The sequence below is a fragment of the Pseudomonas allokribbensis genome, assembly GCF_014863605.1.
Classification (GTDB): Bacteria; Pseudomonadota; Gammaproteobacteria; order Pseudomonadales; family Pseudomonadaceae; genus Aquipseudomonas; species Aquipseudomonas allokribbensis.
On record NZ_CP062252.1, the window covers coordinates 5,031,229 to 5,143,155 of the forward strand.

General features: G+C 60.5%; 111 protein-coding genes, 1 tRNA gene and 3 pseudogenes (2 of these 115 cut by a window edge). 46 read left to right on the forward strand and 69 right to left on the reverse strand.

The window, feature by feature from the left end; genetic code table 11:
• Nucleotides 1-374, reverse strand: partial view of a sterol desaturase family protein gene (locus IF199_RS23015; RefSeq protein ID WP_192558796.1) — the 5' end (the start) only. 505 nt of this gene lie to the left of the window's left edge; 374 of the gene's 879 nt are visible here — the first part of the coding sequence; it begins with the start codon at nt 372-374; its stop codon lies beyond the left edge, outside the window.
• A gap of 153 nt (nt 375-527) precedes the next feature.
• Between IF199_RS23015 and IF199_RS23020 the strand changes: the two genes are divergently transcribed.
• Nucleotides 528-833 (forward strand): PepSY domain-containing protein, encoded by a 306-nt coding sequence (locus tag IF199_RS23020; RefSeq protein WP_065259299.1) that lies wholly within the window; start codon nt 528-530, stop codon nt 831-833.
• A 60-nt stretch (nt 834-893) separates the two neighbouring features.
• Here IF199_RS23020 and IF199_RS23025 read toward each other — a convergent pair whose 3' ends face one another.
• The 3 genes and pseudogenes from IF199_RS23025 to IF199_RS30655 all read right to left on the reverse strand — a co-directional run.
• Nucleotides 894-1,337: a hypothetical protein gene (locus IF199_RS23025; protein WP_096818166.1), complete on the reverse strand. Its 444-nt coding sequence runs from the start codon at nt 1,335-1,337 to the stop codon at nt 894-896.
• Nucleotides 1,338-1,449: 112 nt separating this feature from the next.
• Nucleotides 1,450-2,217, reverse strand: a complete 768-nt coding sequence (locus tag IF199_RS30650; protein ID WP_371859721.1) for a methyl-accepting chemotaxis protein — start codon at nt 2,215-2,217, stop codon at nt 1,450-1,452.
• 165 nt (nt 2,218-2,382) lie between these two features.
• A pseudogene (locus IF199_RS30655) lies at nt 2,383-3,072 on the reverse strand (methyl-accepting chemotaxis protein); the annotation flags it as partial.
• A 276-nt stretch (nt 3,073-3,348) separates the two neighbouring features.
• On the opposite strand from IF199_RS30655, the gene IF199_RS23035 reads away from it, so the two are divergent.
• Nucleotides 3,349-4,371, forward strand: a complete 1,023-nt coding sequence (locus IF199_RS23035) for a transporter (RefSeq protein WP_025112871.1) — start codon at nt 3,349-3,351, stop codon at nt 4,369-4,371.
• 113 nt (nt 4,372-4,484) lie between these two features.
• On the forward strand, nt 4,485-6,098 hold the full coding sequence (locus IF199_RS23040; protein ID WP_096818172.1) for an inorganic phosphate transporter: 1,614 nt from the start codon (nt 4,485-4,487) through the stop codon (nt 6,096-6,098).
• 53 nt (nt 6,099-6,151) lie between these two features.
• Here IF199_RS23040 and IF199_RS23045 read toward each other — a convergent pair whose 3' ends face one another.
• Entirely contained in the window at nt 6,152-7,048 is an 897-nt protein-coding gene (locus tag IF199_RS23045; RefSeq protein ID WP_192558798.1) for a LysR family transcriptional regulator, read from the reverse strand.
• Between the two features lie 120 nt (nt 7,049-7,168).
• Between IF199_RS23045 and IF199_RS23050 the strand changes: the two genes are divergently transcribed.
• Nucleotides 7,169-7,924 carry an SDR family NAD(P)-dependent oxidoreductase gene (locus IF199_RS23050; protein WP_096818176.1) on the forward strand — a complete coding sequence of 252 codons (756 nt, stop codon included), beginning with the start codon at nt 7,169-7,171 and terminating at the stop codon, nt 7,922-7,924.
• Between the two features lie 58 nt (nt 7,925-7,982).
• On the opposite strand, the gene IF199_RS23055 is transcribed toward IF199_RS23050, so the two are convergent.
• The gene (locus IF199_RS23055) at nt 7,983-8,420 is read right to left on the reverse strand and encodes a multidrug/biocide efflux PACE transporter (RefSeq protein WP_192558799.1); all 438 of its coding nucleotides are present in this window, start codon (nt 8,418-8,420) and stop codon (nt 7,983-7,985) included.
• Nucleotides 8,421-8,508: 88 nt separating this feature from the next.
• Here IF199_RS23055 and IF199_RS23060 point away from each other — a divergent pair, with 88 nt between their 5' ends.
• Nucleotides 8,509-9,363, forward strand: a complete 855-nt coding sequence (locus IF199_RS23060; RefSeq protein WP_102621316.1) for a LysR family transcriptional regulator — start codon at nt 8,509-8,511, stop codon at nt 9,361-9,363.
• 4 nt (nt 9,364-9,367) lie between these two features.
• Here IF199_RS23060 and IF199_RS23065 read toward each other — a convergent pair whose 3' ends face one another.
• Complete coding sequence (locus tag IF199_RS23065; RefSeq protein WP_102621315.1) at nt 9,368-10,201, reverse strand: LysR family transcriptional regulator; 834 nt, start codon at nt 10,199-10,201, stop codon at nt 9,368-9,370.
• 111 nt (nt 10,202-10,312) lie between these two features.
• On the opposite strand from IF199_RS23065, the gene IF199_RS23070 reads away from it, so the two are divergent.
• Nucleotides 10,313-11,038 (forward strand): SDR family oxidoreductase, encoded by a 726-nt coding sequence (locus tag IF199_RS23070; protein WP_011335572.1) that lies wholly within the window; start codon nt 10,313-10,315, stop codon nt 11,036-11,038.
• An 11-nt stretch (nt 11,039-11,049) separates the two neighbouring features.
• Here the strand turns inward: IF199_RS23070 and IF199_RS23075 are convergent, their stop codons facing one another.
• Genes IF199_RS23075 through IF199_RS23085 form a run of 3 tightly spaced genes read right to left on the reverse strand, consistent with a single transcriptional unit; the run spans nt 11,050 to nt 13,097 of the window.
• Complete coding sequence (locus IF199_RS23075) at nt 11,050-12,294, reverse strand: RNA polymerase sigma factor (protein ID WP_192558800.1); 1,245 nt, start codon at nt 12,292-12,294, stop codon at nt 11,050-11,052.
• Entirely contained in the window at nt 12,287-12,631 is a 345-nt protein-coding gene (locus IF199_RS23080; RefSeq protein ID WP_007951101.1) for a YciI family protein, read from the reverse strand. Before IF199_RS23080 ends, IF199_RS23075 begins: the two co-directional genes overlap by 8 nt.
• Nucleotides 12,632-12,671: 40 nt before the next feature.
• Nucleotides 12,672-13,097, reverse strand: coding sequence for a YybH family protein (locus tag IF199_RS23085; protein ID WP_102621312.1), 426 nt, complete (start codon nt 13,095-13,097; stop codon nt 12,672-12,674).
• A gap of 142 nt (nt 13,098-13,239) precedes the next feature.
• Here IF199_RS23085 and IF199_RS23090 point away from each other — a divergent pair, with 142 nt between their 5' ends.
• Nucleotides 13,240-13,725, forward strand: a complete 486-nt coding sequence (locus tag IF199_RS23090; protein WP_074688267.1) for a GNAT family N-acetyltransferase — start codon at nt 13,240-13,242, stop codon at nt 13,723-13,725.
• 17 nt (nt 13,726-13,742) lie between these two features.
• Nucleotides 13,743-14,348: a pyridoxamine 5'-phosphate oxidase family protein gene (locus tag IF199_RS23095; protein WP_192558801.1), complete on the forward strand. Its 606-nt coding sequence runs from the start codon at nt 13,743-13,745 to the stop codon at nt 14,346-14,348.
• Between the two features lie 5 nt (nt 14,349-14,353).
• Here IF199_RS23095 and IF199_RS23100 read toward each other — a convergent pair whose 3' ends face one another.
• From IF199_RS23100 to IF199_RS23110, 3 genes are all read right to left on the reverse strand, one after another.
• Nucleotides 14,354-14,842 (reverse strand): GNAT family N-acetyltransferase, encoded by a 489-nt coding sequence (locus IF199_RS23100; protein ID WP_192558802.1) that lies wholly within the window; start codon nt 14,840-14,842, stop codon nt 14,354-14,356.
• A gap of 316 nt (nt 14,843-15,158) precedes the next feature.
• Nucleotides 15,159-15,653, reverse strand: a complete 495-nt coding sequence (locus IF199_RS23105) for a GyrI-like domain-containing protein (protein WP_192558803.1) — start codon at nt 15,651-15,653, stop codon at nt 15,159-15,161.
• Between the two features lie 69 nt (nt 15,654-15,722).
• The gene (locus IF199_RS23110; protein WP_192558804.1) at nt 15,723-16,385 is read right to left on the reverse strand and encodes a LysE family translocator; all 663 of its coding nucleotides are present in this window, start codon (nt 16,383-16,385) and stop codon (nt 15,723-15,725) included.
• A gap of 139 nt (nt 16,386-16,524) precedes the next feature.
• Here IF199_RS23110 and alaC point away from each other — a divergent pair, with 139 nt between their 5' ends.
• Nucleotides 16,525-17,733, forward strand: a complete 1,209-nt coding sequence (gene alaC / locus IF199_RS23115) for an alanine transaminase (protein ID WP_192558805.1) — start codon at nt 16,525-16,527, stop codon at nt 17,731-17,733.
• Between the two features lie 63 nt (nt 17,734-17,796).
• Here the strand turns inward: alaC and IF199_RS23120 are convergent, their stop codons facing one another.
• Together IF199_RS23120 and IF199_RS23125 are read right to left on the reverse strand one after the other, a co-directional pair.
• Nucleotides 17,797-19,149, reverse strand: coding sequence for a GntP family permease (locus tag IF199_RS23120; protein ID WP_096818205.1), 1,353 nt, complete (start codon nt 19,147-19,149; stop codon nt 17,797-17,799).
• Between the two features lie 82 nt (nt 19,150-19,231).
• A complete protein-coding gene (locus IF199_RS23125; protein WP_007951121.1) occupies nt 19,232-19,765 on the reverse strand; it encodes a gluconokinase in 534 nt (177 codons plus the stop codon).
• 216 nt (nt 19,766-19,981) lie between these two features.
• On the opposite strand from IF199_RS23125, the gene gntR reads away from it, so the two are divergent.
• Entirely contained in the window at nt 19,982-21,013 is a 1,032-nt protein-coding gene (gntR, locus tag IF199_RS23130; RefSeq protein ID WP_192558806.1) for an HTH-type transcriptional regulator GntR, read from the forward strand.
• Nucleotide 21,014: 1 nt separating this feature from the next.
• On the opposite strand, the gene IF199_RS23135 is transcribed toward gntR, so the two are convergent.
• The gene (locus IF199_RS23135) at nt 21,015-21,887 is read right to left on the reverse strand and encodes a LysR family transcriptional regulator (RefSeq protein ID WP_192558807.1); all 873 of its coding nucleotides are present in this window, start codon (nt 21,885-21,887) and stop codon (nt 21,015-21,017) included.
• 121 nt (nt 21,888-22,008) lie between these two features.
• On the opposite strand from IF199_RS23135, the gene IF199_RS23140 reads away from it, so the two are divergent.
• The 3 genes from IF199_RS23140 (at nt 22,009) to IF199_RS23150 (ending at nt 24,718) form a co-directional block, all read left to right on the forward strand.
• On the forward strand, nt 22,009-22,449 hold the full coding sequence (locus IF199_RS23140; RefSeq protein WP_096818211.1) for a PACE efflux transporter: 441 nt from the start codon (nt 22,009-22,011) through the stop codon (nt 22,447-22,449).
• Nucleotides 22,450-22,574: 125 nt separating this feature from the next.
• The gene (locus IF199_RS23145; protein WP_192558808.1) at nt 22,575-23,999 is read left to right on the forward strand and encodes an MFS transporter; all 1,425 of its coding nucleotides are present in this window, start codon (nt 22,575-22,577) and stop codon (nt 23,997-23,999) included.
• Between the two features lie 152 nt (nt 24,000-24,151).
• Nucleotides 24,152-24,718, forward strand: coding sequence for a hypothetical protein (locus tag IF199_RS23150; RefSeq protein WP_192558809.1), 567 nt, complete (start codon nt 24,152-24,154; stop codon nt 24,716-24,718).
• A gap of 58 nt (nt 24,719-24,776) precedes the next feature.
• Here IF199_RS23150 and IF199_RS30660 read toward each other — a convergent pair whose 3' ends face one another.
• The 6 genes and pseudogenes from IF199_RS30660 to IF199_RS23175 all read right to left on the reverse strand — a co-directional run bounded on the left by IF199_RS30660 (nt 24,777) and on the right by IF199_RS23175 (nt 30,037).
• A complete protein-coding gene (locus IF199_RS30660) occupies nt 24,777-25,316 on the reverse strand; it encodes a methyl-accepting chemotaxis protein (RefSeq protein WP_371320920.1) in 540 nt (179 codons plus the stop codon).
• 9 nt (nt 25,317-25,325) lie between these two features.
• A pseudogene (locus tag IF199_RS30665) lies at nt 25,326-26,096 on the reverse strand (PAS domain-containing protein); the annotation flags it as partial.
• A gap of 517 nt (nt 26,097-26,613) precedes the next feature.
• The gene (locus IF199_RS23160) at nt 26,614-27,627 is read right to left on the reverse strand and encodes an ABC transporter substrate-binding protein (RefSeq protein ID WP_096818220.1); all 1,014 of its coding nucleotides are present in this window, start codon (nt 27,625-27,627) and stop codon (nt 26,614-26,616) included.
• A complete protein-coding gene (locus IF199_RS23165; protein ID WP_102621301.1) occupies nt 27,624-28,169 on the reverse strand; it encodes a sigma-70 family RNA polymerase sigma factor in 546 nt (181 codons plus the stop codon). The genes IF199_RS23160 and IF199_RS23165 overlap by 4 nt, the downstream gene beginning before the upstream one ends.
• Before the next feature lie 127 nt (nt 28,170-28,296).
• On the reverse strand, nt 28,297-29,088 hold the full coding sequence (locus tag IF199_RS23170; RefSeq protein WP_096818222.1) for a phosphate/phosphite/phosphonate ABC transporter substrate-binding protein: 792 nt from the start codon (nt 29,086-29,088) through the stop codon (nt 28,297-28,299).
• 7 nt (nt 29,089-29,095) lie between these two features.
• Nucleotides 29,096-30,037, reverse strand: a complete 942-nt coding sequence (locus tag IF199_RS23175; RefSeq protein ID WP_192558810.1) for a fatty acid desaturase — start codon at nt 30,035-30,037, stop codon at nt 29,096-29,098.
• Between the two features lie 336 nt (nt 30,038-30,373).
• Here IF199_RS23175 and IF199_RS23180 point away from each other — a divergent pair, with 336 nt between their 5' ends.
• On the forward strand, nt 30,374-30,793 hold the full coding sequence (locus IF199_RS23180; protein WP_192558811.1) for a GNAT family N-acetyltransferase: 420 nt from the start codon (nt 30,374-30,376) through the stop codon (nt 30,791-30,793).
• Here IF199_RS23180 and def read toward each other — a convergent pair whose 3' ends face one another.
• The 3 genes from def to IF199_RS23195 form a co-directional block, all read right to left on the reverse strand.
• Complete coding sequence (gene def, locus IF199_RS23185; RefSeq protein WP_096818225.1) at nt 30,794-31,333, reverse strand: peptide deformylase; 540 nt, start codon at nt 31,331-31,333, stop codon at nt 30,794-30,796.
• Nucleotides 31,334-31,335: 2 nt separating this feature from the next.
• Nucleotides 31,336-32,286 (reverse strand): YihY/virulence factor BrkB family protein, encoded by a 951-nt coding sequence (locus IF199_RS23190; protein ID WP_096818226.1) that lies wholly within the window; start codon nt 32,284-32,286, stop codon nt 31,336-31,338.
• Between the two features lie 177 nt (nt 32,287-32,463).
• Complete coding sequence (locus IF199_RS23195; protein WP_096818227.1) at nt 32,464-32,655, reverse strand: CsbD family protein; 192 nt, start codon at nt 32,653-32,655, stop codon at nt 32,464-32,466.
• A 198-nt stretch (nt 32,656-32,853) separates the two neighbouring features.
• On the opposite strand from IF199_RS23195, the gene IF199_RS23200 reads away from it, so the two are divergent.
• Entirely contained in the window at nt 32,854-33,231 is a 378-nt protein-coding gene (locus tag IF199_RS23200; RefSeq protein ID WP_007951149.1) for a hypothetical protein, read from the forward strand.
• A gap of 48 nt (nt 33,232-33,279) precedes the next feature.
• Here IF199_RS23200 and fadD1 read toward each other — a convergent pair whose 3' ends face one another.
• Nucleotides 33,280-34,977 (reverse strand): long-chain-fatty-acid--CoA ligase FadD1, encoded by a 1,698-nt coding sequence (fadD1, locus tag IF199_RS23205; RefSeq protein ID WP_096818229.1) that lies wholly within the window; start codon nt 34,975-34,977, stop codon nt 33,280-33,282.
• 351 nt (nt 34,978-35,328) lie between these two features.
• Nucleotides 35,329-37,017 (reverse strand): long-chain-fatty-acid--CoA ligase FadD2, encoded by a 1,689-nt coding sequence (fadD2, locus tag IF199_RS23210; protein ID WP_192558812.1) that lies wholly within the window; start codon nt 37,015-37,017, stop codon nt 35,329-35,331.
• A gap of 249 nt (nt 37,018-37,266) precedes the next feature.
• Between fadD2 and IF199_RS23215 the strand changes: the two genes are divergently transcribed.
• Nucleotides 37,267-38,211 (forward strand): alpha/beta hydrolase, encoded by a 945-nt coding sequence (locus IF199_RS23215; RefSeq protein ID WP_192558813.1) that lies wholly within the window; start codon nt 37,267-37,269, stop codon nt 38,209-38,211.
• A 42-nt stretch (nt 38,212-38,253) separates the two neighbouring features.
• Nucleotides 38,254-38,724, forward strand: coding sequence for a MaoC family dehydratase (locus IF199_RS23220; RefSeq protein ID WP_003227420.1), 471 nt, complete (start codon nt 38,254-38,256; stop codon nt 38,722-38,724).
• A gap of 69 nt (nt 38,725-38,793) precedes the next feature.
• Here the strand turns inward: IF199_RS23220 and IF199_RS23225 are convergent, their stop codons facing one another.
• Nucleotides 38,794-39,261: a PA2169 family four-helix-bundle protein gene (locus IF199_RS23225; protein WP_096818237.1), complete on the reverse strand. Its 468-nt coding sequence runs from the start codon at nt 39,259-39,261 to the stop codon at nt 38,794-38,796.
• Nucleotides 39,262-39,466: 205 nt separating this feature from the next.
• Here IF199_RS23225 and IF199_RS23230 point away from each other — a divergent pair, with 205 nt between their 5' ends.
• Both IF199_RS23230 and IF199_RS23235 read left to right on the forward strand, forming a co-directional pair.
• Nucleotides 39,467-39,703: a DUF3820 family protein gene (locus IF199_RS23230; protein WP_003213031.1), complete on the forward strand. Its 237-nt coding sequence runs from the start codon at nt 39,467-39,469 to the stop codon at nt 39,701-39,703.
• A gap of 24 nt (nt 39,704-39,727) precedes the next feature.
• The gene (locus tag IF199_RS23235) at nt 39,728-40,909 is read left to right on the forward strand and encodes an aminotransferase class V-fold PLP-dependent enzyme (RefSeq protein ID WP_192558814.1); all 1,182 of its coding nucleotides are present in this window, start codon (nt 39,728-39,730) and stop codon (nt 40,907-40,909) included.
• Here IF199_RS23235 and IF199_RS23240 read toward each other — a convergent pair.
• The 4 genes from IF199_RS23240 to zwf all read right to left on the reverse strand — a co-directional run bounded on the left by IF199_RS23240 (nt 40,906) and on the right by zwf (nt 44,672).
• Nucleotides 40,906-41,622 (reverse strand): intradiol ring-cleavage dioxygenase, encoded by a 717-nt coding sequence (locus IF199_RS23240; RefSeq protein WP_192558815.1) that lies wholly within the window; start codon nt 41,620-41,622, stop codon nt 40,906-40,908. The two genes, IF199_RS23235 and IF199_RS23240, sit on opposite strands and share 4 nt — an antisense overlap.
• Nucleotides 41,623-41,822: 200 nt before the next feature.
• Nucleotides 41,823-42,488, reverse strand: coding sequence for a bifunctional 4-hydroxy-2-oxoglutarate aldolase/2-dehydro-3-deoxy-phosphogluconate aldolase (locus IF199_RS23245; RefSeq protein WP_011335602.1), 666 nt, complete (start codon nt 42,486-42,488; stop codon nt 41,823-41,825).
• A gap of 17 nt (nt 42,489-42,505) precedes the next feature.
• Nucleotides 42,506-43,219, reverse strand: coding sequence for a 6-phosphogluconolactonase (pgl, locus tag IF199_RS23250; protein WP_192558816.1), 714 nt, complete (start codon nt 43,217-43,219; stop codon nt 42,506-42,508).
• Nucleotides 43,206-44,672 carry a glucose-6-phosphate dehydrogenase gene (zwf, locus tag IF199_RS23255; RefSeq protein WP_192558817.1) on the reverse strand — a complete coding sequence of 489 codons (1,467 nt, stop codon included), beginning with the start codon at nt 44,670-44,672 and terminating at the stop codon, nt 43,206-43,208. Before zwf ends, pgl begins: the two co-directional genes overlap by 14 nt.
• A 226-nt stretch (nt 44,673-44,898) precedes the next feature.
• Here zwf and IF199_RS23260 point away from each other — a divergent pair, with 226 nt between their 5' ends.
• Nucleotides 44,899-45,759, forward strand: a complete 861-nt coding sequence (locus IF199_RS23260) for a MurR/RpiR family transcriptional regulator (RefSeq protein ID WP_169842436.1) — start codon at nt 44,899-44,901, stop codon at nt 45,757-45,759.
• A gap of 41 nt (nt 45,760-45,800) precedes the next feature.
• Here IF199_RS23260 and IF199_RS23265 read toward each other — a convergent pair whose 3' ends face one another.
• The 11 genes from IF199_RS23265 to edd form a co-directional block, all read right to left on the reverse strand.
• Nucleotides 45,801-46,655, reverse strand: a complete 855-nt coding sequence (locus IF199_RS23265; protein ID WP_102621293.1) for a D-hexose-6-phosphate mutarotase — start codon at nt 46,653-46,655, stop codon at nt 45,801-45,803.
• 116 nt (nt 46,656-46,771) lie between these two features.
• Nucleotides 46,772-48,121 (reverse strand): carbohydrate porin, encoded by a 1,350-nt coding sequence (locus IF199_RS23270; protein WP_192558818.1) that lies wholly within the window; start codon nt 48,119-48,121, stop codon nt 46,772-46,774.
• Nucleotides 48,122-48,223: 102 nt separating this feature from the next.
• Complete coding sequence (locus tag IF199_RS23275; protein ID WP_096818249.1) at nt 48,224-49,384, reverse strand: ABC transporter ATP-binding protein; 1,161 nt, start codon at nt 49,382-49,384, stop codon at nt 48,224-48,226.
• Between the two features lie 2 nt (nt 49,385-49,386).
• Nucleotides 49,387-50,232, reverse strand: coding sequence for a carbohydrate ABC transporter permease (locus tag IF199_RS23280; protein ID WP_192558819.1), 846 nt, complete (start codon nt 50,230-50,232; stop codon nt 49,387-49,389).
• Nucleotides 50,225-51,133, reverse strand: a complete 909-nt coding sequence (locus IF199_RS23285) for a carbohydrate ABC transporter permease (RefSeq protein WP_085697145.1) — start codon at nt 51,131-51,133, stop codon at nt 50,225-50,227. Before IF199_RS23285 ends, IF199_RS23280 begins: the two co-directional genes overlap by 8 nt.
• A gap of 93 nt (nt 51,134-51,226) precedes the next feature.
• Entirely contained in the window at nt 51,227-52,528 is a 1,302-nt protein-coding gene (locus tag IF199_RS23290; RefSeq protein ID WP_192558820.1) for an ABC transporter substrate-binding protein, read from the reverse strand.
• A 118-nt stretch (nt 52,529-52,646) separates the two neighbouring features.
• On the reverse strand, nt 52,647-53,906 hold the full coding sequence (locus IF199_RS23295) for a D-mannose isomerase (RefSeq protein WP_192558821.1): 1,260 nt from the start codon (nt 53,904-53,906) through the stop codon (nt 52,647-52,649).
• Between the two features lie 104 nt (nt 53,907-54,010).
• Nucleotides 54,011-55,438, reverse strand: a complete 1,428-nt coding sequence (locus tag IF199_RS23300; RefSeq protein WP_173861378.1) for an ATP-binding protein — start codon at nt 55,436-55,438, stop codon at nt 54,011-54,013.
• Nucleotides 55,439-55,469: 31 nt separating this feature from the next.
• Nucleotides 55,470-56,201 carry a response regulator gene (locus IF199_RS23305; protein WP_025112821.1) on the reverse strand — a complete coding sequence of 244 codons (732 nt, stop codon included), beginning with the start codon at nt 56,199-56,201 and terminating at the stop codon, nt 55,470-55,472.
• A gap of 79 nt (nt 56,202-56,280) precedes the next feature.
• Complete coding sequence (locus IF199_RS23310; protein WP_096818256.1) at nt 56,281-57,237, reverse strand: glucokinase; 957 nt, start codon at nt 57,235-57,237, stop codon at nt 56,281-56,283.
• Nucleotides 57,234-59,060, reverse strand: coding sequence for a phosphogluconate dehydratase (gene edd, locus IF199_RS23315; RefSeq protein ID WP_085606582.1), 1,827 nt, complete (start codon nt 59,058-59,060; stop codon nt 57,234-57,236). Before edd ends, IF199_RS23310 begins: the two co-directional genes overlap by 4 nt.
• A 220-nt stretch (nt 59,061-59,280) precedes the next feature.
• On the opposite strand from edd, the gene gap reads away from it, so the two are divergent.
• The 9 genes and pseudogenes from gap to IF199_RS23355 all read left to right on the forward strand — a co-directional run bounded on the left by gap (nt 59,281) and on the right by IF199_RS23355 (nt 69,647).
• Nucleotides 59,281-60,282 carry a type I glyceraldehyde-3-phosphate dehydrogenase gene (gap, locus tag IF199_RS23320; protein ID WP_096818258.1) on the forward strand — a complete coding sequence of 334 codons (1,002 nt, stop codon included), beginning with the start codon at nt 59,281-59,283 and terminating at the stop codon, nt 60,280-60,282.
• A gap of 119 nt (nt 60,283-60,401) precedes the next feature.
• A complete protein-coding gene (locus IF199_RS23325) occupies nt 60,402-60,920 on the forward strand; it encodes an RNA polymerase sigma factor (protein WP_085709647.1) in 519 nt (172 codons plus the stop codon).
• A 124-nt stretch (nt 60,921-61,044) separates the two neighbouring features.
• Nucleotides 61,045-62,010, forward strand: a complete 966-nt coding sequence (locus IF199_RS23330; RefSeq protein WP_192558822.1) for a FecR family protein — start codon at nt 61,045-61,047, stop codon at nt 62,008-62,010.
• 122 nt (nt 62,011-62,132) lie between these two features.
• The gene (locus tag IF199_RS23335) at nt 62,133-64,718 is read left to right on the forward strand and encodes a TonB-dependent receptor (protein ID WP_192558823.1); all 2,586 of its coding nucleotides are present in this window, start codon (nt 62,133-62,135) and stop codon (nt 64,716-64,718) included.
• Nucleotides 64,719-64,829: 111 nt separating this feature from the next.
• Nucleotides 64,830-65,426: a biliverdin-producing heme oxygenase gene (locus IF199_RS23340; protein WP_192558824.1), complete on the forward strand. Its 597-nt coding sequence runs from the start codon at nt 64,830-64,832 to the stop codon at nt 65,424-65,426.
• Nucleotides 65,427-65,530: 104 nt separating this feature from the next.
• A complete protein-coding gene (locus tag IF199_RS23345) occupies nt 65,531-65,926 on the forward strand; it encodes a YbaN family protein (RefSeq protein WP_096818265.1) in 396 nt (131 codons plus the stop codon).
• 453 nt (nt 65,927-66,379) lie between these two features.
• Nucleotides 66,380-67,387, forward strand: a pseudogene (locus IF199_RS30670) (methyl-accepting chemotaxis protein); the annotation flags it as partial.
• A gap of 102 nt (nt 67,388-67,489) precedes the next feature.
• Nucleotides 67,490-68,245: a methyl-accepting chemotaxis protein gene (locus tag IF199_RS30675; protein ID WP_371320921.1), complete on the forward strand. Its 756-nt coding sequence runs from the start codon at nt 67,490-67,492 to the stop codon at nt 68,243-68,245.
• A 55-nt stretch (nt 68,246-68,300) separates the two neighbouring features.
• Nucleotides 68,301-69,647, forward strand: a complete 1,347-nt coding sequence (locus tag IF199_RS23355; RefSeq protein ID WP_192558826.1) for a CoA transferase — start codon at nt 68,301-68,303, stop codon at nt 69,645-69,647.
• A 13-nt stretch (nt 69,648-69,660) separates the two neighbouring features.
• Here IF199_RS23355 and IF199_RS23360 read toward each other — a convergent pair whose 3' ends face one another.
• Nucleotides 69,661-70,512: a DNA-3-methyladenine glycosylase family protein gene (locus IF199_RS23360; RefSeq protein ID WP_192558827.1), complete on the reverse strand. Its 852-nt coding sequence runs from the start codon at nt 70,510-70,512 to the stop codon at nt 69,661-69,663.
• Entirely contained in the window at nt 70,509-71,936 is a 1,428-nt protein-coding gene (gene arcD, locus IF199_RS23365) for an arginine-ornithine antiporter (protein ID WP_102621281.1), read from the reverse strand. The genes IF199_RS23360 and arcD (IF199_RS23365) overlap by 4 nt, the downstream gene beginning before the upstream one ends.
• A 437-nt stretch (nt 71,937-72,373) precedes the next feature.
• On the opposite strand from arcD (IF199_RS23365), the gene arcD (IF199_RS23370) reads away from it, so the two are divergent.
• The 12 genes from arcD (IF199_RS23370) to IF199_RS23425 all read left to right on the forward strand — a co-directional run bounded on the left by arcD (IF199_RS23370) (nt 72,374) and on the right by IF199_RS23425 (nt 86,746).
• Complete coding sequence (gene arcD, locus IF199_RS23370) at nt 72,374-73,801, forward strand: arginine-ornithine antiporter (RefSeq protein ID WP_096818272.1); 1,428 nt, start codon at nt 72,374-72,376, stop codon at nt 73,799-73,801.
• 35 nt (nt 73,802-73,836) lie between these two features.
• Entirely contained in the window at nt 73,837-75,093 is a 1,257-nt protein-coding gene (gene arcA, locus IF199_RS23375; RefSeq protein ID WP_096818274.1) for an arginine deiminase, read from the forward strand.
• Nucleotides 75,094-75,267: 174 nt separating this feature from the next.
• Complete coding sequence (locus tag IF199_RS23380) at nt 75,268-76,278, forward strand: ornithine carbamoyltransferase (protein WP_096818276.1); 1,011 nt, start codon at nt 75,268-75,270, stop codon at nt 76,276-76,278.
• Nucleotides 76,279-76,352: 74 nt separating this feature from the next.
• Nucleotides 76,353-77,282, forward strand: a complete 930-nt coding sequence (arcC, locus tag IF199_RS23385) for a carbamate kinase (protein ID WP_192558828.1) — start codon at nt 76,353-76,355, stop codon at nt 77,280-77,282.
• Between the two features lie 64 nt (nt 77,283-77,346).
• Nucleotides 77,347-77,709, forward strand: a complete 363-nt coding sequence (locus tag IF199_RS23390; protein ID WP_096818279.1) for a DUF5064 family protein — start codon at nt 77,347-77,349, stop codon at nt 77,707-77,709.
• Nucleotides 77,710-77,854: 145 nt separating this feature from the next.
• A complete protein-coding gene (locus IF199_RS23395; protein ID WP_192558829.1) occupies nt 77,855-79,363 on the forward strand; it encodes a sigma-54-dependent transcriptional regulator in 1,509 nt (502 codons plus the stop codon).
• Nucleotides 79,364-79,668: 305 nt separating this feature from the next.
• Nucleotides 79,669-80,052, forward strand: a complete 384-nt coding sequence (gene gcvH, locus IF199_RS23400) for a glycine cleavage system protein GcvH (RefSeq protein ID WP_007951190.1) — start codon at nt 79,669-79,671, stop codon at nt 80,050-80,052.
• A 10-nt stretch (nt 80,053-80,062) separates the two neighbouring features.
• Entirely contained in the window at nt 80,063-82,915 is a 2,853-nt protein-coding gene (gene gcvP, locus IF199_RS23405; protein WP_192558830.1) for an aminomethyl-transferring glycine dehydrogenase, read from the forward strand.
• A gap of 75 nt (nt 82,916-82,990) precedes the next feature.
• Nucleotides 82,991-84,367 (forward strand): L-serine ammonia-lyase, encoded by a 1,377-nt coding sequence (locus IF199_RS23410; protein ID WP_192558831.1) that lies wholly within the window; start codon nt 82,991-82,993, stop codon nt 84,365-84,367.
• 51 nt (nt 84,368-84,418) lie between these two features.
• The gene (gcvT, locus tag IF199_RS23415) at nt 84,419-85,543 is read left to right on the forward strand and encodes a glycine cleavage system aminomethyltransferase GcvT (RefSeq protein ID WP_102621277.1); all 1,125 of its coding nucleotides are present in this window, start codon (nt 84,419-84,421) and stop codon (nt 85,541-85,543) included.
• A 404-nt stretch (nt 85,544-85,947) separates the two neighbouring features.
• Complete coding sequence (locus IF199_RS23420) at nt 85,948-86,160, forward strand: cold-shock protein (protein ID WP_007934683.1); 213 nt, start codon at nt 85,948-85,950, stop codon at nt 86,158-86,160.
• Between the two features lie 97 nt (nt 86,161-86,257).
• Entirely contained in the window at nt 86,258-86,746 is a 489-nt protein-coding gene (locus tag IF199_RS23425) for an RDD family protein (protein ID WP_192558832.1), read from the forward strand.
• A gap of 58 nt (nt 86,747-86,804) precedes the next feature.
• Here IF199_RS23425 and nadA read toward each other — a convergent pair whose 3' ends face one another.
• The 19 genes from nadA to IF199_RS23520 all read right to left on the reverse strand — a co-directional run bounded on the left by nadA (nt 86,805) and on the right by IF199_RS23520 (nt 101,877).
• Nucleotides 86,805-87,863, reverse strand: coding sequence for a quinolinate synthase NadA (nadA, locus tag IF199_RS23430; RefSeq protein ID WP_192558833.1), 1,059 nt, complete (start codon nt 87,861-87,863; stop codon nt 86,805-86,807).
• Between the two features lie 270 nt (nt 87,864-88,133).
• Nucleotides 88,134-88,209, reverse strand: a tRNA-Lys gene (locus tag IF199_RS23435).
• Nucleotides 88,210-88,272: 63 nt separating this feature from the next.
• Nucleotides 88,273-88,965 carry a 7-cyano-7-deazaguanine synthase QueC gene (gene queC / locus IF199_RS23440; RefSeq protein WP_192558834.1) on the reverse strand — a complete coding sequence of 231 codons (693 nt, stop codon included), beginning with the start codon at nt 88,963-88,965 and terminating at the stop codon, nt 88,273-88,275.
• 1 nt (nt 88,966) lies between these two features.
• Nucleotides 88,967-89,614 carry a 7-carboxy-7-deazaguanine synthase QueE gene (queE, locus tag IF199_RS23445; RefSeq protein ID WP_192558835.1) on the reverse strand — a complete coding sequence of 216 codons (648 nt, stop codon included), beginning with the start codon at nt 89,612-89,614 and terminating at the stop codon, nt 88,967-88,969.
• 165 nt (nt 89,615-89,779) lie between these two features.
• A complete protein-coding gene (gene ybgF, locus IF199_RS23450; RefSeq protein WP_192558836.1) occupies nt 89,780-90,619 on the reverse strand; it encodes a tol-pal system protein YbgF in 840 nt (279 codons plus the stop codon).
• Between the two features lie 6 nt (nt 90,620-90,625).
• On the reverse strand, nt 90,626-91,123 hold the full coding sequence (pal, locus tag IF199_RS23455; protein ID WP_003178634.1) for a peptidoglycan-associated lipoprotein Pal: 498 nt from the start codon (nt 91,121-91,123) through the stop codon (nt 90,626-90,628).
• Nucleotides 91,124-91,175: 52 nt separating this feature from the next.
• Nucleotides 91,176-92,444 carry a Tol-Pal system beta propeller repeat protein TolB gene (gene tolB / locus IF199_RS23460; protein ID WP_217993298.1) on the reverse strand — a complete coding sequence of 423 codons (1,269 nt, stop codon included), beginning with the start codon at nt 92,442-92,444 and terminating at the stop codon, nt 91,176-91,178.
• Nucleotides 92,445-92,473: 29 nt separating this feature from the next.
• A complete protein-coding gene (tolA, locus tag IF199_RS23465; RefSeq protein WP_096818292.1) occupies nt 92,474-93,553 on the reverse strand; it encodes a cell envelope integrity protein TolA in 1,080 nt (359 codons plus the stop codon).
• Nucleotides 93,553-94,005 (reverse strand): protein TolR, encoded by a 453-nt coding sequence (gene tolR / locus IF199_RS23470; protein WP_162803534.1) that lies wholly within the window; start codon nt 94,003-94,005, stop codon nt 93,553-93,555. Before tolR ends, tolA begins: the two co-directional genes overlap by 1 nt.
• A 23-nt stretch (nt 94,006-94,028) precedes the next feature.
• Nucleotides 94,029-94,724 carry a protein TolQ gene (gene tolQ / locus IF199_RS23475; protein WP_039766018.1) on the reverse strand — a complete coding sequence of 232 codons (696 nt, stop codon included), beginning with the start codon at nt 94,722-94,724 and terminating at the stop codon, nt 94,029-94,031.
• Nucleotides 94,714-95,181, reverse strand: coding sequence for a tol-pal system-associated acyl-CoA thioesterase (ybgC, locus tag IF199_RS23480; protein WP_096818294.1), 468 nt, complete (start codon nt 95,179-95,181; stop codon nt 94,714-94,716). The genes tolQ and ybgC overlap by 11 nt, the downstream gene beginning before the upstream one ends.
• Nucleotides 95,182-95,308: 127 nt before the next feature.
• Nucleotides 95,309-96,370, reverse strand: a complete 1,062-nt coding sequence (ruvB, locus tag IF199_RS23485; protein ID WP_096818296.1) for a Holliday junction branch migration DNA helicase RuvB — start codon at nt 96,368-96,370, stop codon at nt 95,309-95,311.
• Nucleotides 96,371-96,979, reverse strand: a complete 609-nt coding sequence (ruvA, locus tag IF199_RS23490) for a Holliday junction branch migration protein RuvA (protein ID WP_007951205.1) — start codon at nt 96,977-96,979, stop codon at nt 96,371-96,373.
• Nucleotides 96,980-97,094: 115 nt separating this feature from the next.
• On the reverse strand, nt 97,095-97,622 hold the full coding sequence (gene ruvC / locus IF199_RS23495) for a crossover junction endodeoxyribonuclease RuvC (protein WP_007951206.1): 528 nt from the start codon (nt 97,620-97,622) through the stop codon (nt 97,095-97,097).
• A 98-nt stretch (nt 97,623-97,720) separates the two neighbouring features.
• The gene (locus tag IF199_RS23500) at nt 97,721-98,467 is read right to left on the reverse strand and encodes a YebC/PmpR family DNA-binding transcriptional regulator (protein ID WP_085709622.1); all 747 of its coding nucleotides are present in this window, start codon (nt 98,465-98,467) and stop codon (nt 97,721-97,723) included.
• 134 nt (nt 98,468-98,601) lie between these two features.
• Nucleotides 98,602-100,377 carry an aspartate--tRNA ligase gene (aspS, locus tag IF199_RS23505; protein ID WP_096818297.1) on the reverse strand — a complete coding sequence of 592 codons (1,776 nt, stop codon included), beginning with the start codon at nt 100,375-100,377 and terminating at the stop codon, nt 98,602-98,604.
• A 108-nt stretch (nt 100,378-100,485) separates the two neighbouring features.
• Nucleotides 100,486-100,707: an FmdB family zinc ribbon protein gene (locus tag IF199_RS23510; RefSeq protein WP_096818299.1), complete on the reverse strand. Its 222-nt coding sequence runs from the start codon at nt 100,705-100,707 to the stop codon at nt 100,486-100,488.
• 113 nt (nt 100,708-100,820) lie between these two features.
• Complete coding sequence (locus IF199_RS23515) at nt 100,821-101,165, reverse strand: ribbon-helix-helix domain-containing protein (RefSeq protein ID WP_102621273.1); 345 nt, start codon at nt 101,163-101,165, stop codon at nt 100,821-100,823.
• Nucleotides 101,166-101,406: 241 nt separating this feature from the next.
• Nucleotides 101,407-101,877, reverse strand: coding sequence for a Dps family protein (locus IF199_RS23520; protein WP_039766007.1), 471 nt, complete (start codon nt 101,875-101,877; stop codon nt 101,407-101,409).
• Between the two features lie 309 nt (nt 101,878-102,186).
• Here IF199_RS23520 and IF199_RS30480 point away from each other — a divergent pair, with 309 nt between their 5' ends.
• On the forward strand, nt 102,187-102,789 hold the full coding sequence (locus IF199_RS30480) for a cold-shock protein (RefSeq protein WP_096818303.1): 603 nt from the start codon (nt 102,187-102,189) through the stop codon (nt 102,787-102,789).
• A gap of 83 nt (nt 102,790-102,872) precedes the next feature.
• Here IF199_RS30480 and IF199_RS23530 read toward each other — a convergent pair whose 3' ends face one another.
• Complete coding sequence (locus IF199_RS23530; RefSeq protein WP_096818305.1) at nt 102,873-103,079, reverse strand: SlyX family protein; 207 nt, start codon at nt 103,077-103,079, stop codon at nt 102,873-102,875.
• Nucleotides 103,080-103,081: 2 nt separating this feature from the next.
• A complete protein-coding gene (locus tag IF199_RS23535; protein WP_192560997.1) occupies nt 103,082-103,507 on the reverse strand; it encodes an HIT family protein in 426 nt (141 codons plus the stop codon).
• An 878-nt stretch (nt 103,508-104,385) separates the two neighbouring features.
• Between IF199_RS23535 and IF199_RS23540 the strand changes: the two genes are divergently transcribed.
• Nucleotides 104,386-105,738: an OprD family porin gene (locus tag IF199_RS23540; protein ID WP_192558837.1), complete on the forward strand. Its 1,353-nt coding sequence runs from the start codon at nt 104,386-104,388 to the stop codon at nt 105,736-105,738.
• A gap of 121 nt (nt 105,739-105,859) precedes the next feature.
• Here the strand turns inward: IF199_RS23540 and IF199_RS23545 are convergent, their stop codons facing one another.
• Both IF199_RS23545 and IF199_RS23550 read right to left on the reverse strand, forming a co-directional pair.
• Complete coding sequence (locus tag IF199_RS23545; RefSeq protein ID WP_007951217.1) at nt 105,860-106,699, reverse strand: mechanosensitive ion channel family protein; 840 nt, start codon at nt 106,697-106,699, stop codon at nt 105,860-105,862.
• A 138-nt stretch (nt 106,700-106,837) separates the two neighbouring features.
• Complete coding sequence (locus IF199_RS23550) at nt 106,838-107,323, reverse strand: YajQ family cyclic di-GMP-binding protein (protein ID WP_007951218.1); 486 nt, start codon at nt 107,321-107,323, stop codon at nt 106,838-106,840.
• Nucleotides 107,324-107,463: 140 nt separating this feature from the next.
• Here IF199_RS23550 and IF199_RS23555 point away from each other — a divergent pair, with 140 nt between their 5' ends.
• From IF199_RS23555 to IF199_RS23565, 3 genes are read left to right on the forward strand one after another with little or no spacing between them, the layout of a single operon-like run.
• Entirely contained in the window at nt 107,464-108,381 is a 918-nt protein-coding gene (locus IF199_RS23555) for a putative 2-dehydropantoate 2-reductase (RefSeq protein WP_192558838.1), read from the forward strand.
• Nucleotides 108,382-108,426: 45 nt separating this feature from the next.
• Nucleotides 108,427-110,463: a sensor histidine kinase gene (locus IF199_RS23560; protein WP_096818311.1), complete on the forward strand. Its 2,037-nt coding sequence runs from the start codon at nt 108,427-108,429 to the stop codon at nt 110,461-110,463.
• A gap of 3 nt (nt 110,464-110,466) precedes the next feature.
• A complete protein-coding gene (locus IF199_RS23565; protein ID WP_192558839.1) occupies nt 110,467-111,048 on the forward strand; it encodes a cob(I)yrinic acid a,c-diamide adenosyltransferase in 582 nt (193 codons plus the stop codon).
• Nucleotides 111,049-111,094: 46 nt separating this feature from the next.
• On the opposite strand, the gene IF199_RS23570 is transcribed toward IF199_RS23565, so the two are convergent.
• Nucleotides 111,095-111,927: the 3' portion of a Nudix family hydrolase gene (locus IF199_RS23570; protein ID WP_192558840.1), read on the reverse strand. Its footprint extends 112 nt past the window's final position; 833 of the gene's 945 nt are visible here — the last part of the coding sequence; its start codon lies beyond the right edge, outside the window — the gene reads right to left on this strand; its stop codon occupies nt 111,095-111,097.

Below are 111,927 nucleotides of genomic sequence, written 5' to 3' on the forward strand. Positions count from 1 at the left end.
CTGGCGTAGTGCATCAGGCTCACGCCCGCATCGGCAATGAAAATCGCCAGGCCGACTTGTAGCCACAGTGGCCAGCTCGACGGCCAAGCACCGTCAATCGCAATCAGCGTCACCAGCCCCGGCAATGCCAGCAGGCCGAGGGCGTTCAACGCTTCGTTGATCAACGCGTGGAGCATGTCGCGACGGCGATCGCCGGTCGGGCGGTTCCAGTTCATTTCATAAGGCAGCAGCCATTCGGCCGCGAACGACACCGCCAACGCCACAGCAAACAACGGCAACAACCACAGTAGCGAATGCCCCGCCAACCCAATCCCGCCGCCGATGAATCCAAGCCAGAACAACGGCGCATACAACCACGAAAAGATGCGTTTCATGTCCACCTCCATTAATCGAAGGCTGAGCATGAAAGTTGCCCGCGAACGGCGATTGAACAAACGACGCAAACACCCACGGCGTTTTTTAAGGGTGAATTAAGTTGCGGTGGCTAACCTGAACTCACTTGAACGAATCACCTAAAGGAATAACCGATGAAAACCCTGACTGCCCTGTTTACCGCTGCCGCCCTGACCCTCACCGCTGGCTTGGCCCAGGCTGACGTTCGCGTCGATCAGATCCCTGAGCTGGTCAAGTCCGGCAAGATCAAGCCGCTGGAAGAGCTGAACAAGATTGCCCTGGCCCTGCACCCGGGCGCGACCATCGTCGACACCGACCTGGACAACCATTTCAACGGCTATGAGTACGAAGTCGAGCTGCGTACTGCCGATGGCAAAGAATGGGACGTGGATCTGGATGCGGCAACCGGCAAGGTCCTGAGCAACAAGCAAGATCACTGATTGCACCGCAAGACAAAGCCGCACGATTTTCGGATCGTGCGGCTTTTTTGTGTCCGAAAGTTATGCCGAGGTACTGACCAGCGAACCCGACGTACTCGAATCAGATTGCTGCAACGCCGCCAACAAAGCCGCCGTCGCCGTCTGCAACGAAGCCGAAGTCGTCGCGATCTGCGATTGCGCAGCCGCAACATCCGCCGCTTTAGCGTCCTGACTTTCCTGCTTGGCCTGGGCCGCTTGCAGCGCCTGTTGCTGTTCCTGCAATTGCTTTTGCAGCTCGGCAATCTGCTTACGCAGTTCTTTCACCGTATCCGATTCATCGCTGCTGGAGCTGCTGTCCCCCGATGGTGCGGCACCGCCGCCCGCCGCCACTTTGCTGGTGTCGGCCTTCACACCGGTACTGGCCGCTGCTGTGGTCGAGGTGTCGTCGCCCGTGTCGGCAATCGAGGTTTTGCTGGTGGGTGTGGTGACGGTTTGATTGATCGAAACAGACGTGATGCTGACCATGGGAATTCTCCAATGACGGTTATGGATAACCGGCCATCGGCGGCGGCCTGCACGAATTGAGATCGACTGTGTACCGACTCGGTAACCGGGCCGGTACACAGTCACTGGCGGGTCAGACGCTCAGGCGAGCGGTGACGTCGTTCAGTTGGCCGGACAGGCCGTGCAGGTTCTGGCTGGCACTTTCGGTGCGCTGCACGTTGTCGAGGTTGGTGCTGGCAATCGACGTGATCTCGGTCAGGTTGCGCGAGATGTCTTCGGCCACCGACGTTTGCTCTTCGGCCGCCGTGGCGATCTGGCGGTTCATGTCGCGAATCGCTTCCACCGCATGGGTGATGCGCTCGAGCATGGCGCCGGCCTGGGTCACTTGCTCGACGCTTTCATCGCTGCGGGTCTGGCCGCTGTCGATGGCGTGGGCTGCATCCACCGCGCCGGTCTGCACGCTCTGGATGATCTGGTTGATCTCGATGATCGACTCCGCCGTACGCTGCGCGAGGTTACGCACCTCATCGGCCACCACCGCAAAACCACGCCCGGCTTCACCGGCCCGGGCCGCTTCGATGGCGGCGTTGAGCGCCAGCAGGTTGGTCTGCTCGGCGATCCCGCGAATCACTTCCAGCACCTTGCCGATGCGACCGCTGTCGGCTTCCAGACGACGGATCACTGTGGCGGTGTTGGCGATTTCGCCGCGCATCTGGGTGATGCTGTGGATGGTGCTCTGCATGACCTTTTCACCCTGCTGGGCGGACTGGTCGGCATCGTCGGCAGCACGCGCTGCATCGGCCGCATGACGGGCGACTTCCTGGGCGGTGGCGGACATTTCGTTCATCGCCGTGGCCACCTGATCGGTGCGGTTGAACTGCTCGTTGGTACCGCCGGCCATCACGGTGGCGATGGCGTTCAACTCGCCGCTGGCGCTGTCCAGATCCTTGGCGCTGCGCTGCAGGTGGTTGAAGGTTTCAGCGAGGAAGTCGCGCAGGGTGTTGGCGGCGGCGGCCAGGTTGCCCAACTCGTCCTGACGGCTGCTGGACACACGCTCGACCAGACGGCCCCTGCTCAACTGGGTGACGTAGTCGATGAGCTTGCGGATCGGCTCGACCAGGTTGCGGTTGACCAGCCACAGGCTCAGCAAACCGATCAACAGGCCGGATGCGAGCATCACCAGAATCCCCAGCAACACGGTGCGATCAGCACTGGCACTGATCAGCGCCGACTGTTCGGTGCCCTGCTTGCGCAGTTCGCCCACCAGTTCGCTCATCTGGTCGCTGGCGGCGCGGTCGACGCCTTTGACGGCGGTGTCGCCCGCGGTCGGATCGGCACCGGCAGCTACGTAGGCATCGCGACCTTTCTGGTAGGCGGCGCCGAGCAGACGGTGTTCTTCACGCAGGCGCTCGATACGGGTTTTCAGCGCAGGCTCAAGGCCTTTCTGATTGGCCAGCTCACCAAGGATATTCTGCACATCGCGCTGGCGATCTTCGAACTGGCCCCAGTACTTGGCCAAGTCTGCCGGTTGTTTGCCGCGCAGCAGGACGTTTTTCCACTCCTGCACCTGCACCTTGAATTGCAGGTTGGCTTCGTCGATCAGTTGCGACGTGTGCAAGGGGCCGGCAATCAACTGGCTGTAGTTCTGCACGCCGTTGGACAGGAAATGAAAGCAGGCCAGCGCGATCAACAGCATCGCCAACAGACTGCCGCTCAGCAGGGCGAGAATTTGCGCTCTCAGGGATTTTTGCAACATCGCAGGTACTCATGACAGGGATGAGGCACGTCCGGTAAGACGTGAATTGTGGCCGGACATCCGTGTCGGCGAACCTTGGCTCTTGGCCGAAGGCGCGCAACCTAACTCATGCGTGATCGGCGTGCCAGAGGGCTTCTTGAGAAAAATCCGACCGCCGGTAAGGCATTGATTCTGGCGTCATTTAGCTGTCACCAAAACGTCACACTGCATTGCAATGATGCGGCTCAGGTGAATCTGCAAATCCCGCGACAGACGCCCTCCTCCCAGCGAGACTTCATGAACCACAGCCTCGATATCAGCCATCGCGATCCAGACCTGTTCGGCTTGCTCTACGGTTTTCGTTTTCGTCCCGGCGAGCGTGGTCGCGAAGTCGACTCGGCGACTGCCCTGCGCTGCCTGCAAGACGACAGCGATGGCGATGAGTTTCTCTGGCTGCACCTGAACCTGGCGCACGCCGCGTGCGAGCGCTGGATGAAAAGTCATCTGCAATTACCCGAAGAGTTTTTCGAAGCGCTGCATGAAGGCTCGCGCTCGACCCGTATCGAGCATGTCGATTCGGCGTTGCTGGCGGTGGTCAACGACGTGGTGTTCAACCTCAGCAGCATGGTGTCGTCGGACGTGTCGACGCTGTGGGTCTGCGTGCGCAGCAAACTGATCGTCAGTGCGCGCCTGCAACCGCTGCACTCGGTGGACAAGCTGCGTTCGTCGGTGAAGGCCGGCGAGTGCTTTCGCTCGCCGTCGGAATTGCTCGTGCACTTGCTGCGCGACCAGGGCGAAGTGCTGACCCAGATCGTGCGCAAGACCAGCATGAGCGTCGATCAGGTCGAGGACGAGTTGCTGTCCTCGCGACTGTCGACCAACCGCGCCGAACTCGGCGCCAACCGTCGGGTGCTGGTGCGCCTGCAACGACTGCTGGCGCTGGAGCCGGGTTCGCTGCTGCGCCTGCTCAATCGACCGCCACCGTGGTTGCAGAAGGAAGACGTGAAGGAGCTGCGCAAATCCACCGAGGAGTTCGCGCTGATCATCAACGACCTCACGGCCCTCGGCGAGCGGATCAAGCTGTTGCAGGAAGAGATCGCCGCCAACCTCAACGAACAGAGCAACCGCACGCTGTTCACCCTGACCGTGGTGACGGTGCTGGCGCTGCCGATCAACATCATTGCCGGTTTCTTCGGCATGAACGTCGGCGGTGTGCCGCTGGCCACTGATCCGGAAGGGTTCTGGATTCTGGTGGCGCTGGTGGTGACGTTTACCGTGATTGCCGGGCGCTGGGCGTTTCGCAAGCGTGGTGACTATTAAGCAAGACCAGCGGCGCGGCTAATCCGCCAAACACTGATCTGTCGCAGTCTCTCTGTAATATTTAGCAACGATCATGGGCAACACTCCTTCCCCCCGCTCAGGATTGTCCTCCCATGGCTACTCCCTCCCTGACCGCCAGCCCGGCCTCCGCCCCCAGCGGCAGGCCGGCGCTCGACAAGAAAACCGGCCCCTTCACTTACGTGGTGTTCTTCGCCGTACTGGCCATGGGGATGCTGTTCACGGCCTACAGCCTGATGCACGACATGCACGAACTCGGCACGGTGGTCACCACCTGGACCCCGTTCCTGCTGCTCGGCGTGGCGCTGTTGATTGCGCTGGGTTTTGAGTTCGTCAACGGTTTCCACGACACCGCCAATGCCGTGGCCACGGTGATCTACACCCACTCGCTGCCACCGAATGTGGCCGTGGTGTGGTCGGGTTTCTTCAACTTCCTCGGCGTGTTGCTTTCGAGTGGCGCGGTGGCGTTCGGCATCATCGCCCTGCTGCCGGTCGAGCTGATTCTGCAAGTCGGCTCGTCCGCCGGTTTCGCGATGATCTTCGCCCTGCTGATCGCCGCGATTCTGTGGAACCTCGGCACCTGGTGGCTGGGCCTGCCGGCCTCGTCGTCGCACACGCTGATCGGTTCGATCATTGGTGTTGGCGTGGCGAATGCCCTGATGCACGGTCGCGACGGTACCAGCGGTGTGGACTGGGCCCAGGCCACCAAGATCGGTTACGCACTGCTGCTGTCGCCGCTGGTGGGTTTCGGTTGCGCGGCGCTGTTGCTGCTGGCATTGCGCGCGTTCGTGAAGAACCGCTCGCTGTACAAGGCCCCGGAAGGCAACACCCCGCCGCCGTGGTGGATTCGCGGTCTGCTGATCCTGACTTGCACCGGCGTGTCGTTTGCCCACGGTTCCAACGACGGCCAGAAAGGCATGGGCCTGATCATGCTGATCCTGGTTGGCACCCTGCCGATGGCTTATGCGCTGAACCGCACCATGCCGGCGGATCAGGCGTTGCAGTTCGCCGCCGTGGCTGAAGTCACCCAACAGGCGCTGGTAAAAAGCGCACCGCTGCCGGCCCCGGCCGATCCGCGTCCGGTGCTCTCGGATTACGTGCGCAGCAAGCAAGCCACGCCGCAGTTGGTCCCGGCCCTCGCCGCACTGACCGGGCACATCGGTGAAGAAGTCAAAGGCTACGGTTCGCTGTCGAAAGTCCCGGCCGAGGCCATGGGCAACGTGCGTAACGACATGTACCTGGCCAGCGAAACCATTCGCCTGATGGACAAGAACAAGGTCGGCACCTTCGACGCCGACACCACCAACAAACTGCAACTGTTCAAACAGCAGATCGACAATGCCACCCGGTTCATCCCGCTGTGGGTGAAGATCGCCGTGGCGATTGCGTTGGGGCTGGGCACCATGGTCGGCTGGAAGCGGATCGTGGTCACGGTCGGCGAGAAGATCGGCAAGACCCACCTGACTTACGCACAGGGCGCCTCGGCTGAAACCGTGGCGATGCTGACCATCGGCGCCGCCGACATGTTCGGCCTGCCGGTGTCGACCACCCATGTGTTGTCCTCAGGCGTGGCCGGGACCATGGTCGCCAACGGTGGCGGCCTGCAGATGAAGACCATCCGCAATCTGCTGATGGCGTGGGTGCTGACCTTGCCGGCAGCGATTCTGCTGTCGGGCAGCCTGTACTGGCTGTTCACCCAGATCTTCTGATCAACCGGAATCCCTGTGAGAGCCTTTGCCCCCACAGGGATTTGCGGCAGGAATCAGAGCGTCGAACGAATCAACTCCCCCAACCAGTCCATGAACACCCGCACCCGCAACGGCAAATGCCGCTGCCGGGCGTACAGCAGTGAAATGCCCATCGCCGGCGCGGTGTATTGCGGCAACACGGTCACCACCTCACCGGTGTCCAGATAGGTATTCATGCCGGTACGCGGTACCTGAATCAGACCAAATCCACCCAGGCACGCCGACTCGTACGCATCGGTGCTGTTGACCGTCACGCTGCCGGCCATCGGCAAGCGGTGAACCTGCCCGTCCTGCTCGTAGACAAACCCTTCCGAACGCGACCCCAGCACACCGACGTAATGCACCAGCCGATGCTGCGCCAGATCCTCCAGCGTCTGCGGCACACCGTAGCGCTGCAGATACGCGGGGCTGGCGCAGTTGATCATGCTGAAGTCACCCAGATGTCGCGCCACCACCGACTGATCGGGTTGCGCGCCGATGCGCACCACGCAATCGAAGCCCTCGGCGAGCAGGTCGACCCGGCGATCGGTGCTGCTGATTTCCAGTTCCAGGTTCGGATGACGGGCCATGAATTCCGGCAACTTCGGCATGATCAGCCGCCGCGACAGAATGTTCGGCATGTCGACCCGAATCCGCCCGGTCAGCGACGCTTCGTCCTGACGGAACAGGTTCTCGATTTCGTCCATGTGCGACAGCAGATCCTTGCTGCGCTCATATAACGCAAGGCCGTCCTGAGTCGCCTGGACCTTGCGCGTGGTGCGTTGCAGCAGACGCGTGCCGAGCAGGGTTTCCAGCGCCTGCACCTGCTCGGACACCGTCGAGCGCGGCAGCCCCAGACTCTCCCCCGCCATCGTAAAACTCGACAATTCGCTGACCCGGACGAAGGTGCGCAGCAGTTCCAGTTTGTTCATGGGCCACCCATTGATTGTTCGGACATACCGACCAGTGATTCCGGTTTCAGCGTGTTTATCACCTCACGGCGGATAAATAAACTGGGCCCCATCAACCGTCACTGCCCTCGAGGAAGACCCATGAATCGCAAAATCGCATTGATCACCGGTGCCAGCCGTGGCCTCGGCAAGAACGCCGCCCTGCACCTCGCCGCGCAAGGCGTGGACATCATCGGCACCTACAACAGCCGCGCCGATGAAGCGCAATCGCTGGTCGAGGAACTGAAAACACTCGGCGCCAACGCCGTGATGCTGCAACTGGATGTCGGCCGCAGCGAAGGCTTCGCCGATTTCGCCGTACGGGTCGGGCAAGCACTGCAACAGCTCGGGCAGTCGCGCTTCGATTTCCTGATCAACAACGCCGGGATTGGTGTGCATGCGTCCTTCGCCGAAACCACGCCGGAGCAGTTCGACCTGCTGATGAACGTGCAGTTGAAAGGGCCGTTCTTCCTGACTCAGCAATTGCTGCCGCTGATCAACGATGGCGGGCGGATCATCAACATCTCCAGCGGTCTGGCCCGTTTCACCCTGCCGGGTTATGCCGCCTACGCGGCGATGAAAGGTGCGATGGAAGTGCTGACCCGTTATCAGGCCAAGGAGCTAGGTGCGCGGCAGATCGCCGTGAATATCCTCGCACCGGGCGCCATCGAAACCGACTTCGGCGGTGGTGCGGTGCGCGACAATTCGGCGCTGAACGCCATGGTCGCCAGCAACACAGCCCTGGGCCGTGCCGGGCAGCCGGATGACATTGGCGGTGCACTGGCGCTGCTGCTGTCGCCGGGCGCGCAGTGGATCAACGGTCAGCGGATTGAAGCGTCGGGCGGGATGTTTCTCTAAACCCGGCAAAAATCCCGGACAAAAAAATCGCAGCCCTCGCAGGCTGCGATTTTTGTTTTCAGTTCTGGCAGACGCTGCGCATCACCAGCCGCTCGCGCACCACGTCATAACCCCAGTGATAGACGTAGGTGTACGGAAGGAAGAACAGCAGCACGCCAATGTCGAGCAGGAACGCCTGCCACAGGCTGACCGACAGCCACCAGGCAATCAGCGGCACGCCCATCACGATCAACCCGCCCTCGAACAGCAGCGCGTGCGCCACCCGTACCCAGGCGTTGTGGGCGATGTTCCAGCGTTTGAGCAGGCGGTCGAATAAGCCGTTGAACACCACGTTCCAGCCCAGGGCCAGCAACGCGATGGCCATGGTGACGGCGCCCATTTCGACCAGCGGTTTGCCCATGATCCACGCCAGCAATGGAGTACAGATCAGAATTGCCAGCAGTTCGAAACCGATGGCCTGGAAGATACGTTCAGTGATGGATTTGTTGGCAGTCATGGCCGAGTTCCTCTGTGAAGATGGTTGCCATGATCCAGCACCGCACCGATACTTCATAACCAATAACCATCGATCAAGGCGATAGTTCATGGCCTCTCAAGAAGTGCTGCTCGCGTTTGTCCAGGCCGCCACTCAAGGCTCTTTTTCGGCGGCGGCGCGCAAACTCGGGCGCAGTCAGTCGACGGTGAGTGCGGCGGTGGCCAGTCTTGAGATCGATCTGGACCTGATCCTGTTCGACCGCAGCAGCCGCAAACCGACCCTGACCCCGGCCGGTCACGTGATGCTGCAACGGGCCGAGGCGATTCTGTCGGCCACCAGCCGCCTGGAAATGACCGCCCGGCAATTGGCCCAGGGCGTCGAGCCGAAACTCACGGTGGCGATTTCCGACACTTATCAGTCCGACCGTTTCGAAGCCGCATTGGTGGGCTTCGAGCAGCGCTACCCGGATCTGGAGCTGGAATGCCTGATCGCCGAGTGCGATGACCTGATCGAACTGGTGCAACGCGGTCGGGCGCACCTGGCATTCGCCGAGATGCAGGACAACTACCCGCCGGACCTGGCGACCTCGACCGTCGCCGAACGCACTGAAATCGCCCTGTTCGTCGGCCGTAATCATCCGTTGGCGACGCAGGAATCCATCGATCAAACAGTCCTTGAACAGCATCGCGAGCTGCGCCTGGCCACCATCGTCAATCCCTATGACAGTCGCGGCAAAGGCCGGGTGTGGTCGGCGCCGAGTTATCTGATGCTGCTGGAGATGGCCGAAAAGGGCTTCGGCTGGGCACCGCTGCCGCGCTGGCTGGTGGAGCGTTTCGGTAACGATCTGCTGGTTGAGCTGAAGGTGCGCGGCTGGCCGAAACCGGTGTTCGTCGATGCGCTGTGGTCGCGGCTGTACCCGCCGGGGCCGGCGGGGAGCTGGTTGCTGAGCAAGATGCTCGAGTGACGATTCAAGCGGCAATCGCCGGCGGCCGATTGTGTTGAAAGTGCTCATGCAACCCGCGCATCGCCGGCAATTCCAGCGCCTGCGCCGCGTAGCACAACCCCACCCGCCGGGTCGGCGCCGGCAGGTGCAGCGCACGTACGACGATGCGTTCATGCCCGCTCACCAACGACTGCGGCAACATCGCCACGCCGACACCCGCCGCCACCATGTGCAACGCCTGTTGCAGTGAACCGGCATGCCCCGCCACCGCTTCCGGCGAGCGTCCGTAAAGCGCCATCAACCGCTGATGGGACGGATGTTGCGGGCAGGTGATCCAGTCCTCGATCGGCGCCCAGCCTGCCTGCGCGTTGGCCATCGGATGGTCGAGTGGCAGCGCCATCACGTAAGACTCTTCCCACAGCGGCAGAAACAGTTCGTCCTCGCAGCACATTTCCTCGACCGCCAGCCGACCATCGCCGTGGCAGCCTTCCTCAAGCGTCAGCAGCAGATTGGGCAACGCCTGATGGGCCATGCGCACAAAGGCTTCGATGTGACTGGCGGCGATGTCACCCTCGATGCCGAGGGTCAGCGGCGCGCGGTTTTCGCGGCCGCGAAACATCCGGCTCAAGGCCTCGGATTCGGCCACCATCCGTCGCGCCTGCGGGTACAGCAGCCGCGCTTCGTCGCTGACCTCCACACCACGGGGCTGACGCACGAACAGCGTCGCGCCGAGTTCTTCTTCCAGCTGTTTGATGGTCACCGACAACGTGGGCTGACTGATGAACAGCCGTTGTGCGGCAGCGGTGATGTTGCGTTCCTCGAACACCGCGAGGAAGGCTTTGAGATGGCGGATATCCATAGGAAATTCCGATAGCAGACAGAGGAATAAGGCATTTTTCAGCCTCCAGCGGGCTAAATATACTGCGCTTCGAATCTGGTCATTTGTTTTTCTTATCTCAGGAGTTCAACCATGAGCAAGCCATTGATCATCATCACCGGCGCCAGCTCGGGCATCGGCGAAGCCACCGCACGGCGCTTGAGCGCTGCCGGTCACCCCCTGCTGTTGCTGGCGCGCCGTATCGAACGCCTCGAAGCGCTGGCACTGCCGAACACCCTCAGCCGCCGCGTCGACATCACCGACCGCGCCGCGTTGCTGGCCGCTGTTGCCGAGGCTGAGGCGCAATTCGGCCCGGCCGATGCGCTGATCAACAACGCCGGGGTGATGCTGCTGGGCGAGATGAGCAAACAGGACCCGGCGCAGTGGGACCAGATGCTCGACGTCAACGTGAAAGGCTTGCTTAACGGCGTGCACGCGGTGGTCGCCGGGATGATCGAGCGCAAGCACGGCACCATCATCAACGTCAGCTCGGTGGCCGGGCGCAAGACGTTCCCGAACCATGTGGCGTACGTCGGCACCAAGTTTGCGGTGCACGGGTTGTCGGAAAACCTGCGTGAAGAGCTGTCGCCGCATAACGTGCGCGTGACCACTATTGCGCCGGGGGCGGTGGAAACCGAATTGCTGAGCCACACCACGGATGAGGCGATCAAGACCGGGTATCAGGCTTGGAAGCAGGACATGGGTGGGACGGTGCTGAGTGCCGAGGATGTGGCGACGGCGATTGCTTATGCGTATGGGCAGCCGCAGGGGGTTTGTATTCGGGAGATTGTGATGGCTGCTACCCGCCAGCAAGCCTGACTCGACGTTTACTAAAGGGGATTGCGCAGCGTCAGCTCGCGCAATCGTCCCTCGATAAACCGCCGCTCCGGCTCCTGCCGCGTCAACGCCAGCGCCCGCGAATAAGCCGCCCGCGCCTCTTCAACCCGCCCCAACTGCCGACAAAACTCCGCCCGTGCCGAATGCGCCAGGTGGTAATCCTGCAACTCCCCACGGTCCAGAATTCCTTCAATCAAGGTCAACCCGGCCAACGCCCCATCACGCTTGGCCACCGCCACCGCCCGGTTCAACTCGATCACCGGCGACGGCACCGCCCGCAGCAACACGTCATACAGACCGACGATCTGCGCCCAGTCCGTCTCCCCTGCGGTCGGAGCTTCGGCATGCACCGCCGCAATCGCCGCTTGCAGGCAATACGGCCCGAAGCGCCCGGTGGTCAGCGCCCGCTCCACCAGATCGCAGCCTTCGGCAATCAGCTCGGCATTCCACAATCCGCGATCCTGATCATCCAGCAGAATCAGCTCACCGCTTGGCGTCGACCGCGCCGAACGCCGCGACTCATGCAACAGCATCAGTGCCAGCAAGCCCATGACTTCCGGATCCGGCAATAACTCCAGCAGCAGACGTCCCAGACGAATCGCCTCACGGGTCAAATCCTCGCGGGTCACCTGGGCGCCGCCGGACGCCGAATACCCCTCGTTGAACACCAGATAAATCACCCGCAGCACACTGTCGAGGCGCTCGGGCAATTCGCTCAGGCTCGGGACTTGATAAGGGATTTTTGCATCACGAATCTTCGCCTTGGCGCGCACGATGCGCTGGGCAATCGCCGCCGGGGCCGAGAGAAATGCGCGGGCGATTTCCTCGGTGGTGAGATCGCAGACTTCGCGCAGGGTCAGCGGCACTTGCGCGTCCGCCGCCAGTGCCGGGTGGCAGCAGGTGAAGATCAGGCGCAGGCGATCATCTTCCACGTCTTCAACGTCCCATTCGGACTGTTCCAGCTCCTCCAGTTGCGCCAGCAACAACGGCTGCGACGCTTTGAACCGTGCGCGCCGACGCAACACATCAATCGCCTTGAAGCGCCCGGTGGACACCAGCCACGCCCGCGGATTGTCCGGCACGCCGTCGCGCTGCCAACGCTCGACCGCGACGAAGAACGCCTCGTGCAAGGCTTCTTCGGCGAGATCAAAATCGCCGAGCAGGCGGATCAGGGTCGCGAGGATCCGCCGCGAGTCTTCGCGATAGACCTGCGCGACCCGGGCCGCGACCTCAGACATTCAACTGCCGCACGGGACGCACTTCGACGCTGCCGACCCGGGCCGCCGGAATGTTGCCGGCGACCTGGATCGCTTCGTTGAGGTCCCGCGCGTCGATCAGGTAGAAACCGGCCAACTGCTCCTTGGTCTCGGCGAACGGGCCGTCGGTGATCGACAACTTGCCGTTGCGCATGCGCACCGTGGTGGCGGTCTGCACCGACTCCAGTGCTTCGGCGGCGACCATCCGGCCGCTGCCCTGGATCGACTCGGCATAGGCCCAGCATTCGGCGTCTTCCGGGCTGTCGGGCGACGAATGCAGCAGGCGCTCATCGCTGTAGACCAGGCATAAATACTTCATGGCGTTCTCCTGAATCGGACGGATCAACTATGGCTGAAGATCAGGGTTTCACATCAAACAGTGTCGAGCCAGTCATCGGATCGAACGGCGCCGACCAGTGTTCGTGGGCGATTTTCCACGCCCCGTCGACCAGCCGATAGCAGGCGGTGGCGCGCATCCAGCAACTCTGGGTTTCGCCTTTTTCATTGGTGCCGCCGCAATTGGCGACCCAGTGGGCGAAGGCGATGTTGTCCCCGGTCTCGATGGCGATTTCATGGAATTCGAAAATGTGCGGGCCGGGGCACATTTCCATGCAGGCCACCCAGTGGGCGCGGTAGGCCTCCTTGCCCTTGAATTGCAGGGCCTTGATCGCATCGAACGAGAGGATGTCGTCGGCGTACAGGGTCATGACCTTTTCCACGTCCTTGGTCATGACGGCCTGACGGTAGGTGTCGATCACGGCTTGAATCTGCGCTTGCGTACTCATGGGTTTTCTCCCTGGTTTTTGTTGTGAAGACACACTTGGTCGCTTGGCGATTGGCCGGATCGACAGCTGAAACAAAAAAATTCCAGAGAACGCAAAATCGCTAGAATCCGAGGCTCATCTTTGTAGGAAAAAGGAAATTCCCGTGTCAGCCCGACTCGTGCCTTACGAAAGCCTGAACGCCACCCAACGCCAACAGGTCGAGGCCATTGAAATCCACGCCGAGCAGATCAAGTTCTCTGGCGACATCCACGGCGCCCTGCACACGCTGCTGTCGAAACCCGGCCCCGGCGTGAAAGGTTTTGCGCTGCTGGCCGAGGACGTACCGGTGGCATTTCTGCTGCTCAAGCGCCCGCCGGTCCTGCCGGAATGGGCCGATGAACACAGCGCCACCCTGCATGCGTTGCAGGTCGATCACCGGGCCCAGGGCAAGGGTTATGGCAAGGCCTGCCTGCTGGCGTTGCCGGAGGTTGCGCGCCAGGCCTGGCCGGAAATCAAAGGACTGGAACTGTCGGTGGACGCCGACAACGACGCCGCGATTGCGCTGTACGCCAAGTACGGTTTCGTCGACAGCGGCGAAGCGTACAAGGGCCGCATCGGTTACGAGCGGCGCATGGGCCTGTTCTTCTAATCGTCGAGGGATCAACGATGATCGATTCAATCGAAGCGCTGGAAGCTATTTACGGATTGCCCCACGAACGGGCGGTGCGCAAGCAGATCGGTTTTCTCAACGAGGACTATCAGGCGATGGTCCGGGTCTCGCCGCTGGTAATTGTCAGTTCGGTCGGTGCCGACGGCATCGACGGTTCTCCGCGCGGCGATGCGCCGGGGTTTGTGCGGATCATTGACGAGCGCACCCTGGCCCTGCCGGATCGCCCGGGCAACAACCGCATCGATACCTTGCGCAACGTGCTGCACGATCCACGGGTATCGCTGCTGTTCATCATTCCGGGGATTGGCGAGACGTTGCGGGTCAATGGCACGGCGACCATCAGCGCTGATCCGGAGTTACTGGAAAGCTTCGCGGTCAACGGCAAACCGGCGCGCACGGTGTTGTTGGTGACGGTGGAGGCGGCGTTCTTTCATTGCTCGAAAGCGTTCGTGCGTTCGGACGCGTGGAATCCGCAAACCCACTTGCCGCGCTCGGCGCTGCCAACGGCAGGCGCGTTTCACAAGCGCCTGAACGAAGGTCAGTTCGATGCCGAGGCCTACGACCGTGAGGCCCCGACGCGGGTGCGTGAAACGCTCTACTGAAGTCTTTAGAGGGTCAGAATCATCTCGTGCCACGCCATCCCGCCGTGGTCGGACTCGGACGGTTTGATGTAGGCAAAACCGAATCCGGCGTACAGCGGGATGTGCCGATCCTTGCACATCAAGTGAATCGTCGCCTTGCCCTGAGCGCGCATGCGCTCGATGAATTCGCCCAGCAGGCGCTTGGCCAGGCCTTGGCCTTGATAGTCCGGGTGCACCACCACCGACATGATCACCACGTTCGGCCCCGCCGGATCGTGGCCGATCAGTTCCTTGAACGCCTCGTCGGACATCTGCACTTCAAACGCCGCGCCGGAGTTGATGAAGCCGGCCACCTGCCCGTCCACCTCGGCGACGATGAAACCGTCCGGCCAGGTGGCGATGCGCGTGGCGATCTTCTCGCGGGTCGCGGCTTCGTCGCCTTCATAGGCAAGGGTTTCGATGGCGTAGCAGCGATCCAGGTCGGCGGCGGTGACGTGGCGGATGACGGTGTTCATGGCGGCTCGAAATCAGTGGAAACAGGGCCGCCAAGGATAAAGGAATAAGGTGTTCATATCGATCCGCATGGGCGGCGTAAAGCCTGCGTATAAGCGCTTTTCTTCGGATTCGGGACGGTCTATTCCTGACCACTGTCTCTGATCACCCGAAGGGGAACAGTTTATGAGCAGCATGGAAATCGGTTTGTTGATGGTGTTGGGTATCAGCTTTTTCGGCTTCATCACCCTGGGCATCGACCTGTTGCGGGCACGACGGATCAAGGGCAAGTAAGGCTTGATCGGCAGCGCGAAGCGGGTTCGCGCTGCCGGTCGTTCATCAGGTTTTCTTTTCCACCGGGACGCAGATTTCCAGCTTGCCGGTATTGGTTTTCGGATTGAAGTCGGCGCTGTAGCGTTCCAGCTCCGGGGCGTTGAGGCCCTTGTATTCAGATGCCGGCAGCCAGATTTTGTAGATGTACTCGATGGTCTGCGGCAGAAGATCCAGCGAACCCTTGTGTTCAAACACCGCGTACTGACGCGGGAGGATTTCGATCCACGGATACTTTTCCTGCGGGAAGTCATCCAGCTTGCGGATTTCGACCCCGGCCATGTAATCGAAACCGCCGTTGCCGTCGAAATTGCTGCAAACGCCGTAGGTCACTTCGCCCTTCTGACCCGGAATATTTCCGATGTGCGGGATCAGTTTCTCCCACAGCGCGGGGATGTCCTGGACGGTCTCTTTGGTGAAACGATCGCGAAAACCTGCAATCAGCAGGAAGTGTCCATGTTCGAAGCGAGGTTCAGCCACTTCGACGCGTTTTTGCTCATCCATGACTCGACTCCTTGGAACGAAAAAAGTGGGTTCGGCTGGGAGTATAGAAGCCAAACCCGATTCGCACATTTACAGCGTGTGCAGGGCCTCGACGGCACCGGACCCGACGAACTCGTTATAACCGGATACGATCACGTAGACCGCGAAATAGCAGAAGATCGCCGCCGATGCCATGTAGGAATAGCGCAGCAGTTTGTCACCCAGCAGTTTGCCGCCATGGCTCGCGGCGAAGCACAGACCCGCCGACCACAACAGCCCGGCACACAGGAAGCCGCCGAGGAACAGCGCCGAACTGAGCGGACCGCCGCCACCGGAACGGGCGATCAACGTGCCGCCCACGGCCGCGAACCAGAGGATGGCGCTCGGCGACGACATGGCGAGAAAAATCCCACGGAAGAATTCCTTGCGATGGGAGTTCTGGCCGACCTCCGCCGTCTCCGCCAAGAGCGCTTCGTGGTGGATCGCCGAATAGATCATCTTCGCCGCGAAGTAGATCAACAGCGCCGAACCGCCGATCCACAACACCCAGCGCACGGTTTCGTATTGCAGCAAAACGGTCATTCCGACCAGGGCAAGAACGGCGTAGATCAAGTCGCCGACGCAGGTGCCGAGGCCCAGCGCGAAGCCCTGAAAATAGCCGCGCTGCATGGCCAGGGTGATCATCGCGATGTTGGCCACGCCGATGTCCAGGCACAGCGAAAGGCTCAGCAAGAAGCCGCTGGTGAATTCCATTAACCGTTTTCCTTGGGAAAAAATTGTTGTCGTGCACGCTGGACAGTCTGCCATCGCTGCCCTTATCTTCCGCCACAGGTCACCGCAGTGACCAGCGTCGCTCGGACGGTTCCGGGCGCTTACGTTATCCGAGGCAACAATGGCTGAACAAGGTTCGCCGCGCCGCTTTGCGCGCATAGATCGACTCCCCCCTTACGTTTTCAACATCACTGCCGAGCTGAAGATGGCCGCCCGACGTCGTGGCGAAGACATCATCGACTTGAGCATGGGCAACCCCGACGGCGCCACGCCGCCGCACATCGTTGAAAAACTGGTGCAGGTTGCACAACGCGAAGACACCCACGGTTACTCCACGTCCAAGGGCATTCCGCGCCTGCGCCGGGCGATTTCCAACTGGTACAAGGAACGCTACGAGGTCGATATCGACCCGGAAAGCGAAGCCATCGTCACCATCGGTTCCAAGGAAGGCCTGGCTCACCTGATGCTGGCGACCCTGGATCAGGGCGACACCGTGCTGGTGCCGAACCCGAGCTACCCGATTCACATCTACGGTGCCGTGATTGCCGGCGCCCAGGTGCGGTCGGTGCCGCTGGTGCCGGGCGTGGACTTCTTCGACGAGCTGGAACGGGCGATTCGTGGCTCGATCCCGAAACCGAAGATGATGATCCTCGGCTTCCCGTCCAACCCGAACGCGCAGTGCGTGGAGCTGGATTTCTTCGAACGGGTGATCGCCCTCGCCAAACAGTACGACGTGCTGGTGGTGCACGACCTGGCCTACGCCGATATCGTCTACGACGGCTGGAAAGCCCCGTCGATCATGCAGGTGCCGGGCGCCAAGGACATCGCGGTGGAGTTTTTCACCCTGTCCAAGAGCTACAACATGGCGGGCTGGCGCATCGGTTTCATGGTCGGCAACCCGGAACTGGTCAACGCCCTGGCGCGGATCAAGAGCTACCACGACTACGGCACCTTCACCCCGCTGCAGGTCGCTGCGATTGCCGCGCTGGAAGGCGATCAGCAATGCGTGCGCGACATCGCCGAGCAGTATCGCCAGCGCCGCAACGTGCTGGTCAAGGGCCTGCATGAACTGGGCTGGATGGTCGAAAACCCGAAAGCCTCGATGTACGTCTGGGCGAAGATTCCCGACGCCTACGCGCACCTCGGCTCGCTGGAATTCGCCAAGAAGCTGTTGGCCGAAGCCAAGGTCTGCGTTTCGCCGGGCGTCGGCTTTGGTGAATACGGCGACGATCACGTGCGCTTCGCGCTGATCGAAAACCAGGACCGGATTCGTCAGGCGGTACGCGGGATTCGCGGGATGTTCCGGGCGGATGGCCTGGTCACCAAGTAACTTGCGAATGTCACCCACAAAAAAACCGCATCGCTGCGGTTTTTTTGTGTCTTGCGTTCGAGGTTAAACGAACAGCGACAGCAGCAGGATAAAGCCCAGCGCAACCACCGACAGGATGGTTTCCATCGCGGTCCAGGTCTTGAAGGTTTCCGCCACGGTCATGTTGAAGTACTGCTTCACCAGCCAGAAACCGGCGTCGTTGACGTGGGACAGGATCAAGGAACCGGCACCGGTGGCCAGCACCAGCAACTCACGGTTCACGCCCGGGATCATCCCCACTACCGGCACCACAATGCCCGCGCCAGTGATGGTCGCCACGGTGGCCGAACCGGTCGCGATACGGATCACCGCTGCTACCAGCCACGCCAGCAGGATCGGCGAGATCTGCGCGCTGACCGCCATGTGGCCGATCACGTCACCCACACCGCTGGTCACCAGCATCTGCTTGAAGCCGCCACCGGCACCGATGATCAGGATGATCGCGGCGGTTGGCGCCAGGCTCGCATCCAGCCACTTGAGCATCTGCTGAGAACCGATGCCCTGCTTGGCGCCGAAGGTGTACAGCGACAGCAGCAAGGCCAGCAGCAGCGCCGAGATCGGGTGACCGATCATGTCCATCCAGGTGCGGAAGAAATGACCGTCCGGCAGCGCCACGTCGGCGAAGGTTTTCAGCAGCATCAGGAACACCGGCAGCAGCACGGTGACCAGGGTGATGCCGAAGCTTGGCAGCTTGGCCGAATCGGTTTCACGGGCCAGTTGATCGACCAGTTCCTGATTCGGATGACCCGGGATGTGCTTGGCGATGAACGTACCGAAGATCGGACCGGCAATGATGGCGGTCGGCAGCGCGACGATCAGACCGTAGAGAATGGTCTTGCCGATGTCGGCACCGAACACGCCAATGGCCAGCAGCGGGCCCGGGTGCGGTGGCACCAGACCGTGCACGGCGGACAGGCCGGCGAGCAGCGGAATACCGATCTTGATGATCGACACGCCGGTGCGGCGAGCGACGATGAACACCAGCGGAATCAGCAGCACGAAGCCGATTTCGAAGAACAACGGAATGCCCACCAGGAACGCGGCGAACATCATCGCCCACTGAACGCGCTCTTTGCCGAACGCGCGAATCAGGGTCTGGGCGATCTGATCGGCACCGCCGGATTCGGCCATCATTTTGCCGAGCATCGTACCCAGCGCGAGGATGATGCCGACGAAACCGAGCACACCACCGAAGCCGTCCTGGAACGCTTTGATGATGGTGCCGATCGGCATGCCGGACGTCAGACCGAGAAACGCGGCGGCGATGGTCAGGGCAATGAAGGGATGGAGCTTGAACTTGGTGATCAGGACGATAAGCCCGATCACCGTGACCACTGCATCGAGCAGCAGGTAGGCGTCATGGGACATGCCAAACATTGGGGGTGTCTCCTGGTTTGTTGTTGTTATTAAAGCGGGTTAATCAGAAGTCGAAAGGACAGCGCTATCTTCGCAATCACACTCATACCGCCTGTTTCAGGCCATGGGCCTGCCACCAGACGTGGGCTTGCGACGCCAGTTCTTCAACGCTGTGGATCGAAGCATTCAGGGCCAGGGTCAACGGCTCGCCCTTGGGCGATTCGAGGGTGGCGAACTGGCTTTCGATCAAGGTCGCCGGCATGAAGTGGCCCGGACGATGGGACACACGTTCGGCGGCAACTTCAGGCGTCAATTCAAGGAACACGAAGCCCAGGCCCGGCAAGGCGCTGCGCAGACGTTCGCGGTAAATGTGCTTGAGGGCCGAGCAGGTCAGCACCGGGCGTTCGCCCAGGGCATCGACGCGGCGCAGTTCATCGCACAGGCTGTCGAGCCAGCCGGCACGGTCTTCGTCGTTCAGGGGGATCCCCGCGCTCATCTTTTCGATGTTCGCGGCCGGATGGAAAGTATCGCCTTCAATGGCAGTGGCGCCGCTCAATTGGCACAGGGCCTCGCTGACGCACGTCTTGCCGCAACCGGCAACGCCCATGATGACCAGGGCGGTGATGGGATGATTCATGAAACACCTCAGCGCGCAGACAGCGCTACCTTTGCTAACTATGACTCTAGTGCACAGGCAGAAATTGCCGACGCCTTCTTGTCGTTTTTTTGGGTTGCAGCAGGTTGGGTCCCAACGCCAAAAAGCGAGGATCAGGCAGGACCTCGCTTACGCATTTGCAGCTGCATAAGGACAGCGCTACCTTAGTGCCTTGATTTTTGTTTGGCAAGCCGCCCGATGACCACCCCTAAAAACGATAAAAACACCCGCACCACCGGCCGTCCCACCCTCAATGAAGTCGCCCGGCTGGCCGGCGTCAGTCCGATTACAGCTTCTCGCGCCTTGCGCGGGGTCAGCACCGTCGCCACCGAACTGGTGGAAAAAGTCCAGAAAGCCGCGCTGGAACTCAACTACGTGGTCAACCCCGCCGCCCGCGCCCTGGCCTCGGCCCAGAGCCATTCGGTGGTGGTCCTGGTGCCTTCGCTGGCCAACCTGTTGTTCATCGACACCCTGGAAGCCATTCATCGGGTGCTCACGCCCAAAGGCTTCGAAGTGCTGATCGGCAACTTCCACTATTCCCGCGATGAAGAAGAAAACCTGCTGCGCAACTACATGGCTTATCAGCCACGGGGTTTGCTGCTGACCGGTTTCGACCGTACCGAAACATCGCGGCGGATGATCGAGGCCAGCAACATTCCCTGCGTGTACATGATGGAACTGGACAGCGCCGCCGGAGTGAACTGCGTCGGCTTCTCCCAGCTCAGCGCCGGGGAAACCGCCGCCGAACATTTGCTGTCCCGTGGCCGCAAGCGTCTGGCGTACATCGGCGCGCAGCTCGATCAGCGCACCCTGCTGCGCGGTGAGGGCTTTCGCAAAGCGTTGCAGAAGGCCGGTCGCTACGACCCGGATCTGGAAGTGCTGACCCCGCGTTCTTCGTCCGTGGGCCTGGGTGGCGAGTTGTTCCTGCAACTGCTGGCGGCGCATCCGGACGTCGATGCGATCTTCTTCGGCAACGACGACCTGGCCCAGGGCGCCCTGCTCGAGGCCCTGCGCAACGGGATCAAGATCCCCGAGCAAGTGGCGATCCTCGGCTTCAACGACCTGCCGATGTCCGAGCATATGGTGCCGCGCCTGAGCAGCATCAACACCCCGCGTGAGGCCATCGGCCGGCGTGCGGCGGAGCAGATGCTGACGCTGATGGCCGGCAACAGCGTGGCGCGACCGGTCGAGGACATGGGCTTCGAATTGAAGGTGCGCGAAAGCACCTGACTCAACCGCCCAGCAACGCCACGAGAGCCAGCGCCCCCTTCTGCAACGGCTGGCTCTTGAGCCACACCGCGTGCACCGGCAGCACCAGACCGTTCTCGATGTTGCGGAAGTTCAGCCGTTTCAATCGCCCCGAATCGAGCCACGGCTGCACCACCGACAACGGGAAATTGCCCCAGCCCAACCCCGCCTCGACCATCTCCAGCGCCGTCTCCAGGCTGTCGGTGCGCCAGTGGGATTCGGCCACCAGTGGCCGGGTTTCGCTGATCGGCAAGTCGCGACTGCCGACGACGATCTGCCGCACATGCACCAGATCTTCGAGAAACAGATCCTGCCCCTGCAACAGCGGACTGTCCGCCGCCAGCGTGGCGATCATCCGTTCACTGCCGACAAACTGAAAGCGCTCCAGCACGTTCACACTCAACCCGGCGAACGCCAGGCACACGCTGACCCGGCCACTGTGAAGCATCGCCAGCACGTCATCCTGCGGCGCGGTCAGCACTTCGATGTCGAGCAGCGGGTGGCGCTCACTGATGTCCTTGATCGCCGCCAACAACCGTCGGCGATCGATATCCGCCGCCACGCCGATCGACAACTTGCTCTCCAGCCCCAGCGACAACTGCACCGCATGCACCTGCAATTGCTTGAGCTGATCGGCGATCAGTCGCGCATGGGGCACCAGCGACAGCGCCATCGCCGTGGGTTGCGGTTCGCGGTGACTGCGATCAAACAGCGGGTAGCCGAGTTCGGCCTCCAGATTGCCGATGGCCATGCTTACCGCCGACGGGACTTTGCCCAATGCCCTGGCTGCGGCGGAAAACGAGCCGCGCTCAATCACTGCGAGAAACAGCTCGATGCTTTCGCTGTTGAAATTCACATCATCTACCTATCAATAAAACTGAAAGCTACTGACTTTTTCTGTCACCTCAATTGAAGCTATCTTTCGCCGTCTTCGCCAGCTCCACTGGCCACAAGTCGCAAGAAAGAGGCAATTCCCCATGCAAGGCGTCAAACGCAAACTGGTCTACGTGTCGCTCTATGAAGTGATCGGCATGACCTTCTCGGCCCTCGGCCTGGCCCTGTTGTCCGGCACCTCGCCCGGCAGCACCGGCCCGCTGGCGGTGATCATCACCACCATCGCCGTGACCTGGAACTTCATCTACACCTCGCTGTTCGAGCACTGGGAAAGCCGTCAGGTGTCGCGCACTCGCACAGTCAAACGCCGTATCGCCCACGCGGTCGGCTTTCAATTGACGCTGATCGTGTTCCTGATTCCGCTGATCGCCTGGTGGATGAACATCAGCCTGGTGCAGGCCTTCCTGCTGGATCTGGCGCTGATCGTGTTCATCCCTTGCTACACCTTCGCCTTCAACTGGCTGTTCGATAAGGTGTTCGGCTTGCCGGCCTCGGCGCTGCCGGATCCGGTGCCCGCAGCATGAATCGCTAATTGGTAAGCGGATATTGCAAGAAATCGGCGGTTTTCCCGTACCAAGCGCCGATATAAACAATCCTTGATTTCCGATAGCAGGCTAAGCTTTTCCATCATAAAAAAATGGATCGGCCCATGACTGCACACGCCCCCGCCGCCGCGCAAAGCGATGGCATCGACCCGATACGCGCCGCACAGATTTCCGCCCGCATCGACCGTCTTCCGGCGGTCGCCACGATCTGGCGGCTGGTGGCGCTGCTGTCGATCGGTGGTTTCTTCGAACTCTACGACCTGTTCCAGACCGCCTACATCAGCCCCGGCCTGATCCGCGACGGCATCTTCGCCACCGGCAATCAGGGCGTGTTCGGTTTCTCCGATCAGGCCGCGTTCGCCTCGGCGACGTTCCTCGGTTTGTTTCTCGGCGCCAGTCTGCTCAGTCCGTTGGCGGATCGTTTCGGACGGCGGGCGATCTTCACCTTCGCGCTGGTCTGGTACACCGTGGCCACGGTGCTTATGGGGGTGCAGAGTTCGGCGCTGGGGATCATCTGCATGCGTTTTCTGGTGGGCATCGGCCTCGGCATTGAGCTGGTAACCATCGACGCCTACCTCTCGGAACTGGTGCCCAAACGCATGCGCAGTTCGGCGTTCGCCTTCGCGTTTTTCGTGCAGTTCCTGTCGGTGCCGGCGGTGGCGCTGATGTCTTGGTGGCTGGTGCCGCAGGCGCCGTTCGGGGTGTCCGGCTGGCGTTGGGTGCTGCTGGCCAGTGCGGTGTTTGCGCTGTTCATCTGGTGGCTGCGCAAACGGCTGCCGGAGTCGCCGCGCTGGCTGGCCCAGCATGGTCGCTTCGATGAAGCGAACCGGATTCTCGATGACATCGAAGCGCGCTGCGAGAAGGATCACCGCCAACCACTGGACGCACCGGAAGCGGTAGCGGTAGATGTCGAAGGCAAGGGCCGTTTCGCCGACATCTGGCAACCACCGTACCGGCGCCGCGCACTGATGCTGATCGTCTTTCACATCTTCCAGGCCATCGGTTTCTTCGGCTTCGGCAACTGGCTGCCAGCGTTGCTTTCCGGTCAGGGCGTCAGCGTCACCCACAGTCTGATGTACGCATTCATCATCACCCTCGCCTACCCGCTCGGGCCGCTGCTGTTCGTCAAATTCGCCAACCGTTTCGAGAACAAATGGCAGATCGTCGGCTCGGCGCTGGGCGCCATGACCTTCGGCACCTTGTTCGCGTTGCAGACCAGCGCCTTCGGCCTGATCTTCTGCGGGGTGATGATCACCTTCTGCAATGCCTGGCTGAGCTTCAGTTATCACTCCTATCAGAGCGAACTGTTCCCCACCAACATCCGCGCCCGGGCGGTGGGGTTCTGTTACTCGTTCAGTCGTTTGTCGACGGTGTTCAGCAGCCTGTTGATCGGTCTGTTCCTCGACCACTTCGGCACGCCGGGCGTATTGGCGTTCATTGTCGTCAGCATGTTGATTGTGATGCTGACCATCGGTTATTTCGGCCCCCGCACCCGCAACCTGGCGCTGGAAAACATCGCCCATCGCTGACAGGCAACGGTCATCTTCTGCCGCCGGACGGCAAAGGATGACCGCTTCCGAAAACCCACAACGCCTTAACCTGTTGAGTTCATGGGATTTTTTCTGACGGCACGGTAATTGCTGCTTTACCGCCGACAGCAATTACCACAAGGTCCTTCATCATGTTGGTCAGTTCGAAACAGGCGAATTTGATTCATCTGCCCAAGCGCATCACCGAAGACGCCACCGCTTCGGCGGCTGCCGGTCTGCAAGGCGGGCTCCACGGCGCGATGCTGCAATCGCTGCAAAACCAGACGCAGGCGCAAACCACTGACGCCACCAGTCAGATTCAAAGCTCGGCCACGCAACTCGCCACCCAGCAGGTCAGCGAAGCTACGCGCATCAGCGACAACGTCGATGAAGCGTTCGCCAAGACCCGCGTCGGCCTGCAGACTTCTGACGCTTCGCAGACCAAGGCCACCGGCACTTCCGCCACCGACGAGTTCAAGGACTACATGAGCAAGTCGCCGGAACAGCGTCTGCGCGACAGCATCCTCAAGGAAATGGGTTTGACCGAAGACGACATCAAAGCCATGCCGCCAGAGAAACAACTGGCCATCGGCAAAGAGATCGCCGATCGCCTGCAGGACAAGATGAAACTGGCCGAAGCCGAGAAGCAGAACAAACAAGACGCCAACTCGGTCAAGATCAGCGACCAGTCGGCAGACAAGTTCCTCGCTTCGCTATGACTCGCAGCGCAATGAAAAAAGGATCCCAAGGGATCCTTTTTTTTTCAGCCGTAAACCGTCAGTTCAACTGCAACGTCTCGTTGAACTGGCTGATCGCATCCACCACATGCCGCGAGCCCTGCTGAATCTCGCGGATCGCGTCGCCCGCCTCGTTCGCCAGTTCCACCCCGAGCCCGGTGCGGCTCAGGCTCGACTGCATGCTCGACACCGCACTCAGTGACAACTCATGGTTCTTGCGCACCACATCGACGATCTCCAGGGTCGCCTGACTGGTCCGCGCCGCGAGGCTGCGCACTTCATCCGCCACCACCGCAAAACCGCGTCCGTGCTCACCCGCCCGCGCCGCTTCGATGGCCGCGTTGAGTGCCAGCAGGTTGGTCTGGTCGGCAATCCCGCGAATGGTCTGGACGATGGTGCCGATGATGTCCGACTGCTTGCTCACCGCATCGATGCTCAGCGCCGCTTCGTTGAGGTCGCGGGAAATGTCCTGAATGATCTGCACCGTTTGCTGCACGACCTGTGAGCCTTTTTGCGCGCAGGCGTCGTTTTGTACCGAGGTGCTGTGGGCCGATTCCGCAGCGGTCTGCAAGGTGGTCATCTGGTGGGTGATGTCGCTGGCGAACTTCACCACTTTGTACAACCGGCCCTTGGCATCGAACAACGGGTTATACGAGGCTTCGAGGTAAACGGTCTGCCCGGACTTGTTCTTGCGTTCGAAGCGGTGCGAGTGATATTCGCCGCGATTGAGCGAGGCCCAGAACGCTTTGTATTGCGCGGATTCGGCTTCGGCGCGATGACAGAACAGGCTGTGGTGATGGCCGACAATTTCGTTGAGCGAATACTGCATGGTCTTGAGGAAGTTGTCGTTGGCCGAGATCACATTGCCTTCCGGGGTGAATTCGATCACGGCCATCGAACGGCTGATGGCGGCGAGCATGCTCTCCTCTTCTTTTTCCTTGTTCACGCGCGCCGTGATGTCCGACGCCACTTTGATCACGCTTCTGACTTGTTTGTCCGGGCCATACACCGGCATGTAACTGGCCTCGAGCCAGATCTCCTGACCGCGCTTGTTCAAACGCAGGAAAGTCCCGCTGAGCGGTTCACCACGGGCCAGATCACGCCACAACTTGGCGTATTCCTCGCTGCGGTAAAACGCCTCTTCGCAAAAGACCCGGTGATGTTTGCCACGCACTTCCTCGGCGCTGTAGCCCATGGTCTTGCAGAAGTTCTCATTGGCATCCAGAACGATGCCCTCGGGGGTGAATTCGATCATCGCCATCGAACGGCTGATCGCCTCCAACTTGGCGTTGGCTTCGGTCAGGGCACAACTGAAGCGTTCGATTTCCTGCAGGTCAGCCTTGTGATGTAGGTTGAACATGTCTCTATCACCTTCCGCGCGGTCTTTTGATTTGATGAAAGTTCAGGTCTTTCAGAATCCACCACTACGTTCCACAGAACAGGCACACGCATTCCTCCACAGGAGGAAGTTGTCAGGTGATCAACGATGATTAATCAAAGAGTCCATGCAGCGACGCTCTAATCAAGACATCCTTCTCTTGATAGCCCGCGGGCGGGCCATTCCTAACGTGCAGAAGAACTTCCATTTAAAAACATGCTCCTTGTCGGTTCAGTGTCGGTGCCTTGGATTGCGCACTCTGGCAGCTTTGTTCATGACTAACCGATTGCCGTCGAGGCGCATTGGATGGCGGTCGACATAGTTAGTTACGTGTGAGCATAGACAGCGCAAAGCCTTGCGCAAGGCCACTAGTCGGCCAGTACCACGGGGAGTTTGGACAAAAAACGGACAAGAATCGGTTCAGCGGCGGGGGTGTTGGTTGCCATTGCGACAGACTCGCAATGGCAACTTTTGAAACTACGCAATTATCGGATAAGTACTACAGACTCCCACTGACTTTATTCGCCACTTCACCCGGCACCCACGATTTCCACACTTGCGGTTGATCGCGCAGGAAGGCTTCGGCGACCTGACGTGGCTGCTGACGTTTCTCGCTCATCCCGGCCAGGGTCTGGTTCAGCAGATCGATCGGCAAATCGACCTTTTCAAAGAACGTCACCAGTTCCGGATACTGCGCCTTGAACGGTGCCGACACGCCAATCGCCAGGCTCGCCGGCATCGAGCGGGTGCCTTTCGGATGGGGGTTGTTGGCGTCGGCAAGGGTTTTCCAGGCTTCGGCGTCGAACGGCGGCTCTTCCAGCTTCACCAGTTTGAAGCGACCGAGCAACGGTGTCGGCGACCAGTAGTAGAACAGCACCGGTTTGCCTCGCTTGATCGACGACGCCACCTCGGCATCCAGCGCCGCGCCGGAACCGGTGCGGAAGTTGACGAAGCTGTCGTTCAGTGCATAGGCCTTGAGCTTCTGGCTGTTGACGATTTCCGAGGTCCAGCCGGTCGGGCTGTTGAGGAAACGCCCGCGACTCGGGTCTTCCGGGTCCTTGAACACATCCTTGTAACGCGGCAGGTCGGCCACGGATTTCAGCTCCGGCGCCAGCGGTTTGATCCCGCGCTCGGGGTCGCCCTTGATCACGTATTCCGGCACCCACCAGCCTTCGGTGGCGCCCTTCACCGTGTCGCCGAGGCCGAACACCTTGCCTTCGGCGGCGGCCTTGACCCACGCAGGACTGCGCCCGGCCCATTCTTCACCGATCACTTGAATGTCGTTTTTTGCCAGCGCCGCTTCGAGGCTGACGGTGCTGCCCGGCAGCGTGTCAGTCGGGTAGCCGTAGCCTTTTTCGACGATCAGGCGCAGCACTTCGGTGATGAAACTGCCGCTTTCCCAGGTGATGTCGCCGAAGTGGATCGGCGCGGTTTTTTCCGCTGCCACGGCGTGGCCGGCAGTCAGGGTCAGGGCCAGCAGCGAACTGCCGAGCAGGGTTTTGATCGATCTCATGCGGACCTCTTGTTCTGGGAGGAAATCAGGGTTTGGTTGGCGCTGTGGCGGTTGCACAGGGCCTGGGAACGGGTCATGTACATGCTCACCGAGCGCTGGGAGATGCCCAGTTCGGCAGCGATTTGCGGGTAGGTCAGGCCGTCGATGCGCGCCAGCAGAAAGGTCGAGCGCACCTTGCCCGGCAGGCGCTGGAGCGTCCGGTCCAGATGCTTGAGGCTCTGCGACAGATCCGCCAGATCTTCGGGAGACGGCGCGTGATCGAGGTCACTCTGTTGCAGTTGATGCAGATGCCGACGCTCCAGATCGCCCCGCCGCCAGCGCTCATACAGCAGCCGCTGGGCGATGGTGGTGAGCAACGCGCGGGGTTCGCGGATGGCGGTCAGGCCCGGAGCTTCGAGCAGTTGCGCAAAGGTTTCGGCGGCGATGTCTTCGGCGCTGGCGGCATCATTCGATTGCCGGCGCAGACGTGTGCACAACCACTGGTAATGGTCGCGAAACAACGTATTCACATGATTGCGATGGGATGAGTCGGCGCCGGACATGGGGGCTCCTTGGTCAAGGGTCGCTGAATGTCCGGTCGTCCGGTGGCGCGATCCTAGCAAGGTGCCTTATGCGTTAAAAATACTTAAAAAGAATTTTTATATTCCATTAATGAATTAGTCGAAACCGCTAACGCAAGCGGCCATAACCCAGTTCTTCGGCCTCGCGCTGATAATCCAGCAGGACGAGGTAATCGCTTTCGCTGGCAGGCAGGACTTCGGGCAGGCCTAGGATGCGGGCGACGTCGGGCAAGTCTTGAAGGCTGCGGTTCATCGCCCGGCGTAGCTGTTCGATCTGCGTGTCCGAAGCACTGGCAACGGTGATGAAAGGCAAGGTCGGGCTGAACGCACTGCGCGCCACCACCCGCAAGCCATTGACCTCTTCGGCGGCGTGCTGCGCCAGGTAGGCAAAGGTCACGCTGTCGATGGCTGCCAGATCGGCGCGATCTTCGCGCAACCAGCGCAGGCTTTCGCGATGGCCGCCACTGAGGCCGACCGAAGCGAAAAACTCACCGTCCCGCTGCAACGGCGCCAGACGCTGGCGCAACAGGTTCATGCCGCTGTTGGAGTCCTCGCTGTTGATCACCCCGCGACTGTCGAAGAACTCCGCCAGACTGCGGCGCGGATCATTGACGCGGGCAAGGATCAGACTGCAATGATTGCCGGCAGTGGCATCCGGCAATTCATAGCGCGGACGGCCGACAATCCTGACCTGGCCACGCAGTGCGGTCATCAGCGGATAGCCGCAGGTCTGGGTCAGCAGCAACTGCGGCGACAGCCAGAGGTCGGGCAGCGACAAGCCTTCGGCCTTGAGTCGCGAGCGGCCCAGGTGATCGAGAATCCGCGCCAGCCACTGTTCGTTCGCCGCGCGGATCGGCTCGGGGGCGATGTACATCAACAGCTCTGCGTAACCTGACGTCATGGTGGCCTCAACTAAACGGATGCTGCGGACTGTCGATCGGTTTGATGCCGTGCCGGCGCCACAGTTGCCCATAACCTTGCACCAGAAATCCACCGCTGCGCGCCACCCATTGCTCCCGGCGCATGCGATAGGCCTTGGGCAAGTCGTACCACGCCAGCTTCGGCAAATCGTGGTGCACCAGATGGAAGTTCAGGTTCAGGAACAGCCAGCGCCACGGCCATCCGGCTTCGTTGAGCACCGTGCGTTGTTCCGGTTGTGCGTGTGGCCGGTGTTCATAGTAAGAGCGAACCATCGCAATCGACAGCGCCGGCACGCTGATCAAAAACAGGTAATGCCCCACCGGCAACACGCTGTAGCGGGCGATGAAAAACAGCATCAGCAAGGTCAGGGTTCCGTGGGTCAGCCACATCAGCCAGGCTTGCCGTTCGCCGCTTTTCAGGCGTTGCAGTTGTTCATTGGCCAGCGCCAGCAACGCCAGCGGTGCGCCTATTACGAATCGGCCGAGCACGGTCTTGTTCAGCCAGTGCAGGCTGCGTTCGAACAGCGAACTGCCGTGCCAGCGCTCTGCGCTCAGGTAACGGCTTTCGGGGTCGACGCCGGGGATCGTCAGGTCCTCATCGCGATGGTGCTGCAAATGGCTGTCGCGATAGAGCGTGTACGGATACCACACCGCAAACGGCGCATAGCCGAGGACTTTGTTCACCGAAGTCCAGCGCGTCGGATGACCGTGAAGTAATTCGTGCTGCACCGACAGCCACAACACCAGCAACGGAATCAGCAGCAGCGTGCTCCACCAGAGGCCCAGCCATCCGCTGCCCAGCACAATCGCGAACCAACCGGCGTATACGCCGATCAGCAACAGCCAGGTCGGCCAGTCGGTTCGGGCGGTGAAGCGCTGGCGCAGGGTTTCGATCTGTTGGCGATGGGCATCGTCGAAATAATGGGGCATGGCGTGGCTCGGAACGAGGGTCTGATCGTTCTGTGCAACACCAGCGGAGAATCTTGCAGATTATTTTTGCGAGGTTTTTACGGGCGAGACAGGAGCCCGGGAACCAGGCTCCTGAAGGAGGTGATCAATGACCGAAGATGTCGACTTTTTTCGCCCTTTTCTCGTGGCGTTTCTCGATGGCGGTCTTGGCCGGTTTCTTCTTCGCGGCTTTCTTCGAATCCATACCTTTGGACATGATGCGTACTCCACTCAGAGGGGATGTGAGATCAGGTATACACCTATCCCGGCGAGCACGTTGTTTTATAATCCGCGGCTTTTGCACCGGCAGTCCGATTCATGACCGACATCCGTTACAACCAGCTCGACGACCTGTCCTGGCCCTTGATGAACAAGTTCTACCGCCAACATCAATCGTCGATGAAAGCGGTGCGCGAGGCGCAATTGTGGGTGGCAAGGCGCGAGGAAATCGTGGCTGCGTTATGTCTGCGACTGGTGTCAGGCGGGTATTGGCTGACCGGGTTGTTCGTCGACCCGACCTGCCGCGAACAGGGTATTGCCGCGCAATTGATTGCCGAAGCGGTGAAGGACGTCGAGGCGCCTGTCTGGTTGTTCTGCCACCCGGATCTGCGCGGTTTCTACGAACGGCGCGGCTTCACTTTCGACCCCGCCCTGCCCCAGGCGATGGCCGAGCGCTTGAGCCGTTATGCGCGGAGCAAGCCGATGATTGCCATGGAGCTTGCGCCGCGCGCGGACTAGTCAGTCGTCGGCGTTGGGGTCGAGATCCGGGAACATCACTTCGGTGTAACCGAACTTGCTGAAATCGGTAATGCGCGACGGGTACAAGCGCCCGATCAGGTGGTCGCACTCGTGCTGCACCACCCGCGCATGGAACCCCGAGGCCACGCGCACGATCGGCTGCCCCTTGGGATCGACACCTTCGTAGCGGATCTGCTGATAACGATCTACCGCGCCCCGCAGGCCGGGCACCGACAGGCAACCTTCAAAACCCTCTTCCATCAAGGGACTCAACGGCGTGATCAGCGGATTGATCAGGATCGTCTGCGGCACGGCTTCGGCGTCCGGGTAACGTTCGCTGTGCTCGAAGCCGAAGATCACCAGTTGCAGGTCGACGCCGATCTGCGGCGCGGCCAGGCCGACACCGCCGACGCTTTCCATGGTCTGGAACATGTCGTCGATCAGTTGCCACAGCTCAGGGCTGTCGAGCATCTCGGCGGGCACCGGCGGGGCAATGCGCAGCAGGCGTTCATCGCCCATCTTCAGGATTTCACGGATCATGATCAGGCTTCGTCTGTGTTCGGGTTGAGCGAATGATCGCGCCCAAGTCCGGAAACGTGTTGTTTGGGATGTTCATCGAGTTCGCCGGGGACTTTCTCGCCCGGGTCCTTGCCCTCGCTGGACATGTGTTCGATCACGGCATTCATCTCCGCGCCCAGCAACAGCACGGCGGCGGAAATGTAGAAATACAGCAACAGCACGATGATCGCACCGATGCTGCCATACATGGCGTTGTAGTTGGCGAACGTCTTGACGTAAAACGCGAACCCCAGGGACGCGATGATCCACACCACCACCGCCAGCACCGAGCCCGGGGTGATGAAACGGAATTCCTGCTTGACGTCGGGCATCACGTAGTAGATCAACGCGACAGCCACCATCATCAGGATCACGATCACCGGCCAGCGAGCGATGGTCCATACGGTGACGATGAAGTCTTCCAGACCGACCTGCCCGGCGATCCAACCCATCACCTGCGGCCCGAGCACCATCAGCGCGGCAGCGGCCAGCAGCATGCCGGCAATGCCGACGGTGTAGATGATCGACAGCGGGAAGCGCTTCCAGATCGGCCGGCCCTCGACCACGTCGTAGGCCGCGTTCATCGCGCTCATCATCAGGCGCACACCGGCGGACGCGGTGTACAGGGCGACGACGATACCCACGGACAGCAGACCACCCTTGGATTGCTGCAACTGGTCGATCACCGGGTTGACCTGCTCCAGCGCCTGGGGCGGCAACACCAGCTCCGATTGCAGGCGCAGCCAGGAGAAGAAGTCCGGCAGGTGCAGGAAACCGATCAGGGCAATCAGGAACAGAATGAATGGGAACAGCGAGAACAGCATCTGGTAGGCCAATGCCGAGGCATAGGTCGACATCTCGTCGTCCATGAACTCGGTGACGGTGCGCACGATGACCCGGTGCAGGGGCAGGCCTTTCATGTCGGGGAAAATCATTCGCGTCTCCTTTCGCCGCAAAACAGGTTGAAGTCGTGGCGACTCAGGGGCCGTTTTTCTCTCATCAAAGTAGCTTACTTGGCGACTTTGAAACACTGTGATCCGTGACTGTATGTGAACGGGACACGAAAACGGCCATCCTTGGATGGCCGCTTTGTTGTTTCGTTCAAGGCTGGATCAAGCCTTGTCGACGCCTTTCTTGATCGCGTCCTTGGCTTTGCCCACCGCTTGCTGGGCCTCGCCTTTCTTCTCTTGCAGTTTGCCTTCGACTTGCAGTTTGGTGTTGTCGGTGGCTTTACCGATGCCCTGCTTGACGTTGCCGACCGCTTCGTTGGCCATGCCTTTTACTTTATCGCCTGTGCTACTCATGGTGTTTCTCCTTGGTGCATTGAAGGGGAAAAGTCAGTACGTAACGATTGACTGGCCCGGTTTGCGCCAAGTTTCATTTATTTTCAGGGCTTCATTTCGTCGCGGCGTGCAGGTTGCGCTTTATGTTTGCGAGCGTAGCCCCGAGAATGCCCACCATAAGGGCGCCAGGCGCCACAGAACCGATCCCGCAGGAATGTTATGAAACTCGATAAAAAGCAGGCCATCGCCCGTCGCAACCAGGAACTGGGCGGTGCCGTGCTCGGCACCAACAACTGCCACTTCGCCGAACTGAACCGCAACCGCAACATCTGGTGGTTCGATCTGCCGGTGTCGCGTCTGGCCATTGGTCAGTACGAGTGGATTCACCTGTTGATGCACACCCCGGCCACCGACGAACTGCTGCACCTGAAAGTGCCGACCGTGTTTCTGCGCGAGAAGCTCGAAGGCCTGGTGATCCGCAACGAAGGCAAGCGCAAGGCTGCCCTGAGCCTGGAACTGAGCGCCGACAAGGACTCGTACCTGCAGGACATGCGCCCGGCAGGCACCAACGTGAACTTCGCACCGTTCCGTCAGTAAGCGATTCCTGCACCAACAAAAAGCCCCGCATCTGCGGGGCTTTTTATTTTATGCGGCGTTCTTCGCCTTGATCTTCTTCAGCTCTTCGTCGCGCAACTCGCGACGCAGGATCTTGCCGACGTTGGTGGTCGGCAGCGCATCGCGGAATTCCACCGAACGCGGCACCTTGTAGCCGGTGACGTTGGCGCGCATGTGCTCCATCACCGTTTCCTTGGTCAGCGTGACGCCTGGCTTGGCGACGATGAAGATCTTGATCGCCTCGCCCGACTTCTCGTCCGGAATACCGATGGCCGCGCACTGCAACACGCCCGGCAGGGTCGCCAGCACGTCTTCCAGTTCGTTCGGGTACACGTTGAAACCGGAGACCAAGATCATGTCTTTCTTGCGATCGACAATGCGCATGTAGCCGTCCGGCTGGATCAGCGCGATGTCACCGGTCTTCAGCCAGCCCTCGCTGTCGAGCATCTCATCGGTGGCTTCCTGACGCTGCCAGTAGCCCTTCATCACTTGCGGGCCCTTGACGCACAGCTCGCCGATTTCACCCAGCGGCTGCTCGACGCCGGCATCGTCGATGACTTTGCACAGGGTCGACGGCACTGGAATGCCGATGGTGCCGATCTGGATGTTCTGGATCGGGTTGACCGTAGCCACCGGGCTGGTTTCGGTCATGCCGTAACCTTCGCAGATCGGGCAACCGGTGACCGCTTTCCAGCGCTCGGCGGCGGCCAGTTGCAACGCCATGCCACCGGACAGGGTGACTTTCAACGCCGAGAAATCCAGCTTGCGGAAACCTTCGTTGTTGCACAGGGCCACGAACAGCGTATTGAGGCCGACGAAACCGCTGAACTTCCACTTCGACAGTTCCTTGACCATCGCCGGCAGGTCGCGCGGGTTGCTGATCAGGATGTTGTGGTTGCCGATCAGCATCATCGCCATGCAATGAAAGGTGAACGCATAGATGTGGTACAGCGGCAGCGGGGTGATCAGGATCTCGCAACCTTCGTTGAGGTTGGAGCCCATCAGCGCCTTGCACTGCAACATGTTGGCGACGAGGTTGCGATGGGTGAGCATCGCGCCCTTGGCCACGCCGGTGGTGCCGCCGGTGTATTGCAGCACCGCGACGTCGCCGCTGTCCGGGTTGGCTTCGGCGACCGGCTGACCCTGGCCCTTGCTCAGCACGTCGTTGAACTTGACGGCTTTTGGCAGGTGATAGGCCGGCACCATTTTCTTCACGTACTTGATGACGCTGTTGATCAGCAGACGCTTGATCGGCGGCAGCAGGTCGGCGACTTCGGTGACGATGACGTGTTTGACGCCGGTTTTCGGCACCACGGCTTCGGCCAGGTGCGCCATGTTGGCCAGGCACACCAGCGCCTTGGCACCGGAGTCGTTGAACTGGTGTTCCATTTCACGCGCGGTGTACAGCGGGTTGGTGTTGACCACGATCAGCCCGGCACGGATGGCACCGAAGACGGCGACCGGGTACTGCAACACGTTGGGCAGTTGCACGGCGATTCGATCACCGGGCTGCAAATCGGTATGCTGTTGCAGATAAGCGGCAAACGCACCGGACAATTCGTACAGTTCACCGTAGGTGATGGTCTTGCCCAGGTTGCTGAACGCCGGTTTGTCGGCGAAGCGTTGGCAGGATTGCTTCAACACTGCCTGAATATTCGGGTACTCGTCTGGATTGATGTCGGCAGCAATTCCAGCGGGGTACTTATCCTTCCAAAAGTCTTCGATCATGGAAGCCCACTCCTCAGCAACGCGAATTCAGCACCGCATTTGATGCGATTATTATTGGTGTTTGTTTATTGGTGAGTCTGGCTTTTTACAAGGCCGAGAAGTCACAAAGCGCGCCGAGAGTAGCAGCTTTGCCAAGGGTCGACTAGAGCCAAAAGCGGCCCCTACAGTCATTTTCATGACTCAAGAACTACTGGCAGTCATTTTAGAGCAAAAATCCTATAACTCTCTGAAAGCCCCGGAATTCCGGGACAAAAAGCAAAAGATCGCAGCCTTCAGCGGCTTCAGGGAAGCCACCAGAGGCTGCGATCTTCAGGCCTCAACGCAGATGCGTCAGGCGCGGCCACTCACCGATCAGGCGATATCGCGCAACTCACGCCGCAGAATCTTCCCGACAGGCGTCATCGGCAACGACTCACGCAGCACGATGTGTTTCGGCACCTTGTACGCGGTGAAATTCTCTTTGCAGTAGGCCTTCAGTTCTTCCAGGCTCACGCCGGTTTCCCGTGCCACCACAAACAGCTTCACCGCTTCCCCGGAACGTTCGTCCGGCACGCCGATCACCGCGCAGTTGGCGACTTTCGGGTGGGCCATCACCACGTCTTCGATTTCGTTCGGGTACACGTTGAAACCGGAGACGATGATCATGTCCTTCTTGCGATCGACGATACGCACGAAACCGTCCGGGTCGATCACCGCAATGTCGCCGGACTTGAACCAGCCCTCGGCATCCAGCACCTCGGCGGTGGCCTCGGGTTTCTGCCAGTAGCCCTTCATGATCTGCGGGCCCTTGATGCACAGTTCGCCGCGCTCGCCCAAAGGTTGCTCGACGCCGTCGTCATTGATGACTTTCAGCCGAGTGCCCGGCACCGGCAGACCGACCGTGCCGATTCGTGAAAGATCGCCGTAAGGGTTGGTGCAGGCTACCGGCGAAGTTTCGGTCAGGCCGTAGCCTTCGGTGATGCGGCAACCGGTGAGCTGCTCCCAGCGCTCGGCGGTGGCCTTGACCAGCGCAGTGCCGCCGGAGTTGGTGAGCTTGAGGGTGGAGAAATCCAGGGTCTTGAAGTCCGGATGATCCATCAGCGCGACGAACAGCGTGTTGAGCCCCAGCAGCGCCGAGAACTTCCAGTTCTTCAGTTCCTTGATGAAGCCGCCGATGTCTCGCGGATTGGTGATCAGCACGTTGTGATTGCCGGACACCATCATGCACATGCAATTCGCGGTGAAGGCATAGATGTGGTACAGCGGCAGCGGCGCGATCATCACCTCCTGACCTTCGCGCAGCAGCGGCTGGCCGTCGCTGCCGAACTGGCCGAGACAGGCGCGAACCTGCTGCATGTTGGCCACCAGATTGCCGTGGGTCAGCATCGCGCCCTTGGCCAGGCCGGTGGTGCCGCCGGTGTATTGCAGGACGGCGATGTCGTCCAGGCCGACCTTCAGCGGCTTGATGCCCAGGCCCCGGCCCATGCGCAAGGCGCTCTTGAAGGAAATCGCCTGGGGCAGCGAGTACGCCGGGACCATTTTCTTCACTTTGCTGACCACGGTGTTGACCAGCCAGCCCTTGGCGGTGGGCATCAGGTCGCCCATCTTCGCTTCGATCAGGTACTGGATGTCGGTGTCCGGCAGCACTTCCTGGACCTTCTGGCCGAACATGTTCAGGTACACCAGCGCCCGGGCGCCGGAGTCCTTGAACTGGTGACGCATCTCCCGCGCGGTGTACAGCGGGTTGGTGTTGACCACGATCAGCCCGGCGCGCAGCGCGCCGAACACGGCAATCGGATAATGCAGGACGTTGGGCATCTGCACCGCGATGCGATCCCCTGGCACCAGATCGGTGTGGGCTTGCAGGTAACCGGCGAACGCGGCGCTCTGGCGCTCAAGTTCGGCATAGGTCAGGGTCACGCCCATGTTGCTGAACGCCGGGCGATCAGCGAATTTCTTGCAGGAACGCTCGAACACCTCGATCACCGACTTGAACTCACCCACGTCGATGTCCAGGGGTACGCCCGCCGGGCGTTTGTCATTCCAGAAATCAGGTTGCATTGTTCTTGTCCTCTTTACCTGAGCCGATCCGGGGCCGCTTCGCTGTCATTTTTCTCTTGTCCTTGAAAAAGCCGAAAGCAAAAAGCGGGGCTTCACGGACACTAGCAGCTATGGTCATTCAGGCAAATATGGGCGACGTCCTCATTGATCGTGTGAATCTTCCAGCCGTGGTGTGAGCTGATCGGACGCGCTATACAATGCAACCTCTGCTGGCCCCTGCAGCAAAAGCATGCAGCAAAAGGAATCGCCATGATCCACGACACTTTCTGGCTGGACGCGAGTGACCGCAGCCGCCTCTTCGTCAACCAATGGTTGCCGAACGCGCCGCTGAAGGCCCTAGTTCTTCTGGCTCACGGCATGGCCGAGCACAGCGCTCGGTATGCGCGACTGGCCGAGTCGTTCTGCGCCGAAGGTTACGGTGTTTACGCGCCCGATCAGCGCGGGCATGGCAAAACCGCCGATCATGGGACGCTCGGGCATTTCGCCGATGACGATGGCTGGTGCAAGGTGGTCGGCGATCTCGCGAGCCTCAACCAGTTCCTCGGCCAGCGTCATCCGGGCGTGCCGATCGTGCTGCTCGGGCACAGCATGGGCAGCTACATCGCGCAGGCTTATTTACTGCATCACAGCGCCAGCCTGCACGGCGCAATTCTCAGCGGCTCGAATTTCCAGCCGGTGGCGCTGTACCGCGCAGCCCGGCAGATCGCCCGGTTCGAAAAGCTGCGCCAGGGCGCCAAGGGCCGCAGCGCGCTGATCGAATGGCTGTCGTTCGGCTCGTTCAACAATAAATTCAAACCGGCGCGCACCGCGTTTGACTGGCTGAGTCGCGACCCGGCCGAAGTCGACAAGTACGCCACCGATCCGCTGTGCGGCTTTCGCTGCACCAATCAGTTGTGGATCGACCTGCTCGGCGGGTTGCAGCAAATCAGCAAAGCGTCCAATCTCGCCCAGATCGACCCGGGCCTGCCGCTGCTGGTGATTGGCGGCGAATGTGATCCGGTGAGCGAAGGCAAGCGTCTGACTGATCTGGCCAATGCCTTGCGCTCGGCCGGCAGCCACAATCTGCAACTGAAGATCTACCCGCAGGCGCGGCACGAATTGTTCAACGAGACCAACCGCGACGAAGTGACCGCCGATGTGCTGGCCTGGATCGACCAGGCCCTGAGCCATCGCCGACCGCACCGCAGCGAATAATTTTTTGTGGATTCATTTAATCCGTCACAGGAATCAAGACCGATGACCCAGGTTACCAACATCCCTTACGAAGCCCTCGAAGTCGGCCAGACCGCCAGCTACAGCAAGACTGTCGAAGAGCGTGACATCCAGCTGTTCGCCGCGATGTCCGGCGACCACAACCCGGTGCACCTGGACGCCGAGTTCGCCGCCGCCAGCATGTTCAAGGAACGCATCGCCCACGGCATGTTCAGCGGCGCGCTGATCAGTGCGGCCGTGGCGTGCGAGCTGCCTGGGCCGGGCACCATTTATATCGGTCAGCAGATGAGCTTCCAGAAGCCGGTAAAGATCGGCGACACCCTGACCGTACGCCTGGAAATCCTCGAGAAACTGCCGAAATTCCGCGTGCGCATTGCCACTCGCGTATTCAACCAGCGCGATGAATTGGTCGTGGACGGTGAAGCCGAGATTCTGGCTCCGCGTAAACAACAGACCGTTACCCTGCCGACCTTGCCGGCGATCAGCATCGGCTGATCAATCTCGGTTAAATCCGGACACAAAAAAACGCCAGACTAGCTGGCGTTTTTTCTTGGCCTCGAACGCTTAAGAGCGTGCGCGAGCCTGGTTACGCAGGGCTTTCACTTGATCGTGATTACGTTGCACGCCGTGGTACTGGCGTTCGACCAGATCACGGATGCCCACCAGGTTGTGCTTGTTGATCTTCTCGATCGCTTCACGATAGGCCTTCAGGGCATGGTCTTCACCGCGCTCGGCTTCGTTGAGCACCGCTTCTTCGTCCTTGCCGGTAAACACGGCTTTGACGTCGACCCAGCGACGATGCAGATCGCCGCTGACGCTGGTGGAAGTTTCCGGATCGCCACCCATTGAACGCACGGTCGCCTGCAATTCGGCGGCAGCCGTAGCGCAGTCGGCGGAGCGTTTCACGAACAGGGTTTTCAGTTCAGGGTGTTTGATGTCTTCTGCACAGGTCTTGAACCCTTCCTGACCGTCCTTGCTGGTTTCAATCAGGTCGTTGAGGACGGAGATGGCTTCTTTATTGAGGTCAGTCATTTTTCAATTCCTTGCGTTCGGTGGAAGGTGCAAGGAGTGTTGCAGTGGCCGTGCCAGTTTTTTCTATTGAATTTATTCTTTTATTTTCAATAAGTTACTCATAAAGACGAAATCTGTATGCCTGTTATTTGCATGATCTGTCATTTGGCCTGCATGCAGAATGCCTGTATTTTCCAGACTGTTTTGAACTCAGACGATCCGTGCAATGAATCCCGAAAAACTCGAACTGCTGATTACCCGCGAAATGCCCTTCGGCAAATACAAGGGACGGATCATCGCCGACCTCCCCGGCCCGTACCTGAACTGGTTCGCCCGGGAAGGTTTCCCCCACGGCGAACTCGGCGGCCTGTTGGCGCTGATGCAGGAAATCGATCACAACGGCCTGTCGGAGCTGCTTGAACCGCTGCGCGCCAAACATGGCAAACCCGCCCCGCGCCACTGAGGCGCATCCTGATCCGAGTCGACCATGCCCGATAACACCCGCCGCGCCCGAGACGAAGCCTTCTGGCAAACCTTCGCCGACCGTTACGACCGCCACCCCGGCCCCGTGAACCTGGAAAACGGCTACTTCGGACGCATGTCGCGCACCGTGGTCGAGGACTACCAGCGCCACATCGAGCTGATCAACAACAGCAACTCGATCTACGTGCGCCAACGCTTTGAACAGCACGACAGCCTCGACATCCGCGCGCAACTGGCCGAGTTGATCGGCGTGCGTGCGCAAAGCATCGCCTTCACTCAGAACGCCACCGCTGGCCTGCAGTCGCTGATCCGCAACTACAACCGTCTCGAACCTGGCGATCAGGTGCTGATCTGCGATCTGGAATACGACACGGTCAAGGGCGCCATGCGTTGGCTGGCCCGCCATCGCGGGGTCGAGGTGATCGAGATCGAGCACACGCACCCGGCCAGCTTCGACAGCCTGCTGGCGACCTACCGCGAAGCCTTCACTCGCTATCCGAAGCTCAAGCTGATGGCGCTGACCCACGTCACCCACCGCACCGGACTGGTGATGCCGGTGCAGGCCATCGCCTCGCTGGCCAAGGAACATGGCGTCGATATCATCCTCGATGGCGCCCATGCCCTCGGCCAGATCGAGTTCGATCTGGAAGCGCTGGGCATCGCCTTCGCCGGGTACAACCTGCACAAATGGATCGGCTCGCCGCTGACCCTGGGCTTTCTGTATATCGCCCCGCAACGCTTGGCCGACATCGACCCGGACATGGGCGAGATGCATTTCCCGCTCAACGACATCCGCTCGCGCACACCCCACAGCACGCCGAACATTCCGGCGCTGATGACCCTGCCGCTGGTGTTCGAGGAACACCGCTCACTCGGTGGCGCGGCGGCCAAGGGCGCACGGGTCAATTACCTGCGCAACCTGTGGGTCAGCGCCGTGCGCAATCTGCCGGGCATCGAAGTCACGACCCCGGACGATCCACGTCTGTATTGCGGCATCACCTCGATGCGTTTTACCCGGCATGCCGACCAGCAGGCGATGGTCGAACGCCTGCTCAGCGACTACAACCTGTTCACCGTCGTGCGCAACGGTGCAGCCTGCGGGCCATGCATCCGTATCACGCCGTCGTTGACCACGACGGCGGCGGAGATCCAGTCGCTGGTTCTGGCGCTGAATGAACTGCGTTAAACCGTGTACTTGTCGAAGTCCTCGGGCTTGATCTGCGACGACACCGCAAAGGTGTCGATGCCGATCGTGAGGTGGCCGAAGTAACCGTCCTCGTGGGAGTCGCGGCCGATCGGCCAGACGCTCAGGGTCGAGGCCTCTCCACCCATGTTGGCGTAATAGACATCGTTGGCATTGCACACCGGTACCGAGCCGCGCCCGCGATACGCCTTGGCGTTGAGCACCCCGCGAGAAACCACCTCGGGAAAATACAGCTGCCCGACCCAGGCCACATTGCGCTCGTCCAGGTATTCGTTGCCGGCGACGATGCGCACCGCCACGTGAATGTGCAGGGCACGTCCGGCATAAAACCCCGGATAGATGGTGGTGAAGCGCACCCTGCCCTTGTGATCGCTGAACTGACCGCCGCGCAGGTAGGTGTCGTCGTCGGTTCGCGGGATTGAACCGATGTCTTCGACATCGACTTCCTGGTCCGGGTTGACCCGACTCCAGCCGGAATAGGCGCCCCGTGCGTTGCAGTGCCAGATATCCACCAGTGCACCACTGACCGGTTCGGCGGTCATGGCATCGACGATGGTCAGGCGCAGCAGCGAAGGCAGGCCCTCGGCACCTTCGCTGATGTTGCGGCGCAGCAGTTTGGGATTGCGAAAATACGGCCCGGCGACTTGCTCGGGGGCCAGTTGATAAACCGATGGCGCTGAAGGCTGGTTATCCATGACGCGTTCTCTCTTCCATAAGATGAACGCAGGTTAGCGCCACACACCAAGCCAGGTGCGGTAACTATGTATCTCCAGATAACGTATCTCGAGATAACGAAGGTTTTTTGCGGGCAAAAAAAAACGGTGCACCGACCAAGCGCACCGTTAAAGCCGTAGAACACACAACGAAGTGTCAGGAAAAAACTATTTCAGAAACATCAGTCCAGCAGCGCCAGAGCCTCGGCGGTGCATTCCTGAATGCGGGCCCAGTCGCCGTTCTTGATCCACTCAGGATCCAGCATCCAGCTACCGCCCACGCACATGACGTTTTTCAGCGCCATGTAGCTCTTGATGTTGGCCGGGCCGACGCCGCCAGTCGGGCAGAATTTCACTTCGCCGAACGGGCCGCCGAGGGCCTTGATGGCTGCGACGCCGCCGCTGACTTCAGCCGGGAACAGCTTGAAGCGGCGATAACCCAGGCCATAGCCTTCCATGATGCCGGAGGCGTTGCTGATGCCCGGCAGCAGCGGGATCGGGCTTTCGACACTGGCTTCCAGCAGGTCACGGGTGATGCCCGGGGTGACGATGAATTGCGAACCGGCCGCTTCCGCCGCAGCCAGCATGTTGCGGTCGAGCACGGTGCCGGCACCGGTCACCAGCTCCGGGCGCTGTTCGCGCAGGATCTGGATCGCCTTGAGACCGAACTGCGAACGCAGGGTCACTTCCAGCGCGGTCAGACCACCGGCGGCCAGGGCGTCGGCCAGCGGCAGCACGTCCTGTTCACGGGCGATGGTGATCACCGGCAGGATCCGCGCCTTGGCGCAGAGGCTGTCGATCAGGGCAACTTTGTCCGCCATGGAAACGGTCGGGGATGGGGTTGTCATAGCGGCTGTTCCTTGGCTCATGGGCACCAGTAAATCTCTAACGTAGGTTGCAGAAACGCGCGAACCGGCATGGCGGCGACGTCGTTGGATGCCAGTGCGGCATTCAGGGTGGTCAGTTTCGACTGACCGGAAATCGACAGAATCTTGTGCCGTGCCGAGGCCAGCAGTGCCCGGCTCATGGTCAGGCGTTGACGCGGCACGCTTGGCGCCAGCATCGGCCAGCAACGACGAGTGCCATCGGCTTGCAGGGCTTCAGCCAGGTTCGGACTGTCCGGGAACAGCGACGCGGTGTGACCGTCATCGCCCATGCCCAACACCAGCACGTCGATCGGCGGCAACTCGGCGAGCAACCGATCGGCCTGCTCCGCAGCCTGCTCGACGTTGGCCGCCGCGCTGTAGAGACTGAGGAACTGCGCCTTGGCCGCCGGGCCCTTGAGCAGATACTGCTTGAGCAGGCCGGCGTTGCTGTCGGCGTGTTCGACCGGCACCCAGCGCTCGTCGGCCAGGGTCACGACGACCTTCGACCAGTCCAGTTCCTGCTTGGCCAGGTGCTGGAAAAACGCCACCGGGCTACGACCGCCGGACACCACCAGCACAGCGTTGCCGCGCGCTGTCAATGCATCGCTCAACTGCTTGGCGACATTCAGCGCCAGGCCTTCGGCGAGCAACACCGGGCTCTTGAATTCGTGGGCATTCACGCCCGCGGGCAGTTTCACATCAGATATCGCCATACCACGACCTCCCGTCCCGCGTGATCAATGCAATGGAGCTCATCGGCCCCCACGACCCGGCCGCATACGGCTTGGGCGCGTCACCGGACTTTTTCCACCCGGCGATCAACTGGTCACACCACTTCCACGCGGCTTCGATTTCATCTTTACGGACAAACAGGTTCTGATTGCCGTTCATCACTTCCAGCAACAACCGCTCGTAGGCGTCGGGGATCCGCGCGCTGCGCCAGGTGTCGGAGAAATTCAGTTGCAACGGGCCGCTGCGCAGCTGCATGCCCTTGTCCAGGCCTTGATCCTTGGTCATCACACGCAGGGAAATGCCTTCGTCCGGTTGCAGACGGATGATCAGTTTGTTGCTGATCTGCAGGCGCTGCTCCGGGGCGAAGATGTAGTGCGACGGTTCCTTGAAGTGGATGACGATCTGCGACAGTTTCTGCGGCATGCGCTTGCCGGTGCGCAGGTAGAACGGCACGCCGGCCCAGCGCCAGTTGCGGATATCGGCACGCAGGGCGACGAAGGTTTCGGTGTCGCTCTGAGTGTTGGAATTCGGTTCTTCGAGGTAACCCGGTACGGATTTTCCTTCGCTGTGGCCGGCAATGTACTGGCCGCGCACCACTTGAGTGGTCAGGCCTTCCGGGCTGATCGGCGCCAGGGCCTTGAGCACTTTCACTTTTTCGTCACGGATGCTGTCGGCGGACAGGTCGGCCGGCGGGTCCATGGCAATCAGGCAAAGCAGTTGCAGCAGGTGGTTCTGGATCATGTCGCGCAGCTGGCCGGCCTTGTCGAAATAGCCCCAGCGGCCTTCGATGCCGACCTTCTCGGCCACGGTGATTTCCACGTGGGAGATGTAATGCTGGTTCCACTGGGTTTCGAACAGGCTGTTGGCGAAACGCAGGGCGATCAGGTTTTGTACCGTCTCTTTGCCCAGGTAGTGGTCGATGCGGTAGGTGCGGTTCTCCGGGAAGAACTGCGCCACGGCGTCGTTGACCTTGCGCGAGGATTCGAGGTCCGAGCCGATCGGTTTTTCCAGCACCACGCGGGTGTTTTCGGCCAGACCGACTTTCGCCAGGTTCTCGCAGATCGCGCCGTACACCGCCGCCGGGGTGGCGAAGTAGGCAATCATGCGTTGTTTGGTGCCCGCCAGATCGGCCAGCGCCACGTAATCTTCAGCCTTGAGGAAGTCGACGTGCAGGTAGGTCAGGCGCGCCAGAAAGCGCTCGGCCACGGCCTCGTCCAGTTCCTTGCCCACGTAGCGGCGCAGTTCGGCAGCAATGAATGCCATGTGCTGCTGTTCAGTGCCTTCTTCACGGGCCAGCGCGATAATACGCGTGTCCTCGTGCAGCAGGCCGGCGCCATCCAGGTGATAAAGGGCAGGAAACAGCTTGCGCAGGGCCAGATCGCCCAAGGCGCCGAACAAGGCGAAGGTGCACGGTTCAACCGTAATCGAAGGCATGATGTTTGTTCTTTTATCAAGTTAAGCTACAAATACCTTTTTTCAAGGCATCACTCAAGGGAAAATGTAGTAATAACCACAACATTTTCGCAAAATACAGATTCCGAGTGGTGGTCGGTCGGAGCCATCAGTAGGATAGGCCACCGTCACGGGCCACATCAAAGGCCCAATTTGCATAGCCGCGCGCTTATCGGCGCCGGTGAATCTAGGAATTCTTATGGACCGCGTGCGAAATTTACTGGAACAAATCCAGAGTCGCCTTGAAGAGCTGAACAAGGCCGAACGCAAAGTCGCCGAAGTGATCCTGCTCAACCCACAGCAGGCCACCCGCTTCAGTATCGCCGCCCTCGCCCAGGCGGCGTCGGTCAGTGAACCGACGGTCAACCGTTTCTGCCGTTCGTTCGGTGTCAGCGGCTACCCCGAACTCAAGCTGCAACTGGCCCAGAGCCTGGCCAGCGGCGCGGCGTATGTCAGCCGTGCAGTAGAGGCCGACGACAATCCCGAAGCCTACACACAGAAAATTTTCGGCAGCGCCATCGCCTCGCTCGACAGCGCCTGCCAGGCGCTGGACCCGAACCTGATCAGCCGCGCCGTCGACCTGTTGATCCAGGCCCGGCAGATCCACTTCTTCGGCCTGGGCGCCTCGGCCCCGGTGGCTTTGGATGCGCAGCACAAGTTCTTCCGTTTCAACCTGGCGGTGACAGCCCACGCCGATGTACTGATGCAACGGATGATTGCGTCGGTGGCGCACACTGGCGAGCTGTTCGTGATCATTTCCTACACCGGGCGCACCCGCGAACTGGTGGAAGTGGCGCGCATCGCCCGGGAGAACGGTGCTTCGGTACTGGGTCTGACCGCCGAGAACTCGCCACTGGCCAAGGCTAGCACCCTGAGCCTGAACATTCCGCTGCCGGAAGACACCGACATCTACATGCCGATGACCTCGCGGATCATTCAATTGACGGTGCTGGATGTGCTGGCGACGGGGATGACCTTGCGTCGCGGGGTGGATTTCCAGCCGCATCTGCGCAAGATCAAAGAGAGTTTGAATGCGAGCCGGTATCCGGTGGGTGACGAGTTCAACTAGTTCGTGCTGACCGCTCCCACGCTTGCGCGTGGGAGCGGTGACTAAGCCGCAGCCCAAGCCTGCAAACTCAAATGCGCCTTCTCCCCCGGCGCCAGATGCAGACTGTCAGTCCCACCCGCCGCCGCTTCAACACAGACAAATTCCGAGATCTCATCCCAAGTCACGCCCAACAACGGCCGTGCGCCCGGATGCCAGACCACCGTGTCCGCGCTGTCACCGGTATCGATGCACAACTCGCGCTGCCAGGCGTGATCCTTGAGCTGCAATTCGCCGTCGTGCTGGAACACGCGCTGACAGCCGCCATCGACCCGTAATTCGCCTTCCTGCTGACAAATCTCACGGTTCAACTGATCGTAACCCTGCGCCCCTTCGAGCCCAGACAGCGCTATCTCACTCACATCGCCAATACGCCAGTAAGCGTGCAAAGCCTGGCTCAACTGGCACGGCATGTCGTCCTGATGCTCGGTGCTCAGGCGCAATTCCATGCGTTCACCCAGGTGCGCGTGCAGGTCCACCTGCCAGTCGCACAGCTGCAATTGCCAATGCAGGCGCACGCCGTCATCGCTGGTGCTGCTGTCGAGCAGTTTCCAGTCCAATAGTCGCGCCCAGCCGTGGGACGGCCACGCGTTTTCGCTCGGATGACGGCCATACCACGGCCAGCAAACCGGCACACCGCCACGGATCGCGCCGACATGCGGCCACTTTGCCGCGCACCACAGCCACGGTTTTTGCCCGCGCGGTTGAAAATGCAGCAACTGCGCGCCCTGACGACTGAACACCGCCTGACATAGCGGATGGTCGATCACCAGCACATCGCGCATCTGATAGCGCTCCCAGGCGAACACCGGTCGTTCGCGCAAGGATTTGAAGAAGCGTTGCAGCGGATGCTCATGCATGGGCCACGGTTCCAGATTCAACTTTCATGGGCTGCGACGCCCCTTTGCAAAAAAAAGCGGACAGCCTGGGCTATCCGCAAATATGCGCACATAGAGAGGAGCTTATCGCAGACGCGTTAGAACGCAGACTGAATTTTCAGGCCAGCGACCAAAGCGTTGTCCACTTGATCCACACCACCCGGATGAGTGATGTATTGCAGGTTAGGACGCACGGTCAGCCAGTTGGTGACGTGGAAGCCGTAGTTGATCTCGTAGTTGTATTCGGTCTCGCGAATCGGCGAGAACACCGGATTGTCGTAGTCCGAAACACCGTTGGAAGCGTTCAGCAGCTCGGCGTTTTTCTTCACGTCGTCGTTGACATGGATACGCGCGGCACCGATACCGACGTCATCCTTCGGACGTGCATCGAACGGGCCCTTGTAGACAAACATCACCGACTGATAGTTGTCGATGAAGTTGGTGTCCTTGTCGTGGAACGTGGCGTTGGCCGCGATGTTCAGGCCACGGGAAGCGTCGCCGTTGTGGCTGGTGAGTTGCTGTTGCGCAACGAACCAGTAGCCGTGCTTGCTGCTGTGGGTACGGTAGGCGTTACCGGTGGTTGCTGCGTCGTTGCCGTTGATGTCTTCACGGACGTCATTGGCATCAGCCGTGCTCTTGTAGTAACCGACGCGGTATTCGCCCGGCAGGCTGTTGACCTTCGGCGACCAGACCAGTTCGACCGGCAACACGGTACCGGCGGTGCCGCTGCCGCTGAGCTTGAAGCCGTTGCCGTGTTCCAGCTGCGACGGGTTCTGGTTGTACGCGCCGATCTGCGCGTAGAGCTCGTCGTTGATGTTGTACTTCACGCGGATCGCGGCCTGGCTGACGGGCCAGTTGTACCAGATGTTGGTCGCCCAGTTACCCACCTGCGAGCCGCAGAACGCCAGGTTCTGGAATTCGCACGGGAAGGTGTTGAAGTCTTCGCCTTCACCGAAGTAACCGGCCTTGACGTCGAGTTTGTTGTCGAAGAACTGGTGCTGAATCCACAGTTGGGTCAGACGCACCATGTGGCCACGACCGTAGACTTCCTGCGAGGAAGACAGGGTGCCGGCACGCGGATCGCCAACGCGGTCGTTGGAAATGTTCTGACCGTTACGGTTGGTCAGTTGGATCTTGGCCTGAGTGTTGTCCCAGCCCCAGAGTTTTTGCAGGTCCAGTGCCACGCCCAGACCGAACTGGTCGCTGTAGCGGCCGGTCTTGTCGTCGTTGTAGCCGCCATGCAGGTTGGCGCCCATTTCCCCAACGTAGTCGGCCTTGATGTCGATGCCTTGCTCGATCAGCTTGGTCCGCTCACCACCCCAGTCGCCCGTCATCCACTTGGAATCGGAGCTGAATGCATCGGCGGCCATGGCATTGCCGGCCAGAACCAATGCGGCCGCAGCTGACATTTGGCAGATCAACCGGGCATTGACGTGTTTCTTTTTCATCCCTACATCCTCGTCTTTATTGTTATTAACTGTTTTTTTCCAACGCGGTTTACATCCCCTGCAGAAATGAGCCTGTTGCAGGCTCATTCCCACATTGATTTCTTACCGACCTTTGAACTGAGCGACGTTGGCGCTGTGCGCTTCAGTCTTCGGCAGACCGGCAACGCCCAGGCGCTCGCCGCTCTTGGCGTCGAACAGCAGCACTTTCGACGGATCGAATTGCAGGGTCAGGGTCTCACCCACCTGCGGCGCCACGTCCGGGGCCAGACGGCAGCAGACCTTGGTGTCGTTGAGGTTGACGAACACCAGGGTGTCCGGACCGGTCGGCTCGGTGACTTGCACTTCAGCCTTGATGCTCGGCAGGCCGTTGCCCTCGCCGTTCGCCAGAACAATCTGCTCCGGACGCAGGCCGAGGATCACTTCGCGGTCTTCAAGACCGGCGTCCTGCATCGCCATTGGCAGCTCGCAACGGGCCTGGCCGCTGTCGAGCAGCGCCACCAGACGACCATCCTTGCGCTGCAGGCGCAGCGGGATGAAGTTCATCGGCGGCGAACCGATGAAGCTCGCCACGAACAGGTTGGCCGGGTCGTTGTAGATCTCTTTCGGCGTACCGAACTGCTGGATGATCCCGTCCTTCATCACCGCCACCTTGTCGCCCAGGGTCATCGCTTCGATCTGGTCGTGGGTCACGTAGACCGTGGTGGTTTTCAGGCGCTGGTGCATCAGTTTCATTTCGGTGCGCATCTCGACGCGCAGCTTGGCGTCGAGGTTGGACAGCGGTTCGTCGAACAGATAGATCTTCGGTCGGCGCGCCAGTGCACGGCCCATCGCCACGCGCTGTTGCTGGCCACCGGAGAGCTGGCCCGGCTTGCGATTGAGCAGGTGCTCGATCTGCAGCAGCTTGGCCACGCGGGCGACTTCTTCGTCGATGGCCGACTGGCTCATCTTGCGGATCTTCAGACCGAACTCGATGTTCTCGCGCACGCTCATGGTCGGGTACAGCGCGTAGGACTGGAACACCATGGCGATGTCGCGATCTTTCGGGCTCATGCCGCTGACGTCCTGGTCACCGATCATGATCGCGCCGCCGGTGATGGTTTCCAGGCCGGCGATGCAGTTCATCAGGGTCGACTTGCCGCAGCCCGAAGGCCCGACAAGGATCAGGAACTCACCGTCCTTGATCGACAGTTCGATGTTCTTCAGGGTGTCCGGCAGGCCGGCACCGTAGGTCTTGTTTACATTGCGAAGTTCGAGCGTAGCCATGATTACCCCTTGACTGCGCCGGCCGTCAGCCCGCGCACGAAATACTTGCCTGCGACCACATAGACCAGCAGGGTCGGCAGCCCGGCGATCATCGCCGCCGCCATGTCCACGTTGTATTCCTTGGCCCCGGTGCTGGTGTTGACCAGGTTGTTCAGCGCCACCGTGATCGGTTGCGAATCACCGCTGGAGAACACCACACCGAACAGGAAGTCGTTCCATATCTGGGTGAACTGCCAGATCAGGCAGACCATGATGATCGGCGTCGACATCGGCAGGATGATCATGCGGAAGATGGTGAAGAACCCTGCACCGTCCAGGCGTGCCGCCTTGATCAGCGCATCCGGAATGCTCACGTAGTAGTTACGGAAAAACAGCGTGGTGAACGCCAGACCGTAGACCACATGGATGAACACAAGGCCGGTGGTGGTGCTCGCCAGGCCCATCTTGCCGAGGGTGAACGACGCCGGCAGCAGCACGGTCTGGAACGGCAGGAAGCAGCCGAACAGCAACAGGCCGAAGAACAGCTGCGAACCGCGGAAGCGCCAGAACGACAGCACGTAGCCGTTCAACGCACCGATGGCGGTGGAGATGATCACAGCCGGAACGGTGATCTTGATCGAGTTCCAGAAGTAACCGTCAACAGTCGCCCAGGCTTTCACCCAGCCGATGCCGCTGACCACGGTCGGCCAGCTCAGCAGGTTGCCGGTGGAGATGTCTTCCGGGGTCTTGAAACTGGTCAACAGCATGACCACCAGCGGTACCAGATACAGCAGGACCGCGAGGATCAGCACCGCGTAGATCGCGATGCGGCTCAGGTTGATGGAAGGTTTGGCAGCGAGACTAGTCATGGCGCTTGGTCCTCAGCTCGGAGTACAGGTAAGGCACGATGATCGCGAGGATCGCACCGAGCATAAGAATCGCACTGGCCGAGCCCATGCCCATCTGCCCACGACTGAACGTGAACGAGTACATGAACATCGCCGGCAGGTCGGAGGAATAACCCGGGCCGCCGGCCGTCATGGCCGCCACCAGGTCGAAGCTCTTGATCGCAATGTGCGCCAGGATCATCACCGCACTGAAGAACACCGGACGCAGGCTTGGCAGCACCACTTTCCAGTAGATGCGCGGCATGCTCGCGCCGTCGATCTGGGCGGCACGGATGATCGACTGATCAACGCCACGCAGACCAGCGAGGAACATCGCCATGATGAAGCCCGACGCTTGCCAGACCGCCGCGATCACCAAGCAATACACCACGCGATCCGGGTCGATCAGCCAGTCGAGACGGAAGCCTTCCCAGCCCCAGTCCCGCAGCAATTTGTCCAGGCCCATGCCCGGGTTGAGCAGCCATTTCCACGCGGTACCGGTGACGATCATCGAGAGCGCCATCGGGTACAGGTAAATGGTGCGGATGAAGCCTTCACGACGGATTTTCTGGTCGAGGAAAATCGCCAGTGTCACGCCGATCACCAGGGTGATGCCGATGAACATGCCGCCGAACACGGCCAGGTTCTTGCTCGCCACCCACCAGCGATCGTTGTCGAACAGCCGCGCGTATTGCGCCAGCCCTGCCCACTTGTAGTTCGGCAGGAAGGTCGACGTGGTGAACGACAGGACAAACGTCCAGAGGATATAGCCATAGAAGCCCACCAGAACGATGAACATGCTCGGCGCCAGCACCAGTTTCGGTAGCCAGCGCTGCAATGCGTCGAACGGCGAGGCCTTGCTGAACACAGCAACAGAACTCATGGGAAGATCCAGTAAAGAAGATGAGGGACCGCTGCAAGCTGCCAGCCTCAAGCCGATGCGCGACTTGAAGCTGGCTGCTGCTCTACGCTGGTGTTACTTGGCAGCCTTGATGGCGGTGCCGAGTTTCTTCGCAGCGTCGGCCGGGTCGGCTTTCGGGTCGTTGATGTAGTTGGTCACGACATCAAAGAACGCACCCTGTACGGCCAGCGTGGTCGCCATGTTGTGCGCCATGCTCGGCTGCAGGCCGCCGTTCTTGGCGTCTGCCAGGAAGTCCTTGGCAGCGGTCTGGGCGCAGGAGTCGAAACCGTACTTGCCCATGTCGGCGAGCATGTCGTTGCGCACCGGGATCGAGCCCTTGTTGATGCTGAAGACTTTCTGGAAGTTTTCACCCAGCACGACTTTGGCGATGTCCTGCTGACCGGCCGCGGTGCCCGCGTCCTTCTGCTTGAACACGGCCAGGGAATCGATGTTGTAGGTGAACGCCTTGTCGGTGCCCGGGAAGGCTACGCACTCGTAATCCTTGCCGGCGACTTTCTTGGCGGCGGTCCATTCGGACTTGGCCCAGTCACCCATGATCTGCATGCCGGCCTTGCCGTTGATGACCTTGGCCGCTTCCAGGTTCCAGTCCTGGCCTTTGCCGTCCTGGTCCATGTAGGTCGCGACTTTCTTCAGCTCGGTCAGGGCCTTGACCATTTCCGGACCGGTCAGGGCAGCGTTGTCCAGGTCGACCAGGGCTTTCTTGTAACCATCAACGCCCATCACCGACAGCACGACCGCTTCAAACACGGTGCTGTCCTGCCAAGGCTGGCCGCCGTGGGCCAGCGGAATGAAACCCGCAGCCTTGAGCTTGTCACCGGCGGCGTAGAATTCTGCGAGGGTGGTCGGGGCTTTTTCGATACCGGCTTTCTTGAAGACTTCCGGGTTGATCCACAGCCAGTTCACACGGTGAATGTTCACCGGAACGGCTACGTAATCACCTTCGAACTTCACGGTGTCGGAGACTTTCTTGTCGAGCAGGCTGTCCCACTTCTCGGACTTGGAAACGTCCTTCAGCACGTCAGTGTCGAGCAGACCGGTCGACGCCCATTCCTGGATGTCCGGGCCTTTGATCTGGGCAACGCCCGGCGGGTTGCCGGCGACGGCACGGCTTTTCAGCACGGTCATGGCAGTCGCACCGCCACCACCGGCGACAGCGCCGTCTTTCCAGGTGAAACCGTCTTTTTCCACTTGTGCCTTGAGCACATCGACAGCAGCTTTTTCGCCACCGGACGTCCACCAATGCACGACTTCCACCGAACCTTTGGATTCGGCAGCGGAAACACTCAGGGGCAGCACAGCGAGCGGGAACAGGGAGGCGACAGAAATGACAGTAGCGAGGCGAGAAATCGCATTCATCTGAGATGTACCTTTCTTGTTGTTATGCATGCAAGTCTGGTGCTTGCGCTGCACACGAGTTTAAACAGAGCGCTTCCCTTCGCAGGTAACGAAGGGACGCGCAAATGTCACCGCATGGTTACACAGGAACGGGCCGGGACAACTGTGCCAGCGCAGTCGCCATGCTCGGCGCCAGCGGCAGACGCGGGATCAGCACCGCCTGCCAGGCGTGATACAGATCCGGTTTGCCCGCCCAGATATCGGCACTTGGGTGGTTTTGCGGATCGAGTTCGTGATGCCAGCTGCCATCGCAACGGTCGATGAAATTCGCTTCGCAAAATTCCCAGAACAGTCGGTACCAGGTTTCGTACTGCGCATCGCCGGTACGTTTGAGCAAGGCACTGGCAGCAGCGCTGGCCTCGGCGTGGGTCCAGTGCAGGCGATGGCGCACCACCGCTTTGTTGTCCCAGTCGAGGGTGTAGACGATGCCCGGGGCGCCATCGACGTCCCAGCCATGAAGGCAGTTATTCTCGAACAGCTTTTGCGCATCGGTGGCCAGCCAGCCCGGCGTGAGCATCCCGGCCTGGACCCGCGCCGCTTCAAGGTGCAGCAACAGTCGCGCCCATTCGAAACCGTGGCCCGGCGTAGTGCCGTAAGGACGGAAACCGTCGGCGGGATTGTCGTGGTTGTATTCACGCAGCGGCTGCCAGTTTCGGTCGAAATGCTCGATCACCAGGTAGTCGTTGGCGGCGGCGTGACCATGAATTACCCGCTCGACGATGCGCTGCGCACGTACCAGCCAGCGCGGGTCTGCGGTGACATCGGCCAGCGCGAGGAACGCTTCGGTGGCGTGCATGTTGCTGTTGGCGCCGCGATAGGCTTCCTCTTCACGCCAGTCGCGATTGAAGAATTCGCGCATGGCGCCCTCTTCTTCGCTCCAGAAATACGTGTCGATAATGTCGATGGCGTCATCCAGCAACGCCTGTGCGCCAGGACGCTGGGCGACCACAGCGGAACTGGCCGCGAGGGCCACGAAAGCATGCAGATAGGCGTTCTTGCCGGTGTTGCCATCACGGTGTTCGGCAACCGCAAACCAGCCGCCATGCAGCGCATCGCGCAACGGGCCGCGCAACGCCTGGATGCCGTGATCGACCAGCTCGGCAAACCCCGGCAGGCCCTGAATATGGGCCATGGCGAAGCTGTGGGTCATGCGCGCGGTGTTCATGGTTTCGGCTTGCGCACCGGCCTGAAGCTGGCCGCGCTCATCGAGATTGCCGAAGCCTTCGGGCAGTCGCGAAGCCTTGGCAAATGCCAGCAGGCGCAGGCCTTCGTCGGCGAGCCATTGCTGGTGGGCAGGGGCGTTCAGCCAACTGCTGAAGCCCGGATTGAAGTGATCCATGGAAGGCCTTTTTTGTTGTTATGACTGCGGGCAGTCTAAACAACGGGCCGAGGTGGGCTTGTAACGAAGGGGACGGGTTTTGTCACCGATCGGTGACATTCAGATCAATCCGCCGAACGCGGCAATTGCAGGGTCACGCGCAATCCACCCTCACGCAGGTTCTGCAACGTCACTTCACCGCCATGGCTATGAGCAATGTTGCGGGCGATCCCCAATCCAAGCCCATACCCCTGCTGCTGCCCCGCCAGCCGGAAGTGCGGTTCGAACACCTGCTCCAGCCGCTGCTCCGGCACGCCCGGGCCTTCGTCGTCGACATGCAGCACGAACGCACTCTCGTCGTCATCGATATGCAGATGCGCGTTCTGCCCGTACTTCAGCGCATTGTCGATCAAGTTGCCAATGCAGCGCTTGAGCGCCAACGGCTTGCCCGGATACGCCGCCAGCGCCCGCCCCTGCTGGGTGACGCGGCCATTGCCGTTGGGCGCCAGATACGGCTCCACCAGGCAGTCGAGCACATGGTTGAGATCCACCGGCTCGATGTTCTCGTGGATGTCGGTATCTTTCACGCATTGCAGCGCGCCTTTGACCAGCAGCTCCAGCTCATCCAGGTCGCGGCCGAACTTGGTTTGCAGTTGTTCGTCTTCCAGCAGTTCGACCCGCAGACGCAGGCGGGTGATCGGCGTGCGCAGGTCATGGGAAATCGCGCTGAACAGTTGACTGCGCTCGGTCAGGTAACGGCTGATGCGCTCGCGCATGGTGTTGAAGGCGCGGCCCACCTCGACCACTTCGCTGCCGCCACCCTCGGCCACCGGCTCGACGTCGGCGCCCAGCGACAAGTCCCGCGCGGCCCGCGCCAGACGCTTGAGCGGCCGGCTCTGCCAATGCACCAGCAGGCCGATGAACAACAGCAGAAAGCCGCTGGTGAACACGATAAACCACACCTGCTGGGTCGGCAGGCCTTGCTCTTCGAGACTGGTGTAGGGCTCGGGCAACAGCGAGGCGATGTACAGCCATTCACCCGGTGCCAACTGGATCTGGGTCACCAGCACCGGCGGATTCACCGGTTCCAGGGTCAGCGCGTAATGCGCCCAGGAGCGCGGCAACTCATCGAGTTTCAACCCGGCATTGAAGATCCGCAGGTCATCGGGGCTGACGAAGGTCACCAGAATATCGGTGTCCTGGCCCAACGACTGACGCAGCACCTCATCCACCGCCTGAAGCACCGCCGCCTTGCGCGGCGTCACCGGCAACACGTCCATGCCCAGCGGTTTGTCATTCAGCGTCACCACAAAACGCGTGCCGCCCATGCTGCGCAACTGATCGAGCACCAGCGGCCGATAGGCCACCGGCAGCGAGCGGAAATAGCTGACGCTGGCGGTCATCGAATGGGCGAGGCTGCGGGCGCTGGTGACCAGGCCTTCGAGCTGGGTCGCGCGCAGTTGGGACACCCAGATCACACTGGACAGCGTCTGGGCGAACAACACCGCGAGCAACGTCAGCAGCAGCATCCGCCCGAGCAGCGAACGGGGCATCGGCACTTTGCGTGCGGTGTTGCGCAGGAACTCAGTGACCATTGCCGGCAACCACGTTGGCTGCCAGTTGGTAGCCGCTGCCACGCACCGTACGAATCAGCCGCGGCGGCTTTTCGGTGTCGCGCAGACGCTGGCGCAAACGGCTGACGGCCATGTCGACGATGCGATCAAGCGGCATCAGGTCGCGGCCACGGGTGGCGTTGCCGATGGTGTCGCGATCGAGGATTTCCTGGGGGTGATCGAGGAACAGTTTCAACAGGGCGAAGTCGGCACCGGACAGAATCACTTCCTCGCCGTCGGTGTGAAACAGCCGATGGCTGACCATGTCCAGCCGCCACTCGTCGAACGCCAGCACTTCACTGCCGCTGCGTTCCTGACCGAACTGGGCGCGGCGCAGCAGGGCTTTGATCCGGGCTTGCAGTTCGCGGGGGCTGAAGGGTTTGCCGAGGTAGTCGTCGGCGCCCAGTTCCAGACCGATCACCCGATCGGCCTCGTCGGAACTGGCAGTCAGCATGATGATCGGCACCTGAGCCTGACGCGGATGCTGGCGCACCCAGCGGCACAGGCTGAAGCCGTCTTCATCGGGCAGCATCACATCAAGAATCACCAGATCGCTCGGCGCCTCGTTCAGCGCCTGGCGGAAGCTGGCGCCGTCGGCCGTGGCCCGTACCTGAAAACCCGCGCGGGTCAGGTAGGTTTCCAGCAACTCGCGTATCTCCTGGTCGTCATCGACCAACAAAATCGACTTGTTGACTGAACTCACTTCGAAGGCATCCTTGTTGTTGGAATTGGGCGGATTATGCCTGATGTGCTGATGGTTCCCACGCTCGGCGTGGGAATGATCATTGACCGGATTGTTCGAGCGCGACTCCTGCACCGACGAGACCCGAGTACGGCGCCGTCACCAGCCACACCGGAATCCCCTTGAAGTAATCGCTCATGCAGCCCTTGTCGGCGAAGCTGCGGGCAAAACCGCTTTCGAGGAAGAAATCGGCAAACCGCGGAATCACGCCGCCAACGATGTACACCCCGCCTCGGCCGCCGGTGGTCAGCACGTTGTTGCCGGCCACGCGACCGAGCCAGCAGCAGAACTGCTCCAGCACTTCCAGGGCAATCGGGTCGCCCGCAAGACCGGCGGCGGTGATCGCTTCCGGCGTATCGAGTTTGGGTTCATGGCCATCCACCGCGCAGATCGCCCGGTACACCCGAGGCAAACCGCCGCCGCTCAACGCGGTTTCCGCACTGACGTGGCCGATTTCGTTGTGGATGTGCTGCCACAGTTGCGTTTCACGCGGGCTGCTCAGCGGCAGATCGACGTGGCCGCCCTCCCCCGGCAATGCGGCAAACCGGCCTTCGCCCAGATCGAGCAACGTGCCGACGCCCAGACCAGTGCCCGGACCAATCACAACCGCCGGACGCAACGGTTCCGGCGTGCCTTCGCAGACCACGCGGAATTCGCCGGGCTGCAATCGGGTCATGCCCAACGCCATCGCCGAGAAATCATTGATCAGCAACAACTGCTCGACCTGCAACGCCTGGCAGAACGCCTTGCGGCTCAGGCGCCAGTGGTTGTTGGTGAACTTGAATTCATCGCCGCTCACAGGACCTGCCACCGACAGGCACACCGAACCGATGGCGCCCGGCGCCAGGCCGAGCCCGCTCAGGTAGAGGCTGATCGCCTCTTCCGGGCTGGCATGGTCAGCCGTGGCCAGCACCTGCACCGATTCGAGCTGCTGATCTTTCCACAACGCGAACCGCGCGTTGGTGCCTCCGATGTCACCGACCAAAGCCAGTTTCAATTAAGCGTCTCCAGGGCAGAAGTGAAGGCGCTGGCGCCCTGCTCTGCCGAGCTGAAGGCCAAACGCATGAAGCCAAACAGTTCGCGGCCGCTGCCGATGTTGTTGCCCAACAGGCCTTTGGCGGGTTCGCGCGCTGCAAATTCGGCGGCGTCCACCTTGAGTTCCAGGGTGCCTTTGACGCCATCGACGCGGATGATATCGCCCTCTTGCACGCGAGCCAAAGCGCCGCCGACATAAGCTTCGGGGCTGACGTGGATCGCCGCCGGGATTTTCCCCGACGCGCCGGACATGCGTCCGTCCGTCACCAGCGCAACCTTGAAGCCGCGATCCTGCAGCACGCCGAGGAACGGCGTCATCTTGTGCAGTTCCGGCATGCCGTTGGAACGCGGGCCCTGGAAGCGCATCACCGCGACAAAGTCCTTCTCCAGCAAACCGGCCTTGAAGGCGTCGGCCAGATCCTGTTGATCCTGGAACACCATGGCCGGCGCTTCGACGATCTGGTTTTCCAGCGCCACGGCGGACACCTTCATCACGCCACGACCGAGGTTGCCTTCCATCACGCGCAGGCCGCCCTCTGCCGAGAACGCACGGGCCACCGGGCGCAGGATGTTTTCGTCGAGGCTGTCGGTCGGGCCTTCGCGCCACACCAGTTTGCCGTTATCGAGGAACGGCTCCTTGGTGTACTGGCTCAAGCCGTGGCCGAGCACGGTGTTGACGTCTTCGTGCAGCAGGCCGGCTTCGAGCAGCTCGCGGATCAGGAACGACATGCCGCCCGCGGCCTGGAAGTGGTTGATGTCAGCCTTGCCGTTCGGATAGACGTGGCTCAGGGTCGGCACGACTTCGGAGAGGTCGGCCATGTCCTGCCAGGTCAGTTGAATGCCTGCCGCCATGGCAATGGCCGGCATGTGCAGGGTGTGGTTGGTCGAACCGCCGGTGGCGTGCAGCGCGACGATCGAGTTGACCAACGCCTTCTCGTCGACGATTTCGCCGATCGGCATGAAGTTGCCGTTCTGTTTGGTCAGGCGCGTGACCTGATGCGCGGCTTCGCGGGTCAGGGCATCACGCAGCGGCGTGTTCGGGTTGACGAAGGACGCGCCCGGCAAGTGCAGGCCCATGACTTCCATCAGCAACTGGTTGGTGTTGGCGGTGCCGTAGAACGTGCAGGTGCCCGGGCTGTGGTAGGACTTCATTTCCGATTCCAGCAGCTCTTCGCGGGTCGCCTTGCCTTCGGCGTACTTCTGCCGCACGTCGGCTTTTTCCTTGTTGGAAATCCCCGAAACCATCGGCCCGCCCGGTACGAAGATCGTCGGCAGGTGACCGAAACGCAGGGAGCCCATCATCAGGCCCGGCACGATCTTGTCGCAGATGCCGAGCATCAGTGCGCCGTCGAACATGTTGTGGGACAGCGCCACCGCCGTCGACATCGCGATCACTTCGCGGCTCGGCAGACTCAGTTCCATGCCCGGCTCGCCCTGGGTCACGCCGTCGCACATGGCAGGCGTGCCGCCAGCGAACTGGCCGACCGAGCCGATTTCGCGCAGGGCGTTCTTGATCTGTTCCGGGAAGACTTCATACGGCTGGTGCGCCGAGAGCATGTCGTTATACGACGAAACAATGGCGATGTTCGCCGAGTTCATCATCCGCAGGCTGTGCTTGTCTTCGCTGCCGCATCCGGCCACGCCGTGGGCGAAGTTGGCGCATTGCAGCTTGCCGCGCATCGGCCCGTCAGTGGCAGCGCCGCGAATCAGCGCAAGGTAAGCCTGACGCGTGGCGCGGCTGCGGGCGATAAGCCGTTCGGTGACCTCAAGAACGCGGGGATGCATGTGTAGAACTCCAGGCTAACGGATGTGGCGACCTGATTGTCTATGCTGATCAAAAGCCCGTTCGCGTGGGATGACGAGCGGTTTTCTTGATCATTCGGACCAGTTGATTCAGGTCACTCGTTGTAGATAAAACAAAATATTGCCACTAAAAAGGCTTGTTTTCTATTTTTATGCGAATAATCTTGTAATTCCAACAACAAAACGACGGCGGCGCTGTTCAATGACTCTTCGAATCGCAATCAATGGTTTTGGCCGCATCGGCCGTAATGTCCTGCGCGCACTGTATACCCAAGGCTATCGTCAGGATTTGCAGATCGTCGCCATCAACGATCTGGGCGACAGCGCGATGAATGCGCACTTGCTCAAATACGATACCGTTCACGGCACGTTCGATGCTGAAGTTGCGCATGACAACGAGAGTCTGACCGTCAACGGTGACCGCATTTCGGTCAGCGCCATCCGCAACCCTGCCGAACTGCCGTGGGCTGCGGAAAAGATTGATGTGGTATTCGAATGCACCGGTCTGTTCACCGACCGTGCCAAAGCCGCCGCGCATATTACTGCCGGTGCGCGCAAAGTCATCATCTCGGCCCCGGCCAAAGGCGCCGATGCCACCGTTGTTTATGGTGTGAACCACGATATTTTGCGTCAGTCGCACCAAATCATTTCCAACGCGTCGTGCACCACCAACTGCCTGGCCCCGGTGGCCCAGGTGCTGCACCGCGAACTGGGCATCGAAAGCGGTCTGATGACCACGATTCACGCCTACACCAACGACCAGAACCTGACCGACGTCTATCACACCGATCCGTACCGCGCCCGCTCCGCCACCCAGAACATGATCCCGAGCAAGACCGGTGCTGCCGAAGCCGTGGGCCTGGTGTTGCCGGAACTGGCAGGCAAGCTGACCGGCATGGCCGTGCGCGTGCCGGTGATCAATGTGTCGCTGGTTGACCTGACCGTGCAGCTGAAGCGCGAAGCCTCGGCCGATGAAGTGAACGCGCTGATGAAAGCCGCGAGCCAGCATTCGAAAATCCTCGGCTACAACACCCTGCCGCTGGTATCGAGCGACTTCAACCACAACCCGCTGTCGTCGATCTTCGACGCCAACCACACCAAATCCAGCGGCAAACTGCTGAAAGTGCTGGCCTGGTACGACAACGAGTGGGGCTTCTCCAACCGCATGCTCGATAACTGCCTGGCGCTGTGCAACGCGGAATAAAACCGCTGCCGCCGTTTTGAGAGCGAGCAATAGCTTTACCAACCTTTGACAAATCAACACTTGACCACTCGGGCGGATGATAAGCATTATCATTCGCTCGAAATGGATCAGGTCCTCCCGTGAGTCAGTCGCAGTTCAATCACGTTTTCCTCGCCCAGCGCACTTCACTGCTGCGAACGCTGGAACGAATGGTCAACAACCACAGCACCGCCGAAGACCTGTTGCAGGAAACCTACCTGCGCGTCACCCGGGCGCTGAGCGAACGGGCCATCGACCACCTTGAACCCTTTGTCTTCCAGACCGCGCGCAATCTGGCGCTGGACCATTTGCGTGCGCGCAAGATTCACTCGCGCACCATGGTCGACGACGTGCCGCAGGACGTGGTGCACAGCGTCGCCGCCCCCGCCAGCAGCGCCGAAGACGCCGCCCACGCCGAACAATTGCTGGAGCGCCTGAACGTGAGCCTCGGTGAACTCAGCCCCCGTCAGCAGCAAATCTTCATCCTCAGCCGCTTGCACGGGCACAGCTATCAGGAGATCGCCGAAGAACTCAGCGTGTCCCTCAGCACGGTGCAGAAAGAACTCAAACTGATCATGACCATTTGCATCGGTGTCGCCGAGCGCTTGAATGGCGACTGATGCTGTAGGTTTTTTCTCTAAGTGCCAGGATCGACTGCACTGATCATCGGGCTTTGTTACCCTTGCCCGACTTTTACGCTTCACTAAAAAAACAGCCGTGCACAGACACTGCCGAGGAAACACCGTGACGGACACCCACCGCCCTCCTTCGCCCGACACGGCGCAGGACGCCGCCAACGCAATGGACCAGGCTCTGGACTGGCTCATCGTGCTCGGCAGCCCGGACGAGGAGCAGACCCGGCAATTTCATGCCTGGCTGGCGGCCGATCCGCTGAACGCCCAGGCATTCGCCAAGGCCCAGGCAATCTGGGACGGCCCGCAAATCGCCCAGTGCGCGCAGAACCTCGCGGCCAAACCGAAGAAAGTCACCGTCCTCACACGTCTGCGTCCGCACTGGAAACCGCTGGCCACCGCCGCCGTGCTGATGCTCGGCCTGTTCAGTTTCAGCAACCTGCCGATGCGTTTGCAGGCCGATCACCTGACCGTGGTCGGCGAGCGGCAACGGCTGCAGCTTGAGGACGGCTCGAAAGTCCTGCTAAACACCAATTCCGCCTTCTCCAGCACGATCAACGATCGGCAGCGGGTGGCGCGCCTGTATCAGGGCGAAGCGTTTTTCGAGGTCCCGGCCAACCGTGGTCAGCCGCTGGAAATCGACGCCGGGCCGGTGAAGGCCAGCGTGCGCGACACCGCGTTCGCCGTGCGTTATCTGGACGGCGTGGCACAGGTGCGGGTGCAGCGCGGCGATGTCGATCTGCGCGCGACCCGTGACGATGCCCGGGTGCGGCTGTCCGCCGGGGAAAGCATCCGCATCGGCCCGAATGGTTTCGACCGCCCGGCCAAGGTCGATGCCGCCACCGATCTGGCGTGGGTGCAGGGTCGGCTGATCTTCGAGAACTGCCCGCTGAACCAGGTGCTGGCCGAACTGCGCCGCTACTACCCGGGCTTCATTATCAACACCAACGAACAGTTGGCCGACGTCGCCGTCACCGGCAATTACCGTCTCGACCAACCGCTGGACGTAGTGCGTTCGCTCGCTCACATCACCTCGGCCAAGCTTCAGGAATTCCCGGCGCTGGTGATTTTGAACTAAATGAGAATTATTTTTACTCGATAGCCGAAGCTCGTTCGTCTCGTTATAGCCAATGCAATTGATTCGCATCTCGCGATACCAATCAGCACCTATAAAGATTCGTGCGACACGGAGCGCTATCGATGTCCTCACGCCTTACCCGCCAGACTTCTTCCCCTTCCCGCGTGCTGTCGCTGCTGACCGCTGCCATCCTGATGGCCGGCACCGCGCCGTTGATGGCAGCCACCGAGCAACCGGCACGCAACATGGGCGATTACTCGTTCGCCATCGGCCAGCAATCGCTGGTGTCGGCGCTCAATGCCTTCACCGCCGTCACGGGCTGGCAGGTCGGCTTGCCGGCGGAACTGGGTCAAGGCGTGTCGTCGCCGGGCGTGCGCGGTTCGCTGCCACCGGAAAAAGCCCTGGAGCGCCTGTTGGTGGGGACCAACCTGAGCTTCCGCAAACTGAGCAACAACAACGTCGTGCTGGAAAAGCGCAACAACAGCGGCGCACTCAACCTCGATCAGGTGACTATCAGCGCCACCCGTCAGGAACAGTCGGTGAGCAGCGTGCCAGCCACCGTCACCGTGCAGACCCGTCAGGACCTGGACCGCAACAACGTCAACACCATCAAGGATCTGGTGCGTTACGAGCCGGGCGTGTCTGTCGGCGGCGCCGGCCAGCGCGGCGGCATCAGCGGCTACAACATTCGCGGCATCGACGGTGACCGCATCCTGACTCAGGTCGATGGTGTCGAAGTACCCGACGGTTTCTTCAACGGCCCGTACGCCAAGACCCAGCGCAACTACGTCGACCCGGAAATCGTCAAACGCGTCGAAATCCTCCGTGGTCCGGCCTCGGTGCTCTACGGCAGCAACGCCATCGGCGGCGCCGTCAGCTACTACACCCTCGACCCGGACGACATCATCAAGCCCGGCAAAGACGTCGGCGCCCGCCTGAAAACCGGCTACAGCTCCGCCGACGACAGCTGGCTGAAATCCGCCACCGTCGCCGGTCGCGCCGACCAGTTCGACGGCTTGCTGCACTACAGTCAGCGCGACGGTCATGAAACCGATTCCTACGGCAGCAACAACGGCACCGGTCTTGAGCGCACTGCCGCCAACCCGGAGGACGTGAAAGCCACCAACGTACTGGCCAAGATCGGCTGGAACTACAGCGAAGGTTCACGCCTGGGCCTGACCTACGAAAAGTACAAGGATGATCGCGACACCGATCAGAAAAGTGCCTACGGCGGCCCGTTCTTCAATGGTGCTCCGACGATCCCCAACAGCATGCTGCCCGGCGGCATGTACCAGTGGCGTACCGGCAACGACACCGTCACCCGCGAGCGTTTCGGCCTGGAGCACAGCTTCGCCCTCGACAGCCTGCTGGCCGATAACGTGAAGTGGAGCCTCAACCACCAGGTCGCCAAGACCGACCAGAGCACCGAAGAGTTCTACTACCCGATGACCCGTAAAGTGCTGCGTACCCGCGACACGATCTACGAGGAAAAACAATGGGTGTTCGATGCGCAACTGGACAAGGCATTCGCCATCGGTGACACCGATCACGTGCTGACCTACGGCACCACGATCAAACAGCAGAAAGTCACCGGTTCGCGCAGCGGCGACGGCAAGTGCCTGGCAGTCGGTCGCGGCTGCACCGCCATCGGCGCCACCAGTGCGGCCGACGTGCTGAAGAAGTCCAGCGACTTCCCGGACCCGACCATCAACACCTACAGCCTGTTCGCCCAGGATCAGATCAGCTGGAACAACTGGACCTTCCTGCCAGGCCTGCGCTACGACTACACCCAGCTCAAGCCGCACATCACCCAGGAATTCCTCAACACCGTGGCTGCCGACGGCAAAGGCACGGTCAGCGACGAGAACAAGACCTGGCATAAAGTCTCGCCGAAATTCGGCCTGACCTACGCCCTGACCGAAAACTACACCTGGTACGGTCAGTACGCCGAAGGCTTCCGCACCCCGACCGCAAAAGCGCTGTACGGCCGCTTCGAGAACAGCACCACCGGCTACAACGTGGCACCGAACCCGAACCTGGAACCGGAAAAAAGCAAAAGCTATGAAACCGGTCTGCGCGGCAACTTCGATCAAGGCTCGTTCGACGTGGCGGTGTTCTATAACAAGTACCGCGACTTCATCAACGAAGACGCCGTCACCCCGGGCTACAGCGAGCTGACCTTCCAGTCCAGCAACATCAAGCACGCCACCATCAAGGGTGCCGAAGTCAAAGGTCGCCTGAACCTGGATTCCTTCGGCGCGCCGCAAGGCCTGTACACCCAGGGTTCGATCTCCTACGCCTACGGACGCAACAACGACAACGGCGAGCCGTTGAACAGCGTCAATCCGCTGACCGGCGTATTCGGTCTGGGTTATGACCAGGACAACTACGGCGGCCTGCTGAGCTGGACCGTGGTGAAGAAAAAGGATCGCGTCGACGACAGCAACTTCAAGTCGCCGGACGGTGTCAGCAGCCAGTTCAAGTCGCCGGGCTTCGGCATTCTCGATCTGGCCGGTTATTACAAGGTCACCGACGACGTCACCGTCAGCGGCGGCATCTACAACCTGACCGACAAGAAGTACTGGTTGTGGGATGACGTGCGCGGTTACGACAGCGTCGGCGAAGCTTCGGTGACACAACCGGCCAACCTTGATCGCCTGACCCAGCCGGGTCGCAACTTCGCGATCAACCTGGTCTGGGATATCTGATCCGGCTGATCTCACGGCGCTTGTGCATTGCCGCGCCGTGAGGTTTTTTTACTGTCCGGCGCTTGCCCGTACGTCTCGTTATCAAGCGCCTCTTCTTTTCAAGGACATCTCATGAGCACCCCGGAAAAAGCCCTGCGTTCGCAACGCCTGAACCAGATCACCCACGAGCCGCACAGCAAGCTCGATGCACTGGTCAAGGCGCACGCGCCGTTCGAGACTCGCGCCAATTTCGCCCGTTTCGTGGTTGCGCAGTACCTGTTCCAGTCGGAACTGGTCTCGCTGTACAACGATGCCGAACTGACCGCCATCGTCCCTGACCTGCCGGCCCGCTGCCGCGCCGAAGCGGCCAAGGCCGACCTCGCCGATCTCGACACCGAAGTGCCTGCCCCGGTGGCCGGCGCGGTGAAGAACCCGAGCAAGGCCCGCGCCCTGGGCTGGATCTTCGTGTCCGAAGGTTCCAAGCTCGGCGCCGCGTTCCTGATCAAACGCGCGGTTGCGCTGGAGCTGAGCGAAACCTTCGGCGCCCGTCATCTTGGCGAACCTGAAGGCGGTCGCGCCGAAGGCTGGAAGAGCTTCGTGCGCACCCTCGACGCGCTGCAATTCAGTGCCGAAGAAGAAGCCGAAGTCGAGCAAGGCGCGATCGACGCGTTCAACCGCTTCACCGTGCTGCTGGAACAGGCTTACGCCACAGAAGCCGAACCGGCCTGATCCCGCGCCCGACACAAAACCCTGGGGGAGCTGGCCAACCAGCTTCCACATGGGAATGGCGCCAGCCTGTAGAATTCCCGTTTCGCCTCACACACCTCGAGCCCATGCCCCAACCCGCCTCCTCCCGACTCGCCCGCCTGCTGTTCGGCCTGCTCGCCTATGTCAGCCTCGGCATCGGCCTGATCGCCATCGTCGTGCCCGGCCTGCCGACCACCGAGTTCATTCTGCTTGCCGCCTGGGCTGCCACCCGCAGTTCGCCGCGCCTGAGCGCCTGGCTGGAAAACCATCGGCTGTTCGGGCCGATCCTGAGCAACTGGCGCAACGGCAAGATCATCGCCCGCAAGGCCAAGGTCAGCGCCACCGTCAGCATGCTGCTGTGCGCGACCCTGATGCTGGTGATGCTCGATCACGGCTGGCCGGTGTATCTGGCGATTGCCGGCATGACCATGGGCAATCTGTGGATCTGGTCTCGACCGGAAGCGTTGCCGAAGATTTCCTGATTTTTCCCTTCTTTTCAGGGCATTTGCCCGCGCAAACGTTTAGCCGTGACCGTTCGTCGGCTTGCACCTCATGCACCCTCGCCCCGCGCCGATGAGCATTGAATGGCGCTGAATGGATTTGGCGAACCGGGCAACTCCGTGCCCCGTAGCCAACCGTTCATTCATTCGCGAGAACATCCCATGTTCGACTCTCTGTCCATTCGCCTGAAAATCGTCCTGCTGTCCGGCCTGTGCCTGCTCGGCGTGGTTGCGCTGATCGTCGGCATCAACCTCTACCAGACCAACCAGAACGACGAACTGGTCAGCGAGTCGAGCAGCAAGATGCTCACCGCCAGCGTGCAGAACCTGTTGCAAGCCAAGGCTGCCGAACAGGCCGTGCAAGTGCAGAAGACCTTCGGCGAAAGCCTGCTGGTGATCACCGCACTGGCCGACCAGATCAAGGACATGCGCGTCATGGCCGCCAAGCGTTCGCTGGACGCCGGGGCGTTGCGCGAAGAGTTGAACCTGAGCCTGAAAACCGCGTTCGAGCGCAACAGCAAGGTGCTCGGCATCTGGCTGGCCTTCGAACCCAACGGCCTGGACGGCAAGGACAGCGAGTTCGTCAACGACGCGGCGCGCCAGTCCAACGAAGCCGGGCGCTTCGCCACCTACTGGAGCCGCGCTGCCGGTTCTGCGCTGAACACGATCATGGTCGAAGAAGACATGACCAAGACCACCCTCAGCGTCAGCGGTACACCCTACAACAGTTGGTACACCTGCCCTCGCGACAATAAGCGCACCTGCCTGCTCGACCCGTACGCCGACACCGTGGGCGGCAAGGAAATGCTCATGACCACCATTTCCGTGCCGTTGCTGGTGGACGGCAAGGCCATTGGCGTGGTCGGCATCGACATCGCCCTCGACGCCCTGCAAGCAGCGGCCGTGGGTTCCCAGCGCGAACTGTTCAACGGTGCCGGGCACATGCTGATCGTCTCCGGCAGCGGCGTGCTCGGCGCCTACAGCACCGACGCGACCAAGGTCGGCAAAGGCATCGCCGAAACCCTTGGCGCCGAAGGCAAGGACATCCTGCAACTGCTGAGCGCCGGTACACCGAAGATTCTCGAACAGGGCGACCTGATCCGCGCCGTGTACCCGGTCGATCCGATCGGCAATTCCCGGGCCTGGGGCGTAGTCATCGACCTGCCGAAACAAGTGCTCCTGGCCGACTCGGTCAAGCTGCAAGCGGTGCTCGACGACGCTCAGCAAACCGGCATGATTACCGCGCTGTCGGTGGCCGTGATCGCAGGTCTGATCGGCCTGCTGCTGATCTGGCTCACCGCCTCCGGTGTGACCCGTCCGATCAACAGCGTCGCCGAAATGCTGAAGAACATCGCCAGCGGCGAAGGCGACCTGACCCAGCGTCTGAACTACACCAAGAAAGATGAACTGGGCGAACTGGTGAACTGGTTCAACCGTTTCCTCGACAAGCTGCAACCGACCATCGCCCAGATCAAACAGAGCATCACCGAAGCCCGTGGCACCGCCGATCAATCGTCGGAAATCGCCCGCCAGACCAGCGAAGGCATGCAGGTGCAGTTCCGCGAAATCGATCAGGTGGCCACCGCCTCCAACGAAATGAGCGCCACCGCCCACGACGTGGCCAACAGCGCCTCGAATGCTGCCAACGCTGCGAAAGGCGCCGATCAGTCGGCCAAGGACGGGATGTCGATCATCGAACGCAGCACCCGCGACATCAATCAACTGGCCGATGAAGTCAGCAAAGCGGTGACCGAAGTCGAGGAACTGGCGGTCAACAGCGAGCAGATCGGTTCGGTGCTGGAAGTGATCCGCAGCATCGCCGAACAGACCAACCTGCTGGCGCTGAACGCCGCAATCGAAGCGGCCCGTGCCGGTGAAAGCGGCCGTGGTTTCGCAGTGGTCGCCGACGAAGTGCGTAACCTGGCCAAGCGCACTCAGGATTCGGTGGAAGAAATCCGCGTGGTGATCGAACGCATCCAGACCGGCACCCGTGGCGTGGTCGCGACCATGCATTCGAGCCAGACCCAGGCTCACAACAATGCCGGGCAGATCCGTCAGGCCGTGGACGCTCTCGGCAAGATCAGCGATGCGGTGACCGTGATCAGCGACATGAACCTGCAAATCGCCAGCGCCGCCGAACAGCAAAGCGCCGTGGCCGAAGAGGTCAACCGCAACGTCTCGGCGATCCGCACCGTCACCGAAACCCTGACCGAACAGGCCACCGAATCGGCGGCGATCAGCAGCCAGCTGAATGCCCTGGCCAGTCAGCAGATGAAATTGATGGATCAGTTCCGCGTCTGACCTCCCACCGATCGTCATCTGATCTATGATCAGGCCCTCTCCCGGAGGGCCTTCGATGACTGATCTGCTCACGTCCATTCAAGCCGCGCTCGGCTTGTCCCGCACGCCGATTCCGCTCACCGCCGAAGGCGCCCTGCCTTCGGCGTTTGCCGTCACCGACCTTGCCTGCGCGAGCATTGCCGCTGCCGGACAGGCAGTCGCCGAACTGCTTCAGCAGCAAACCGGCGACTTGCCTGGTGTTGAAGTCGACCGCCGTCTCGCCTCGTTCTGGTTCGCTACGTCGCTGCGACCGATCGGCTGGGAAGTGCCGCCGCTGTGGGATCCGGTCGCCGGCGACTACGCAACGAAGGACGGCTGGATCCGCCTGCACACCAACGCCCCGCATCACCGCGCCGCCGCCGAAAGCGTGCTCGGTGCCTGTGTCGACCGCGCGGCGATGGCGGCGAAAGTCGCGCAATGGGCCAGTGCCGATCTGGAGCAAGCGGTGGTCGATGCCAAGGGCTGCGCCGCCGAAATGCGCAGTTGGGCGCAGTGGCAGAAGCATCCGCAAGGGCTGGCGGTGAATGCCGAGCCCTTGGTGCATTTCAGTGATGGAGAGGAAGGTCATCAACCCTGGAAAGGCTCGGTGGCGCAGCCATTGGCCGGGTTCAAGGTGCTCGATCTGACTCGCGTACTGGCCGGCCCGATCGCCAGTCGCTTTCTCGCGGGGCTCGGCGCCAATGTCCTGCGCATCGACCCGCCGACCTGGAACGAGCCCGGCGTAGTGCCGGAAGTGACCCTCGGCAAACGCTGTGCGCGGCTGGATCTGCATGAGCCGGCAGATCGCGCGGTGTTTGAAAGCCTGCTCAAGGATGCTGACATTTTGCTGCACGGCTATCGCGCCGATGCGCTTGAGCATCTCGGTTTTGGCGCCGAACGTCGCCGGCAACTGGCGCCGGGGCTGATCGACGTCTGCCTCAATGCCTACGGCTGGAGCGGCCCGTGGCAGAACCGCCGGGGCTTCGACAGTCTGGTGCAGATGAGCAGCGGCATCGCCGAAGCCGGACAGCGCTGGAAGCAGGCTGACAAACCGACCCCGCTGCCGGTGCAGGCACTGGATCATGCGACGGGGTATCTGATGGCGGCGAGTGCGATCCGGTTACTGGCTGAAAGGCTGCGCAGTGATCGAGGTGGATCGGCGCGATTGTCGCTGGCGCGGACGGCGAAGTTGTTGATTGAACATGGGCCGGGGACGGACGAAGCGCTGCGTCCGGAAGATGAGCAGGATCAGAGCTTGCGGGTGGAACAGACGCCTTGGGGCCCCGCGCATCGGCTTCAAGCCCCACTGAAGATCAGCGGGACGCCGTTGCACTGGGCATTGCCGGCCACTGAGCTGGGTTCACATCAACCGCGATGGTTTTGAATGTGTGCGGGTATCAATCCGCACGACTCGACGATGTCCACAACACCTGCGCCGCATATCCCCGAAACGGTCGCCAGTCCTCGGCGCGGGCAGTCAATTCCCGCGCCGTCATCCGCGCCCCCTCCAGCACCTCCAGCGCCCGCAGCAACCCCACATCGCCGGTCGGAAACCCGTCCATGTCCCGCAACTGTCGCAGGGCAATGTACTGCGCCGTCCAGTCGCCAATCCCGTGCAGCGCCAGCAACCGCGCGGTCCCGGAGGCAAACAGCAACGGATCATCCAGCAACGCCTGCGCGACCCCGGACAAAGTGCGTCCGCGACTTTTCGGCATGCCCAGCGCCGCCAGATCAGCGACCGCCAAAACCGCCGCCTGAGGAAAGACGTGAGTCAGCCCCGACACCGAAGAACGCAACGGCTCGCCATACTGCGCCACCATTTTCCCCGCCAGCCGGATCGCCCCGACCACCGTAATCTGCTGCCCCAGCACTGCCCGAAACGCCAGCTCCAAACCATCCCACGCGCCCGGCACCCGCAACCCCGGGCGTTCGGCAATCAATGGCGCCAGCAGCGGATCCGCCGCCAGATGGCGCTGCATCGTCGGCAGATCCGCGTCCAGATCGAATAGCCGACGCAAGCGCACAACTATCTCGGGCACCGCCGTCGCATCCGGAAAATCCAGCTCGACCTCCAGCGCATCGCCATCACCGGGCCAGACCGAAACCGTGCCATGCACACCGTTCAAACCGATGCTGCGCGAATACACGCCATCGACCACGGTCTCCATCCCGACCACCGCCCGCGCCGCGAGAAACCCGAGCATCGCCGGCCAGTCGTAGGGCGCCAGGTATTCGAGCCGCAGCCTCACAACGACAGCACACCGCTGTACAACCCGTAGGCCGCTAGCCCGGCACCGGCGATGACGCAGGTGAAAATCCCCTTCTCGATCGTGGTGAACAGCGGCTCGCCCTGCTCATGCTTGGCCTTGGCGAACAGAATCACCCCCGGCGCATACAACAGCGCTGACAGCAGCAAATATTTCACCCCGCCGGCGTACAGCAACCACACCGCGTAGCACAGGGCGATGCCGCCGATCAGCAGATCCTTGGTGCGTTCGGCCGAGGCATGTTCATAGGTTTCTCCCCGCCCGCTCAACAGCACCGCATAGGCCGCCGACCACAGGTACGGCACCAGAATCATCGACGACGCGAGGTAGATCAGACTGGTGTAGGTGCCGGCGGAAAACAGCGTGATCAGCAGGAAAATCTGGATCATCACGTTGGTCAGCCACAGCGCGTTGACCGGCACATGGTTGGCGTTTTCCTTTTTCAGGAACGCCGGCATGGTCTTGTCCTTGGCGGTGGCGAAGAGGATTTCGGCGCACAACAGCGCCCAGGACAACAACGCACCGAGCAACGAAATCGCCAGGCCGATGCTGATCGCCAGCGCGCCCCACGGCCCGACGATGTGTTCCAGCACCGCCGCCAGCGAAGGGTTCTGCAGGGTCGCCAGTTCCGGCTGGCTCATGATCCCCAGCGACAGCACGTTGACCAGCACCAGCAGCGCCAGCACGCCAATGAAACCGATCACCGTGGCCCGACCGACGTCCGCGCGTTTCTCGGCCCGCGCCGAATACACGCTGGCGCCTTCGATGCCGATGAACACGAACACCGTCACCAGCATCATGTTGCGCACCTGATCCATCACCCCGCCGAAGTTCGGGTTGCTGTGGCCCCAGATGTCGCGGGTAAAGATATCGGCCTTGAACGCCACGGCAGCGATGACGATGAACATGATCAGCGGCACGATCTTGGCCACGGTCGTCAGCTGGTTGATAAACGCCGCCTCCTTGATCCCGCGCATCACCAGAAAATGCACGGCCCACAGCAACACCGAAGCGCAACCAATTGCGATCGGCGTGTTGCCCTGACCGAACACCGGAAAGAAGTAGCCGAGGGTGCTGAACAGCAACACGAAATACCCGACGTTACCCAGCCAGGCGCTGATCCAGTAGCCCCACGCCGACGAGAACCCCATGTAGTCGCCAAACCCGGCCTTGGCGTAGGCGTAGACGCCCGAGTCCAGTTCCGGTTTGCGGTTGGCCAGGGTCTGGAACACGAACGCCAGGGTGAGCATGCCGATGGCCGTGATCCCCCAGCCGATCAGGATTGCCCCGGCATCGGCGCGAGCCGCCATGTTCTGCGGCAAAGAGAAAATCCCCCCGCCAATCATCGACCCCACCACCAGGGCGATCAGCGCGCCAAGGCGCAACTTTTGCGTCGGTTGCGACATTCAAATCTCCTTGAAAGATGGGTGAGGTTTTTATTTGTAACAACTATTAACTAAACGGATAAAGCTGACTGACGTTTATCAGGTAATGCCAACAAACGTCCGGTTATATATAGCCGATGACGCTAACGCCTAGCACGTTAAGACAGTTTTGTGCGCTGATCCTAATAAATCAATTCTGTACTGAAAACAGATGTGAAAAATTTGCCAAAAGTGGAAAAGCAACTAGCGTGATAACTCGAAAGTAATAGGATCCATTCCCAACCACATCGACCAAAGGCCTCTGGGACGGGCCTTCCAGACAATAGCTTTATGCCTGCAGCGGTTTCATAAGTCATTCATTAACAATGGAATGTGAGCATGCACTGATCTAAGTCAGCTGTTTGAAAAGCCAACAGAACTACGCTGTGAACTCTTCTCTCCTGCAATGGAGTCATGCAATGTCTGAAGCTCCCGGAAAACTACGGCTAGGTGCACTGGTTGCCCTGGTAGTCGGATCAATGATCGGTGGCGGGATATTCTCTTTGCCACAAAACATGGCAGCCAGCGCCGACGTCGGTGCCGTGCTGATCGGTTGGGCCATCACCGCTGTCGGTATGCTCACTCTCGCTTTTGTCTTCCAGACCCTCGCCAATCGCAAACCTGACCTGGACGGCGGCGTCTACGCCTACGCCAAGGCCGGTTTCGGCGACTACATGGGTTTCTCGTCCGCCTGGGGTTACTGGATCAGTGCCTGGCTGGGCAACGTCGGTTACTTCGTTCTGCTGTTCAGCACCCTCGGTTACTTCTTTCCGATTTTCGGTGAAGGCAACACCGTTGCTGCGGTGATCGGTGCGTCGGTTTTGCTGTGGGCGGTGCACTTCCTGGTGCTGCGCGGGATCAAGGAAGCGGCGTTCATCAACCTGGTGACCACCGTCGCCAAGGTCGTGCCGTTGCTGCTGTTCGTCCTGATCGCGATCTTCGCCTTCAAACTGGACATCTTCACCGCCGACATCTGGGGCGTGAAAAACCCGGATCTGGGCAGCGTGATGAACCAGGTGCGCAACATGATGCTGGTCACCGTGTGGGTGTTCATCGGCATCGAGGGCGCGAGCATCTTCTCGGCCCGGGCGGAAAAACGTTCGGACGTCGGCAAGGCCACCGTGATCGGTTTCATCACCGTGCTGCTGTTCCTGGTGCTGGTGAACGTGCTGTCGCTGGGCATCATGACCCAACCGGAACTGGCCAAACTGCAGAACCCGTCGATGGCCGCCGTGCTGGAGCACGTGGTCGGTCACTGGGGTGCGGTGCTGATCAGCGTCGGCCTGATCATCTCGCTGCTGGGGGCGCTGCTGTCATGGGTGTTGCTGTGCGCGGAGATCATGTTCGCCGCCGCCAAGGACCACACCATGCCGGAGTTCCTGCGCAAGGAGAACGCCAACCACGTGCCAGTCAACGCCCTGTGGCTGACCAACGCGATGGTGCAGCTGTTCCTGATCATCACCCTGTTCTCGGCCAGCACTTACCTGTCGCTGATCTACCTCGCCACTTCGATGATTCTGGTGCCGTACCTGTGGTCGGCGGCCTACGCCCTGCTGCTGGCGGTGCGTGGTGAAAGCTACGAAGGCTTCGCGGCCGAACGCCGCAAGGACCTGATCATCGGCGGCATCGCCCTGATCTATGCGGTCTGGCTGCTCTACGCCGGTGGCGTGAAGTACCTGCTGCTCTCGGCCCTGCTCTATGCGCCCGGCGCGATCCTGTTCGCCAAGGCCAAGCTGGAACTCAAACAACCGGTTTTCACCAACGTCGAGAAGCTGATTTTCGCCGCGGTGGTCGTGGGTGCCCTGGTGGCCGCCTACGGTCTCTACGACGGCTTCCTGACTCTGTAACCCCTGACTGATTTGTTATCTGGAGGATCACTGAAATGACCACGGAAAAAGTTAAGTACGGCGTCCATTCCGAAGCCGGCAAACTGCGCAAAGTCATGGTTTGCTCCCCAGGTCTGGCCCATCAGCGGCTGACCCCGAACAACTGCGATGAACTGCTGTTCGACGACGTCATCTGGGTCAACCAGGCCAAGCGCGACCACTTCGACTTCGTGACCAAGATGCGCGAACGCGGGATCGAAGTGCTGGAAATGCACAACCTGCTGACCGACATCGTTTCCAACCCCGAAGCGCTGAAATGGATTCTGGACCGCAAGATCACCCCCGACACCGTCGGCGTCGGCCTGACCAACGAAGTGCGCAGCTGGCTCGAAGGCCTGGAGCCACGCAAGCTCGCCGAGTTCCTGATCGGCGGCGTGGCCGGTGAAGACCTGCCGGAAAGCGAAGGCTCCAGCGTGATCAAGATGTACCGCGATTACCTGGGCCACTCCAGCTTCCTGCTGCCACCGCTGCCCAACACCCAGTTCACCCGCGACACCACCTGCTGGATCTACGGCGGTGTGACGCTCAACCCGATGTACTGGCCAGCCCGTCGTCAGGAAACCCTGCTGACCACCGCCATCTACAAATTCCACCCCGAGTTCACCAACGCCGACTTCGAAGTCTGGTACGGCGACCCGGACAAGGATCACGGCCAGGCCACCCTCGAGGGCGGTGACGTCATGCCGATCGGCAATGGCGTGGTGTTGATCGGCATGGGCGAGCGCACTTCGCGTCAGGCCATCGGCCAACTGGCGCAATCGTTGTTCGCCAAAGGCGCCGTGGAAAAAGTCGTGGTCGCCGGCCTGCCGAAATCCCGCGCGGCGATGCACCTGGACACCGTGTTCAGCTTCTGCGACCGCGACCTGGTCACGGTCTTCCCGGAAGTGGTCAAGGAAATCGTGCCGTTCATCATCCGTCCCGACAGCAGCAAGCCTTACGGGCTGGACGTGCGCCGGGAGAACAAGTCGTTCATCCAGGTGGTGGCCGACGTATTGGGCCTCAAGGAACTGCGCGTCGTGGAAACCGGCGGCAACAGCTTCGCCGCCGAACGCGAGCAATGGGATGACGGCAACAACGTGGTGGCCGTGGAACCGGGCGTGGTCATCGGCTACGACCGCAACACCTACACCAACACCCTGCTGCGCAAGGCCGGGGTCGAGGTCATCACTATCAGCGCCGGCGAACTGGGCCGTGGCCGTGGCGGCGGCCACTGCATGACCTGCCCGATCGTCCGCGACCCAATCGACTACTAACTTTTTGACTTAAAACGACCCGGCGCTGTGAAAGCGTAGCGAGCGAAGGAAAGACAAGGCAAAAACAGGCGAGGAAGCGGAGTTTACTGGCTGTAAATGAGCATTCCGAGCCTGTTTTTAACGCAGTATTTCCGAGCGCAGTAGCTTTCACAGTGTCGGGCAAGGAGATCCATCATGGCTTTCAATATCCACAACCGTAACCTGCTCAGCCTGGAACACCACACCCCACGTGAGCTGCGTTACCTGCTCGACCTGTCCCGCGACCTCAAGCGCGCCAAGTACACCGGCACCGAGCAACAACACCTGAAGGGCAACAACATCGCCCTGATCTTCGAAAAAACCTCGACCCGCACCCGTTGCGCGTTCGAAGTCGCCGCGTATGACCAGGGCGCCAACGTCACCTACATCGACCCGAATTCCTCGCAGATCGGCCACAAGGAAAGCATGAAGGACACAGCCCGCGTGCTGGGTCGCATGTACGACGCCATCGAGTACCGTGGCTTCAAGCAGGAAATCGTCGAAGAGCTGGCCAAGTTCGCCGGCGTACCGGTGTTCAACGGCCTGACCGATGAATATCACCCAACGCAAATGATCGCCGACGTGCTGACCATGCGTGAGCACGCCGACAAGCCGATCCATGAAATCAGCTACGCCTACCTGGGCGACGCCCGCAACAACATGGGCAACTCGCTGCTGCTGGTCGGCGCCAAACTGGGCATGGACGTGCGCATCTGCGCGCCAAAAGCCCTGTGGCCCCACGACGATCTGGTCGATCGCTGCAAGAAATACGCAGAGGAAAGCGGTGCCCGCATCACGCTGACCGATGATCCGAAAGCCGCCGTCAAAGGCGTGGACTTCATCCACACCGACGTCTGGGTATCGATGGGCGAACCGGTTGAAGCCTGGGCCGAGCGTATCCAGCAACTGCTGCCATACCAGGTCAACAAAGAGCTGATGAAAGCCACCGGCAACCCGCGCACCAAGTTCATGCACTGCCTGCCGGCGTTCCACAACAGCGATACCAAGGTCGGCAAACAGATCGCCGAGCAGTATCCGCACCTGGCCAACGGCATCGAAGTGACCGACGACGTGTTCGAGTCGCCTGCCTGCATCGCCTTCGAGCAAGCGGAAAACCGCATGCACACCATCAAGGCGATTCTGGTGTCGACCCTGGCTGATCTGTAAGCGTTGACCTTTGACCTGCGGGCGCCGCCGAAGGCTGCACCCGCAGGCTCACCGAATTCTGAAAGGACTGCATTATGCGTATCGTCGTAGCTCTGGGCGGTAACGCCCTGCTCCGCCGTGGTGAGCCGATGACCGCTGACAACCAGCGCGCCAACATCCGCATCGCCACCGAGCAAATCGCCAAGATCCATCCCGGCAACCAACTGGTCATTGCTCACGGCAATGGCCCGCAAGTCGGCCTGCTGTCGTTGCAGGCAGCCGCCTACACCTCCGTCACCCCTTACCCGCTGGACGTGCTCGGTGCCGAAACCGAAGGCATGATCGGCTACATCATCGAACAGGAACTGGGCAACCTGCTGGACTTCGAAGTCCCGTTCGCCACCCTGCTCACCCAGGTCGAAGTCGACGCCAACGACCCGGCCTTCAAAAACCCGACCAAACCGATCGGCCCTGTCTACGACAAGGCTGAAGCAGAAAAACTCGCCGCCGAGAAAGGCTGGGCGATTGCCCCGGACGGCGACAAGTTCCGCCGTGTGGTGGCCAGTCCACGGCCGAAACGCATTTTCGAAATCCGCCCGATCAAGTGGCTGCTGGACAAGGGCAGCATCGTGATCTGCGCCGGCGGAGGCGGCATCCCGACCATGTATGACGAGAAGCGCAACCTCAAAGGTATTGAGGCGGTCATCGACAAGGACCTGTGCTCGTCGCTGCTCGCCGAACAGCTGGAAGCGGACTTGCTGGTGATCGCCACCGACGTCAACGCGGCGTACATCGACTTCAAAAAGCCAACCGAGAAAGCCATCGCCCAGGCTCACCCGGACGAACTCGAACGCCTGGGCTTCGCTGCCGGCTCCATGGGGCCGAAGGTGCAGGCAGCCTGTGAATTTGCGCGCCATACTGGCAAGGTTGCGGTGATCGGTTCGCTGGCAGACATTGAAGCCATCGTCCAGGGCACCGCCGGCACGCGGGTCAGCACCGCCGCGCCAGGCATCACCTACCGATAACCAGAAATACCGGGGGCAGACCCAGGGTCTGCCCTTCTCCCATGCCTTGAAAGGAGAGAACACCATGGCCCAGTTCGAACCCGGTCACTTGCACATCGAACGGCACGCGTTGACCCAGGATGACGTCAACTACAACATCCGCCTCGAATACGAGGTGTCGCAGGATCCGCAAAAAGGCAAAGGGATACAGTTCCGGCTGGTTGGAACCATCCAGGGCAAAGAGGTCAACGAACCGTTCTTCCTGCCCAAGGAAGAGGCCTACAACTTCGCCCGCAACGTGACGCAGATTGCCGAAAAATACGGCATCCCCAAGAGCCACAGCCAGATCGGCTCGGTCCACAAGCATTACGATTTGATGTTTGAAGACATCCGTGTGCAGTTGAATATGAAATCCGGGGATCCGGTCAATCCCGAGCATTTTGAGTAACCCCGCACACCACAGATCCATTGTGGGAGCGAACTCGCTCCCACAGGAGATGCATACCCGCCGCAAGTTCACGTCGGATTTCACCTGAAGCCCCGCCCCAAGGCATACTTGCCCCCCTCCGTACTCCAGAACACTGAACCACCCCATGCGTATCCACGTCAGCTTCATCGACCGCGTCGGCATCACCCAGGAAGTCCTGGCGATACTCGGTGGGCGCAATCTCAATCTGGATGCGGTGGAAATGGTCCCGCCGAACGTCTACATCGACGCCCCGACCCTCAGCCCGCAAGTGCTCGAAGAACTGAAAGATGCGCTGTTTCGAGTGCGCGGCGTCGAGGCCGTGGTGGTGGTCGACATCCTGCCCGGTCAGCGCCGGCACTTGCAGCTCGACGCGTTGCTCGCAGCAATGACCGACCCGGTGCTGGCGCTGGACAGCGCCGGCAAAGTGCTGCTGGCCAACCCGGCGCTGATCGCCTTGTACGGTCGCGAGCCGGCCGGTGAAAGCGTCTCGGAACTGTTCAACGATCCCGGCCTGCTCGAAACCTTGCTGGAGCAAGGCTTCCGCCTGCCGCTGCGGGAAATCACCGTCAACGGCCAGACCCTGTTGCTGGACGCCACGCCGATCACCGACGCCGGCGCCCTGCTGACCCTGTATCAACCGAACCGCATCGGCGAACAACTCTCGGCGCTGCACCACGACCATGCCGAAGGTTTCGATGCGCTGCTCGGCGAGTCCCCGGCGATCCGCACGCTCAAGGCCCGCGCGCAACGGGTCGCGGCCCTCGATGCGCCGCTGCTGATCCAGGGCGAAACCGGCACCGGCAAGGAACTGGTAGCCCGCGCCTGCCACGCCATCAGCACCCGCCACAGCGCGCCATTTCTGGCGCTGAACTGCGCGGCCCTGCCGGAGAACCTCGCCGAGAGCGAACTGTTCGGCTACGCCCCCGGCGCCTTCACCGGCGCACAACGGGGCGGCAAACCGGGGCTGATGGAACTGGCCAACCAGGGCACGGTGTTTCTCGACGAGATCGGCGAAATGTCACCATACTTGCAGGCCAAGCTGCTGCGCTTTCTCAACGATGGCAGCTTCCGTCGGGTGGGCGGTGATCGCGAAGTGAAGGTCAACGTGCGCATCCTCAGCGCGACCCACCGCGACCTGGAAAAAATGGTCAGCGAAGGCCTGTTCCGCGAAGACCTGTTCTACCGCCTCAACGTGCTCAACGTCGAAGTGCCGCCGTTGCGCGAACGCGGCCAGGACATTCTGTTGTTGGCGCGTTACTTCATGCAGCAGGCCTGCGCGCAGATCCAGCGCCCGGTCTGCCGACTCGCCCCGGGCACTTACCCGGCGCTGCTCGACAACCGCTGGCCGGGCAACGTGCGGCAATTGCAGAACGTGATCTTCCGCGCCGCCGCCATCTGCGAAAGCAGTCTGGTGGACATCGGCGACCTCGACATCGCCGGCACCTCGGTGGCGCGCCAGACCGACACCGATGTCGACAGCCTGGAAGAAGCCGTGGAGGCGTTCGAGAAATCGCTGCTGGAAAAACTCTACGTCAGCTACCCCTCGACCCGCCAACTGGCCAGTCGCCTGCAGACCTCGCACACCGCGATTGCCCATCGGCTGCGCAAGTACGGGATTCCGGGAAAAGCCTGAATCCCGCCAAAAGCGACCTCCATCTGTACTGAAAGCGCTACAGCGGAACGATATCGCTACACCCTTCTTCGACCACCGCCGTGCAAGGCTTTGATCCGCTTCAGCTTTTTTCTTCGCTCCAAGCTGTAGCGATTTCGCTACAGCTTGCTCGATCACGACCGCCAACAAATCAATCAACCAATTGATTTATAACGATATTTTTACGTTGGCCGCGTTCTTGCTAAGTAACCGCTCATAAAATCAGGGCATTGCCGCCCGAGTATTCCACCGCGTCCACCAGACGAGTCTGGCCCCTAGGAGATTCCATGAGCGAGTTGCGTTTTACTGAAGATCACGAATGGCTGCGCGCCGAAGCCGATGGCTCTGTCACCGTTGGCATCACCGCTTTCGCGCAGAACGCTTTGGGCGACGTGGTGTTCGTGCAACTGCCTGAATTGCAGGCTTACGAAAAAGGCGCCGAAGCCGCCACCGTGGAATCGGTAAAAGCCGCGAGCGGCGTTTACATGCCTTTGGACGGTGAAGTCCTGGCCACCAACCCGGCCCTGGAAGACAGCCCTGAGCTGGTCAACGAAGATCCGCTGGGCGAAGGCTGGTTCTTCCGCTTCAAGCCAGCCGACGCTTCGGCCGTTGCCAAGCTGCTGGATCAGGACGCCTACGACCGTCTGATCAAAGCCCAAGCCGAAGCCTGAGGAACCTGACATGACCCAAGTAAATCTCGGCACCGCCAATGAATTCATCGCCCGTCACATCGGCCCGCGCGCCGGTGACGAGCAGGCCATGCTCAACAGCCTCGGCTTCGACTCGCTGGAAGCCCTGAGCGCCAGCGTCATCCCGGAAAGCATCAAGGGCACCAGCGTGCTCGGCCTCGATGACGGCCTGAGCGAAGCCGATGCCCTGGCGATGATCAAAGGCATCGCCGGCAAGAACCAACTGTTCAAGACTTACATCGGCCAGGGCTACTACAACTGCCACACGCCGTCGCCGATCCTGCGCAACCTGCTGGAAAACCCGGCCTGGTACACCGCTTACACCCCGTACCAGCCAGAAATTTCCCAGGGCCGTCTCGAAGCGCTGCTGAACTTCCAGACCCTGATCAGCGACCTCACCGGCCTGCCGATCGCCAACGCCTCGCTGCTTGACGAAGCCACCGCCGCTGCCGAAGCCATGACCTTCTGCAAACGCCTGAGCAAGAACAAGGGCAGCCACCAGTTCTTCGCCTCGATCCACAGCCACCCGCAAACCCTCGACGTACTGCGCACCCGTGCCGAGCCTCTGGGCATTGAAGTGGTGGTCGGCGACGAGCGTGAACTGACCGACGTGACGCCGTTCTTCGGCGCACTGCTGCAATACCCGGCGAGCAACGGTGATGTGTTCGACTACCGCGAACTGACCGAGCGCTTCCACGCCGCCAACGCACTGGTCGCCGTGGCCGCTGACCTGCTGGCCCTGACCCTGCTGACCCCGCCGGGCGAGTTCGGCGCCGACGTGGCCATCGGCAGCGCCCAACGTTTCGGCGTACCGCTGGGCTTCGGTGGCCCGCACGCGGCTTACTTCTCCACCAAAGATGCGTTCAAGCGCGACATGCCGGGCCGTCTGGTCGGTGTTTCGGTTGACCGCTTCGGCAAACCGGCCCTGCGTCTGGCGATGCAGACCCGCGAGCAACACATCCGCCGCGAGAAAGCCACGTCGAACATCTGCACCGCGCAAGTGCTGCTGGCCAACATCGCCAGCATGTACGCCGTGTACCACGGCCCGAAAGGCCTGACCCAGATTGCCAACCGCGTGCATCACCTGACCGCGATTCTGGCCAAGGGCCTGAGCGCACTGGGCGTGACCGTCGAGCAAAGCAGCTTCTTCGACACCCTGACCCTGGCCACCGGCGCGCAAACTGCCGCGCTGCACGACAAGGCCCGTGCGCAACAAATCAACCTGCGTGTGATCGATGCCCAGCGTCTGGGCCTGTCGGTCGACGAAACCACCACCCAGGCCGACATCGAAACCCTGTGGAGCCTGTTCGCCGACGGCAAGGCTTTGCCTGATTTCGCCGCCCTCGCCGCTGCCGCGCAAAGCACGATTCCGGCTTCGCTGGTGCGTCAGTCGCCAATCCTCAGCCACCCGGTGTTCAACCGTTATCACTCGGAAACCGAGCTGATGCGCTACCTGCGCAAACTGGCGGACAAGGACCTGGCACTGGATCGCACCATGATCCCGCTGGGCTCGTGCACCATGAAGCTCAACGCCGCCAGCGAAATGATCCCGGTGACCTGGGCCGAATTCGGCGCCCTGCACCCGTTCGCCCCGGCCGAGCAAAGCGCCGGTTATCAGCAACTGACTGACGAACTGGAAGCGATGCTCTGCGCCGCCACCGGTTACGACGCGATCTCGCTGCAACCGAACGCCGGTTCCCAAGGTGAGTACGCCGGTCTGTTGGCAATCCGTGCCTATCACCAGAGCCGTGGCGAAGACCGTCGCGACATCTGCCTGATCCCGTCGTCCGCCCACGGCACCAACCCGGCGACCGCCAACATGGCCGGCATGCGCGTGGTCGTGACCGCCTGCGACGCCCGTGGCAACGTGGACATCGAAGACCTGCGCGCCAAGGCCATCGAGCACCGCGAACACCTCGCCGCGCTGATGATCACCTACCCGTCGACCCACGGCGTGTTCGAAGAAGGCATCCGCGAAATCTGCGGCATCATTCATGACAACGGCGGCCAGGTGTACATCGACGGCGCCAACATGAACGCGATGGTCGGCCTCTGCGCACCGGGCAAATTCGGCGGCGACGTCTCGCACCTGAACCTGCACAAGACTTTCTGCATCCCCCACGGCGGTGGCGGCCCGGGCGTCGGCCCGATCGGCGTGAAATCGCACCTGACCCCGTTCCTGCCGGGCCATGGCCACATGGAACGCAAGGAAGGCGCGGTCTGCGCAGCACCGTTCGGCAGCGCGAGCATTCTGCCGATCACCTGGATGTACATTCGTATGATGGGTGGCGCAGGTCTGAAGCGCGCTTCGCAACTGGCGATCCTCAATGCCAACTACATTTCCCGTCGCCTGGAAGAGCACTACCCAGTGCTGTACACCGGCAGCAACGGTCTGGTGGCGCACGAGTGCATCCTCGACCTGCGTCCGCTGAAAGACAGCAGCGGCATCAGCGTCGATGACGTGGCCAAGCGTCTGATCGACTTCGGTTTCCACGCCCCGACCATGTCGTTCCCGGTGGCCGGCACGCTGATGATCGAGCCGACCGAAAGTGAATCCAAGGAAGAGCTGGACCGCTTCTGCGACGCCATGATCCGCATCCGCGAAGAAATCCGCGCTGTAGAGAACGGCACCCTGGACAAGGACGACAACCCGCTGAAGAACGCTCCGCACACCGCCGCAGAGCTGGTCGGCGAGTGGACTCACCCGTACAGCCGCGAACAAGCGGTGTACCCGGTGGCGTCGTTGATCGAAGGCAAGTACTGGCCGCCGGTCGGTCGCGTCGACAACGTGTTCGGCGACCGCAACCTGGTCTGCGCCTGCCCGTCGATCGAAAGCTACGCTTGACCTGTGAGGGGGCGGGTTCGCCCGCCCCTTTCATGCGTGCCTGATGTGCCTATAACAAGAAACCGGAGAACAACCATGTCGTTAAGCGTGTTCGACCTGTTCAAGATTGGCATCGGCCCCTCCAGCTCCCACACCGTCGGCCCGATGCGCGCAGCCGCGCGCTTCGTCGAAGGCCTGCGCCGGGAAAACCTGTTGTCGGCCACCACCAGCGTCAGGGTCGAGTTGTACGGATCCCTCGGCGCCACCGGCAAGGGTCACGGCAGCGACAAGGCTGTGCTGCTGGGCCTGGGAGGTGAACACCCGGATACCGTGGATACCGAAACCGTCGCTGCACGTCTCACACAAATTCGCGGCAGCGGGCGTTTGAACCTGCTCGGTGAACACAGCATCGCGTTCAACGAGAAAGAACACCTGGCAATGATCCGCAAGCCGTTGGCCTATCACCCCAACGGCATGATCTTCCGTGCCTTCGATGCAGCGGGATTGCAGATCCGCAGCCGCGAGTACTACTCGGTCGGCGGTGGTTTTGTGGTCGACGAAGATGCGGCCGGAGCCGACCGTATCGTCGAAGACGCCACACCGCTGACCTTCCCGTTCAAAAGTGCCAAGGACTTGCTCGGTCACTGCGCCACCTACGGTCTGTCGATCAGTCAGGTGATGCTAACCAACGAAAGCGCCTGGCGCCCGGAAGCGGAAACCCGCGCCGGCCTGCTGAAAATCTGGCAAGTGATGCAGGACTGCGTGGCCGCCGGCTGTCGCAACGAAGGCATTCTGCCGGGTGGCCTGAAGGTCAAGCGGCGGGCGGCAGCGTTGCACCGGCAACTGTGCAAGAACCCGGAATCATCGCTGCGCGATCCGTTGTCGGTGCTGGACTGGGTCAACCTCTACGCCCTCGCCGTCAACGAAGAAAACGCCAATGGCGGGCGCGTGGTTACGGCGCCGACCAACGGCGCGGCGGGGATTATTCCGGCCGTATTGCATTACTACATGCGCTTCATTCCCGGCGCCAACGATGACGGCGTGGTGCGTTTCCTGCTGACCGCGGCGGCCATCGGCATTCTGTACAAGGAAAACGCTTCGATTTCCGGCGCCGAAGTCGGCTGTCAGGGCGAGGTCGGCGTGGCCTGCTCGATGGCGGCCGGTGCGTTGTGCGAAGTCCTCGGCGGCAGCGTGCAGCAAGTGGAAAACGCCGCTGAAATCGGCATGGAACACAACCTCGGCCTGACCTGCGATCCGATTGGCGGGCTGGTGCAGGTGCCGTGCATCGAGCGCAACGCCATGGGCTCGGTCAAGGCGATCAACGCCGTGCGCATGGCCATGCGCGGAGACGGGCAGCACTTCGTCTCCCTCGACAAGGTCATCCGCACCATGCGCCAGACCGGCGCCGACATGAAAAGCAAATACAAGGAGACCGCCCGCGGCGGTCTGGCGGTCAACATTATCGAGTGTTAATTAGCCCCCTCTCCCTCCGGGAGAGGGTTGGTGTGAATCAAGGAGTCCCGCATGTCCACCGAACAACTGTCGAAAACCCCGCTGCACGCTCTGCACATCGAACTCGGCGCCCGCATGGTGCCGTTCGCCGGCTACGACATGCCGGTGCAATACCCGCTGGGCGTGATGAAAGAACACCAGCACACCCGTGAGCAGGCCGGGCTGTTCGATGTCTCGCACATGGGTCAGATCCGCCTGACCGGCGCCAATGCCGCCAAAGCCCTGGAAACCCTGGTGCCGGTGGACATCATCGACCTGCCGGTGGGCATGCAGCGCTATGCGATGTTCACCAACGAAACCGGTGGCATCCTCGATGACCTGATGGTCGCCAATCTGGGCAACGACGAACTGTTCCTGGTGGTCAACGCCGCGTGCAAGGACCAGGACCTGGCTCATCTGCAGAAGCACATCGGCGATCAATGCAAGATCGAGCCATTGTTCGAAGAACGCGCCCTGCTCGCCCTGCAAGGCCCGGCCGCCGTGACCGTGCTGGCGCGCCTGGCACCGGAAGTGGCGAAGATGACCTTCATGCAGTTCGCCCGCGTGAAACTGCTGGGCGTCGATTGCTTCGTCAGCCGTTCGGGCTACACCGGTGAAGACGGTTTCGAAATCTCCGTACCGGCAGCCGATGCGGAAAAACTCGCCCGCGCCCTGCTCGCCGAACCGGAAGTGGCCGCCATCGGCCTCGGTGCCCGTGACTCGCTGCGTCTGGAAGCCGGCCTGTGCCTGTACGGCCACGACATGAACACCGACACCACGCCGATCGAAGCGAGCCTGCTGTGGGCCATCTCCAAGCCACGCCGCGCTGATGGCGCACGTGCCGGTGGTTTCCCGGGTGCAGAACAGGTTTTCAGCCAGCAACAGAACGGTGTCGCACGTAAACGCGTCGGCCTGTTGCCGCAGGAGCGCACGCCGGTCCGTGAAGGGGCAGAAATCGTCAACGAAGCCGGCGAGATCATCGGCAGCGTGTGCAGCGGCGGTTTCGGTCCGACCCTGGGTGGGCCATTGGCGATGGGTTACCTCGACAGCGCCTATGTCGCACTCGACACGCCAGTCTGGGCCATCGTTCGTGGGAAAAAGGTGCAAATGCTTGTAAGCAAAATGCCATTCGTTCCACAACGCTACTATCGTGGTTGATTGACTGTTTCTATAAGTAACGCGATTGCGTTATGCGTGCACTAATGTGTAACGCAATCGCCATAAAACAGTGCACTTTCTTTACATTCGATTCGAATATGAACTTGGCTTATAACGTTCGAAAACAATTGAACAAGCTAATCGTATAAGCCCGACTAATGGACTGACTAACTGCCAGCAAGCACAGGAAAACCGGGGCCCTCACGGGGCTTGTTTTTCCTCCTGTAGTTGGCGTAGAGTTTGTCCACTGTGTTTGCATGGGTCAGCTTGGAATCGTGACCTGGGCAGTAGCCTACAAGTTAGCTACATCCCGTTCGACGTCTTCTTACTCTCCTGCAACCAGCCCCAGTACTCTTTCATGAGGAAGAGACTGTCATCAATTTTTGCGTCAAAGGAAATAAGAAATGTCCCAACGTCAGAGCGGTACCGTCAAGTGGTTTAACGACGAGAAAGGTTTTGGTTTTATCACTCCAGAAAGCGGTCCGGATCTGTTCGTGCATTTCCGCGCTATTCAGGGCAACGGCTTCAAGAGCCTGAAAGAAGGCCAGAAAGTGACTTTCGTGGCTGTGCAGGGCCAGAAAGGCATGCAGGCTGACGAAGTACAAGCCGAAGGCTGATCTTCTGTTACGAAAAAGCCCCTGATATTGATATCAGGGGCTTTTTTGTGCGCGCGAATCCGTAAAATGGCGCTTCACTTTCCGTCCAGAGGCTGCCATGTCGAAACACTTGCTCATCCCCCAGGGCGATTTTCCCGCCGTTGGCCTGGGTCGTCGTCTGGCAGCGATGTTCTATGACTTTCTGCTGTGTACCGCCCTGCTGATCGTCACCGGCGGGATCTACAAGATGATCCAGGCCGCGATCATCGGCGAAGAGCGCCTGCGAGTGCTGACCGACGCCGGCAAGCTGGACGGCGACCCGCTCTACTCCACCGTGCTGCTGCTGGTGCTGTTTGGCTTCTTCGCCAAGTTCTGGACTCACGCCGGCCAGACACTGGGCATGCAGGTGTGGGGCATCCGCGTACAGAATGCCGATGGCACCGCGATCAGCCTGTGGCAGGCGCTGCTGCGGTTCATGGTGTCGATCGCGTCGTGGCTGTGCGCAGGCCTTGGCTTCTTCTGGTCACTGTACGACAAGCAGAAACGCACCTGGCATGACATTTATTCGGACACGCAAGTGGTGCGGGTCCCGAAGAAAGCCAAATAATCCTGCAGATGCAAAAACGCCCCGATCAAATCGGGGCGTTTTTGTTTGTGGCTCAAGGTCAGGCGTTGCCGGCCAGCTTCAACCGCGCAGCCTGAGTGAAATCGAGCATGCGCTTGAGTGGGCGAATCGCCTGGGGAATCAGCGCCGGGTCGACGAAGATCTCGTTCGAGCCCTCCTTCAGGCACTTCAGCGTGCGCTCAAGGGTGTTCATGGCCATCCACGGGCAATGTGCGCAACTGCGGCATGCCGCGCCGTTACCGGCCGTTGGCGCCTCGATGAAGACCTTGTCCGGGCACAGCTGCTGCATCTTGTAGAAGATGCCGCGGTCGGTAGCGACGATCAGGGTCTTGTTCGGCAGCGTTTGTGCGGCAGCGATCAACTGGCTGGTGGAACCGACGGCGTCCGCCAGTTCGATCACCGAAGTCGGCGACTCCGGGTGCACCAGAATGGCCGCGTCCGGGTACAACGCTTTCATGTCTTCCAGCTGCTTGGACTTGAACTCTTCATGGACGATGCACGCACCATCCCAGAGCAGCATGTCGGCGCCGGTCTGACGCTGAATGTAGGTGCCCAGGTGCTTGTCCGGGCCCCAGATGATGGTCTCGCCGTTGTCCATCAGGCTTTCGACGATCTCCAGCGCGCAGCTCGATGTCACCACCCAGTCGGCCCGGGCTTTGACCGCCGCCGACGTGTTGGCATACACCACGACCGTGCGCTCTGGATGCTGATCGCAGAACGCCGAGAACTCATCCACCGGGCAACCCAGGTCCAGCGAGCAGGTCGCCTCCAGGGTGGGCATCAGTACACGTTTTTCCGGGTTGAGAATCTTCGCGGTTTCGCCCATGAACTTCACGCCGGCGACCACCACGGTCTTGGCCGGGTGGGCGTTGCCGAAGCGGGCCATTTCCAGCGAGTCGGAAACGCAACCGCCGGTTTCTTCGGCGAGGGCCTGGATGATCGGATCGCAATAAAAGTGGGCAACCAGCACCGCGTCCTGAGCCTTGAGCTCGGCGGCGATGGCGGAACGGTAATAAGCCTCTTCCTCGACCGTCAGCGGCTTCGGCTGCTTGGCGTCGAGGTGGGCTTGTACCAGAAGGCGTTCGGAAATCTGCGTCATGTTCGCAAGACCTGCAGGCGCATTCGCGCGAAAGTCGAGTATACACCCGGCTCCGGACCGCTTGAGGGTACCGCCGGGAGAGTGAGTTTTATCAGGCACGGACAGCGTTGAAGCTGCGCAAGGCTACAGAATATCCCGGTGATGCAAAAGATGATTCTGACCTGTGTCAGCGCAACGGCACCGAAAGGAGACATGCCCGAATCGCAGGCAAAAAAAAACCCGGAAATCCTCACTTTCGTGGGCCTTCCGGATTTTCTAAACCGCCAAATATGGTGGGTCGTGTGGGATTCGAACCTACGACCAATTGGTTAAAAGCCAACTGCTCTACCAACTGAGCTAACGACCCGCTGTGTGGTGGCGCGTATAATACTGATTTTTAAGGACTATTCAACACCTAATTTGAAAATAATCAAAAATAAGGTGTCGGGTCGCTGATTCCGGCCGCTGCGAAGCCTTCTGCACGCAGTCGGCAGCTGTCGCATTTGCCGCAGGCACGGCCATTATCGTCCGCCTGATAGCAGGAAACAGTCAGCCCGTAGTCAACACCAAGCTTCACGCCGGCCTCGACGATCTGCGCCTTGCTCAGGTTCTGCAACGGGGCCTGGATGCGGAAACCATTGCCTTCTACACCGGCCTTGGTCGCCAGGTTGGCCATGCGCTCGAACGACTCGATGAACTCGGGACGGCAATCCGGGTAGCCGGAGTAGTCCACTGCGTTGACACCAATAAAGATGTCACGAGCGCCCAATACTTCAGCCCAACCCAACGCTAGAGAAAGGAACACCGTGTTGCGCGCCGGCACATAAGTCACCGGAATGCCTTCACCCAGTTCCTCCGGGATATCGATGCTGCTGTCGGTCAGGGCCGAACCGCCCATGCCGTTCAGGTTCAGACCGATCACCTTGTGCTCGACCACGCCCAGATCGCGAGCGACGCGTGCGGCGGCGTGCAGTTCGGCGTGTGAACGCTGGCCGTAATCGAAGCTCATGGTGTAGCAGTGATAGCCTTCGGCGCGGGCCATCGCCACGACCGTGGCCGAGTCCAGGCCGCCGGACAGCAAAATGACCGCACGCTTTTCAGTAGTGTTCAGTTGTTCAGTCATCTCAGCGCCCCGGCTCGTCATTCCACAGATACTTGTGCAGTTGCAATTGCAGGCGTACCGGCAAATTGTCCGCCACCACCCAATCCGCCAGATCCCGAGCATTCAGGTCATGATGGCTCGGGGAAAACAGCACTTCGCCGGCACGCCACTCAAGACCGTACTGGATCAGCTTGGATACCGCCCAGTCATAGTCTTCCCGCGAGCAGATGACAAACTTCACCTGATCGTTGGGCGTCAGCAACTCGATGTTCTCGTAACGATTGCGATGGGCTTCTTTGGAATCGGGGGTCTTCAGGTCGACAACCCGACTGACCCGCGGATCGACCGCGGAAATATCGAGGGCGCCGCTGGTTTCCAGCGAGACTTCGTAGCCGGCATCACACAACTGCTTGAGCAAAGGAATGGCATTGGGCTGTGCCAGCGGCTCACCGCCAGTGACACAGACGTAGCGCGGGCGAAACCCGGCTACCTGCTCGAGGATGTCGTCGAGTGTACGAATGGTGCCGCCGCTGAACGCGTAGGCACTGTCACAGTATTGGCAACGCAGTGGGCAACCGGTCAGGCGCACAAAAACCGTGGGCAGCCCGGCAGTCCGCGTTTCCCCCTGCAACGAGTAGAAAACTTCGGTGATTCTCAATGTGTCTTGCATAGTCGCCACGGGCGTAACAGCTAAACAGGCTGTCCGCCTCCGTCAGGCACTTCAGGCAACCCCGCCAACGCGTAGATCACCAGAAGCGTGTTTCATAAAAGGGCGTGAATTCTAACGAAAAAACCCGCGACAAGCGCGGGTTTCTTCTAAACGGGTCAAACAGTATTACATGCGCTGCAGATCGCGTTGGGCTAACTGAGCGGCGGAGGTACCCGGATACTGGGACACCACCTGTTGCAGAATGCCTTTGACCTTGTCGGTGTGACCGAGGCGGCGCTCTACGTCAGCCAGCTTGTACAGCGAATCCGGCACTTTGGCATGCTTGGGATAGAGCTGCGAAACCTTGGCAAAAGCCTGACCTGCACCTTGCAGATCGCCTTTGGCCAGGTTCACTTCACCCAACCAGTACTGGGCATTGCCCGCGTATTGGCTGTTCGGGTATTTACGCAGGAAGGCGGCGAAAGCCTGGCTGGCCTTGTCGAAATCCTTGGCCTTGATCAGGTCGAAGGCTGCATCGTAATACAGCTTTTCCTTGGCCGGATCAGCCGGTTCGCCACCCGCGGCAGGTGTCTGGGCGGCCGCAGCGGCCCCGGCTCCAGCGGCGGCACCGGCAGCAGCACTTGCATCGCCACCGGCAGAAGAATTCTCAGGAGTCGCGGCAGGTGCAGCACCGGATCCTATGCGCCGATCAAGATCCTGGTATCGCTCCAGGGATTCTTGCTTCATGCGCGCAACCTGATTCTGCAGTTCTTCGATCACGCCTTGCTGGCGCGATATCTGATCCTGCATTTGTTGCAGTTGGTTGAACAGCATGCCTTGTGCCGAGGCAGGGGCCGAAGCCGCTCCCCCGGCATAGGCGCCGTTCGTACCGTAACCTGCAGGCGGATAACTGCTCCCGCTATTGTTATAACCGGAGTTGTCATCGACCACAGGAACCGCAGCCCACGCCGCAAGCGGCGCGAGGCTGAGAGCCAGAACAGTTACAGCACGACGGCACGTTCGCATATCGAATTACTTACGCAGTTCGACGCGACGGTTTTGAGCCCAGGACTGCTCGTCGTTGCCGGTAGCAACTGGACGCTCTTCGCCGTAGGAAACCAGTTCCAGCTGAGCTGGGGAAACACCTTGCAGTACCAGGTAGCGCTGAACGGCTTTCGCACGACGCTCGCCCAGTGCCATGTTGTACTCACGAGTACCACGTTCGTCGGTGTTGCCTTCCAGAACAACGCGAGCGCCGTTTGCTTTCAGGTCTTTGGCGTGAACGTCCAGAGCGCGCATGGCTTCTGGCTTCAGGTCCGAGCTGTCGTATTCGAAGTAGAAGGTGGTGATTGCGCGCAGAGCAGCTTCTTCGCTCAGGGAACCGTCAACGGCACCAGTGTTTGCGCCGTAACCAGCGTTTGGATCAACAGCGCCTTCACCGGCGTTGTCGCCGCCTTTGGACGAGCAACCTACAGCTACAGCCATGGCCAGAGCCAGCGCAGCAAATTTACCAAACTTCAGCATTTCCATCGTGAAACTCCTAATGAACCCCAGTGTGTTAAGTAAAACGTGTAGCGCCCGCTCACTTCAGGTAAGGGGACCAGGACGGTTCTCTGACTTCGCCTTGAGCGGTAGGAAGCGGGAGCCTAACGCGTCCATTAATGGACACGAGCATCAAGACTCCCCGGCCCTGTTGGCGGGTGGCGTAGATTACCATGGTGCCGTTGGGCGCAACAGTAGGCGACTCGTCCAGAGTGCTATCAGTGAGGATTTTTACACTTCCCCGCTGCAAATCCTGGGCTGCCACCTTGAAATTGGTGAAACCGTCCTGGCGATGGATCATTACCAGGGTCTTTTCATCAGCCGAAAGCTTCGGGTTGGCGTTGTAGTTACCGATAAAGGTCACTCGCTCCGCACCGCCGCCACTTGCACTGGTTTTGTAGATCTGTGGTTTGCCGCCACGGTCCGAGGTGAAGTAGATGGTCGAACCATCCTTGCCCCAGTACGGTTCGGTGTTGATGCCAGGACCTGCGGTCACGCGAGTGATCTGACGCGAAGCCAGGTTCATCACGTAGATGTCCGGGTTGCCGTCCTTCGACAGTACGAACGCCAGGCGATCACCATTCGGCGACCAGGCAGGAGCACCGTTCAGGCCTTCGAAGTTGGTGATCTGCTCACGGCGACCGGTGTCGATGTTCTGCATGAAGATGCGTGGACGCTTCTGCTCGAACGACACGTAGGCAATACGCTTGCCGTCCGGTGCGAAACGCGGCGACAGGATTGGCTCGCGCGATTGCAGCAGGGTTACGGCGCGAGCACCGTCATAGTCCGAACGTTGCAGCGTGTAACGGGTGTTCTTCTCGGAGAAGCGTTCAGCCGTCACGTACAGCAGGCGAGTCGAGAACGCACCGTCGATACCGGTGAGTTTCTGGAACGACTGGTCAGAGATGAAGTGCGCCATGTCGCGCAGTTGCTCGGTCGTGCCGGAAACACTGCCGTCCGCCACTTTCTGCTCGGTAGCGACGTTGAACAGAGCCCACTGCACTTGCAAGCGGCCACCGGCCGGCACGATGTTGCCGACCATGATGAACTGAGCACCTACCGCCTTCCAGTCACGGAAGATGATTTCGCTCGGCTGGCTTGGCTGGCTGATCATGTTCTGCTTTGGAATCGGAGCGTAGTAGCCCGAGTTGCGCAGATCGTTACCAACGATTTCAGCAATGTCGTCCGGCAGGACGGCGCCGCCCTGGAAGCCGAACGGCACGACGGCAATTGGCGTTGCCTGGGAGCTGCCACTGCTGACCAGGATATTTTTTTCATCTGCCGAAGCCAGTCCTGCAAAGCAGAACATGACTACAAGCAGTCCTCGAAGAAGGTTTCTCACAAGGCTAGATCCTCAGGTGTGAATGTCATCTTGAATGAACGATAGGGTGCGAAATCCGCTGGCTTCAGACCCTGCATTTCGGTCAATCGACCAATATTTTTTACAGCCGCGACGGCAGAGCTGTCGAACGGCGCGTCACCGCTGGAATGAGCAACCGAAACACCGGAGATCGTTCCGTCAGGGAGCATGTTGATTTGCAGTACCACCTTCATGCCTTTACGGGCCGACGGAGGCTGCGCCCAACCTTCAGATGCTCGCGAACGAATCAGATCATCGAAGTTGCCGGCGGTTTCATCACCCACTTCATCTGCCAAAGCCTGCTGACGCTCGGTCTTGTCGGACAGCAGGTCGGCCAGAGCCTGAGCCTTCTTGTCCTCGACCGATTTGCGTGCCGCGTCCTGCGCTTTCTTCTTCGCAGCATCGGCAGCAGCTTTCTTCTTGGCGTCTTCGGCGACTTTCTTCTTCGCCTCTTCAGCTTCGGATTTCTTCTTGGCGTCTTCGGCGGCTTTCTTCTTCGCGTCTTCGACGATTTTCTTCTTGGCTTCTTCAGCGGCCTCTTTCTTGGCCTCTTCTTCAGCAGCCTTCTTGGCCTCTTCTTCGGCTTTCTTCTTGGCTATATCAGCCAATTGTTTCTCTTCTGCCTTCTTGGCGTCGGCGGCTTTCTTCGCGTCTTCGGTTTTCTTGGCTTCGTCAGCCTTCTTCGCCTGTTCCGCTTTCTTCGCCTCGTCGGCCTTCTTGGCTTCCTCGGCCTTTTGAGCCGCTTCTTCTTTCTTTTGTTCCGCAGCCTTCACCGCTTCCTGCTCGACCTTTTTCTGCTCCATCTGCTCGACTTCGGTCTGACGCGCGGCGGATTTCTTCGCCTCACCCGCAATCTTCTGATTGGTCTGGGTGGTCGCCTGACTTTTCGATTTCAGCTGGTACAGGGTCGCCTGGACAATCGGCTTGGCCACCGGCAGCTCAGGCGTCAGGGCAAAACTGACGAACAGCATGCCGAACACCAGCACGTGCAAGCCAATCGCCCAGACACTAGGCCAGAAGTAGCTTTCCGAGGCGGACGGCTCTCGCTGTTGCTGCATCAGGGGGCCTCGGTAATCAAGCCAACATTACCGACCCCGGCTTTCTGCAACCCGCCCATGGCGCCCATGACGGAGCCATAATCGACGGACTTGTCGCCACGGATGAAGACCTGGGTACGCTTGCCGCCTTCAGTGCCGGCGCGAATGATCTTGGTCACCGCATCGGTCATCTGCGGCAGGGTCATGGCCCTGTCCTGTTGCTTTTCAGTATCGACTTCGCTGCCAAGGTTCCAGTAGTAGGTCTTGTCAGCCTTGATCGAAATGGTCAGCACCTGGGTGTTGTTGTCCTGCGGCAAGGCTTCGCTGGAAACCTTGGGCAGATCCACTTTCACGCCCTGATTGAGCATCGGCGCAGTCACCATGAAGATGACCAGCAGCACCAGCATCACGTCGATGTAAGGCACTACGTTCATCTCGGCGACCGGCTTGCGCTTGTGTCGGGCTCGAGTGATTAAAGCCATCGGGAAATACCTGCTTATTCTTCGCTGGTGTGCACTTTGCGGTGCAGGATCGCCTGGAATTCATCGGCGAAGGTGTAGTAGCGGCTCAGCAAGGTTTCGCTGCGGGCAGAGAAACGGTTGTAAGCGATAACGGCCGGGATCGCGGCGAACAGGCCGATCGCGGTGGCGATCAGGGCTTCGGCGATGCCTGGAGCCACAGTGGCCAGAGTGGCCTGTTGTGCGCTGGCCAGGCCGCGGAAGGAGTTCATGATCCCCCAGACGGTACCGAACAGACCGATGTACGGGCTGACCGAACCTACGGTGGCGAGGAATGGCAGGCTCTGCTCGAGCTTTTCTTCCTCGCGGGAGATGGCAACACGCATGGCACGGGCCACGCCTTCCATCACCGCTTCAGGATCGACACCCGGCTGCTGGCGCAGGCGCGAGAACTCTTTGAAGCCGGCACGGAAGATCTGCTCGACGCCCGAATCCGGATCCGGGTTGCTGCCGGCCTGACGATAGAGCTTGGACAGGTCGATACCCGACCAGAAGCGCTCCTCGAAGCTCTCCAGGGCACGTCGACCGGCGCGTATCAGATTGCTGCGCTGAAAGATCATGATCCATGAGGTCACCGATGCGGCCACCAGAGTCAACATTACCAACTGCACCACGATGCTGGCATTGCTGACCAGGCTCCACATGGAGGAATGGTCGACGACGTTAGCTTCCACGCTTTATCTCCTGCTTTAAGTGTGTACCCGTGCCGACCGCGTCGGCGAAAGCCGCACGCAAGTCTTCGGGAAGGGCCCGGGGTTTCAAACTGTTAGTGCGCACACAGGCCACCAGAAACTGCCCCTCACAGAGCAGCACATTATCCGTTGCCCGCCTGACCTGCTGTCTGAAGCGCAGGCTGGCACGGTTCAATTCGATTACATCAGCGCTTACCAGCAGCTCGTCGTCCAGTCGCGCCGGCGCGTGGTAACGCGCTTCGCTGGAGTGCACGACGAACAACAGGTCCTCCCCTGCCAGCGCCGACTGGGCAAAGCCCAGCTCCCGGAGCCGCTCGGTTCGAGCCCGTTCCATAAACTTGAGGTAATTAACGTAATACACGATGCCGCCCGCATCGGTGTCCTCGTAATAAACGCGACAACGATGTGCGAACGACTCAAGCCCGTTTTGCGCGCGCATACTCTAGTGCTTACTCCTCGGGTTGCCAATCCAGCCAGGCAACTGTTTTTCATTGTTCGAAGGCTTTACCGCAAAAGTACCGTCCTGAGACAGTACAAACGCTGAATAAATCGACAATAAATGTGTATTAATCGTCCACGGCATCGAGAAACTCGTCTACCACAGGCATCTCGCCCATTCGTGACGGAATGTTTAAACCAAAATGCAGGTACGCGTGCCGGGTGACCACCCTGCCCCGTGGCGTACGCATGATGTAACCCTGCTGAATCAGGTACGGCTCCAGCACATCTTCGATGGTGTGGCGTTCTTCGCTGATCGCCGCCGCCAGGCTGTCGATACCGACCGGGCCGCCATCGAACTTCTCGATCATGGTCAACAGCAAACGCCGGTCCTGATGATCGAAGCCGTGCTCGTCGACATCCAGCAGGTTCAGCGCCAGGTCGGCGACGGACTTGGTGATGTGGCCCTTGGCCCGGACTTCGGCGAAATCCCGCACCCGGCGCAACAACCGATTGGCGATCCGCGGCGTACCCCGAGCACGACGGGCAATCTCGAAGGCACCTTCCGGGTCCAGCGGCAGGCCGAGGATGTTCGCCGAACGGCTGACAATCGTCGCCAGGTCGGCGGTGCTGTAGAACTCAAGACGCTGGACGATACCGAAACGGTCACGCAGCGGATTGGTCAGCATCCCCGCCCGCGTCGTCGCGCCAACGAGGGTGAACGGCGGCAGATCGAGCTTGATCGAACGCGCCGCCGGTCCCTCGCCGATCATGATGTCGAGCTGGAAATCTTCCATCGCCGGATACAGCACTTCTTCGACGATTGGCGACAAACGATGGATTTCATCGATGAACAGCACGTCGTGCGGCTCAAGATTGGTCAGCAGCGCCGCCAGATCGCCTGGCCGTTCAAGCACCGGGCCCGAAGTACTTTTGATCGACACGCCCATTTCCTGGGCAATGATGTTCGCCAGCGTGGTCTTGCCCAAACCCGGCGGGCCGAAGATCAGGGTGTGGTCGAGGGATTCGCTACGGCCACGGGCGGCTTGGATAAACAGTTCCATCTGCTCGCGAACGGTCGGCTGGCCGATGTATTCGGCCAGGCTGACGGGACGTATCGCCCGATCCTGGACTTCTTCGCGCTCACGCGGACTGTGCGTGGCGGCGATCAGACGATCAGCTTCAATCACTTAAATCATTCCCTTCAGGGCGCGTCGGATCATGTCTTCGCTGCTCAAGCCTTTCTCTTTGATCGCGGAAATCGCCTTGCTGGCTTCCTGCGGCTTATAGCCCAGGGAAATCAGCGCGCTGACCGCGTCGTTCTCGGCGGTGTTGACCGGCGCCGGGCCGTCCGGCTGGTTCGGCACCAGCGCAAACATGGCCGGCGAGGTTTCCCACGCCTTGAAGCGATCCTTGAGCTCCACCAGCAGACGCTCGGCGGTTTTCTTGCCCACACCCGGCACCTTGGTCAGCGCCGAGGTGTCCTGGGACTGCACGCAACGGATCAGTTCATCGACTTCCAGGCTCGACATCAAGGCCAGGGCCAGTTTCGGCCCCACACCATTGAGACGGATCAACTCGCGAAAAAAGTCTCGCTCACGCTTGCCGGCAAAACCATAGAGTAACTGCGCATCTTCGCGCACGACCAGATGGGTGTGCAGGGTCAGCGGTTCACCGACCGACGGCAGGCGATACAAGGTGGTCATGGGCACTTCCAGCTCATACCCGAGGCCGTTTACATCCAGAATCAGGTGCGGCGGCTGTTTTTCAGCGAGGGTGCCGCGCAAGCGTCCAATCACGTTTCAGATCCTTGAGCGTTGGCCAGCCGTGGGCTGGCGACAATCAAAACGAAGAAACTCCGGCCGACAACACAGGCGCGCAAGTCCACATTCCGTAAATTTGATGCTGATGCTATCAGAGACGCAGGCGCCCGCCACGACTGCGTGCGGTTCCCAGACCGTGCGGCAGCAGACTGGAGCGAGTGTGCGCATGGCAAATGGCAATGGCCAGGGCGTCCGAGGCATCGATTTGCGGCTTGCTGGTCAGTTTGAGCATGTGCATGACCATCATCTGCACCTGCTCTTTATTGGCGGCGCCGGTGCCGACCACGGCCTGCTTGACCTGAGTTGCCGTGTACTCGGCGATCTCCAGGCTCTCTTCGGCGCCTGCAACGATAGCGGCCCCACGGGCCTGCCCAAGCTTCAGCGCCGAATCGGCGTTTTTCGCCATGAACACTTTTTCGATGCCCATGGTCACCGGGCCATAGGTCTGGATAATCTCGCGTACGCCGCGATAGACGATTTGCAGGCGCTCGTGCAGCTCACCGGCGCCAGTGCGGATGCAGCCCGAGGCGACATAGATGCAACCGCCGCGTCCGGTATCACGAACAATGCCGTAACCGGTAATGCGCGAACCGGGGTCGATACCAAGAATTAAAGTCATAAGCCTGCAGATTCGAAAAAACACAAAAACAAATGTGGGAGCTGGCTTGCCCGCGATCACACAGGCAAGTCCGCTCCCACATTGAATCCTAGTCGCTCTTAACCGAGCTGAGCAGCCACGTCTTCCGGAATGTCCGCGTTGGAATAGACGTTTTGCACGTCGTCCAGGTCTTCCAGCATGTCGATCAGCTTGAGCACCTTCTCCGCCCCTTCCAGATCCAGTTCGGCGCTGGTGGTCGGCTGCATGACGATTTCCGCGTCGTCACCCTTGAAACCGGCCGCTTCCAGCGCGTTTCGCACCGCGTAGAAGCTGGTGAACGAGGTGAACACGTCAATCGAGCCGTCTTCATGAGTAACCACGTCATCGGCGTCGGCTTCCAGCGCCGCTTCCGTCAGTGCGTCTTCATCGACACCCGGCGCAAAGCTGATCTGGCCCTTGCGCTCGAACAGATACGCCACCGAGCCGTCAGTACCGAGGTTGCCGCCACACTTGCTGAACGCATGACGCACGGCCGCTGCGGTACGGTTGCGGTTGTCGGTCATGCACTCGACCATCACCGCCACGCCACCCGGGCCGTAACCTTCGTAGGTCAGTTCTTCAACGTTGTCCGCCTCGGTCGCACCGGCGCCACGGGCCACCGCACGATCGATGATGTCGCGGCTCATGTTGGCACCCAGCGCCTTGTCCAGGGCCAGACGCAGACGCGGGTTGGAACCCGGATCGCCACCGCCCTGACGGGCCGCAACGGTCAGTTCACGGATCCACTTGGTGAAGATCTTGCCTCGTTTGGCATCCTGACGTTCTTTGCGGTGCTTGATGTTCGCCCACTTGGAATGACCTGCCATATCTCGCTCCGAATTCTCTTTGAAACGTTGCCCGCCATGCTCGCGCATCGGCCGGCAAACACAAAATTGCGACCTGCTTTCATGGGGTACAGAAAGAAAAAAGGCGCATCCGAAGATGCGCCTTCAGGCCCGTCTTACTCAGCCTTTGGCGTTTCGCGCAAACGAATGTGCAATTCGCGCAATGCCTTGGCATCCACAACACCCGGCGCCTGCGTCATCACGTCGGCAGCACTCTGGGTTTTCGGGAAGGCGATCACTTCACGGATCGACTGGGCACCGGTCATCAGCATCACCAGACGGTCCAGACCAAAGGCCAGACCACCGTGCGGCGGCGCACCGTATTTCAGGGCGTCGAGCAGGAAGCCGAACTTCTCTTCCTGTTCCGCTTCGTTGATGCCCAACAGGCGGAATACCGCTTGCTGCATCTCTTTACGGTGGATACGGATCGAACCGCCACCCAGCTCGGTGCCGTTCAGCACCATGTCGTAGGCACGGGACAGAGCGCCCGCCGGGTTGGCTTCGAGCTCTTCCGGGGTGCACTTCGGCGCAGTGAACGGGTGATGCAGAGCAGAGAAGCTGCCGTCATCGTTCTCTTCGAACATCGGGAAGTCGACGACCCACATCGGCGCCCACTTGCAGGTCAGCAGGTTCAGGTCGTGACCGAGCTTGATACGCAGCGCGCCCAGAGCTTCGCTGACGATCTTGGCCTTGTCGGCGCCGAAGAACACGATATCGCCATCAACTGCACCGACGCGATCGAGGATCACGTTCAGGTTGGCTTCCGGGATGTTTTTCACGATCGGCGATTGCAGACCTTCAACACCGGCAGCACGCTCGTTGACCTTGATGTACGCCAGGCCCTTGGCACCGTAGATGCCGACGAACTTGGTGTAGTCGTCGATCTGCTTGCGCGGCATGCTCGCGCCGCCTGGAACGCGCAGTGCGGCGATACGGCATTTCGGGTCGTTGGCCGGGCCGCTGAACACCTTGAAATCAACTTCTTTCAGTTGATCGGCAACGTCGACCAGTTCCAGCGGGATACGCAGGTCTGGCTTGTCGGAACCGTAACGGCGCATGGCTTCTTCGAAAGTCATGTGCGGGAACTCGCCGAATTCCAGATCCAGCACTTCCTTGAACAGGTTGCGGATCATTTGCTCGGTCAGGCCCATGATCTCTTTTTCATCGAGGAAGCTGGTCTCGATGTCGATCTGGGTGAATTCCGGCTGACGGTCGGCGCGCAGGTCTTCGTCACGGAAGCACTTGGCGATCTGGTAGTAACGGTCGAAGCCGGCGACCATCAGCAGTTGCTTGAACAGCTGTGGCGATTGCGGCAGCGCGAAGAACGAACCGGCGTGAGTACGGCTCGGCACGAGGTAATCGCGCGCGCCTTCAGGCGTTGCACGGGTCAGGATCGGCGTTTCAACGTCGAGGAAGCCGTTTTCGTCCAGGAAGCGACGGATGCTGGTGGTCATGCGCGAACGCAGACGCAGCTTCTCGGCCATTTCCGGACGACGCAGGTCGAGGAAGCGATAGCGCAGACGGGTTTCTTCGCCAACGTCGGAGAACTCGTTCAGCGGGAACGGCGGGGTTTCCGACTCGTTCAGCACTTCCAGCTCGTAGCCCAGGACTTCGATCATGCCCGACGCCATGTTGGCGTTGGTGGCACCGGCCGGACGCAGACGCACCTTGCCGGTGATCTTCACGACGTATTCGCTGCGCACGCGGTCGGCGGCGGCGAAGCTCTCGGCGCGATCCGGGTCGAACACCACCTGGGCCAGACCATCACGATCACGGATATCGAGGAAAATCACCCCGCCGTGGTCGCGGCGACGGTGAACCCATCCGCAAAGGGTAATTTCCTGGCCTTCCAGGCTTTCGTTCAGTTGGCCGCAATAATGGCTGCGCATCATGGTAGTGGTTTCGCTTCTCGTAATTCGAAATTCGGTGGAGATCCATCGCACTCAAGCTATGTGCGACCGGTGGATACTCGCGCGTGTCGTTCGACCTGGGTCTGAACCCTAGTCAGATTTGTCGCCACCGGCCAGATTCTTCTTCGCGCCGGTCTTGAAATCGGTTTCGTACCAACCGCTGCCGCTGAGGCGAAAGCCTGGCATGGACAGCTGTTTCTTGAGCTCTGGTGCCTGACAGGCAGGGCAATCGATCAGCGGTGCATCACTGATCTTTTGAATGGCTTCCAACTGATGACCACAGGAAGCACATTGGTAATCGTACATCGGCATGGCGTTGTCTCGGCGATCAGATTGCCAGCTCCCGCAGGGCGGTGTGGCGAAAGAGCGGGATTATATCCATTAAATGCGGCCTGTGCAGCCGGAAGACTGCACAGGCCGCCCAGTCATTGACAACCCCCGGTGGTCACCGGGGCATCGCGCAAGCCATGTACGACACACACCACCCGTACCAGACCGCTGAAGTTCTTCACGCCACCATGACGCAAGTGCACTTCGCGGTCGACACGGGATAACAGCGTGCCGACCGAACAGCAATTTTCCTCGGCCATGCGACCCAGAATATTCCAGTAGACCTGCTCCAGCCGCATGCAGGTCGCAAACCCGTTCAAACGCACCGACCGGGCCAATGGCCGAATCAATGCCATGTCGAATTCGTCAAGAAACGGCGCCGCGGCTCTGTCCTGCTGTGAGCCGATGGCGATTTCACTTCGCCTGTCTCCACCTTCCATATCGTTGACACTCCTTTGCCATCGCTGCTTGTTTTCAAGGCAACATCCTGTGACCTCATTAAAAGCGCAGGGGCAAAGGTATATCCAGACGACTTTTTGACCGTCGACGTAGGATAAGCCAACACAACAGGGAGGATCATGGACCAGCGAAGTGCTTACTTCGCTTCCTACAATAGCGAACGCTTTTTCCCGGCCAAAACGGGCGCACGACCCACAAACGGTGTCCGTGCGCCTCGGGCGATCAGGCTTCGAGCAGTGCCCTGAGCATCCACGCGGTTTTCTCGTGGACTTGCATGCGCTGAGTCAGAAGATCAGCCGTCGGCTCGTCACTGACTTTATCCAGCAGCGGGAAAATCCCCCGCGCAGTGCGAGTGACCGCTTCCTGGCCTTCGACCAGTTGTTTGATCATGTCCTCGGCACTCGGCACGCCCACTTCTTCTTTAATAGAGGAAAGACGCGCGTAAGTCGCATAGGCGCCCGGCGCAGGGAATCCCAGGGCGCGGATGCGCTCGGCGATCGAGTCCACGGCCAGGGCCAGTTCGTTGTATTGCTCTTCGAACATCAGGTGCAGGGTCCGGAACATCGGCCCGGTGACGTTCCAGTGGAAGTTGTGGGTTTTCAGATACAGCACATAGGTGTCCGACAGCAGACGCGAAAGCCCTTCGACGATGGATTTGCGGTCTTCTTCACTGATACCGATATCGATTGCCATGCTTACCCCCTAACGGCGATTGAATTCATCCAGCAGGTGTCGGTTCACTGTAGCAAGGCCTCCCTCCCATGGCAGCCCCCGTATCGACCCGATAGAGGCGACAAATCGCCCCACGCCCTGCCGCTGGCCGGCGTTATTTGAGTAGCTGCAGGCTTTACTGTTAAATAGGCAGTGTGTCGCTACGCCCTGTTTTCCGGGTGTTGCGCATAGGCTGATGCCGGGCACGTGTCCAACGCCTCTTATTGTTCCGAAGCGAACCGTGCGCCTTCAGCTCTTCCTTGTGAGCCGTCATAACGTGAGTCATTAAAAATGTTGAAAATCGTCCACCTGCTAATGGGCGCAGCAGCCTTGCTGCTGTCCTTCATACCTAGCTTGAGATCCGAAGCCGTACCTTACCTGCAACAGCCCGATGCACTTTACCTGGCCTTTTTCGGCCTGCTGAACCTGGTTCTCGCTCCAGTGATCCCGTACTGGAACAAAGGCCCGCGCCAGCATCTGCAAAATCTGGTCAGCGCATTGCTGGTACTGACCGTCGTCCTGCAAACCCTGACCCTGATCGCGCCGATGCCTGTCATCGCCGGCCAGCCAGCTGTGCTGTTCAGCCTGGTCATTGCTCTGGTTGCCGTGGCCGTGCACCTGGCCGTCAGCTTCTATAAATCCTCACCGGCCGCCGCCGCGCAAAGCTACGACATGAGCAACCGCGATACCGGCACCGTCAAGTGGTTCAACACCTCCAAGGGCTTCGGCTTTATCTCCCGGGATTCCGGCGATGATATTTTCGTGCACTTTCGCGCCATCCGTGGCGAAGGCCACCGCGTTCTGGTCGAAGGCCAGCGCGTGGAGTTCTCGGTGATGAACCGTGACAAAGGCCTGCAAGCCGAAGACGTGATCGCCGCCCTGCCGCGTCGCTGATCTGAAACGAAAAAACCGCGAACAGCCTGGCTGTTCGCGGTTTTCTTTTTTTACAGGATCATGCCCACACAAAATGCAGAAGTTCAGTAGTGCGGCGGCGGCGCGTCTTCTTCGAAGGACCCGAACTGGCCGACCATTTCTTCCTGCCGCTTCAGCAGCGCGGCCATCTGCAATTGCAGACGCTCCACCACCCTCTGTTGCGCCACCAGCACGTCGTTCAACGCCTGAATGGTGTCGTCCTGAAACGCCAGACGGCTTTCCAGATCGTTGACGCGTTCTTCCAGGCTCATGATCAAACCTCCAGAAACTTGAAATCTTCGTCCAGCACCAGGCGCAGGCGCTCGCGGATCGCGGCTACCTGCTCGGCGCTGTAAGGTTTGGCGGGATGTTTGCCCCAGACCGGCGCCGGCCATGCGGCATCATCACGTTTGCGCACGATCACATGCATGTGCAGCTGGCTGACAACGTTACCCAAGGTGGCAACGTTCATCTTGTCGGCATCGAACGAGTCCTTGAGCACCTCCGCCAGGGCTGTGGTTTCCTGCCACAGACGCTGCTGGTCGGCGACATCCAATTGAAACAACTCGCTGATATCGTCGCGACGAGGTACCAGGATGAACCAAGGGTAGTTGGCGTCGTTGGACAGCAGCAGCCGGCAGAGCGGGAAGTCGCCGATGATCAGCGTGTCCTGTTGAAGTCGTGAATCTAAAGCAAACACTGGGTGTACTCCCGGCTGATCGACAATATTCAGCTTAGTGGGCCAGCCCGGTGGAGGGCACACTAAACGACAGGACGGCAGCATACCTTCGAATGCCCTGCCCTTCACGATGAAGCGGCGCCCCGACATGGAACATTTCTGGCGATCGCGCACCAGCACGAGACCCACCGCGCCAGGCAACACGCCGGAATGACCGCGACTCACTACCGCGTTCAGGGTCATGACAGGGTGCAAGTGTTTGAATTCAGTACAGCCAGAAAAATTATTTGCACCAAAACCGTACAGTGCGTCTACGCTCAATGGCTCGGGCATCCGCCAAATACTCACTGGCAGGGTGAACCGGTAACGTTTTTGGTTGTCATGCGCAAAAACGCGCGAGGCAACACCAAGCGAGCAAGCGCGTCAACCCTCATCAAAAAGGGGCGCGCGAGCCCGTATTTACAAGGTTTTTACAGCAGCGAGCGGGGTCAGAGAAAAATAACCGCATCAATTTTGCGGTTTGTGCACGCTTGTTGCATTCGTACTCATATGGGCTATGAGCACGCCACGGGAAGTGGTTGCTCAAAGCCCGAAAAAAACAGTGGCAGGGTTGCCCGATGGAGATTCAAGTGTTTTGCCAGGGACTCTTTTTTACCGATGCAAAAAGGCCCAGAAACAGCGATAAAGTTGTCAGTCCGGCTGCATTGGTACTGTGAATTTGCGACATCAACCAAGCCATTTGCGACAGCGTCGTAAAGAACATGAAAGGTTGTATGCGCAAGTATCGCCAACATTGTCGGCGTGATATAAGTTTGCGCCGACACAAAAAGAAAGAGCCGCCCAGATAATAAAACAGGTGGGACGGCAGTACTCTTCTAAAACCAAAGGAGCAAATCACGATGCGCGTGATGAAGTGGAGCATGATCGCACTGGCCGTTACAGCAGCCAGTACTCAGTTGGCTACGGCCGCACCGTTTGTTAGTGACCAGTCTGAAGCCAAAGGCTTTGTTGAAGACGCCAAACTGACCGAAACGTTGAAGAACTACTACTTCAACCGTGACAACAAGAACGGCGGCCGCGACCAGAAAGACTGGACCCAGGGCTTCCTCACCAACTTCAACTCCGGTTACACCCAAGGTACTGTCGGCGTAGGTATCGACGCATTCGGTTACCTGGCTGTCAAACTGGATGGCGGTGACGGCACTTCCGGTTCGGGCAACATGAGCCGTAGCGACACCCCGAATGCCCACGGCGTTCGTGAAGCGGACAATAGCCAAGGCAAAGCCGGCGCTGCCATCAAGTTCCGCATCTCCAAAACCGAGCTGAAAATCGGTGATCAGCAGCCAAGCACTGCTCCAGTGTTCGCTGTCGGCGGTTCCCGCATCCTTCCTCAAACTGCCAGCGGCTTCCAGCTGCAGAGCAGCGAAGTCAAAGATCTTGACCTCGAAGCCGGTCACTTCTACTCGGCGACCAGCCAGGACAAGAACGCCCGTGACGGCGAGCTGTGGGCAACCTACGCCAACGTCAAGGCTGACTCGATCGACTACTTCGGCGGCAAATACGGCATCACCGACAACCTGTCGGCTTCGCTGTACGGCGCCAAACTGGAAGACATCTGGAACCAGTACTACGCCAACGTGAACCTCACCACCCCATTCGGTGGTGACACTTCGCTGAACACTGACTTCAACATTTACCGCACCACTGACACCGGCAGCGCCAAAGCTGGCGAGATCAGCAACACTGCGTTCTCCCTGGCAACCGCCTTGTCGTTCCTGAAGGCGCACACCTTCACCCTGGCCTTCCAGAAGGTCAATGGCGATACTCCGTTCGACTACATCGGTGTCGGTGGCCACGGTCCTTCGAACCGCGGTGGCGACTCGATCTTCCTCGCCAACTCCATCCAGTACTCTGACTTCAACGGCCCAGGCGAGAAATCCCTGCAAGCCCGTTACGACCTGAAAATGGCTGAGTATGGCGTTCCTGGCCTGAGCTTCATGGTTCGTTACGTCAAAGGTTGGGACATCGACGGTACCCACACTCCGGCGGGCAGCTCTTACACCGGTGCTTACGGTGAAGACGGCAAACACCACGAAACCAACTTTGAAGCCAAATATGTGGTTCAAAGCGGTCCGGCAAAAGACCTGTCCTTCCGTATTCGTCAAGCGTGGCACGTTGCTAACGCTGATGAAGGCGAAGGCGACGTTAAAGAGTTCCGTCTGATCACCGAGTACCCACTGAACATCTTGTAATCGTCAGTGGTTAGTTTGGTAGCATAAAAAAAGGCCCATCTTCGGATGGGCCTTTTTTGTTATCTGTCACTTGTAATAAATGCCTGACCAACAAGTCAGGCAATTAATTAGCAACCTATCATTACACCGCCGATTCCTGAACCACACGAATCACTCGCTGTGGAAACGGAATATCGATGCCGGCAGTCTTTAAACGATCACGGGATTGTTCGTTAAACATGAACATCACATCCCAATAGTCTGCAGTTTTAACCCAGACCCGCAGGGAAACAGTGATCGAACTATCGCCCAAGGTGGAAATGACAGCCTGCGGCGCCGGATCCTGCAGAACGCGATCATCCTTGGCTAGATCCAGAAGCACCTGACGGGCCTTTTGCAGATCGGCTTCGTAATCGACACCCACATCAAACACAACCTTGCGGGTTGGCTGACGGTTGGTGTTGGTAATGATGCCATTCGACAGATTGCCGTTCGGCACGATGATGGTCTTGTTGTCGCCGGTACGCAGCACGGTGTGGAAAATCTGGATGCTGTCGACAGTACCCGCCACGCCTTGCGCTTCGATCCAGTCACCGATACGGAACGGACGGAACAGCAGAATCAGCACGCCACCAGCGAAGTTCGCCAGGCTGCCCTGCAATGCCAGGCCGATGGCCAGGCCGGCCGCACCGATTGCCGCCACGAACGAAGTGGTCTCGACGCCGATCATCGATGCCACGCTGACGATCAACAGCACCTTGAGAATGATGTTGGCCAGGCTGCTGATGAAACCTTGCAAAGCCAGGTCGGCATTGCGCAGAGCCAGCAGGCCACCGAGTTTTTGCGTGACCTTGTTGATCAGCCACCAGCCGATCGCCAGGGTAATCACCGCCAACAGCACACGACTGCCGTATTCCATGATCATCGGAATCCACGCCTGGGACGCCTTGACCAGGTTGTCTACCTCAGCATTCAAATCCATCTTTTATCTCCTGATTGCCGGCTTCCCGGGCTGAAAAAATCAGCGGCAGAACGACCGGCCCTGTGGGGGCTCAATCGTTTCTGCCGCTGCTTGGGCCTCGGACGCTGAAAACGCCGAGAGGTTCCCGACTCGGATGGCTCAGTCGCGGAAGTTGTTGAATTGCAGTGGCATGCCGAATTCCTTGGCGCGCAGGGCAGCGATGGCTTCCTGCAGGTCATCACGCTTCTTGCCGGTCACACGCACCTGCTCGCCCTGAATGGCGGCCTGCACCTTGAGCTTGGCTTCCTTGATGTGGCCGACGATCTTCTTCGCCAGTTCCTTGTCGATGCCTTCCTTCAGCACGGCGTCCTGCTTCATCAGTTTGCCCGATGCGAAGGAGTCTTTGACTTCGAGGCACTGTACGTCGATCTTGCGCTTGACCAGGGCCAGCTTGAGGATCTCGATCATCGCTTCCAGCTGGAAATCGGCTTCAGCGGTCAGGTGGACGGTCAGGTCCTTTTCCTTGAATTCGAAGCTGCCCTTGCCTTTCAGGTCATAACGACGATCGAGTTCCTTCACGGCGTTCTCGACCGCGTTGGTGAGTTCGTGTTTGTCCAGTTCGGATACCACGTCGAACGACGGCATGTAATCTCTCCAATAAAAAGGCGCGCTCGTTCAGGACGCGGCGCGCTTGGCTTGCGGTTAAAATCGGGCTCATTATAACGGGTCTTTTCCCACCGACACGGCGAGCCTTGCATGCCTGTACCTTACCGAGTGAAAAACTGATGTCCACCCCCTGGCACATCCTCGGCGCCGGAAGTCTCGGCACACTCTGGGCCACGCGTCTGGCCCGGGCCGGATTGCCGGTCCGGTTGATCCTGCGCGATATCGATCGTTTGCATGACTATGCGACGGCGGGCGGCCTGACCCTCGTGGAACAAGGCGTGGCCAGCAGCTACGCCATCCCTGGCGAAACGCCGGACAGTCCCGAACCGATCCGTCGTCTGCTGGTGGCGTGCAAGGCCTACGACGCCGAAAGCGCCGTGGCCGGCGTCGCTCATCGCCTGGCGCCGGATGCAGAACTGATTCTTTTGCAGAATGGCCTCGGCAGTCAGGAAGCGGTCGCCGCGCAAGTCCCGCAGGCCCGTTGCATCAGCGCCTCCAGCACCGAAGGCGCGTTTCGCGATGGCGACTGGCGCGTGGTGTTCGCCGGCCACGGTTACACTTGGCTCGGCGATGCCGGTCATCCCGTGGCACCGTTCTGGCTGGATGATCTTGAAGCGGCAAAGATTCCTCATGAATGGAGCGCCGACATCCTCACCCGGCTGTGGCGAAAACTGGCGCTCAACTGTGCGATCAATCCGCTGACGGTGTTACACGACTGCCGCAACGGTGGATTGCAGGAACATCACTGCGAAGTCGCCACGCTGTGCGCCGAACTGACCGAATTGCTGGAGCGTTGCGGCCAGCCAGCAGCGGCGGACAACCTGCAACAGGAAGTCGAACGGGTGATTTCAGCCACCGCAGCCAATTTCTCGTCCATGTATCAGGACGTGGCCAGCAAACGCCGCACCGAGATCAGCTACCTGCTGGGCCATGCCTGCAAGGTTGCGCAGCGGCACCAGCTCAACCTGCCGCATCTGAAGCAATTGCAGCAGCGCCTGACCGCGCATCTGCACAGTCTCGGATTGCCCGTCGACTGAGCAGCGGCTACGCTGCCCACTTGTTCCTTTGCTGCGATAAACCTGATGCCATTGCGCCAGCGCCTCGAAAACCTGCCGGTCGGCCAGAAACTGCTGGCCGCCCTGCTGGTGCTGTTGACCACCGTGTTACTGGTCGCCAACCTGACCTTTATCAGCGCGGCCTATTACATTTCCCAGGAAAGCATGGCGCCCCAGGCGCTGCAGACCATTGGCCGACTGGTATCGAACCCGAGCCTGGTCGCCGAAGCCTTGCAGTCACCGCAAAGTGCCGAGCGCCTGCTCAAGGAACTCGACAGTTACTCGCCGCTGCGCGCTGCCGCCCTGTATGACGGCAAGGGCGATCGCATTGCGCAGGTGCAACGTGGCGACAAGCTCAACCTGCCGGAGCGCTACCGGCATATCGAAGCCTGGCAACTCACCGAGTTTCGCAGCAACCAACTGATCACCCTGCCCCGTCCCGACACTGCGCCAGGTCATCTGTTGCTGGTGGCCAGCAGCGAACTGCCGATGGCGTTCTACACCGGCACCCTGACGGCGAGCCTCGGAATCCTGATCTTCAGCGTGCTGTTGTGGCTGGTGATTGCCCGGCAAATCAAACGCCTGATCACCCGGCCGATCCATCAACTCGAAGAACTGTCCCGCCAGGTGACCCGCGAGGAGAACTACGCCCTGCGCGCCTCACGCGGCAACCACGACGAAATCGGCAGCCTGGCCGAGGCCTTCAACACCATGCTCTCGCGCATCGAGGCCCGGGAGCAGCAACTCAAGCGCGCCCGCGACGACTCGCAAGCCGCCTACGATCAGGCGCAGGGGCTGGCCGAAGAAACCCGCCACACCAACCGCAAACTGGAGCTGGAAGTCCAGGTGCGGAGCAAGATCGAGAAGAAGCTCACGGGCTTTCAGAACTACCTCAACAGCATCATCGACTCCATGCCCTCGGCGCTGATCGCCCTCGACGAGCAGCTCTATGTCACGCAATGGAACCAGGAGGCCAGCGCCCTCTCCGGCACCCGGCTGGACGAAGCGCTGAACCAGCCGATCTTTCTCGCGTTCGAACCGCTCAAGCCGTTCCTGCCGCAGCTCAAGCAGACCGTCGAACAGCACACCGTGGCGAAAATCGAGCGGGTGACCTGGTTCAAGGACGACGAGCCCAAGCATTACGCCCTGACCTTCTACCCGCTGATGGGCGGTGCCGGACGCGGCGTGGTGATCCGGATCGACGACATCACCCAGCGCCTGTCGCTGGAAGACATGATGGTGCAATCGGAAAAAATGCTCTCGGTCGGCGGCCTCGCTGCCGGCATGGCCCACGAAATCAACAACCCGCTGGGGGCGATCCTGCACAACGTGCAGAACATTCGCCGGCGCCTGTCGCCCGACCTGCCGAAGAACCTCGAACAGGCCGAACAACTGGGCATCGAACTGGATACCGTGAACCGCTACCTGCAAGGCCGGGAAGTCCCGCAATTGCTCGACGGCATTCAGCAGGCCGGTGCCCGGGCGGCAAAAATCGTTACCCACATGCTCAGTTTCAGTCGCCGCAGCACCCGGCAGATGGCCCCGTGCGACCTGCCGGCGCTGATCGATCAAGCCGTGGATATCGCCGGCAACGACTTCGACCTGGCGATTGGTTTCGACTTCAAGGGGCAGGCGATCATCCGTCAGTTCGATCCGGCGCTGGGTCCGGTTCCGGGCACCGCCAACGAGCTGGAACAGGTGCTGCTCAACCTGCTGAAAAACGCTGCGCAGGCGATCCACCTGCGCGAAGACGACAGCGAGCCGGGGCGGATCATCTTGCGCACCAAACTCAATCCGCCGTGGGCCGAGATACAGGTCGAGGACAACGGCATCGGCATGAGCGAGAACGTGCGCAAACGTACCTTCGAGCCGTTCTTCACCACCAAGGAAATCGGCCAGGGCACGGGGCTCGGGCTGTCGGTGTCGTATTTCATCATCACCAACAACCACAAAGGGCAGATGGAAGTGCAGTCGGCACCGGGACAAGGGACCTGCTTCACCCTGCGCCTGCCGCTGACGCAACCTGCACCCATTGCCGCAGAAACCAATCAACTACCGAGGTAAACCATGGGCTTTCGCTTGTCGAAGATCTACACCCGCACCGGCGACAAAGGCGAAACCGGCCTCGGCGATGGTCGCCGCGTACCCAAGGATCACCCGCGCATCGAAGCCATTGGCGAGGTCGACACGCTGAACAGTCAGGTCGGCGTGCTGCTGGCCGGGTTGCTCGCCGAACGCGAAACCTGTCCAGGGCTGAATGAATTGATCGACGTGCTGGCGCCCTGTCAGCACCGCTTGTTCGACCTCGGGGGCGAGCTGGCGATGCCGGAATATCAGGCGCTGAGCACGGCAGAAATCGAACGGCTGGAAGCAGCCATCGATGTCTGGAACGAGGAATTGGGGCCGCTGGAAAACTTCATTCTGCCCGGCGGCTCGATGCTGATTGCCCAGGCGCATGTCTGCCGCAGCCTGGCGCGCAGTGCCGAGCGGCGTTGCCAGCATTTGAATGCGATCGAACCGTTGGCCGGGGTGGGCCTGGCTTACATCAATCGCTTGTCGGATCTGTTGTTTGTGGCGGCAAGGCTGATTGCGCGGCGCCAGGGCATTGCCGAGATTCTGTGGCAACCCGCCGCAAAACCCGAAAACTGATCACTCCCACGCCAGGCGCGGGAGTGTTCAGATGCCCAGTCAGGCCTCAGGCCTCAGGCCAGAAGGCCCGAATCCCCGCCACACCCTGAGCCCCGGCATTCCACGCTTTCTCGCGCTCGGCCGGGCCAACACCGCCCAACAGGAATACCGGCTTGCTGAAGCCTTCGATCAGCGTCGAAGCCTGCTCCCAGCCCAGCGGCTGCGCATCCGGATGAGTCAGGGTCGGCTGCACTGGTGAAAGAGTGACGAAATCCACGCCCATCTGCTCGGCCAGCGCCAGTTCTTCAGCATTGTGGCAGGACGCCGCCAACCAACGCTCCGCCGGTAGCGGACGCCCCGCTGCCGCGTACTTGCGCAGCTGAGCCGAGGTAATGTGCCAACCGGCGGACGGGAAATCGCCCAGCCACTCGAACGGGCCCTTGATCATCAACTGCGCCTTGCCGGCACACAGGCCGACCGCGTCCACCGCCAGATCGCGGTACTTCGGGTCATAACCATTGGGCGCACGCAGCTGGATCAGCTTGATGCCCCCGGCAATAGCCTTCTGGATGCCGCGCAGCAAGGCCGGGGTTTCCAGATCTTCCGGGGTGATCAGGTATTCAGCAGGCAGACGCGCCGCCGCCACGATCGGCTGGTTGGCTGCCGGGAATTCATAATTCGTCAGTTCTTTGGCCGACACCCAGGCCAAGGGCTGGCCTTCGGCGCCGTGGGGCTCGCCGGTGAAGCTTGAGACTTCCCAGACATCCAGCAACACCTGCTTGTCCGGGTAATCGTGGCGAACCTTGATCAACGGGCGGGCAGCGCCGACGACAATGCCCAACTCTTCGTGCAGCTCACGGGCCAGCGCAGTTTCAACCGACTCATCGGCCTCGACCTTGC

What these genes read in the sequence shown, in the direction of transcription:
- IF199_RS23380 (WP_096818276.1), top strand. Translation starts at nt 75,268, where the DNA reads ATGGCTTTCAATATCCACAACCGTAACCTGCTCAGCCTGGAACACCAC.
- IF199_RS23270 (WP_192558818.1), bottom strand. Translation starts at nt 48,121, where the DNA reads ATGAAAAAGAAACACGTCAATGCCCGGTTGATCTGCCAAATGTCAGCT.
- IF199_RS23040 (WP_096818172.1), top strand. Translation starts at nt 4,485, where the DNA reads ATGGCTACTCCCTCCCTGACCGCCAGCCCGGCCTCCGCCCCCAGCGGC.
- IF199_RS23285 (WP_085697145.1), bottom strand. Translation starts at nt 51,133, where the DNA reads ATGAGTTCTGTTGCTGTGTTCAGCAAGGCCTCGCCGTTCGACGCATTG.
- gcvP (WP_192558830.1), top strand. Translation starts at nt 80,063, where the DNA reads ATGACCCAAGTAAATCTCGGCACCGCCAATGAATTCATCGCCCGTCAC.
- IF199_RS23175 (WP_192558810.1), bottom strand. Translation starts at nt 30,037, where the DNA reads ATGCCCCATTATTTCGACGATGCCCATCGCCAACAGATCGAAACCCTG.
- zwf (WP_192558817.1), bottom strand. Translation starts at nt 44,672, where the DNA reads ATGCCTTCGATTACGGTTGAACCGTGCACCTTCGCCTTGTTCGGCGCC.
- IF199_RS23100 (WP_192558802.1), bottom strand. Translation starts at nt 14,842, where the DNA reads ATGAACACCGTCATCCGCCACGTCACCGCCGCCGACCTGGATCGCTGC.
- arcA (WP_096818274.1), top strand. Translation starts at nt 73,837, where the DNA reads ATGACCACGGAAAAAGTTAAGTACGGCGTCCATTCCGAAGCCGGCAAA.
- arcD (WP_102621281.1), bottom strand. Translation starts at nt 71,936, where the DNA reads ATGTCGCAACCGACGCAAAAGTTGCGCCTTGGCGCGCTGATCGCCCTG.
- IF199_RS23355 (WP_192558826.1), top strand. Translation starts at nt 68,301, where the DNA reads ATGACTGATCTGCTCACGTCCATTCAAGCCGCGCTCGGCTTGTCCCGC.
- nadA (WP_192558833.1), bottom strand. Translation starts at nt 87,863, where the DNA reads ATGACGCAGATTTCCGAACGCCTTCTGGTACAAGCCCACCTCGACGCC.
- IF199_RS23060 (WP_102621316.1), top strand. Translation starts at nt 8,509, where the DNA reads ATGGCCTCTCAAGAAGTGCTGCTCGCGTTTGTCCAGGCCGCCACTCAA.
- gntR (WP_192558806.1), top strand. Translation starts at nt 19,982, where the DNA reads ATGACCACCCCTAAAAACGATAAAAACACCCGCACCACCGGCCGTCCC.
- IF199_RS23410 (WP_192558831.1), top strand. Translation starts at nt 82,991, where the DNA reads ATGTCGTTAAGCGTGTTCGACCTGTTCAAGATTGGCATCGGCCCCTCC.
- arcD (WP_096818272.1), top strand. Translation starts at nt 72,374, where the DNA reads ATGTCTGAAGCTCCCGGAAAACTACGGCTAGGTGCACTGGTTGCCCTG.
- IF199_RS23045 (WP_192558798.1), bottom strand. Translation starts at nt 7,048, where the DNA reads ATGAACAAACTGGAACTGCTGCGCACCTTCGTCCGGGTCAGCGAATTG.
- IF199_RS23145 (WP_192558808.1), top strand. Translation starts at nt 22,575, where the DNA reads ATGACTGCACACGCCCCCGCCGCCGCGCAAAGCGATGGCATCGACCCG.
- IF199_RS23140 (WP_096818211.1), top strand. Translation starts at nt 22,009, where the DNA reads ATGCAAGGCGTCAAACGCAAACTGGTCTACGTGTCGCTCTATGAAGTG.
- IF199_RS23190 (WP_096818226.1), bottom strand. Translation starts at nt 32,286, where the DNA reads ATGATTTTCCCCGACATGAAAGGCCTGCCCCTGCACCGGGTCATCGTG.
- IF199_RS23280 (WP_192558819.1), bottom strand. Translation starts at nt 50,232, where the DNA reads ATGACTAGTCTCGCTGCCAAACCTTCCATCAACCTGAGCCGCATCGCG.
- IF199_RS23390 (WP_096818279.1), top strand. Translation starts at nt 77,347, where the DNA reads ATGGCCCAGTTCGAACCCGGTCACTTGCACATCGAACGGCACGCGTTG.
- IF199_RS23165 (WP_102621301.1), bottom strand. Translation starts at nt 28,169, where the DNA reads ATGTCCGGCGCCGACTCATCCCATCGCAATCATGTGAATACGTTGTTT.
- alaC (WP_192558805.1), top strand. Translation starts at nt 16,525, where the DNA reads ATGGCTGAACAAGGTTCGCCGCGCCGCTTTGCGCGCATAGATCGACTC.
- IF199_RS23245 (WP_011335602.1), bottom strand. Translation starts at nt 42,488, where the DNA reads ATGACAACCCCATCCCCGACCGTTTCCATGGCGGACAAAGTTGCCCTG.
- gcvH (WP_007951190.1), top strand. Translation starts at nt 79,669, where the DNA reads ATGAGCGAGTTGCGTTTTACTGAAGATCACGAATGGCTGCGCGCCGAA.
- IF199_RS23075 (WP_192558800.1), bottom strand. Translation starts at nt 12,294, where the DNA reads ATGTCTGAGGTCGCGGCCCGGGTCGCGCAGGTCTATCGCGAAGACTCG.
- queC (WP_192558834.1), bottom strand. Translation starts at nt 88,965, where the DNA reads ATGACTGAACAACTGAACACTACTGAAAAGCGTGCGGTCATTTTGCTG.
- IF199_RS23395 (WP_192558829.1), top strand. Translation starts at nt 77,855, where the DNA reads ATGCGTATCCACGTCAGCTTCATCGACCGCGTCGGCATCACCCAGGAA.
- IF199_RS23300 (WP_173861378.1), bottom strand. Translation starts at nt 55,438, where the DNA reads ATGCCCCGTTCGCTGCTCGGGCGGATGCTGCTGCTGACGTTGCTCGCG.
- IF199_RS23180 (WP_192558811.1), top strand. Translation starts at nt 30,374, where the DNA reads ATGACCGACATCCGTTACAACCAGCTCGACGACCTGTCCTGGCCCTTG.
- IF199_RS23420 (WP_007934683.1), top strand. Translation starts at nt 85,948, where the DNA reads ATGTCCCAACGTCAGAGCGGTACCGTCAAGTGGTTTAACGACGAGAAA.
- IF199_RS23540 (WP_192558837.1), top strand. Translation starts at nt 104,386, where the DNA reads ATGCGCGTGATGAAGTGGAGCATGATCGCACTGGCCGTTACAGCAGCC.
- IF199_RS23095 (WP_192558801.1), top strand. Translation starts at nt 13,743, where the DNA reads ATGATCGATTCAATCGAAGCGCTGGAAGCTATTTACGGATTGCCCCAC.
- IF199_RS30480 (WP_096818303.1), top strand. Translation starts at nt 102,187, where the DNA reads ATGTTGAAAATCGTCCACCTGCTAATGGGCGCAGCAGCCTTGCTGCTG.
- IF199_RS23240 (WP_192558815.1), bottom strand. Translation starts at nt 41,622, where the DNA reads ATGGATAACCAGCCTTCAGCGCCATCGGTTTATCAACTGGCCCCCGAG.
- IF199_RS23150 (WP_192558809.1), top strand. Translation starts at nt 24,152, where the DNA reads ATGTTGGTCAGTTCGAAACAGGCGAATTTGATTCATCTGCCCAAGCGC.
- def (WP_096818225.1), bottom strand. Translation starts at nt 31,333, where the DNA reads ATGATCCGTGAAATCCTGAAGATGGGCGATGAACGCCTGCTGCGCATT.
- IF199_RS23230 (WP_003213031.1), top strand. Translation starts at nt 39,467, where the DNA reads ATGAATCCCGAAAAACTCGAACTGCTGATTACCCGCGAAATGCCCTTC.
- IF199_RS23550 (WP_007951218.1), bottom strand. Translation starts at nt 107,323, where the DNA reads ATGCCGTCGTTCGACGTGGTATCCGAACTGGACAAACACGAACTCACC.
- IF199_RS23225 (WP_096818237.1), bottom strand. Translation starts at nt 39,261, where the DNA reads ATGACTGACCTCAATAAAGAAGCCATCTCCGTCCTCAACGACCTGATT.
- aspS (WP_096818297.1), bottom strand. Translation starts at nt 100,377, where the DNA reads ATGATGCGCAGCCATTATTGCGGCCAACTGAACGAAAGCCTGGAAGGC.
- ybgC (WP_096818294.1), bottom strand. Translation starts at nt 95,181, where the DNA reads ATGCGCGCGCAAAACGGGCTTGAGTCGTTCGCACATCGTTGTCGCGTT.
- IF199_RS23085 (WP_102621312.1), bottom strand. Translation starts at nt 13,097, where the DNA reads ATGAGTACGCAAGCGCAGATTCAAGCCGTGATCGACACCTACCGTCAG.
- ruvC (WP_007951206.1), bottom strand. Translation starts at nt 97,622, where the DNA reads ATGACTTTAATTCTTGGTATCGACCCCGGTTCGCGCATTACCGGTTAC.
- IF199_RS23340 (WP_192558824.1), top strand. Translation starts at nt 64,830, where the DNA reads ATGAGCACCCCGGAAAAAGCCCTGCGTTCGCAACGCCTGAACCAGATC.
- IF199_RS23035 (WP_025112871.1), top strand. Translation starts at nt 3,349, where the DNA reads ATGAACCACAGCCTCGATATCAGCCATCGCGATCCAGACCTGTTCGGC.
- fadD2 (WP_192558812.1), bottom strand. Translation starts at nt 37,017, where the DNA reads ATGCAACCTGATTTCTGGAATGACAAACGCCCGGCGGGCGTACCCCTG.
- gcvT (WP_102621277.1), top strand. Translation starts at nt 84,419, where the DNA reads ATGTCCACCGAACAACTGTCGAAAACCCCGCTGCACGCTCTGCACATC.
- queE (WP_192558835.1), bottom strand. Translation starts at nt 89,614, where the DNA reads ATGCAAGACACATTGAGAATCACCGAAGTTTTCTACTCGTTGCAGGGG.
- IF199_RS23125 (WP_007951121.1), bottom strand. Translation starts at nt 19,765, where the DNA reads ATGAATCATCCCATCACCGCCCTGGTCATCATGGGCGTTGCCGGTTGC.
- IF199_RS23235 (WP_192558814.1), top strand. Translation starts at nt 39,728, where the DNA reads ATGCCCGATAACACCCGCCGCGCCCGAGACGAAGCCTTCTGGCAAACC.
- IF199_RS23555 (WP_192558838.1), top strand. Translation starts at nt 107,464, where the DNA reads ATGTCCACCCCCTGGCACATCCTCGGCGCCGGAAGTCTCGGCACACTC.
- IF199_RS23120 (WP_096818205.1), bottom strand. Translation starts at nt 19,149, where the DNA reads ATGTTTGGCATGTCCCATGACGCCTACCTGCTGCTCGATGCAGTGGTC.
- gap (WP_096818258.1), top strand. Translation starts at nt 59,281, where the DNA reads ATGACTCTTCGAATCGCAATCAATGGTTTTGGCCGCATCGGCCGTAAT.
- tolB (WP_217993298.1), bottom strand. Translation starts at nt 92,444, where the DNA reads ATGTTCTGCTTTGCAGGACTGGCTTCGGCAGATGAAAAAAATATCCTG.
- IF199_RS23195 (WP_096818227.1), bottom strand. Translation starts at nt 32,655, where the DNA reads ATGAGTAGCACAGGCGATAAAGTAAAAGGCATGGCCAACGAAGCGGTC.
- IF199_RS23510 (WP_096818299.1), bottom strand. Translation starts at nt 100,707, where the DNA reads ATGCCGATGTACGATTACCAATGTGCTTCCTGTGGTCATCAGTTGGAA.
- ybgF (WP_192558836.1), bottom strand. Translation starts at nt 90,619, where the DNA reads ATGCGAACGTGCCGTCGTGCTGTAACTGTTCTGGCTCTCAGCCTCGCG.
- IF199_RS23275 (WP_096818249.1), bottom strand. Translation starts at nt 49,384, where the DNA reads ATGGCTACGCTCGAACTTCGCAATGTAAACAAGACCTACGGTGCCGGC.
- tolA (WP_096818292.1), bottom strand. Translation starts at nt 93,553, where the DNA reads ATGCAGCAACAGCGAGAGCCGTCCGCCTCGGAAAGCTACTTCTGGCCT.
- IF199_RS23335 (WP_192558823.1), top strand. Translation starts at nt 62,133, where the DNA reads ATGTCCTCACGCCTTACCCGCCAGACTTCTTCCCCTTCCCGCGTGCTG.
- IF199_RS23520 (WP_039766007.1), bottom strand. Translation starts at nt 101,877, where the DNA reads ATGGCAATCGATATCGGTATCAGTGAAGAAGACCGCAAATCCATCGTC.
- IF199_RS23290 (WP_192558820.1), bottom strand. Translation starts at nt 52,528, where the DNA reads ATGAATGCGATTTCTCGCCTCGCTACTGTCATTTCTGTCGCCTCCCTG.
- IF199_RS23105 (WP_192558803.1), bottom strand. Translation starts at nt 15,653, where the DNA reads ATGGATGAGCAAAAACGCGTCGAAGTGGCTGAACCTCGCTTCGAACAT.
- IF199_RS23050 (WP_096818176.1), top strand. Translation starts at nt 7,169, where the DNA reads ATGAATCGCAAAATCGCATTGATCACCGGTGCCAGCCGTGGCCTCGGC.
- fadD1 (WP_096818229.1), bottom strand. Translation starts at nt 34,977, where the DNA reads ATGATCGAAGACTTTTGGAAGGATAAGTACCCCGCTGGAATTGCTGCC.
- IF199_RS23025 (WP_096818166.1), bottom strand. Translation starts at nt 1,337, where the DNA reads ATGGTCAGCATCACGTCTGTTTCGATCAATCAAACCGTCACCACACCC.
- IF199_RS23020 (WP_065259299.1), top strand. Translation starts at nt 528, where the DNA reads ATGAAAACCCTGACTGCCCTGTTTACCGCTGCCGCCCTGACCCTCACC.
- IF199_RS23065 (WP_102621315.1), bottom strand. Translation starts at nt 10,201, where the DNA reads ATGGATATCCGCCATCTCAAAGCCTTCCTCGCGGTGTTCGAGGAACGC.
- IF199_RS23110 (WP_192558804.1), bottom strand. Translation starts at nt 16,385, where the DNA reads ATGGAATTCACCAGCGGCTTCTTGCTGAGCCTTTCGCTGTGCCTGGAC.
- arcC (WP_192558828.1), top strand. Translation starts at nt 76,353, where the DNA reads ATGCGTATCGTCGTAGCTCTGGGCGGTAACGCCCTGCTCCGCCGTGGT.
- IF199_RS23545 (WP_007951217.1), bottom strand. Translation starts at nt 106,699, where the DNA reads ATGGATTTGAATGCTGAGGTAGACAACCTGGTCAAGGCGTCCCAGGCG.
- IF199_RS23515 (WP_102621273.1), bottom strand. Translation starts at nt 101,165, where the DNA reads ATGGAAGGTGGAGACAGGCGAAGTGAAATCGCCATCGGCTCACAGCAG.
- IF199_RS23500 (WP_085709622.1), bottom strand. Translation starts at nt 98,467, where the DNA reads ATGGCAGGTCATTCCAAGTGGGCGAACATCAAGCACCGCAAAGAACGT.
- IF199_RS23265 (WP_102621293.1), bottom strand. Translation starts at nt 46,655, where the DNA reads ATGCATGAGCATCCGCTGCAACGCTTCTTCAAATCCTTGCGCGAACGA.
- IF199_RS23345 (WP_096818265.1), top strand. Translation starts at nt 65,531, where the DNA reads ATGCCCCAACCCGCCTCCTCCCGACTCGCCCGCCTGCTGTTCGGCCTG.
- IF199_RS23070 (WP_011335572.1), top strand. Translation starts at nt 10,313, where the DNA reads ATGAGCAAGCCATTGATCATCATCACCGGCGCCAGCTCGGGCATCGGC.
- IF199_RS23080 (WP_007951101.1), bottom strand. Translation starts at nt 12,631, where the DNA reads ATGAAGTATTTATGCCTGGTCTACAGCGATGAGCGCCTGCTGCATTCG.
- IF199_RS23160 (WP_096818220.1), bottom strand. Translation starts at nt 27,627, where the DNA reads ATGAGATCGATCAAAACCCTGCTCGGCAGTTCGCTGCTGGCCCTGACC.
- edd (WP_085606582.1), bottom strand. Translation starts at nt 59,060, where the DNA reads ATGCATCCCCGCGTTCTTGAGGTCACCGAACGGCTTATCGCCCGCAGC.
- IF199_RS30660 (WP_371320920.1), bottom strand. Translation starts at nt 25,316, where the DNA reads ATGACCACCTTGCAGACCGCTGCGGAATCGGCCCACAGCACCTCGGTA.
- IF199_RS23170 (WP_096818222.1), bottom strand. Translation starts at nt 29,088, where the DNA reads ATGACGTCAGGTTACGCAGAGCTGTTGATGTACATCGCCCCCGAGCCG.
- pgl (WP_192558816.1), bottom strand. Translation starts at nt 43,219, where the DNA reads ATGGCGATATCTGATGTGAAACTGCCCGCGGGCGTGAATGCCCACGAA.
- IF199_RS23220 (WP_003227420.1), top strand. Translation starts at nt 38,254, where the DNA reads ATGACCCAGGTTACCAACATCCCTTACGAAGCCCTCGAAGTCGGCCAG.
- IF199_RS23215 (WP_192558813.1), top strand. Translation starts at nt 37,267, where the DNA reads ATGATCCACGACACTTTCTGGCTGGACGCGAGTGACCGCAGCCGCCTC.
- IF199_RS30675 (WP_371320921.1), top strand. Translation starts at nt 67,490, where the DNA reads ATGCAGGTGCAGTTCCGCGAAATCGATCAGGTGGCCACCGCCTCCAAC.
- IF199_RS23425 (WP_192558832.1), top strand. Translation starts at nt 86,258, where the DNA reads ATGTCGAAACACTTGCTCATCCCCCAGGGCGATTTTCCCGCCGTTGGC.
- IF199_RS23560 (WP_096818311.1), top strand. Translation starts at nt 108,427, where the DNA reads ATGCCATTGCGCCAGCGCCTCGAAAACCTGCCGGTCGGCCAGAAACTG.
- IF199_RS23565 (WP_192558839.1), top strand. Translation starts at nt 110,467, where the DNA reads ATGGGCTTTCGCTTGTCGAAGATCTACACCCGCACCGGCGACAAAGGC.
- pal (WP_003178634.1), bottom strand. Translation starts at nt 91,123, where the DNA reads ATGGAAATGCTGAAGTTTGGTAAATTTGCTGCGCTGGCTCTGGCCATG.
- IF199_RS23055 (WP_192558799.1), bottom strand. Translation starts at nt 8,420, where the DNA reads ATGACTGCCAACAAATCCATCACTGAACGTATCTTCCAGGCCATCGGT.
- IF199_RS23530 (WP_096818305.1), bottom strand. Translation starts at nt 103,079, where the DNA reads ATGAGCCTGGAAGAACGCGTCAACGATCTGGAAAGCCGTCTGGCGTTT.
- IF199_RS23295 (WP_192558821.1), bottom strand. Translation starts at nt 53,906, where the DNA reads ATGGATCACTTCAATCCGGGCTTCAGCAGTTGGCTGAACGCCCCTGCC.
- IF199_RS23200 (WP_007951149.1), top strand. Translation starts at nt 32,854, where the DNA reads ATGAAACTCGATAAAAAGCAGGCCATCGCCCGTCGCAACCAGGAACTG.
- IF199_RS30650 (WP_371859721.1), bottom strand. Translation starts at nt 2,217, where the DNA reads ATGGCCGGCGGTACCAACGAGCAGTTCAACCGCACCGATCAGGTGGCC.